This is a genomic window from Parabacteroides sp. AF14-59, from assembly GCF_003479515.1.
Lineage (GTDB): Bacteria > Bacteroidota > Bacteroidia > Bacteroidales > Tannerellaceae > Parabacteroides > Parabacteroides faecis.
In genome coordinates this window covers 230,686-346,028 of the sequence record NZ_QUHH01000002.1, presented here as the reverse complement: position 1 = coordinate 346,028, position 115,343 = coordinate 230,686, and the positions used below count along the sequence as shown (strand labels likewise).

At 44.3% G+C, this 115,343-nt stretch carries 80 protein-coding genes and 1 pseudogene (2 of these 81 only partly in view); 61 read left to right on the top strand and 20 right to left on the bottom strand.

From position 1 onward, the window contains the following. A protein-coding gene (gene mgtE / locus DWW23_RS03600) for a magnesium transporter (RefSeq protein ID WP_122351914.1) crosses the window boundary here: on the bottom strand, positions 1 to 970 show its 5' portion. Its footprint begins 377 nt before the window's first position; only the first 970 of its 1,347 coding nucleotides appear in the window; it begins with the start codon at positions 968 to 970; the stop codon falls past the left edge of the window. Between the two features lie 12 nt (positions 971 to 982). Beyond that, positions 983 to 1,768, bottom strand: coding sequence for a 16S rRNA (adenine(1518)-N(6)/adenine(1519)-N(6))-dimethyltransferase RsmA (gene rsmA, locus DWW23_RS03595; protein ID WP_122351913.1), 786 nt, complete (start codon positions 1,766 to 1,768; stop codon positions 983 to 985). Positions 1,769 to 1,864: 96 nt separating this feature from the next. Between rsmA and DWW23_RS03590 the strand changes: the two genes are divergently transcribed. From DWW23_RS03590 to ispF, 7 genes are all read left to right on the top strand, one after another. Further along, the gene (locus tag DWW23_RS03590; RefSeq protein WP_122351912.1) at positions 1,865 to 2,866 is read left to right on the top strand and encodes a lysylphosphatidylglycerol synthase transmembrane domain-containing protein; all 1,002 of its coding nucleotides are present in this window, start codon (positions 1,865 to 1,867) and stop codon (positions 2,864 to 2,866) included. Positions 2,867 to 3,012: 146 nt separating this feature from the next. Then, positions 3,013 to 4,467: an aminoacyl-histidine dipeptidase gene (locus DWW23_RS03585; RefSeq protein ID WP_122351911.1), complete on the top strand. Its 1,455-nt coding sequence runs from the start codon at positions 3,013 to 3,015 to the stop codon at positions 4,465 to 4,467. Positions 4,468 to 4,723: 256 nt separating this feature from the next. Continuing rightward, entirely contained in the window at positions 4,724 to 5,374 is a 651-nt protein-coding gene (locus DWW23_RS03580; protein ID WP_122351910.1) for a redox-sensing transcriptional repressor Rex, read from the top strand. A 1-nt stretch (position 5,375) separates the two neighbouring features. After that, positions 5,376 to 5,990: a fumarylacetoacetate hydrolase family protein gene (locus DWW23_RS03575; protein ID WP_122351909.1), complete on the top strand. Its 615-nt coding sequence runs from the start codon at positions 5,376 to 5,378 to the stop codon at positions 5,988 to 5,990. 88 nt (positions 5,991 to 6,078) lie between these two features. Beyond that, positions 6,079 to 9,471 (top strand): type IX secretion system sortase PorU, encoded by a 3,393-nt coding sequence (porU, locus tag DWW23_RS03570; RefSeq protein ID WP_122351908.1) that lies wholly within the window; start codon positions 6,079 to 6,081, stop codon positions 9,469 to 9,471. Between the two features lie 69 nt (positions 9,472 to 9,540). Beyond that, entirely contained in the window at positions 9,541 to 10,740 is a 1,200-nt protein-coding gene (gene porV / locus DWW23_RS03565; protein ID WP_122351907.1) for a type IX secretion system outer membrane channel protein PorV, read from the top strand. Between the two features lie 12 nt (positions 10,741 to 10,752). After that, positions 10,753 to 11,229: a 2-C-methyl-D-erythritol 2,4-cyclodiphosphate synthase gene (ispF, locus tag DWW23_RS03560; RefSeq protein WP_122351906.1), complete on the top strand. Its 477-nt coding sequence runs from the start codon at positions 10,753 to 10,755 to the stop codon at positions 11,227 to 11,229. On the opposite strand, the gene DWW23_RS03555 is transcribed toward ispF, so the two are convergent. After that, entirely contained in the window at positions 11,207 to 13,114 is a 1,908-nt protein-coding gene (locus DWW23_RS03555; protein WP_122351905.1) for a HAMP domain-containing sensor histidine kinase, read from the bottom strand. The genes ispF and DWW23_RS03555 overlap by 23 nt on opposite strands. A gap of 130 nt (positions 13,115 to 13,244) precedes the next feature. Between DWW23_RS03555 and DWW23_RS03550 the strand changes: the two genes are divergently transcribed. The 5 genes from DWW23_RS03550 to DWW23_RS03530 all read left to right on the top strand — a co-directional run bounded on the left by DWW23_RS03550 (position 13,245) and on the right by DWW23_RS03530 (position 18,719). Then, complete coding sequence (locus tag DWW23_RS03550; protein WP_122351904.1) at positions 13,245 to 13,589, top strand: translation initiation factor; 345 nt, start codon at positions 13,245 to 13,247, stop codon at positions 13,587 to 13,589. A 21-nt stretch (positions 13,590 to 13,610) separates the two neighbouring features. Continuing rightward, on the top strand, positions 13,611 to 16,874 hold the full coding sequence (locus tag DWW23_RS03545; protein WP_122351903.1) for an exodeoxyribonuclease V subunit beta: 3,264 nt from the start codon (positions 13,611 to 13,613) through the stop codon (positions 16,872 to 16,874). Between the two features lie 131 nt (positions 16,875 to 17,005). Beyond that, a complete protein-coding gene (locus DWW23_RS03540) occupies positions 17,006 to 17,680 on the top strand; it encodes a phosphatidylserine decarboxylase family protein (RefSeq protein ID WP_122351902.1) in 675 nt (224 codons plus the stop codon). A 21-nt stretch (positions 17,681 to 17,701) separates the two neighbouring features. Continuing rightward, positions 17,702 to 18,397 carry a CDP-diacylglycerol--serine O-phosphatidyltransferase gene (gene pssA / locus DWW23_RS03535; RefSeq protein ID WP_122351901.1) on the top strand — a complete coding sequence of 232 codons (696 nt, stop codon included), beginning with the start codon at positions 17,702 to 17,704 and terminating at the stop codon, positions 18,395 to 18,397. 55 nt (positions 18,398 to 18,452) lie between these two features. Next, positions 18,453 to 18,719: a DUF4834 family protein gene (locus tag DWW23_RS03530; protein WP_122351900.1), complete on the top strand. Its 267-nt coding sequence runs from the start codon at positions 18,453 to 18,455 to the stop codon at positions 18,717 to 18,719. Positions 18,720 to 18,765: 46 nt separating this feature from the next. Here DWW23_RS03530 and DWW23_RS03525 read toward each other — a convergent pair whose 3' ends face one another. Both DWW23_RS03525 and DWW23_RS03520 read right to left on the bottom strand, forming a co-directional pair. Beyond that, on the bottom strand, positions 18,766 to 19,206 hold the full coding sequence (locus DWW23_RS03525) for a nucleoside deaminase (protein WP_122351899.1): 441 nt from the start codon (positions 19,204 to 19,206) through the stop codon (positions 18,766 to 18,768). Beyond that, on the bottom strand, positions 19,203 to 19,430 hold the full coding sequence (locus tag DWW23_RS03520) for a hypothetical protein (RefSeq protein WP_122351898.1): 228 nt from the start codon (positions 19,428 to 19,430) through the stop codon (positions 19,203 to 19,205). Before DWW23_RS03520 ends, DWW23_RS03525 begins: the two co-directional genes overlap by 4 nt. Before the next feature lie 68 nt (positions 19,431 to 19,498). Between DWW23_RS03520 and DWW23_RS03515 the strand changes: the two genes are divergently transcribed. From DWW23_RS03515 to DWW23_RS03500, 4 genes are read left to right on the top strand one after another with little or no spacing between them, the layout of a single operon-like run. Beyond that, a complete protein-coding gene (locus DWW23_RS03515) occupies positions 19,499 to 19,864 on the top strand; it encodes a YraN family protein (protein WP_122351897.1) in 366 nt (121 codons plus the stop codon). Positions 19,865 to 19,883: 19 nt separating this feature from the next. Then, positions 19,884 to 20,237 (top strand): MmcQ/YjbR family DNA-binding protein, encoded by a 354-nt coding sequence (locus DWW23_RS03510; RefSeq protein ID WP_122351896.1) that lies wholly within the window; start codon positions 19,884 to 19,886, stop codon positions 20,235 to 20,237. Then, entirely contained in the window at positions 20,230 to 20,991 is a 762-nt protein-coding gene (locus tag DWW23_RS03505) for a biotin--[acetyl-CoA-carboxylase] ligase (RefSeq protein ID WP_122351895.1), read from the top strand. The genes DWW23_RS03510 and DWW23_RS03505 overlap by 8 nt, the downstream gene beginning before the upstream one ends. 44 nt (positions 20,992 to 21,035) lie before the next feature. Further along, positions 21,036 to 21,896: an endonuclease/exonuclease/phosphatase family protein gene (locus tag DWW23_RS03500; protein ID WP_122351894.1), complete on the top strand. Its 861-nt coding sequence runs from the start codon at positions 21,036 to 21,038 to the stop codon at positions 21,894 to 21,896. Between the two features lie 61 nt (positions 21,897 to 21,957). On the opposite strand, the gene DWW23_RS03495 is transcribed toward DWW23_RS03500, so the two are convergent. Continuing rightward, positions 21,958 to 22,386 (bottom strand): Hsp20/alpha crystallin family protein, encoded by a 429-nt coding sequence (locus tag DWW23_RS03495; RefSeq protein ID WP_122351893.1) that lies wholly within the window; start codon positions 22,384 to 22,386, stop codon positions 21,958 to 21,960. A gap of 206 nt (positions 22,387 to 22,592) precedes the next feature. Then, positions 22,593 to 22,814 carry a hypothetical protein gene (locus DWW23_RS03490; protein ID WP_122351892.1) on the bottom strand — a complete coding sequence of 74 codons (222 nt, stop codon included), beginning with the start codon at positions 22,812 to 22,814 and terminating at the stop codon, positions 22,593 to 22,595. A gap of 451 nt (positions 22,815 to 23,265) precedes the next feature. Between DWW23_RS03490 and pyrH the strand changes: the two genes are divergently transcribed. From pyrH to DWW23_RS03440, 10 genes are all read left to right on the top strand, one after another. Next, complete coding sequence (gene pyrH, locus DWW23_RS03485; protein WP_005867363.1) at positions 23,266 to 23,976, top strand: UMP kinase; 711 nt, start codon at positions 23,266 to 23,268, stop codon at positions 23,974 to 23,976. A 177-nt stretch (positions 23,977 to 24,153) separates the two neighbouring features. Further along, a complete protein-coding gene (locus DWW23_RS03480; protein ID WP_122351891.1) occupies positions 24,154 to 26,856 on the top strand; it encodes a substrate-binding domain-containing protein in 2,703 nt (900 codons plus the stop codon). Between the two features lie 169 nt (positions 26,857 to 27,025). Further along, positions 27,026 to 30,133: a TonB-dependent receptor gene (locus DWW23_RS03475; protein WP_122351890.1), complete on the top strand. Its 3,108-nt coding sequence runs from the start codon at positions 27,026 to 27,028 to the stop codon at positions 30,131 to 30,133. Positions 30,134 to 30,152: 19 nt separating this feature from the next. Next, positions 30,153 to 31,886 (top strand): RagB/SusD family nutrient uptake outer membrane protein, encoded by a 1,734-nt coding sequence (locus DWW23_RS03470; protein ID WP_122351889.1) that lies wholly within the window; start codon positions 30,153 to 30,155, stop codon positions 31,884 to 31,886. A gap of 26 nt (positions 31,887 to 31,912) precedes the next feature. Next, on the top strand, positions 31,913 to 33,316 hold the full coding sequence (locus tag DWW23_RS03465; protein WP_122351888.1) for a DUF4960 domain-containing protein: 1,404 nt from the start codon (positions 31,913 to 31,915) through the stop codon (positions 33,314 to 33,316). 11 nt (positions 33,317 to 33,327) lie between these two features. Then, entirely contained in the window at positions 33,328 to 34,917 is a 1,590-nt protein-coding gene (locus DWW23_RS03460; protein ID WP_122351887.1) for a glycoside hydrolase family 32 protein, read from the top strand. A 31-nt stretch (positions 34,918 to 34,948) separates the two neighbouring features. Next, positions 34,949 to 36,766 (top strand): DUF4980 domain-containing protein, encoded by a 1,818-nt coding sequence (locus tag DWW23_RS03455; protein ID WP_122351886.1) that lies wholly within the window; start codon positions 34,949 to 34,951, stop codon positions 36,764 to 36,766. Between the two features lie 166 nt (positions 36,767 to 36,932). Further along, positions 36,933 to 38,549 (top strand): DUF4980 domain-containing protein, encoded by a 1,617-nt coding sequence (locus DWW23_RS03450; protein WP_370449237.1) that lies wholly within the window; start codon positions 36,933 to 36,935, stop codon positions 38,547 to 38,549. 11 nt (positions 38,550 to 38,560) lie between these two features. Beyond that, positions 38,561 to 39,430 (top strand): carbohydrate kinase, encoded by an 870-nt coding sequence (locus tag DWW23_RS03445; protein WP_122351884.1) that lies wholly within the window; start codon positions 38,561 to 38,563, stop codon positions 39,428 to 39,430. A 2-nt stretch (positions 39,431 to 39,432) separates the two neighbouring features. Beyond that, the gene (locus DWW23_RS03440; RefSeq protein WP_122351883.1) at positions 39,433 to 40,599 is read left to right on the top strand and encodes an MFS transporter; all 1,167 of its coding nucleotides are present in this window, start codon (positions 39,433 to 39,435) and stop codon (positions 40,597 to 40,599) included. A gap of 87 nt (positions 40,600 to 40,686) precedes the next feature. Here DWW23_RS03440 and DWW23_RS03435 read toward each other — a convergent pair whose 3' ends face one another. The 3 genes and pseudogenes from DWW23_RS03435 to DWW23_RS03425 form a co-directional block, all read right to left on the bottom strand. Beyond that, positions 40,687 to 41,541, bottom strand: coding sequence for a hypothetical protein (locus tag DWW23_RS03435; RefSeq protein WP_147382586.1), 855 nt, complete (start codon positions 41,539 to 41,541; stop codon positions 40,687 to 40,689). Positions 41,542 to 41,576: 35 nt separating this feature from the next. Then, on the bottom strand, positions 41,577 to 43,322 hold the full coding sequence (locus DWW23_RS03430; RefSeq protein WP_122351881.1) for a RagB/SusD family nutrient uptake outer membrane protein: 1,746 nt from the start codon (positions 43,320 to 43,322) through the stop codon (positions 41,577 to 41,579). An 18-nt stretch (positions 43,323 to 43,340) separates the two neighbouring features. Next, positions 43,341 to 46,328 (bottom strand): annotated as a pseudogene (locus DWW23_RS03425) (SusC/RagA family TonB-linked outer membrane protein); the annotation flags it as partial. Between the two features lie 254 nt (positions 46,329 to 46,582). Between DWW23_RS03425 and DWW23_RS03420 the strand changes: the two are divergent. The 3 genes from DWW23_RS03420 (at position 46,583) to rsgA (ending at position 48,761) form a co-directional block, all read left to right on the top strand. After that, entirely contained in the window at positions 46,583 to 46,816 is a 234-nt protein-coding gene (locus DWW23_RS03420) for a carboxypeptidase-like regulatory domain-containing protein (protein WP_122351879.1), read from the top strand. A gap of 392 nt (positions 46,817 to 47,208) precedes the next feature. Further along, a complete protein-coding gene (gene frr / locus DWW23_RS03415; RefSeq protein WP_122351878.1) occupies positions 47,209 to 47,772 on the top strand; it encodes a ribosome recycling factor in 564 nt (187 codons plus the stop codon). A 56-nt stretch (positions 47,773 to 47,828) separates the two neighbouring features. Then, the gene (gene rsgA / locus DWW23_RS03410; protein ID WP_122351877.1) at positions 47,829 to 48,761 is read left to right on the top strand and encodes a ribosome small subunit-dependent GTPase A; all 933 of its coding nucleotides are present in this window, start codon (positions 47,829 to 47,831) and stop codon (positions 48,759 to 48,761) included. Here the strand turns inward: rsgA and dgt are convergent. Continuing rightward, complete coding sequence (gene dgt, locus DWW23_RS03405) at positions 48,758 to 50,083, bottom strand: dGTP triphosphohydrolase (RefSeq protein ID WP_122351876.1); 1,326 nt, start codon at positions 50,081 to 50,083, stop codon at positions 48,758 to 48,760. The two genes, rsgA and dgt, sit on opposite strands and share 4 nt — an antisense overlap. A gap of 389 nt (positions 50,084 to 50,472) precedes the next feature. On the opposite strand from dgt, the gene DWW23_RS03400 reads away from it, so the two are divergent. Both DWW23_RS03400 and DWW23_RS03395 read left to right on the top strand, forming a co-directional pair. After that, on the top strand, positions 50,473 to 53,511 hold the full coding sequence (locus tag DWW23_RS03400) for a SusC/RagA family TonB-linked outer membrane protein (RefSeq protein ID WP_122351875.1): 3,039 nt from the start codon (positions 50,473 to 50,475) through the stop codon (positions 53,509 to 53,511). 12 nt (positions 53,512 to 53,523) lie between these two features. Then, positions 53,524 to 55,176, top strand: coding sequence for a SusD/RagB family nutrient-binding outer membrane lipoprotein (locus DWW23_RS03395; RefSeq protein ID WP_122351874.1), 1,653 nt, complete (start codon positions 53,524 to 53,526; stop codon positions 55,174 to 55,176). An 85-nt stretch (positions 55,177 to 55,261) separates the two neighbouring features. Here the strand turns inward: DWW23_RS03395 and DWW23_RS03390 are convergent, their stop codons facing one another. From DWW23_RS03390 to DWW23_RS03365, 6 genes are all read right to left on the bottom strand, one after another. Further along, on the bottom strand, positions 55,262 to 56,518 hold the full coding sequence (locus DWW23_RS03390; protein WP_122351873.1) for a hypothetical protein: 1,257 nt from the start codon (positions 56,516 to 56,518) through the stop codon (positions 55,262 to 55,264). Positions 56,519 to 56,569: 51 nt separating this feature from the next. Then, complete coding sequence (locus DWW23_RS03385; protein WP_122351872.1) at positions 56,570 to 57,175, bottom strand: L-threonylcarbamoyladenylate synthase; 606 nt, start codon at positions 57,173 to 57,175, stop codon at positions 56,570 to 56,572. A 107-nt stretch (positions 57,176 to 57,282) separates the two neighbouring features. Beyond that, on the bottom strand, positions 57,283 to 58,140 hold the full coding sequence (locus DWW23_RS03380) for an enoyl-ACP reductase (RefSeq protein ID WP_122351871.1): 858 nt from the start codon (positions 58,138 to 58,140) through the stop codon (positions 57,283 to 57,285). Between the two features lie 159 nt (positions 58,141 to 58,299). Continuing rightward, positions 58,300 to 60,765 (bottom strand): bifunctional UDP-N-acetylmuramoyl-tripeptide:D-alanyl-D-alanine ligase/alanine racemase, encoded by a 2,466-nt coding sequence (locus DWW23_RS03375; RefSeq protein WP_122351870.1) that lies wholly within the window; start codon positions 60,763 to 60,765, stop codon positions 58,300 to 58,302. Positions 60,766 to 60,768: 3 nt separating this feature from the next. Next, positions 60,769 to 61,755, bottom strand: coding sequence for a GSCFA domain-containing protein (locus DWW23_RS03370; protein WP_122351869.1), 987 nt, complete (start codon positions 61,753 to 61,755; stop codon positions 60,769 to 60,771). 1 nt (position 61,756) lies between these two features. Beyond that, the gene (locus DWW23_RS03365; RefSeq protein ID WP_122351868.1) at positions 61,757 to 62,398 is read right to left on the bottom strand and encodes an HU family DNA-binding protein; all 642 of its coding nucleotides are present in this window, start codon (positions 62,396 to 62,398) and stop codon (positions 61,757 to 61,759) included. A 660-nt stretch (positions 62,399 to 63,058) separates the two neighbouring features. On the opposite strand from DWW23_RS03365, the gene DWW23_RS03360 reads away from it, so the two are divergent. The 21 genes from DWW23_RS03360 (at position 63,059) to DWW23_RS03260 (ending at position 96,759) form a co-directional block, all read left to right on the top strand. Continuing rightward, positions 63,059 to 66,934 (top strand): DUF6383 domain-containing protein, encoded by a 3,876-nt coding sequence (locus tag DWW23_RS03360; RefSeq protein ID WP_147382585.1) that lies wholly within the window; start codon positions 63,059 to 63,061, stop codon positions 66,932 to 66,934. A gap of 309 nt (positions 66,935 to 67,243) precedes the next feature. Continuing rightward, entirely contained in the window at positions 67,244 to 67,822 is a 579-nt protein-coding gene (locus DWW23_RS03355; RefSeq protein WP_122351866.1) for an RNA polymerase sigma-70 factor, read from the top strand. Positions 67,823 to 67,885: 63 nt separating this feature from the next. After that, positions 67,886 to 68,923, top strand: coding sequence for a FecR domain-containing protein (locus DWW23_RS03350; protein ID WP_122351865.1), 1,038 nt, complete (start codon positions 67,886 to 67,888; stop codon positions 68,921 to 68,923). Positions 68,924 to 69,311: 388 nt separating this feature from the next. Beyond that, positions 69,312 to 72,554 carry a TonB-dependent receptor gene (locus DWW23_RS03345; RefSeq protein WP_233564254.1) on the top strand — a complete coding sequence of 1,081 codons (3,243 nt, stop codon included), beginning with the start codon at positions 69,312 to 69,314 and terminating at the stop codon, positions 72,552 to 72,554. A gap of 12 nt (positions 72,555 to 72,566) precedes the next feature. Beyond that, entirely contained in the window at positions 72,567 to 74,264 is a 1,698-nt protein-coding gene (locus tag DWW23_RS03340) for a RagB/SusD family nutrient uptake outer membrane protein (protein WP_122351863.1), read from the top strand. A gap of 80 nt (positions 74,265 to 74,344) precedes the next feature. Beyond that, positions 74,345 to 76,981 (top strand): glycoside hydrolase family 3 C-terminal domain-containing protein, encoded by a 2,637-nt coding sequence (locus DWW23_RS03335; RefSeq protein WP_122351862.1) that lies wholly within the window; start codon positions 74,345 to 74,347, stop codon positions 76,979 to 76,981. A gap of 75 nt (positions 76,982 to 77,056) precedes the next feature. Next, the gene (locus tag DWW23_RS03330; protein ID WP_122351861.1) at positions 77,057 to 79,060 is read left to right on the top strand and encodes a hypothetical protein; all 2,004 of its coding nucleotides are present in this window, start codon (positions 77,057 to 77,059) and stop codon (positions 79,058 to 79,060) included. Positions 79,061 to 79,577: 517 nt separating this feature from the next. Further along, positions 79,578 to 80,507: a 16S rRNA (cytosine(1402)-N(4))-methyltransferase RsmH gene (gene rsmH, locus DWW23_RS03325; RefSeq protein WP_122351860.1), complete on the top strand. Its 930-nt coding sequence runs from the start codon at positions 79,578 to 79,580 to the stop codon at positions 80,505 to 80,507. Between the two features lie 67 nt (positions 80,508 to 80,574). Beyond that, positions 80,575 to 80,928, top strand: coding sequence for an FtsL-like putative cell division protein (locus DWW23_RS03320; protein ID WP_009859918.1), 354 nt, complete (start codon positions 80,575 to 80,577; stop codon positions 80,926 to 80,928). A 2-nt stretch (positions 80,929 to 80,930) separates the two neighbouring features. After that, positions 80,931 to 83,099 (top strand): penicillin-binding protein, encoded by a 2,169-nt coding sequence (locus DWW23_RS03315; protein ID WP_122351859.1) that lies wholly within the window; start codon positions 80,931 to 80,933, stop codon positions 83,097 to 83,099. A gap of 42 nt (positions 83,100 to 83,141) precedes the next feature. Then, positions 83,142 to 84,614 carry a UDP-N-acetylmuramoyl-L-alanyl-D-glutamate--2,6-diaminopimelate ligase gene (locus DWW23_RS03310; RefSeq protein ID WP_122351858.1) on the top strand — a complete coding sequence of 491 codons (1,473 nt, stop codon included), beginning with the start codon at positions 83,142 to 83,144 and terminating at the stop codon, positions 84,612 to 84,614. A 90-nt stretch (positions 84,615 to 84,704) separates the two neighbouring features. Continuing rightward, complete coding sequence (gene mraY / locus DWW23_RS03305) at positions 84,705 to 85,964, top strand: phospho-N-acetylmuramoyl-pentapeptide-transferase (RefSeq protein WP_122351857.1); 1,260 nt, start codon at positions 84,705 to 84,707, stop codon at positions 85,962 to 85,964. A gap of 101 nt (positions 85,965 to 86,065) precedes the next feature. After that, entirely contained in the window at positions 86,066 to 87,400 is a 1,335-nt protein-coding gene (gene murD, locus DWW23_RS03300) for a UDP-N-acetylmuramoyl-L-alanine--D-glutamate ligase (RefSeq protein WP_122351856.1), read from the top strand. Positions 87,401 to 87,411: 11 nt separating this feature from the next. Next, complete coding sequence (locus DWW23_RS03295) at positions 87,412 to 88,704, top strand: FtsW/RodA/SpoVE family cell cycle protein (protein WP_122351855.1); 1,293 nt, start codon at positions 87,412 to 87,414, stop codon at positions 88,702 to 88,704. Between the two features lie 3 nt (positions 88,705 to 88,707). Then, positions 88,708 to 89,808 carry an undecaprenyldiphospho-muramoylpentapeptide beta-N-acetylglucosaminyltransferase gene (murG, locus tag DWW23_RS03290; protein ID WP_122351854.1) on the top strand — a complete coding sequence of 367 codons (1,101 nt, stop codon included), beginning with the start codon at positions 88,708 to 88,710 and terminating at the stop codon, positions 89,806 to 89,808. A gap of 8 nt (positions 89,809 to 89,816) precedes the next feature. Beyond that, on the top strand, positions 89,817 to 91,250 hold the full coding sequence (gene murC / locus DWW23_RS03285) for a UDP-N-acetylmuramate--L-alanine ligase (RefSeq protein ID WP_122351853.1): 1,434 nt from the start codon (positions 89,817 to 89,819) through the stop codon (positions 91,248 to 91,250). Then, complete coding sequence (locus tag DWW23_RS03280; protein WP_122351852.1) at positions 91,247 to 91,975, top strand: cell division protein FtsQ/DivIB; 729 nt, start codon at positions 91,247 to 91,249, stop codon at positions 91,973 to 91,975. The genes murC and DWW23_RS03280 overlap by 4 nt, the downstream gene beginning before the upstream one ends. Positions 91,976 to 91,980: 5 nt before the next feature. Further along, positions 91,981 to 93,327, top strand: a complete 1,347-nt coding sequence (gene ftsA / locus DWW23_RS03275; protein ID WP_122351851.1) for a cell division protein FtsA — start codon at positions 91,981 to 91,983, stop codon at positions 93,325 to 93,327. 29 nt (positions 93,328 to 93,356) lie between these two features. Continuing rightward, on the top strand, positions 93,357 to 94,724 hold the full coding sequence (gene ftsZ / locus DWW23_RS03270) for a cell division protein FtsZ (RefSeq protein ID WP_122351850.1): 1,368 nt from the start codon (positions 93,357 to 93,359) through the stop codon (positions 94,722 to 94,724). A gap of 21 nt (positions 94,725 to 94,745) precedes the next feature. Beyond that, positions 94,746 to 95,198, top strand: a complete 453-nt coding sequence (locus tag DWW23_RS03265) for a GatB/YqeY domain-containing protein (protein WP_122351849.1) — start codon at positions 94,746 to 94,748, stop codon at positions 95,196 to 95,198. A gap of 154 nt (positions 95,199 to 95,352) precedes the next feature. Beyond that, positions 95,353 to 96,759 (top strand): carbon starvation protein A, encoded by a 1,407-nt coding sequence (locus tag DWW23_RS03260; protein ID WP_122351848.1) that lies wholly within the window; start codon positions 95,353 to 95,355, stop codon positions 96,757 to 96,759. A 20-nt stretch (positions 96,760 to 96,779) separates the two neighbouring features. Here the strand turns inward: DWW23_RS03260 and DWW23_RS03255 are convergent, their stop codons facing one another. Together DWW23_RS03255 and DWW23_RS03250 are read right to left on the bottom strand one after the other, a co-directional pair. After that, on the bottom strand, positions 96,780 to 98,138 hold the full coding sequence (locus DWW23_RS03255; protein ID WP_122351847.1) for an MATE family efflux transporter: 1,359 nt from the start codon (positions 98,136 to 98,138) through the stop codon (positions 96,780 to 96,782). 47 nt (positions 98,139 to 98,185) lie between these two features. Continuing rightward, positions 98,186 to 98,491, bottom strand: a complete 306-nt coding sequence (locus tag DWW23_RS03250; RefSeq protein ID WP_122351846.1) for a hypothetical protein — start codon at positions 98,489 to 98,491, stop codon at positions 98,186 to 98,188. Positions 98,492 to 98,697: 206 nt separating this feature from the next. Here DWW23_RS03250 and DWW23_RS03245 point away from each other — a divergent pair, with 206 nt between their 5' ends. The 9 genes from DWW23_RS03245 to sprA all read left to right on the top strand — a co-directional run bounded on the left by DWW23_RS03245 (position 98,698) and on the right by sprA (position 115,087). Continuing rightward, positions 98,698 to 99,573, top strand: a complete 876-nt coding sequence (locus DWW23_RS03245) for an AraC family transcriptional regulator (protein ID WP_122352012.1) — start codon at positions 98,698 to 98,700, stop codon at positions 99,571 to 99,573. 20 nt (positions 99,574 to 99,593) lie between these two features. After that, complete coding sequence (locus DWW23_RS03240; RefSeq protein WP_122351845.1) at positions 99,594 to 99,995, top strand: GNAT family N-acetyltransferase; 402 nt, start codon at positions 99,594 to 99,596, stop codon at positions 99,993 to 99,995. 124 nt (positions 99,996 to 100,119) lie between these two features. After that, on the top strand, positions 100,120 to 101,049 hold the full coding sequence (locus DWW23_RS03235) for a DMT family transporter (protein ID WP_122351844.1): 930 nt from the start codon (positions 100,120 to 100,122) through the stop codon (positions 101,047 to 101,049). A 123-nt stretch (positions 101,050 to 101,172) separates the two neighbouring features. Then, positions 101,173 to 103,077, top strand: coding sequence for a 1-deoxy-D-xylulose-5-phosphate synthase (gene dxs, locus DWW23_RS03230; RefSeq protein WP_122351843.1), 1,905 nt, complete (start codon positions 101,173 to 101,175; stop codon positions 103,075 to 103,077). A 57-nt stretch (positions 103,078 to 103,134) separates the two neighbouring features. After that, on the top strand, positions 103,135 to 104,472 hold the full coding sequence (trkA, locus tag DWW23_RS03225; protein ID WP_122351842.1) for a Trk system potassium transporter TrkA: 1,338 nt from the start codon (positions 103,135 to 103,137) through the stop codon (positions 104,470 to 104,472). Between the two features lies 1 nt (position 104,473). Next, on the top strand, positions 104,474 to 105,931 hold the full coding sequence (locus tag DWW23_RS03220; RefSeq protein WP_187576586.1) for a TrkH family potassium uptake protein: 1,458 nt from the start codon (positions 104,474 to 104,476) through the stop codon (positions 105,929 to 105,931). Positions 105,932 to 105,944: 13 nt separating this feature from the next. Beyond that, positions 105,945 to 106,832, top strand: coding sequence for an SMP-30/gluconolactonase/LRE family protein (locus tag DWW23_RS03215; RefSeq protein ID WP_122351841.1), 888 nt, complete (start codon positions 105,945 to 105,947; stop codon positions 106,830 to 106,832). A 93-nt stretch (positions 106,833 to 106,925) separates the two neighbouring features. Further along, positions 106,926 to 107,516: a Holliday junction branch migration protein RuvA gene (gene ruvA / locus DWW23_RS03210; RefSeq protein ID WP_122351840.1), complete on the top strand. Its 591-nt coding sequence runs from the start codon at positions 106,926 to 106,928 to the stop codon at positions 107,514 to 107,516. A 59-nt stretch (positions 107,517 to 107,575) separates the two neighbouring features. Next, positions 107,576 to 115,087, top strand: a complete 7,512-nt coding sequence (gene sprA / locus DWW23_RS03205) for a cell surface protein SprA (RefSeq protein WP_122351839.1) — start codon at positions 107,576 to 107,578, stop codon at positions 115,085 to 115,087. A 172-nt stretch (positions 115,088 to 115,259) separates the two neighbouring features. Here the strand turns inward: sprA and DWW23_RS03200 are convergent, their stop codons facing one another. Then, positions 115,260 to 115,343: the end of a M48 family metallopeptidase gene (locus DWW23_RS03200; RefSeq protein ID WP_122351838.1), read on the bottom strand. It continues 615 nt past the right edge of the window; only the last 84 of its 699 coding nucleotides appear in the window; its start codon lies off the right edge, out of view; the stop codon is at positions 115,260 to 115,262.

Below are 115,343 nucleotides of genomic sequence, written 5' to 3'. Positions count from 1 at the left end.
CGATCAGCGGGATGAACAATGCCATCTTTGGGTTACTTGCCAGATTCCCTTCGAAACCGCCGAGAATGACCGAATTCGCCAGTCCGCCAATCATGCCGATCAACAACCAGGGGAGACGTGCCGCTGTTTGGGTAAATACGTTGTCCGAAGTTTCCACGTCCTGCGAGATACCGGAAGCCAACTGGTAGTCACGTTCATGTTGTTCACGTACTTCATCCATTACGTCGTCGATCGTGATTCGTCCGACCAGGCGTCCGATGCTGTCTACTACCGGAAGTGCTACAAGGTCGTATTTCTCAATCGTTTCGGCCACCTCCTCGATGCTGTCGCTGTCGCGGACAGAGATCGGCTCCTTTTTCATCACATGTTTGATCTTTGAAACGGAAGGGTTGGTGATCAGCCGTTGCAGGGGGAGGACGCCTTTCAGACGTTCGTCGTCGTCTATTACATATACATAATAGATTTCGTCCATATCTTCCGCCTGCTTACGCATTTCGTCGATACATTGCGGCATGCTCCAGTTCTCGTTGACCACGATCATTTCCGTACCCATCAAACCACCGGCGGTGTCTTCATCGTATTTCAACAGGTCGACAATATCGCCCGCCTGTTCGACGTCTTCGATGTGCGAGAGGATCTCTTCCTGTGTATCTTCGTCCAACTCACGCATCAGGTCTACCGCGTCGTCGGTCTCCATGTTGTCGACGAAGCGTTTGGCGATCAGTTCGTTGGGTAGCTCTTTCAGTAATTTATGGCGGTCTTCTTCGTCCAGTTCCATCAAGACGTCGGCAGCCTTGTCGCCATCCATCAGCAGATACAGATAGATCGCTTCCTGAAGGTTCAGCTCCTGGTATAACTCGGCGATATCCGCCGGATATAAATCGTGGAGCAACGCTTGTGCTTTAGCATCGTTTTTTTCAGTAATGATGCTTTTCAGGTTGTCGATATAGTCTCTCGTCAGTTCGATCATGCCTGTTTTCTTTTAGATGTTTTTCAGATGGCGGTCTGCAATCAATGTCAGTTCGACAAATTGTTCCACCGAAAGCTGTTCGGGGCGTTTGTCGAAAATCGGGAGCGCATAGTCCGGACAGTCTTTCCCTAATAGCGGCTTCATTGAATTCCGGAGTGTCTTGCGGCGCTGATTGAAAGATGTCTTGACCACCGTCTTGAATAATTTCTCGTCACATCCCATTTCTTTCCGGTCGTTCCGTACCATCCGGATAACCGCACTTTTTACTTTTGGGGGTGGGTCGAAGACAAATTCACTGACCGTAAATAGATATTCCACTGTGTACCAGGCTTGCAGAAGAACACTGAGAATACCGTAGGTCTTGCTGCCCGGTCCGGCGGCCAGGCGTTCGGCTACCTCTTTCTGAATCATACCCGAACAACAGGGAACGTGATCCTTATAATCGAGCACTTTGAAAAATATCTGACTGGATATATTATAAGGATAATTTCCGATCACACAGAACTGGCCGGGGAAAAGTTTCGACAGGTCCAACCGGAGGAAATCTTCTGCCAGGATACGCCCTTCGAGTGCCGGAAAGTTCTGCTCCAGATAATCGACCGACTCCATATCCAGTTCTACCACTGTCAGGTCGTGACCCGCTTCCAGCAGATATTGGGTAAGCACACCCATGCCGGGACCGATCTCCAGAACCGGTAAATCTTTGTAGTCCGACAACGTATCGGCAATACGCTGTGCGATCTGTAAATCCTTCAGGAAGTGCTGTCCTAATGCTTTCTTTGGCTTAACTAATCTCATCCGGTTATTTGATGTAAAATGTTTGTATTAAAATATAATGCTTATCTTTGCGGGTGCACAAAAATACAACAAATAATTTAAAGTATCCTACGTAGAATGAATTTTAAGAGTATCCTACAAACGTTTGTCAAGATATTTTTGCCCTTAGCTTTTGGCTGTTTGCTGCTTTGGTTTTTGTATAGCAACATGGATGTTACCGAGATATGGCGCGTCATCCGTGAAGGGGTAAGATATGATATCATCCTGGTTTCTTTACTGTTCGGTTTGTTTGCCAATGTGGTTCGCGGATTGCGTTGGGGGCTGTTGATCTCATCGCTGGGTGATCGTTTCAAGATGAGCAATATCATTTATGCCGTATTGGGAAACTATGCCGTAAATATGGTGTTGCCGCGTGTCGGGGAAGTCTGGCGCTGCGGAATTATCACTAAATATGACAAGATACCTTTTACCAAGCTGTTCGGAACCTTGCTGATCGACCGTGTGAGTGATACGATCGTTGTCGGATCGATCACTTTGCTGATCTTTATTTTCAATTTCGACTTCTTTATCAGCTTCTTTGCCAGGAACCCGGCTTTGCTGGAAGGCTTTCAGAAAATGTTCGATTCGATATGGATTTACGTGGGTGCAGTAATTTTAGTCGCCGGAATTTGGTTTGTTTTCAAATATATGAGTAACTTTACGCTGGTACAAAAAGCAAAAGCGTTGTTACTGAATGTATGGGACGGAATGAAGAGTATCTGGCTGTTGAAGCAGAAAGGTCGTTTCCTGATTCAGACATTGATGATCTGGGGAGGTTATTTCTGTTATTTCTATATCACTTTCTACGCTTTTGACTTTACCCGTGATCTGGGGATAACGGTCGGGTTGATCGCTTTTACGATGAGTAGTATCGGTGTTGCAGTCCCGGTACAGGCCGGTATCGGAGCCTGGCATTTTATGGTGATCGCTACCTTGGTCTGTTTTGGTGTCAATGAAAATGATGCTGCTGCTTTTGCCCTGGTAGTACATACGGTGCAGACAGCCTGGACGGTGATATGCGGTCTGTTCGGTATCGTGGCTTTGCCGCTCACCAATAGAGAGGTGACAGTTGACAAGTGACAGTTGACAGTTAAAAAAACTCCGGGCGGTGATCTTTTTGTGGAATAAGTTTGTTACTATATATTATTTATTAATCTGGTTGTCAGTGACTCTTTTGGCATTTATCTGTCAATTGTCACTTGTCAACTGTCAACTTAGAAAAGATTATGTCAGCAGAAATCAAGAATCTTTCCCCACAGCATGTATGGGGTTATTTCTATGACCTTACACAGATCCCACGTCCTACCGGACACATGGAAGCAGTAACCCGTTTTGTGGAAGCTTTCGGAAAAGGATTGGGATTGGAAACCCTACGGGATGGAGTTGGAAACGTTTTGATCCGTAAACCGGCTACTCCCGGAATGGAAGGCCGCAAAACAGTTATCCTACAGTCCCATCTGGATATGGTCCCCCAAAAAAACGCCTCTGTAAAACACGATTTTCTGACTGATCCTATTGATGCTTATATAGACGGTGATTGGGTAACTGCCCGTGAAACGACATTGGGAGCCGATAATGGTATCGGTGCGTCACTGGCAATGGCAGTGCTTTCCGATACGACTATCAAGCACGGACCGATAGAAGCCCTTTTCACTATCGATGAAGAAGAAGGGATGGATGGTGCTTTCGGTTTGAAACCCGGTTTCCTGAAAGGCGAAACATTGATCAACTGCGACTCGGAAGAGGAAGGTGAACTGTTTGTCGGTTGTGCCGGCGGTGCGGACCTGAATATTTCGATCCAGTTTAAAGAAGATACTTATATTCCGGAAGGCGATGTGGCTGTAAAGTTGAGCCTGACAGGATTGAAAGGCGGCCATTCCGGTGTGGATATTCATTTGGGACGCGCCAATGCGAATAAACTGATCTTCCGTTTTCTGAAAGAAGCTGTTTGTGATTATGGTGCCCGGCTATCGTCTATTGAAGGCGGTTCGTTGCGTAACGCGATTCCGCGGGAGGCTTTTGCCGTAATCACGATTCCGGGGGATAATGTGGAAGCTTTGTGGGAACTGGTAGCTGACTACCGGGATATGTTCCGTGAAGAATATGCCGGTATCGAAAATAATATCGACTTTGTTGCTGATATGACCGACCTGCCTGCTACATTGATTCCGGAAGAAATTCAGGATGATATTATCAATGCGATCGAAGGTTGCCAGAATGGTGTGATCAGTATGTTGAGAGATTTCCCCGGAACGGTGGAATCTTCTTCCAACCTGGCAATTGTCAAATCATCGAACGAGTTGATTGAAATAAAGATATTGGTGCGTAGTTCTTCCGAAAGTCGTAAGGCTTCCGTATGTTCCAGTCTTGAAAGTGTTTTCTCTTTGGCTGGTGCTAAGGTGGAATATGGTGGTGCTTATGGTGGTTGGCAACCGAATATCAATTCTCCGATTCTGAATGTGATGCAGAAAACATATGAAGAGATGTTCGGTAAGAAGCCGTCGGTAAAGGTGATGCATGCCGGTTTGGAATGTGGTATCATTCAGGAATCTTATCCTGCGATGGATATGATCTCTATCGGACCGGATCTGGAACATCCGCATTCGCCGGATGAAAGGGTGAGTATCCCGTCTGTGCAGAAGGTGTGGGATTTCATTGTTGCTACGCTGGAAAGGATTTAAAGATAGTTTATATATCTTCTCTGGAAAATAAGAGGAGAGATGTCAAGACAGGACTTCCGGATAGGAAAGGTAGAACTTTCATATTTGGGAGTCCTGTCTTTTTTATAGGAAAGTATTTCTGTTTGTATATTCTGAGGCCTTTAATATCGACTTTAGGAACACCCCTTTTTATTTTTGGAACAAAAAACTCATGGTTTTGCCTATGATTAGGAACAAAATTGTACTTTTGTAGGCTACATTAATTAAGATAAAGAGAATGGCTAATGATGAATTGAAACAAGCCTGGAAAATACCTGAGCCAACGCTTCGGAGACTACCTTGGTATCTTGCTTTTCTGAAACTGATGAAAGGCAAGGGAGAGACGTTTGTATCATCTACCCAGATTGCTAAAGAAATTAATGTAGATCCCAGCCAGGTGGCGAAGGATCTTTCGTTTGTCAATATTTCGGGGAAGACCAGGGTCGGCTATGATATCTGCGCCCTAGTAGATGTGTTGGAAGATTTTTTGGGTTTTACTGCGCAGCATAAAGCTTTTTTATTCGGTGTCGGTAGCCTGGGCGCTGCCTTGTTGCAGGATACCGGGTTAAATCAGTATGGACTGGAGATCGTTGCCGGGTTTGATGTCCGCAAAGAACTGGCCGGGACAGTCGTGAATGGTATACCTGTTTTTCATCTGGACGATTTCCCAGCCAAGCAGAAAGAGTTCGGTGCGACGATCGGTGTTATCACGGTACCTGTAGATAAGGCACAGGGGGTGACCGAGCAGATCATTGCCGGAGGTATCAAGGCCTTGTGGAACTTTACCCCGTTTCGTATCCGTGTCCCTGAACATATTGTGGTACAGAACACTTCCATGTATGCCCATCTGGCTGTCATGTTTAATCGTTTGAACTCAATTAATCACTGAAATGAAGATTATAGCAGTAGGAATGAATTATGCAGAACACAATAAAGAGCTGCATCATTCGTTAGAGTTATCGGAGCCTACTATCTTTATGAAATCCGATTCCTCCCTGTTGAAAGATGGGAAACCGTTTTTTATTCCCGATTTTTCTTCGGAGATACATTACGAAACGGAGATCGTTGTAAAGATAGACCGGCTGGGTAAGAACATCGCCGAACGTTTTGCACATCGTTACTATAATGAAGTAACTGTCGGTATTGATTTTACGGCCCGTGATCTGCAAAGAGAACTGCGTGCGAAAGGATTACCCTGGGAGATCAGTAAAGCTTTTGATAATTCGGCTGTTATCGGGACGTTTGTGTCTTTGGACAGAGTAGGGGATATCAACCGTATTCCGTTCCATCTGGATATAAACGGTCGGAAGGTGCAGGAGGGAAATACCTCGGATATGCTTTTCCCGGTCGACAAGATTATCGCTTATGTGAGCCGTTTTTTTACTCTGAAGATAGGAGATTTGATTTTTACAGGAACACCGGTCGGTGTAGGGCCTGTTAAGATCGATGATCATCTGCAGGGATATATCGGTGAGCAGAAGTTACTTGATTTCCACGTTAAATAGTTGACAGTTGACAAGTGACAGTTGATAGTTATTTGTCCTTGATTTTATCTGTCAACTGTCACTTATCAACTATCAACTGAAAAAAGATATGTTACGATTATTATATACATTCATAATAAGTGTCTCCTTTTTCTCTTTCGCCTGGGCGGATGGTAGCAAGTATGCAACCAGCTCTGCATTGGCATCCGGGAAATGGGTAAAGATACAGATTGAAGACAGAGGAATTTATAAACTGACATATGCCGACCTGCGAGGGATGGGATTTTCTGACCCGGCGAAGGTTTCCGTACATGGTTACGGTGGTTGTATGCTGGATGAAGATTTCTCAAATCCTTATATAGACGATATACCTGCCGTTCCGGTCTGGCGTGGTGACGACTACCTTTTATTTTATGGCTGCGGAGTTATCAACTGGACGTATGACAAGAGTACGGAAAGTTTTGTCCATACCAATAATCCTTACTCCAATTACGGTTATTATTTCCTGACGGATGCTACTGGTACGAAAGAGATGGAATCGGTGGCTTCTGCTGCCGGTGCTTCTTTGAAAGTGACGACCTTTGATGATTATCGTTTGCATGAGAAGGATCTTGTATCCGTGAATAATTCGGGACGGGAGCTTTTTGGCGAAGCGATGGATATGACCCTTTCAAGAGATTTCTCATTTACCGGAATAACCGGCATTACCAATGATGACGGTAAAATTGCGTTACGCTTTATCGCCAAACCGACTACCGGTAACGGAAGCGTGAGTATGAGTGTGGATGGCGAGAAGTTATTGGAAAAAACGATTGCTCAAAGTGGTTCGAGTGGTAGTGAAACGTATACTATGGCGCGTTTGGTCTATGAGGTCGTGGACTGGAAAGGGGATAAAGGTACGAATGTAAAAGTAAATGTAAGATACGGACAGCTGGGACATAAGAATGTCCATTTGGATTATATCCGTTTGCAGATGAAGCGGGAGCTGCAACCGTATGGCGTCTGTACGTTTTTCCGTAGTCTGGCCTCTGTTGGAAATGCCTCCCGGTTTGTCATCCAGAATGCCAATACGAACACAATGGTTTTTGATGTGACGGATAAGTTGAATCCGAAACAGATGGAAACGGAACTGAGCGGAAATGAATTGTCTTTCTCTATCCCGGCAGGGACGTTGAGAGAGTTTGCATTAGTGCAAAGAAATCAAGCGTTCCCTTCTCCGGAAGTCGTAGGTGATGTAACGAACCAGGATTTACATGCTTTGCCGCAGACCGATATGATCATTATAGCCCAACCCGGGCTGACTGCACAGGCAGAACGACTGGCCGAGGCGCATCGTACCCGTGACGGCCTGACGGTTCAGGTGGTGACTCCGGATGCTATTTATAACGAGTTTTCGAGCGGTACTCCGGATGCTACGGCTTACCGTCGTTTTATGAAGATGTTTTACGATCGTCAGACTTCGGAAGAGGATGCTCCCAAGTATCTGCTTCTTTTCGGTGACGGGGCGTTTGATAACCGTTTCATCACGTCCGGCTGGCAGAATGTGACGACAAGTAATATGCTGTTGACCTACCAGACGGAAGAATCATTGAATGAACGATCGTTTGTTATAGACGATTATTTCGGTTTTCTGGATGATAGCAATAATGGAAAAGAACTGATGTCTGCCAGAGTCGATATCGGAATAGGCCGTTTCCCGGTCAGAACACTGGCTGAGGCAACCAATATGGTGAATAAGGTCATCGGTTATATGGATAATAAAGATACCGGATCGTGGAAAAATAATGTCTGTTTTGTGGCGGATGACGGGAGTAGTGCGGACGGCTATATGATAAATCATGCAGACCAGGCTGACCGGTTGGGGGAATATATCAATACAAGCCATCCCGAATTTCTGGTGAATAAGATTTATTTTGATGCTTATAAGAAAGATGTTTCAGGAGGTCTGGCTACTTATCCTGATGTAAAAACGAATATTCAGAAGCAACTCAAAAACGGATTGTTGCTGATAAATTATACCGGACATGGGAGCACTACAGCCTGGAGTGATGAAAGGGTGTTGACTGAAAGTGATATAACTCAATCGACTTATACACGTTTGCCTATCTGGATTACGGCAACTTGTGATTTTTGCCGTTTTGATGCTTCGGTCACTTCCGCCGGCGAGCAGGTTTTCCTTAATAAGGTGAGTGGCGGTATCGGTTTGTTCACGACGACCCGCGTGGCCTATTCCACTCCGAACTTCGAAATCAATGACAATCTGATCCGTAATCTGTTCGAGAAAAAGAACGGACGTCGTCTGACATTGGGGGAAGTTATGAAAGCAACGAAGAGGGCATTAGGTTCGAGCCGGTATAAACTGGGATTTGCTTTGATCGGTGACCCGGCATTGAAGTTAGCTTATCCGGAATATCGTATGCAGGTAACGGCCGTAAACGGGAACCCGGTGACGGATGATCCGGTAGATTTCAAAGCGTTGCAAAAAATAACAGTAGAAGGGGAAGTGTTGAATGCAGATGGGAATGTAGCAACGGACTTTTCCGGTTTGTTGAACCCGACTGTCTTGGATAGCCGTGTTTCTTATGAAACGTTGGATAATAACAAGACCGGCAATACATTTAAGTATACTGATTATTCGAATATACTTTTTATTGGTAACGATTCGGTCCGTGCCGGAAAATTCAGTTTTACCTTTACCGTACCGAAGGATATATCCTATTCAAACGAATTCGGAAAGATGAATCTATACGCTTCGGATGAAACGAATAATCTGGAAGCACAGGGTGCTTACCTGAATTATCGTGTCGGAGGAACGGATGATAATGCGGAAGACGATCATGACGGTCCGGAGATTCGTGTCCTGTATATGAACGATTCTACATTTGTCAATGGTGGTCAGGTTAATACGACACCGTTCTTTGTGGCACGTCTTTGGGATAAGAGTGGTGTGAATATCACCGGTAGCAGTATCGGGCATGATATGATGCTGATCATTGATGGCGATCCGTCACTCAGTTTCAACCTGAACAGTTATTATGAATTGATCCCGGGAAAGGATGGGGAAGGTATTGTGAAGTATTTACTTCCGGCGTTGACTCCGGGAATCCATACCGCTGAGTTTAAAGTTTGGGATATACAGAATAATTCGACTACGTATGAATTTGAGTTTGAAGTGGTGGAAGGGTTGAAGCCTTATCTGCTGGAACTGACCGCAACACCTAGTCCGGCACGCGAGCAGGTAGAATTCCACTTGTTTCACAACCGTCCGGAAAGCCAGTTGACGGTTGGTATTATGGTATATGATATGATGGGGCGTCTGCAATGGAAACATCAGGAAACCGGAGCATCCGAGCTATTCAAATCGTATACGGTAACCTGGGATCTGACGAATAACAGAGGCGGACGTCTCCGTCCCGGCATATATATATATCGTGCGGCAATCAGTTCCGGAGGCTCTAAGGAGGCTACGGATGCAAAGAAATTAATAATCCTCGCACAATAAAGTAAAGTAAAATCAGTTTATATGTTCGTAAGGTAAATTTTTATTTACCACGTTTTTAACAGATATAGTATGATAAAAGAATTAAGAATCAGTACACTTATAGTTGCAATCAGCCTTTTGGCTACTTTCACGGTGTTGCACGCCGAGGGTGATAAGGCTAAATTTGCTCCGGTTAATACGGCGGTACCTTCACTGTCTATTGCTCCTGATGCCCGTGGCGGTGCAATGGGTGACAACGGGGCTTCAACTACTCCCGATATAAACTCTCAATATTGGAATCCGGCAAAGTATGCGTTTATGTATAGTAAGGCGGGAGTTTCTTTGTCATATACTCCCTGGTTGCGTAAATTGGTAAATGATGTGGCTTTGGCAAACCTGGCAGGTTATTATAAGATCGGCGATAGTGATTTGCAGGCGGTCGGTGCTTCCCTGCGTTATTTTTCGCTGGGAGATGTTCCTTATAATCCTATTACCGGGGAATCGACGGGCGGTTACTCGGTTAGCCCCTATGAAATGGCTTTCGATGTAAGTTACAGCCGTAAATTGTCTGAGTCTTATTCGATGGCTGTTGCTATGCGTTATATCCGTTCGGATATGGGAACGGATCCTTCCGATGAAAGCCGTGTACCCGGTAATGCATTTGCTGCGGATATTGCGGGTTATCTGGAAAAATATGTGATCCTGGGTAACAGTGAATGTTTGTGGAGTTTTGGTTTCAATGTATCCAATATCGGTACGAAGATTTCTTATGACGGCGGGGAACATAATGAGTTCATTCCGACGACTCTTCGTCTGGGAACCGGTTTGCTCTATCCGATCGACGACTATAACCGGATCGGTCTGTATCTTGACTTGAGTAAATATCTGGTGCCGAGTTTGCCTTATCTGCGTGAAGGTTATACCCAGGAAGAGAAAGATGAATACGATAAGAAAAAAGATGAATATAATGATGTATCCGGTATTTCCGGTATTTTCAAGTCTTTTGGCGATTCACCCGACGGTTTCAAAGGCGAATTGCAGGAAGTGATGGTTTCTATTGGTGCAGAATATAGTTATAACGACCAGTTTTTCCTTCGCGGAGGTTATTTCTATGAAAATGCAAATAAAGGTAACCGTCAGTATTTCTCTGTCGGAGCAGGTTTCCGTATGAGTGTATTCCAGTTGGATGCAGCTTATCTGGTAAGTACGGTTCAGAGTAACCCGTTGGACCAGACGCTTCGTTTTTCTCTGTCGTTCGATATGGACGGTATCAAGAACCTGTTCAGATAATCAGTTGAAGGTATGAAGATACGTGTAGGTTTTGGTTATGATGTGCATGCCCTGGTCCCTGACCGGGAGTTATGGATGGGCGGTATTCGGATAGAGCATACATTAGGACTGCTGGGACACAGTGATGCCGATGTGTTGATCCATGCCATTTGCGATGCTTTGCTCGGAGCGGCGAATATGCGCGATATCGGCTATCATTTTCCCGATACGGCAGGTGAATACAAGAATATAGACAGCAAGATATTATTACGCGACACAATGAAATTGCTGCGTGAGGCCGGTTATGAGTTGGGCAATATCGATGCAACCGTTGCTGCTGAACGTCCGAAGCTGAATCCGCATATTCCTGCGATGAAGCAGACTCTGGCAGAAGTGATGCAGGTAGACGAAGATGATATTTCCATCAAGGCGACAACAACTGAAAAGCTGGGTTTTACCGGACGCCAGGAAGGTATTGCAGCTTATGCTACTGTGCTGATCCAGAAATAACTATATTTTCGTGATGAACTTCGCAGGGGATTGTGAACCAGAATGTACTTCCTTTCCCCTCTTTTGATTCTACGCCGATCTCTCCGTTCAGACGCTTTACGATGGTCTGGCAAATAGATAATCCCAATCCTGTTCCCTGTATAAAGTTGTCGAATTTGGCAAACCGTTCAAAAACATGCGGTACGTTTTCTTTGGTAATGCCTTTGCCGGTATCGGAAACATAGAAGCGCAATCCGTTCCCTGTTTCTTCATATCCCATTTTTATACAGCCTTCGAAAGTGAACTTGCAAGCATTTGTCAGGAAGTTGGTTATGACTTGTGTCAGGCGCGTCTTCTCCGAATAGATATAACAAGGTCGTTCCGGGATTGAATATTCCAGTGTCACTCCCTCTTTGGGCCGGCTTTTGAAAGTTTGTGCTAATGTGATGAACAAGGCGGACACATTGATATTGGAGAACGTGAATTCCAGTTGATCGGCTTCTATCTTTGACAGGTCCAGGATATCGTTGACCAATTGTAACAAGAGTTCATTATTGGTTTCTATGATATTGCAGAATTCTATCGTGTCTTCCGGGCTTTCCGAATGGGCTATCAGGTTGGAAAAGCCTACGATTGCGTTTAATGGTGTCCGTATTTCGTGGCTCATATTTGCCAGGAAGGCACTTTTTAAGCGGTTAGCTTCTTCTGCTTTTTCTTTTTCACGCCGTTCTTCCTCTTGTTTGAGCTTTTGGAAATAAAGACGGAAACGTAGCACTGCTATTGTTGCCAGCAGGCAGATGATCGCAAATGCACTAAATATGTGTATCTTATATTTCTGGAAAAAGGTTGGAGGCTGCTGATAATAAATGGCATTCAACGGAAAACGGGATGGTTCGATGCCGTGGTTGAAAAGATGTTGGTAGTTAAGGTGCGTATGTGGTTCTCCTCCGATATGAGTTGAGATATCCCGTGCCTCTGTTCCTCCCAGTATCAACCGGATAGTGGAGATTACGGATTTGCTGAAATCGTTTTCTGAGATGTAATGTCCTCCTGCAAAGTTGCCGGTTTCGATGTTCAGGTCTGCCAAAAGATATACCGGGGGTTGCGAAAAGCTGTTGGTCATTTTTTGCACATTATCTATCAGATAATGATTTTCTTGAGTTTGTTTGAATACAAACCAGGAATAATAGATGATTCCGGTTTCTTTGCCGTAAAGACTTAAACTATCCAGCAGATTTTCGGTAGAAAGGTCCGGAGTCGACAAGACCTTCAGTTTTAATTCGGGAAAGTCTGCCTGCATTGTTTTCGACAGTTCTTGCTCGGTATATAAGCTGATATACCGGTTATCGCGGATAAAGACTATCTTATTCAGTTCAGGTTGTAATTTCTTTATTGTTTCGATGGTTTCTTTTACAAAGAGAGGTTGGATTAATCTGGTTACATTGTATCCTTTTACCTGATCTTCTGTGAGAGCCATGTGTTGAATGGTTTGCAAGTCCCTGCCCAGAAGATACTCTATTTTGGTAGGGATCAACTCCTGGGAATGGCAGATGATAGTAGGAACACCTTTCCATTCCTTTTCGAAAAGAGGTCGGCAGACCAGCCAGGAGGGGTCTCCTATACAAACAATCACTTTTGGAGGAACTGTATATTTTTTTCGTAATATCCCGACTTTCTCATTTACGTCTGTCGTATCTTTCATGGCAGGTATTGAGAGTTCTTCTCCGACTACAGACATATTTTCTTTGGCGAAAGTGTTGTTGATCGCTTCGTAAATACCTTGTGTCCATACTTCGCTGAAGTTTATGGAATGCACAACTAATATGTAATCGTCTTTATCGTGTGGGAGGGCTAAAGAACGACAGGTTAGTAGTATAAAGGATAATATGAAAAAAAGTCTTTTCATACGCACAATTATGAATTTTACGACGCTATGAAATTCAGTCTATTTCAAGCAAAGATATGTATTATTCTTTGTAATTTTGCTTATCCCGTCGTTAATTTGTAGTTTTGAACCGAATAAAATTGAATGAGTTATGAAGAGTAATGACTGGAAAGACCGTTTGGGAGTAATGTACTCCACTAATCCGGATTTTCAATATAATACAGGGGGAGAGGAAGAAGAGGATACACTTCCTAAAGAAAAGCAGCTATTGCGTATTTCACTGGACAAACGTAACCGGGGAGGTAAAGCCGTTACATTGATTACCGGATTCCGTGGAACGACGGACGATCTGGAGGCATTAGGCAAGTTCCTGAAGGTAAAATGCGGTGTGGGTGGTTCTGCCAAAGACGGCGAGATCATCGTGCAGGGAGATTTGCGCCAGAAGGTGCTCGAGATATTGCAAAAGGAAGGCTATACAAAAAGTCGGGTCATATAAGGTCTAATTAATTGAGATAATATGCTAACTGTTTACAGAGCTTCAGCCGGAGCGGGAAAGACTCATAAGCTGACCGGTGAATACCTGACCTTATTGTTTGCCGGGTCGGGGGCTTATCGCCGTATCCTGGCGGTAACGTTTACCAACAAGGCTACCGATGAGATGAAGGGCCGTATTGTAGAGGAACTTTACAATCTCTCATCCGGTCGTAAATCCGATTATGTGGAGTCGTTGTGCTCGACTTACTCTCTGACTGAAGAACAAGTCCGTAAACAGGCTACTGAGATATTGATCGATATCCTTCACGATTATTCGGCATTCAATATAAGCACAATCGACCGCTTTTTCCAGCAAACCATGAGGGCCTTTACCCGTGAGATCGGTTTACAGGGTGGTTATGGTATTGAAATGGATCAGGAACTGGTACTGACTACGGCTGTCGATAATCTATTGGCTGATCTGGAAAAACCGGAAAGTAAGGAATTATTAGGCTGGCTGCTCCGTTTTGCAGAAGATAAAATCGAGAATGGAGGAGAATGGAATCTCCGTAAAGATATCATGTCCCTGAGCCGTGAAGTTTTTAAGGAAAGCTATAAGGCTTCCAGTGAAGAAGTCGCTAAGGATATCGAGAACAAGGAAGCACTTGAAAACTATAAGAATGAATTATTCGGCATTATCCGTTCGGTAGAGGCGGAAGCGAAACGGTTAGGAGAGAGTGGACTGGCATTGCTTAATAAATATGCTATCCGTACGACTGATTTTAAAGGAGGAAGCCGTTCGCCGCTCACTTTGCTGGATCGTCTGGCTAAAGGCGAAATGAAAGAGCCGACCGCTACTTTTATCGGTTTGGCTGATAACCTGGAGGGTTGCTTTACGAAAACAACTCCTCTCGGGACGCGTCAGATTATCGGTTGCATATTTGAGGAAGGACTGAATGACTGCATCAAGAAGATCATAGCCCTGTTCTCAAATCTGACTGCTTATAATACTGCCCGTGAGATTGTCCGTTATTACTATACTTTGGGGATTCTGACAGATGTTTCACGGCAGATTGCTTCTTACCGCGAAGATAAGAATGTCATGCTGATCGCCGATACAACGGAGCTGCTGAATAAGGTGATCGGCGGAAGCGATGCTCCGTTCATCTACGAGAAAACAGGAACGCATGTGGATCACTATATGATCGACGAGTTTCAGGATACCAGTGGTATGCAATGGAATAATTTCCGTCCGCTGATAGAAGAAAGCCTGGCTCACGATCGAGCCAATCTGATCGTAGGAGATGTGAAACAAAGTATCTATCGTTTCCGCAACTCCGACTGGAAATTACTGGACGAACAGGTACAGGCCGATTTTTCGTCCGGGGAGGTAAAAGAAGAAACATTAAAAGAGAATTGGCGTAGTTGCCGGAATATCGTAGAATTCAATAATACCTTTTTTACTGCTCTTCCGGGTGTTTTGCAAACCGTCTATAACGAAACTTTGCTGACTTCTTCGTTAAGTGAAGAGCAGCGTGCTGCTTATCTGACAAAGATCATGTCGGCTTATACTAAAAGTTATCAGCAGGTACCTCCGCCTTTTCAACAGAAAGACGGTCATGTGAAGATCGAATTCCTGACCGGTGATGAAGAGAAAGACTGGAAAGAGGAGGCGCTGGATCGTTTGCCTGGTGTGGTCGAACAGTTGCAGGATAACGGTTATGACTTGAAAGATATTGCTGTTCTGGTCCGAACCAATATGGAAGGGGCGATGGTGGCGGATAAGTTGCTTTCCTATAAAGAATCGAACCCGTCCGATCGTTATCATTACGATATAATCTCTGATGATGCTCTGTTTGTTAGCGGGTCGCCGGCAGTCCGTTTTATGATCGCCCTATTGCGTTATCTGAGAAATCCGGAAGATAAGATCAACGAACAGACCGCATTGTATTCCTACCGGATCCTGCAGGGAACGATAGAAGATGAAGACCATTCGAATCTCTATTCTGTGGTTACTTCCGCTAATGTCTTTCCGCCGGAGATAGCAGCAGAGTTACAAACCCTCTCCCGTCAGTCGTTGTATGAAATATCGGAAGGGCTTTTCCGTCTCTTCTCCGGAGATTTTCAGGAGAATGAACAAGTCTTTGTCCAGGCATTCCTGGATATGGTATCGGAATATACTCAGAAAGAAAGTGCTGACCTGAGTCGTTTCCTTAAATGGTGGGATGAAACGGGATATCGTAAAACGATCGCAACTCCGGATGCACAGAATGCGATCCGTATCCTGACCGTTCATAAGTCAAAAGGATTAGGTTTCAAAGTTGTTATTATTCCTTTTGGAGACTGGGAAATAGATCATAAACCCAGTAAGCCGGTTATCCTGTGGTGTAAGCCTGAAACGAAGCCTTTCAACCGGTTGCATCTGGTGCCTGTGCGTTACAGCCAGTCCTTGGGCAATACCATTTTTGCGGAAGATTATTTCCGTGAACGGCTACATGCCTTTATCGATAACCTGAATACGCTGTATGTCGCTTTCACCCGTTCCAAAGACGAATTGATCGTGTTTGCTCCTCGTCCGAAGAAGATTAAGGAGGAAACGGGAGAAGTTGAAAAAATATCTTCCATAGCCGATGCTTTGTGGGCAGCCTTATATGTGGAGGTACACGATACCCGTGAAGGAGATACGCTGGTCTCTTTGCCATCTTCTTTTGATACGAAAGCCGGTATTTTTGAGTTGGGCAATTGGTGGTATCCTTCGGCTGCAAAGTCGGATGAACACAGTCCGGAGGAGATAACGATGGCCCGTATCAGTTCGATCTCTCCTGACGATCGTTTGCAACTACGTTTGCATGGAAAAGGCTTTTTCTTTGATAATGCCCGCCGTAAGCACGGAGCTTTGATGCATGAGGTGCTGAGCCAGGTACGGACCCGCAAAGATATTCCTTCTGCTGTTGAAAGCTATCGTCTGTCAGGTGTCATAAATAAGGAAGAAGCAGAGTTGCTGATTGTTCGTTTGGAAGAGTTGTTGGATACACCGGAGGTTCTTCCCTGGTACGACGGTACGGCACGTGTGCTGAATGAGGTCGATATCCTTTTTGGAAAAGGATTATCCAAACGTCCTGACCGGGTAATGATTTCGGATGAAAAAGTGACCGTGATAGACTATAAATTCGGTGAAATACAGGACAAACGACATCATAATCAGGTAAAGAATTATATGAAACTGATCAACGAGATGGGATACGAGAGGGTAGAAGGTTATCTCTGGTACGTGGAGTTGGGGAATATAGTATCAGTTGACAGTTGATAGTTGACAGTTAAGTACTCAAACAAACAACTGTCATCTGTCAACTGTCAATTGTCAACTGAATTGTTTTGTTATTCCGTAAAAATGAATACTTTTGCAAATTGAAATAAAAACGCAGCTTTAAAGGAAGAATGAAAGTACATAAAGAAGGGACTGGCCTGTTACTTACGTTATTTACGGTTTTATTTGTCGTAAATGTCGCATTATACCATACCGTGGGTAAGGGGATACTGTTCTATATCGTTGCTACCATTTCAACGATTCTTTTTTTGCTGATACTGAATTTCTTTCGTAGTCCGTTCCGCCGTTTCCCCTACGATTCGGAAGGATTGGTGATCGCACCTGCCGACGGTACGATTGTGGCGATCGAAGAAGTGATGGAGAACGAGATCCTTCATAGGCAATGTCTGCAGATATCTATCTTTATGTCCGTATTCAATGTGCATGCCAACTGGTTCCCGGTAAACGGAACAGTGAAACATGTTTCCCATAATAACGGACGATTCATGGCGGCATATTTACCGAAAAGCAGCACCGAAAATGAACGTTCGGCTGTTGTCATTACTACCAAGAACGGAGTGGATGTGCTGGCACGTCAGATAGCCGGCGCACTTGCCCGGCGTATTGTCACCTATGCCAAGGTTGGAGAAAAATGTCATGTTGACGAACAGATGGGTTTTATCAAGTTCGGGTCGCGTGTAGATGTTTATTTGCCGGTAGGGACAGAAGTGCTGATCGAAATGGATCAGAAGGTAACCGGTAACCAGACGCCGATCGCGCGGTTAAGTAAATGCCCGTGTGAATAGAATCCGGAAAATATACAAAAGATGAATATTAGAAAGCATATACCCAATACAATCACTTGCATGAGTCTTGTATCAGGTTGCATCGCTACTGTAGTGGCTTTGCAGGGTAATTTGTTGTGGGCAGCCATATGGATCATTATTGCTGCTGTTTTTGATTTCATGGATGGGTTTGCCGCCCGTTTGCTGAAAGCCTATTCCCCGATGGGGAAGGAATTGGATTCATTGTCGGATATGGTTAGTTTCGGAGTTGCACCCGGTATGATTGTATTCTGGATGCTTAGCCAGGCAAGTCTTTCGTTGGGAGAGATCGGCCGTTATATTCCTTATCTGGCTTTCGTGATCCCAGCTTTTTCCGGTTTGCGTCTTGCCAAGTTCAATATCGATGAACGGCAGACAACATCGTTTATCGGTATGCCGGTTCCGGCAAATGCCCTGTTCTGGGCTTCTGCCGGATACTCTCTGGCTCCGTTGGCACAGGCAAATCCTGTGTTGTTCATTGTGGTTACGCTGGCGGTGGCCTTGGCTACCTCTTTATTACTTGTATCAGAAATTCCGATGTTCTCGTTGAAGATCAAATCGGTTGCATGGAAAGGTAATGAAAGACGCTATATATTAGTAGGTTGTGCAGTCTTGTTCGTTGCCCTGTTCGGTATGCTGGGTATAGCCGGGACCATTCTTCTCTATCTCCTCTTGTCTATTTTTAACAAAAGACAATAAACAAGAGGTCTGTTCTATATGTTTCTCTTATAAACCAACTAAGTAACGAAGTATTATGTTTAAGTTTTTGTTTGTAATGTTTTTCTTCTTCATCCTGTTAGTGTTCCTGATGGGATTCTCTATCCTGCGTACATTTAAGAATATGTTATTCGGTAGTGGAAGCAGCAATACAAAGAAGGGAGAACAGCGTCGTCAGACAAGCAGTTACTCTAGCGGGCAACATCAGTCGCATACTACCGAGGACGATTATGCCTCGGCTAACCGTAAGAAGATCTTTGCTAAAGATGAAGGCGAATATGTTGACTTCGAGGAAGTGAAGTAATTACAGTAACGATCATCCCGTGCTTGACGCGGGATTTCTCATTCTCTTATCTTCTCTGCCGGAAGAATTTCTGCATCTCTTCTGCGCATTCTTTCTCCATCACACCTTTTTTTACGATAGCTTTCGGATGAAATGCTTTCGGCGCATATTCCTGATACCCTCTTTTCTCATCGCTTGCACCGTACACGATCGTACTTAATTGTGCCCAACCGATGGCACCTGCACACATAATGCAGGGTTCTACCGTTACATAAAGGCTGCATCCGGTTAGATATTTAGCCCCTAATACGCTGACAGCTGCCGTAATTGCCAGCATTTCCGCATGGGCGGTCGGATCGTTCAGGCGTTCTGTCTGATTGTGGGCACGGGCAATGATCTGGTTATTACATACAACCACGGCACCTACGGGTACTTCTCCCTCGGCAGCAGCAGCACGCGCTTCCACCAGTGCCTGTTTCATAAAATATTCGTCATTAAATGGATTCATCGTCTCATTTCCGTTTCTTTGAAGAGGGTAGGATAATCCTCTTCCAGCGTTTTGAGTATATGTGAAAGGATTGTTTCCCGATACCAACGGGATTTATTTTCGATATTATATCTGGCAAGATAGCGGTCGACGGCCTTTTGCTCTTCTTCGTTGAGCATAAAAGTAACCTTATGCACCCTCGGGCGATTCGGCTGTGCTTGCGAGTATTTCCGATTTGTTGCCATATTGTGCAAATGTACAAGTGAAAGGCCAAATAAAAAAGAAAAACAGTATATTTGTGCAAATTAATGAGATGGCTGAACAAAACGATTTAGGGAGAGATGGTGAAGCGAAAGCACGTGACTATTTGATCCGGCAGGGCTACACGATTTTGCATACCAACTGGAGGTGGCATCATTATGAACTGGATATTGTTGCGACGAAAGATGAGGAACTGATTGTCGTTGAGGTGAAAACCCGTTCGGAAGATTATCTCTTGTCGCCGGAGGAAGCTGTCGATAATAAAAAGATCAGGCGTATCGTGGCTGCTGCGGATGCCTATGTCCGTTATTTCAATCTGGAACTGCCGGTCCGTTTCGATATCATCACCCTGATTAAAGGAAAAGAAGGATTTCAGATCGAACATATCGATGGTGCTTTTTACGCCCCTTGCCGATAAATAAAAACAAAGAAAACGTATGAATATAGAAGAAGCCCGTGAATATTGTCTGTCGTTGAAGAATGTAACAGAATGCTTTCCGTTCGACGATGTCTCCCTGGTCTTTAAGGTGGAAAATAAGATGTTTGCCCTTTTGCCGCTGGATGTTGAAGAACCTACGATCTCGGTGAAATGTAATCCGGATTATACGGAAGAATTACGCGACCGTTATAAAGCTGTCGAGTCGGCTTACCATTTCAATAAAAAATACTGGAACGGTATTTTTCTGGAACGTGATATGCCTGATGATGAGATCCGTTATTGGATTCAGCATTCTTACCGTGAAGTGATAGCCAAGCTACCGAAAAAAATAAGGGAGATATACAATGAGTGACGGAAATGAAATACCACGGATCATCCGTTTAGAAGAGACGACCTCCACCAATAGTTATCTACGGGGATTGGTCGGGAAAGAGCCGTTGCCGGAGGGTAGTGTCGTCGTTACCGAATACCAGACGGCAGGGCGTGGACAGGTTGGTAATACCTGGGAATCGGAAATAGGAAAGAATCTGATGTTTAGTGTGATCCTTTATCCCGACTTTCTTCCTGCCAATCGTCAGTTCCTGATTTCCCAGATAGCTGCATTGAGCGTAAAAGAAACGCTCGACGAATATGTAGACGATGTAAAGGTGAAATGGCCGAACGATATCTATTGGCGTGACCGGAAGATATGCGGCATGTTGATCGAGAATGACCTGTCGGGGCGTGAACTGTATTGTTCCGTACTTGGTATCGGTATCAATATAAATCAACAGGAATTCCTGAGTGATGCACCGAATCCGGTTTCACTGGCTCAGATAACGGGACAGGAATACGACCGGACAGAAGTTTTGAATAAATTCCAGAAACATCTTTACGAACGTTACATCGACCTGATCAGAGAGAAGGAGGACGATATCCGGAATGATTATATGGCAGCATTGTACCGGGGGAATGGCTTTTATCCGTACCGGGATGAGAAAGGTCTGTTTGAAGCCTGTATTAAAGGGATAGAGCTGACGGGACATCTTATCCTCGAATTGCCTGACGGGGAGTTGAGACGCTATGCATTCAAGGAAGTATCTATGGTACAGAGCGGGAAGCATTGAACCAATGCTGAATAATTTACTATTGAACCTAATAAAAGAACACCATGAAACTAGTATCAATCGGCAAAGTAATTCTATTTTTATTTATTTTATTTGTTTGTTCCGGTATAACGGCACAGTCTTATGAACGTGACTGGCGTACGGATCGTCAGAAGATCAAGATCATCTCTTATAACATCATGGATGGTTTCAGTAATGGTGCGGACAAAGATCGTATCGCACGCTTTACCGCCTGGGTTAAAGAACAGTCGCCCGATGTCCTGGCTTTGAACGAACTTTGCGGTTTCACCGAAGCGAAACTGAAAGAATTGGCTGCCGGTTACGGCCATCCTTATGTCGCTATTGTAAAGGAGAACGGTTATCCGGTTGGTCTCACTTCCAGAACTCCGCTCAAAGTGATCGATAGAAAGATAGATGGCTACGGTCACGGGCTGTTACACTGTAAAGTGTTGGATATGGATTTCCTGGTGACACATCTGAATCCTTCCGACCGTCTGAAGCGTAAGAAAGAAGCTGATAATATCGTCGACTATATAAACAGTAACCAATTAACCAACTGTCTGTTGATGGGAGATATGAATGCCCATTCTCCTTTTGATGCCTCCTGGACAGACGAACATCTGGAAGATTATGCTGTTATCTCCACATTTATGGCTGCATCTTTACATGATATCTGTTATATGTTCACCCCTGACAGCCAGCGTTATTCTTTTCCTTCCCGGATATTGGCAGGTTCACCGAAGGGGGATGCTTTACGCCGTCAGCAGGAACGGATCGATTTTATCTTTGTAACCGACAGTCTGCGTCCGGATTGTGTAGATGCACAAATTTATAATGGTCCGGACAATGATTATCTGTCTGACCATTATCCGATCGGGATCAGTATGTTCATACCTAAAAAGTAACAAGATAAAAATACCCCCGGCGGAAATTCCGTCGGGGGTTATTCATCTGTTGGCTCCGAGATTATTTAATCTCAATGTTTCTATGCAATTTAGCTGCTTCTACAGGTGCTTTTTTAGGAACATCTACTGTTAATACACCATGTTCCACTTTTGCACTGACCTGATCTTTATCAACATCATCCGGCAATATCATTGTCTGCTGGAATCTTGAATATGAGAATTCGCGGCGCAGATAACGTCCGTTGTGCTTTTCATCTTTATTCTCACTTTTCTTTTCCATCGAAATAACCAGGCAATTGTCGTCGTCGATACGAACGTTGAAATCGTCCTTTGTCATTCCGGGAGCAGCCAATTCTATTCTATAATCTTTTTCGCTTTCAATCACATTGATGGCAGGGGCTGTAGAATTAGCTTTTTCCATCCAGTCGTTATCGAAGAAATCATTGAAGATACTCGGTAACCAATTTTGATTTTTTCTGATCGGCATCATAATTAAATCTCCTCTATTTAAGTTACACATTCAATAATTTATTGAACTCCGGGCTTTTTCCGAACCCTTCGTTCATCTATCAATATACAAACTGTGTGCCAGAGTGCATAGAAAAACTATAGTGTCTTTTTGTCATGTACTTAAGTCTATTTTACTTATTTTCGTGACAAAATGCTTCTATACTCTTCTATTTGCTTCTAATATGATTAATTCTTTTTGGCCTTTTCCGTAACATGCTCTACACGGTCGGCGATGTATTCAGCCTGATTGACACCTTTGTCGACAACATCTTTGAATTTCTTTTTTGTTCTGTCTGCCAACTCACTCATGTCGTCGTGGATACATTTGAATTTACCATCGTCTTCCATCTTACGGAGTACATAACCAATTGCGATACCGGCTGCAATGCCAATTAATACATTTTTCATAACTATTTTATTTTAAATGATTCTGTCTGGTTTATTTATATATGAAACAGAACCCCGGGGCATATTGTTCCCGGCTTAAAGAGAAAAAATATGAAATATAAAAACAACGTTTCCCCATCTCTTTCCGCTGAAAGTAGTGGGGAAACATAAAGTTAGGAAGAAGGTTTGGTTGTTTTCTTAGTGTCTTCAAAATAAGGAATAAAGTGTGTTTCATTTCGATAACAAAAGTAGAGTGGCGGTATTACAAACCTGTTACATGCACTATACAGTTTTATTAAATAATACCGGAATAATTACCTTCTGATATTGTTTGCTGATTGAAATACTGTATTTTTGCCTTAAAGCAGAGATAAGCTGCGCCTCAGCATAAAAAATGAACGAGTTCATTTTATTCTGCTCCCGACTTGCATTATCTTTGCAGAAGAACATTTAGAAATTAAAATAGATAGAGATGGCACAGTACAAACGAATTCTCCTGAAACTCAGTGGTGAATCGCTGATGGGAGGAAAACAATATGGTATCGACGAAGTTCGTCTGAACGAATACGCAGCACAGATCAAAGAGATTGCCGAAATGGGCGTACAGATCGGGATCGTGATCGGCGGAGGAAATATTTTCCGTGGCCTGAGCGGGGCTTCCAAAGGTTTCGACCGGGTGAAAGGCGATCAGATGGGGATGCTGGCAACGGTGATCAATAGTCTGGCATTAAGTTCGGCCCTTGTCGCACAAGGTGTAAAGGCAAAGGTTCTGACGGCTATCCGCATGGAGCCGATCGGTGAATTTTATAATAAATGGCGTGCCATCGAATTGTTGGAACAGGGGAATGTCGTGATCATGTCAGGCGGTACGGGTAACCCGTTCTTCACAACCGACACCGGTTCATCCTTGAGAGGAATTGAGATCGAAGCTGATGTGATGCTGAAAGGAACTCGTGTGGACGGTATCTATACGGCTGATCCTGAAAAAGATCCGACGGCAACCAAATTCTCGGATATCACTTATGACGAAATCTATACACGTGGCCTGAAAGTAATGGACCTGACGGCAACCACGATGTGTAAGGAGAATAACCTGCCTATCATTGTCTTCGATATGGATACGAACGGTAATCTGAAGAAGGTAATGAGCGGAGAGAATATCGGGACATTGGTACATAACTAGACAGAAGACCCTGTCTCTTCTATTTTTCATAGTAGTGACAGGGTAGTGCCACAGTGATGGCACAAGACTGCCACAGTGATGGCACAAGACTGCCACAGTGATGGCACAGCATTCAGGTAAGGATAAAACAGATCCCGTTATAGGGGCAAAATATGATAAAAACCATAATTGTAAGCCATGAGGCATATCTTATCGATACTACTTCTTTTAAGTCTTCTTGTCGGTTGCAACCATGCCGATAAGGAGAAGAAGTATGTGATAGGAATTTCCCAATGTATGTTAGATGATGCCTGGCGGCAGGAGATGATCCGGGAAGTGGAGATCGAAGCATCCAATTATGATAATATCCAATTGGTGATAAAAGATGCCGACAGCAACAACGATCGTCAGATTAAACAGATCCGTGAGCTGATCGCTCAAAAAGTGGATATACTGATCATCTCTCCTTTCCAGTCCGACCCGATTACCGGCGTGGCGGAAGAGGCCTACCGGGCAGGTATTCCGACTATTATTACCGACCGGAAAGTCAATACGGACCAATATACCACTTTTGTCGGTGCCGATAATTATGAACTTGGTTTTACTGCGGGCAGGTATGCTGCCAGATATTTGCCGCCACATGCTACTATACTTGAAATATGGGGTATGATGGCTTCTTCTCCGGCTCAGGAACGTCATAAAGGTTTTCAGGCTGCATTGAAAGACCGGACAGACCTGGCTTTCCGTCCGATAGAAGGAGACTGGCGGTATGATGTGGTGGTAAAATGTCTGAAAGATATCGATTTCTCCCAGCCGGTAGATTTTGTGTATTCCCATAACGACATGATGGCGATTGCCGCACGTGAGCGTTTCCTGGCTTTGGACTCCGTTCGCGGCCGGGAGTTGCATATCATCGGGATGGATGCCGTTGCACATGCCGGACTGGAGGCTGTGGCAGACGGGCGGATCAATGCTTCTTTCCTTTACCCGACCGGAGGGGAACAGGTTATACGGACCGCCATGCAGTTGATAAGAGAGGAACATGTGAATAAATACATCCCTTTGCTTAGCGGCCAGGTAGATCAGGCGGCTGCTCAAACCCTTCTGCTCCAATCCGAGCGGCTGAGCAATTATCAGCAGCGCATAGAGACGCAAAGGAATCGTATGCTCGAACTGCTGAACCGCTTTTATTTCTTGCAGGATTCGCTGGGGATTATCATGCTTTTGATGATCGGGCTTATTTCTTTATCTGTCTATGTCTTCTTTATCAACCGGAAGGTGCGTATTAAAAACCATGAATTGCATGAGATCAATAAAAAAGAAGAGGAGCAACGGCGTAAACTGATTTCGCTGAATGCAGAGATAGAACAGGTGACAGCCTCTAAATTGCAGTTCTTTACGAATATCTCCCATGAAGTACGTACTCCGTTGACTCTGATACTCGGCCCGCTGGACAAGCTGCTTAATTTGTTGCATGATTCGCCCTATATATCCGATCTGGAACTGATCCATAAGAATGCAGGCCGTTTGCTCAGGGTGATCAATCAGATCCTGGATTTCCGGAAAGTGGAGAATAAACAGGAGACACTAAAGATCCGCGAAGTCGAGATCGTCTCTTTTGTCAGCGAGCTGAAGTCTTATTTCAACAGTATGGCGAAGGTACGTTCCATCGATTATACATTCTTCCCGGAGATGAAAGAGTGTACTGTCTGGATGGATGCCGACCTGATAGAGAAGGTTCTGGTTAATCTGCTGTCCAATGCCTTCAAATTCACTCCCGAAGGAGGAAAGATTCGTGTGTCCCTTTACGATAAGGGAGAATGGGTGGAGATTGGTGTCGAAGATAGCGGCTGTGGTATAAAAGAGGAAAATATACCTTATTTATTCAACCGCTTTTATTCGGAGAATGGCCGGGTTGGTACCGGTATCGGCCTTCATTTGGTGGATGAATATGTCCGGATGCACAATGGAAAGGTGTCTGTCGATAGTACATTGGGTAAAGGGTCCTTATTTACCGTCAGTCTCAGAAAAGATAAAAAAGAACTGAAAGGGGATTACATAACGGAAACGCCTGTCTCGCTGCTGGCTTATGATGCCTCCCAGTTGGATGATTCGGAAGAAAAAGCGTTGGTAAGCAAGGAGTATCCTTATACGGTTCTTATTGTGGAGGACGACGATGAGGTGCGGAGCTTCCTGGAAAAAGAGCTGTCCGCTAACTTCCGTGTTCTGACAGCTACCAATGGAAAAGTCGCTTTGGCAATTTTGCAGGATGAGGAAGTCTCGTTGGTGTTAAGCGATGTAATGATGCCGGAGATGAATGGTTTTGAGTTATGCCGGTCGATAAAGACGGATTTGCTGACAAGCCATATACCGGTGATTCTCCTGACGGCTTTGTCTGACGAACGTCAGCGGATGTACGGTATCTCAGGCGGTGCGGACGGTTATATCCAGAAACCGTTCCGGATCAACTATGTGAAGATCCGCATTGTCCGTATCCTGGAGGAACGCAGACGCTTGCGGGAACAACTGTTGCATAAATTGCAGGATAGCAACTTACTGATGTCAGAGCCGGAGAAAGTGGAAAATATGGATGACCTTTTCCTTCGTAAATTTGTGACACGTATAGAAGAAATTTATATGGACCCGGAATTTAACGTCGAAAAACTAAGTGACACACTGGGCCTGTCACGTGGGCATTTACACCGTAAGATAAAAGAACTGACCGGAACGACTCCTGTCGACTTTCTTCGTAATTACCGCCTGGGAAAAGCGGCACAGTTACTTAAACAAAAACAATATTCAGTCAGCGAGATAGCCTATCAGACAGGTTTCTCTTCTCCCGCTTATTTCTCGAAATGTTTTAAAGCGGTGTATAATATGACTCCTTCCGAATTCCAGTAAGATTGAAAATATAACAAATGTCATCTGATTATGACAAATGTCGCATGCTGTAGGCTTTTTCTTACAGATGTTACATTTATTATCGACTTGAGCAGGATTGTGATCGTCGGCTGTTCAGGCGGGTGGTATTTTTGTCGAAAATAATTGTTCAACAAATAAATTTAAACACATGAAAACATCACTCACTAAATGGTGCCTCAGTGTCTGTCTGTTATTTTTTATACAGACAGTTTGCGCACAACAGGTGTCTGTAAAAGGTGTTATCACAGCCAAATCAGACGGATATCCTGTTATCGGTGCCTCTATTGTGCAGACAGGAACCACGAATGGGATCGTATCCGACCTGGATGGTAAATTTACACTGGATGTGCCGGCCGGCTCATCATTGACCATATCTTATATAGGTTATAAGACAATCACGTTGAAGGCTGCTCCGGAGATGGAGATCGTTATGGAAGACGATTCGCAGGCATTGGAAGAAGTGGTCGTAACAGGTTATACCACCCAGCGGAAAGCTGATCTGACCGGTGCCATATCGGTGGTCAGCATGGACGATATTGCAAAGCAAAATGAAAACAACCCTATGAAAGCATTGCAAGGACGTGTCCCGGGTATGAATATTACAGCCGACGGTAATCCGAGCGGAAACACCACGATCCGTATTCGCGGTATCGGGACGTTAAATAACAACGATCCTCTTTATATTATCGACGGAGTACCGACGAAAGCCGGCATGCATGAGCTGAATGGGAATGATATCGAATCCATTCAGGTTCTGAAAGATGCCGCTTCCGCTTCCATCTACGGTTCGAGAGCCGCAAACGGGGTAATCATCATTACGACTAAAAAGGGGAAGGAAGGACAGTTGAAGATCAACTTCGACGCATCTGTTGCAGCTTCTATGTACACGAATAAAATGGAGGTGCTGAATACCGAACAGTATGGCCGTGCCATGTGGCAGGCTTATGTCAATGAAGGACAGGACCCCAATACCAATGCCTTGGGTTACAAATATAATTGGGGATATGATCCGAACGGTTACCCGTTGCTGAACAGTATCAGCATGTCTAAATATCTGGATGCGGCCAATACGGTTCCGGCAGCGGATACCGACTGGTTTGACGAAACGACCCGTACCGGTATTATACAACAATATAATGTATCGGTAAGCAACGGCTCTGAAAAAGGAAGTTCTTTCTTCTCTTTGGGTTACTATAAAAACCTGGGTATTATTAAAGAGTCTGATTTCGAGCGTATCTCAGCCCGTATGAACTCTGATTATAATCTGATTGGGAAAGTTCTGACGATCGGTGAACATTTTACCTTGAATCGTACTTCTGAAGTACAGGCACCGGGTGGCTTCCTGCAGAATGTATTGCAATTCAATCCCTCTTTGCCTGTATATACTATTAACGGAGAATATGCCGGCCCGGTAGGAGGATATCCCGATCGTGAAAATCCGGTAGCAAGACTCGAACGTAATTCGGACAATCGTTATACCTACTGGCGTATGTTCGGTGATGCTTATATAAACCTGAATCCGTTCAAAGGCTTTAATCTCCGCTCCACTTTCGGATTGGATTATGCCCAGAAAGCACAGCGTATTTTTACTTATCCGATTACCGAAGGAAATGTGGCAAACGATAAAAATGCTGTCGAAGCAAAACAGGAACACTGGACGAAATGGATGTGGAATGCGATCGCAACCTATAATCTGGAAGTGGGTAAACATCGTGGTGACGCTATGGTCGGTATGGAGCTTAACCGGGAAGATGATATGAGTTTCTCCGGTTATAAAGAAGATTTCTCTATTCTTACCCCTGATTATATGTGGCCGAATGCCGGTTCGGGAACAGCCCAGGCTTACGGTATAGCCGAAGGATATTCGTTGGTTTCCTATTTCGGGAAATTCAATTATGCTTATGACGATAAATACTTGGTCTCTTTAACCGTACGTCATGACGGTTCTTCCCGCTTCGGAAAGAACAACCGGTACGCCACTTTTCCTTCTTTCTCTGTGGGGTGGCGTTTGAAACGTGAAAAGTTTATGGAAAGCATTATCTGGCTCGACGATCTGAAAGTTCGTGCTTCATGGGGGCAGACCGGTAATCAGGAAATCTCCAATATAGCCCGGCATACGATCTATGTTCCTAATTACGGCGTTACGGAGTCGGGAGGTCAAAGCTACGGGACCTCTTATGATATTGCCGGAACCAATGGCGGAAGTATCCTTCAGTCCGGATTTAAACGGAATCAGATCGGTAATGATGATATCAAATGGGAAACGACTGCACAGACTAATCTGGGGGTTGACTTTTCTCTTCTCGATCAGACATTGTACGGTTCGCTCGACTGGTTCCACAAAAAGACAACGGATATTCTGGTTGAAATGGCCGGTATTGCCGCTATGGGCGAAGGCAGTACTCAGTGGATCAATGCCGGAGAAATGAAAAACGTCGGTTTTGAATTTAATCTGGGTTACCGTAATACGACCTCTTTCGGTTTGAAATATGATCTGAGTGCGAATATCTCTACTTACAGGAATGAAGTTACCGCATTACCGGCCACGGTTGCGGCAAACGGTACTTTTGGAGGTAACGGTGTGCAGAGCGTGATAGGACATGCCAACGGTTCGCAGGTGGGTTATGTCACTGACGGCATTTTCAGATCGCAGGAAGAAATAGATAACCATGCAACGCAGGAAGGGGCCGGTCTGGGACGTATCCGCTGGCGCGATCTGGATAATAACGGTGTGATCAATGAAAAAGATCAGCAATGGATTTACGACCCTACTCCCGCATTCAGCTATGGCTTGAATATCTATCTGGAGTATAAGAATTTCGATCTTACCATGTTCTGGCAAGGCGTTCAGGGAGTAGATGTCATCAGCGACCTGAAAAAAGAAACGGATTTGTGGAGTGGGTTGAATATCGGTTTCCTGAATAAAGGCAGGCGGGTACTGGATGCCTGGACGCCAACTAATTCCGGTTCGGATATTCCAGCATTATCACGCAGTGATTTGAATAATGAAAAGCGGGTTTCTACCTATTTCGTGGAAAACGGTTCTTTCCTGAAACTGCGTAATATCCAGTTAGGTTATAATCTGCCGCAGTCTTTGACCAGAAAAATAAAGATGGAACGATTACGCTTTTATTTAAGTGCTCAGAATGCACTGACTATCAAGAGTAAGAGTTTTACGGGAGTGGATCCGGAAAATGCAAACTATGGTTATCCTATTCCGATGAATTTGACATTTGGCATTAACGTAGGTTTTTAATACAATAAATCGGTTTATCATGAAAAGAATAATATATACAACAATTTTAGGGCTAACCTTGATGTGCAGTAGTTGCTCCGACTTTCTGGAAGATCAGGTGCCTCAGGGAACGATCAGTGACGAACAGCTGAAAGATCCTGCTTATGTAGACAATCTGGTTATATCGGCTTATGCGGTATGGATCACGGCCGAAGATATCAATTCCTCTTTCTCTATGTGGAACTACGACGTACGTTCGGATGACGCTTATAAAGGAGGAAACGGTACGGAAGACGGAGATGTGTTTCATGCTTTGGACGTTTCACAGGGCATCATGACCACTGCCTGGAATATCAGCGACATGTGGCAACGTCTGTATAACTGTATTTCGCGTGTCAACACTGCATTGCAGTTGCTCGAACAGGTAGATGGAACCAATTATTCGTTGAAGCAGGAACGTATTGCAGAAATGCGCTTTCTGCGCGGACATGGTCATTTCTTACTGAAACGCCTGTACAAACAGATTGTATTTGCCAACGATGCAAACTTATCGCCCGAAGAATACAATTATTTGTCGAATACGACCTATACAAACGATGAAGGCTGGCAACAAATCGCCGATGATTTTCTGTTTGCTTACGAGAATCTGCCTGTAAAACAAGCGGAAAAAGGACGTCCGGCAAAAGCAGCAGCGGCAGCATACCTGGCAAAAACTTATCTCTACAAGGCGTATCATCAGGATAACGCAGGATCTCATGAAGTTACGGGGATCAGTTCTGAAGATTTGCTTCAGGTGGTGAAATATACGGAGAATGCGATTATGTCGGCTGGAGGTTGTGCGCTGGAGCCGGATTTCCATTCAAACTTCCGTCCGGAACCTCAGTATGAGAATGGGCCGGAATCTTTATGGGCAATGCAGTATTCCATGAATGACGGGACAAATAACGGTAACTGTAACTGGTCTTACGGGTTGATCGTGCCGAATATACCCGGAGTGACTGACGGAGGTTGCGATTTCTATAAACCGAGCCAGAACCTGGTGAACGCATTCAGGACAGATGCGGCCGGACATCCGGTATTCGATTCTTTTAACAGCAAAGATTATGACTCGCAGTCGGATTATGCAGACCCTCGTTTGTTCCTGACTGTCGGAATGCCCGGATTCCCTTATGCTTTCAATAAGAAATACATGATGGACGAATCTACAACCTGGAGCCGTAGTAACGGACTTTATGGTTATTACGTGACTTTGAAACAGAATGTAGATCCTGATGGAGGTTATCTGATAAAAGGATCCTGGTGGGGATCTCCGATGAACCGGATCGTATTGCGTTATGCGGATGTATTGTTGATGCGCGCCGAAGCATTGATCCAGTTGAACGACGGCCGTATCAATGAGGCTATAGACCTGATCAACCAGGTACGTAACCGCGCCAGGCAGAGCACGTCTTCGATCTCGGATTATGAACTGGAATATGGCGTACGTTTTAATGTGCAACCTTACGCCGGAACTTACCCGCAGCAGGATGCCCTCAAATTATTGAAGTTCGAACGTCGTGTAGAGATGGCGATGGAATCGGAGCGTTTCTTCGACCTGGTCAGATGGGGAGAGGCTGCTGAGGTATTGAATAAGTTCTATGCAGAGGAAGCCAATGATTGTACAATCTATTCGAACGCTTTATTCACAAAGAATAAGAATGAGTATTTACCGATTCCGTTTGCCCAGATGAGTGCCAGCAATGGCAACTATACACAGAACTGTGGAGGCTGGTAATAATAATCTTTTTAAAGCATAAACATATGAAATCAATGATAAATAAAATCAGTTTGCTTCTTCTGGGATTTACGATACTGTTTGTTCTTCCGGGATGTAGTGATGACAATAAATCCGATCTTCAGTTGGATGGGGATACCTGGCTGACGGTTCTTGAACTGGATGATAATTACCAGGGAATCATAGACCGGACGACAAAAACGGTAACAGTGGCGGTTCCCGAAATATATCAAACGGACGCCATGAAGGTTACGGCTATTGAGGCTTCTGAGGGTGCTGTCACTTCCATACAGCCGGGCGATATGGTAAATTTCTCTTTCCCTCAGGTAATTAAGGTTTCAAATGGAGATGTTTTTCTGGATTTTACAGTTCAGATAAAACATGATGAGGCTAAGATAATCTCTTTCAAGTTGAATGATACGTATGCCGGGGTAATCGACCAGACTAACCATACTATTACCGTGCGTGTTCCTGGCACTGTGGATGTGAGGAATCTGGTGCCGGTGATAACGACGTCGGAAGATGCCCTTGTAACTCCGGCTTCCGGTCAGGCTGTCGATTTTACCGATCCTGTCGATTTCAAAGTAACATATAACACGGCTTCGGCGGTTTATAAAGTAACGGTTATTCCTACAGATGCCCCAAGTGCCGTATATGTCGGTTTGGCTGCGTCCATGGACCAATTGAATGCAGAAGAGAAAGAAGCGGCAATCTGGATGCTGAATAATATAGCAAATTCACAATACATCTCTTTTGAAGATGTTCAGGCAGGAAGAATCGATTTAAGTGAATGTAAACTGATGTGGTGGCATCTGCATATCGACGGAGGCATCGATACGATGGACAAATTTGATAAAGCGGCTCCGCAGGCTGTTAATGCTTTAGTCAGGATGAAAGAGTTGTACAATGACGGTATGAATTTGTTATTGACCCGTTATGCGACCTATTATGCGGCTAAACTGGGAGCGACTAAAGACGGGAACAATCCGAATAACTGTTGGGGACAGTCGGAAGAATCGGGTGAAATAGCCGGAGGTCCGTGGAACTTCTTTATCGCAGGACACGAATCTCATCCTATCTATCAGAACCTGATCATGAATAGCGGTGAAAATGATAAGGTTTACACCTGTGATGCCGGATACAGGATAACCAACAGTACGGCACAATGGCATATCGGCTCTGACTGGGGCGGCTATGATAATAATGATGTATGGAGAGAAAAGACCGGCGGAGTCGATCTGGGTTATGGCGGTGACGGTGCTATTGTGGTTTGGGAATACCTACCGGAAGAAACCAAAGGCGGAATTGTCTGTATCGGTTCCGGTTGCTACGATTGGTATGCCTTCGGGGTAGATGCTTCGGGTGACAAATATCACGGGAATGTTGGCCGGATGACAGAGAATGCAATCAACTATTTAATGAGTAAATAAAAAATTAAATTATGAGAACAATGATATATTCATTTGCCCTGACTGCCTTACTGACATCATTTGTCGGTTGCAGTGACGACAACGATCCGGTCCTGACACAGAAAGACTGGGATGGAACCACGACTTATTTCGCTCCGACCGATGCTATGAGTTTTGATACTTATTATAAACCTTATGTCGGTTATGTAGGCGACCCGATGCCTTTTTACGACCCGGTTGCAGGAGACTTTAAAATAATGTACTTACAGGAATTCCGGCCGAACCAGGCCGGAACTTACCATCCTGTCTGGGCGTTAAGCACTGAAGATGCGGCTTCATATACGGCGTTGGGAGAACTGATCTCTTGCGGAGGTTTGGCGGAGCAGGATGCTGCTATCGGTACGGGCAGTACGATTTATAATCCGGCCGATAAATTGTATTACACATTCTATACAGGCAATAAATATCGTCCTACGTCTGCCGATAACGGTCAGGTTGTGATGGTGGCGACTTCTCCTGACTTTAAAACCTGGACAAAGAACCGCTCTTTTTATCTGAAGGGAGATATCAATGGTTATAGCAAAAATGATTTTCGTGACCCGTATGTTTTTGAAGGAGAAGACGGAAAATATCATATGCTTGTTTCTACGACCAAAGATGGGAAAGGAGTATTGGCTGAATATACGTCTGCCGATATGAATAACTGGGAACATGCGGGTATATTTATGTCAATGCACTGGGATCGCTTCTATGAATGTCCCGACGTTTTCAAGATGGGAGACTGGTGGTATCTGGTTTATTCGGATATGTCGAAATACTCCCGTAAGGTACAGTATTTTAAAGGCCGTACGTTGGATGAGTTGAAAAATACAACCGATCCTCTTGCCTTTCCGGATAATAAAGAAGGTGTTCTGGATTCACGTGCTTTTTATGCCGGAAAAACGGCTTCGGATGGAACAAATCGTTATATTTGGGGATGGTGTCCGACACGTCCGGGCAATGATAATACGGATGTCGGTGCGGATAATGAACCGGAGTGGGCAGGAAACCTTGTCGCCCATAAAATTGTTCAGCATGCAGACGGTACATTATCTTTTGGGTTAATAGACGGCATTGGTAATAAGTATACAACGGAATCGACCGTAAAGGTGATGGAGAAAAGCAACAGTGTATCTGAAAATGGTGGTAGTTACACGTTGACAGGTAGTTCGTATGTTCTTTTCAATCGTTTGAATGTACATAACAAGATATCGTTTACGGTGAAAACAGCCGGTAATGCGGATAAATTCGGTTTCTCCTTTGCCCGTGGCACCGATTCAGAAAAGTATTATTCGGTAGTTCTGAATCCGGAAGACAACGGTAATAAACGGAAAATAAATTTTGAAGAGGAAGGTGAGAGCGGTAAAGGTTTTATCGCCGGAATAGATGGTTATCTGTTCGATACTCCTACGGATCATGTATATAACGTGACCGTTTGTACGGATAATTCGGTTTGTGTGATTTATATAAATGATAACGTGGCTTATACAAACCGTATTTATGGTGTACAGCAAAACACATGGTCTGTCAATTGTTATTCGGGAACTGTGGAAGTGAGTAATCTGAAGATTAGCTATTATTAAGTAAGTAGAACATCAAAAGAATAAACGTACCATGAAAACACACGATCAGTATATATATAAACTAAAAACGGCATGTATGGGATTCTTATTGGGAATAGCATCCATAGTCAATGCGGCAGATACTTCGCTGACCATCCGGCATCTTGCCAATGAGCAGAATATCCTGTCGGTTAAGTCGGCGACAAGGTTTGTACTGCTTCCTGTTCAGGATAGTGCTCCGGAAGGAAAAGTGTATGTCGTAGTCGATAATCAGGGAGTGAAAGGAATGAATGTTCGTATGGCGAGAGAAAAGGTCGATTATTATGTGCCGCTGGACCTGACCGGGTTTGAAGGAAAGGACCTTGCGATCGACGTGCAGAATGTTCCTCAATCCTCTCTTTGTTGGAAAGAAATTAAATTATCCGATACGTTCGATCTGACAAATCGTGAGTCTTATCGTCCTGTCTATCACCATACACCGCCTTACGGGTGGATGAACGATCCGAACGGAATGTTTTATAAGGATGGCGTGTATCATTTGTATTATCAGTTCAATCCTTATGGTTCGACCTGGGGAAACATGCACTGGGGGCATTCCACCAGCACAGACCTGGTAAGCTGGAAACATGAAGATATAGCGCTGGCTCCTGACGCCTGGGGTTCTATATTCAGTGGTTCTTGCGTGGTAGACCATGATAATACGGCGGGTTTCGGAGCCGGTGCTGTTATTGCCATTTATACTTCCGCAAAGCCAACTCCCTGGGGAGATTGCCAGACACAGAGTCTTGCATACAGTCTGGATAACGGATATACATTTACCAAATATGCACATAATCCGGTATTGACATCCACGGAACGCGATTTTCGCGACCCGAAAGTGTTCTGGTATGCACCGGATAAGCATTGGGTGATGTTGTTGGCTGTAGGTCAGGAGATGGAAATTCATACTTCTGCCGATTTGAAAGAATGGAAGAAAGAAAGTACTTTCGGTGCAAAACAGGGGGCACATGGCGGAGTCTGGGAATGTCCGGATCTGGTGGAGCTTCCCGTTGAGGGGACCGGTCGGAAGAGATGGGTATTGATCTGCAACCTGAATCCTGGCGGACCTTTCGGGGGAAGTGCCGCCCAATATTTTGTCGGTTCTTTCGATGGTAAAACATTTGTAAACGAATCGCCGGCAGTGACGAAATGGCTGGACTGGGGAAAAGATAATTACGCGACTGTAACGTGGAGCGATGCTCCCCAGGAACGTTGCATAGCATTGGGGTGGATGAGTAACTGGCAGTATCAGGCTATACTTCCAACCAAACAGTATCGGGGAGAGAATACGATAGCACGTGATCTGACTTTGTACGATCAGGGAGGAGAGCTTTATTTGAAGTCGTCTCCGTCTCCTGAAATAAAGAAGATCCGTAAGGAAAAAGTATCGATGCATTCTTTTAACGTAAGCGACACTTATGATATCGCGGAATTACTTAAGGATAATTCCGGTACGTACGAACTGGAAATGACAATAAAGAATATAAGTGCCGGGAAAGTCAAATTCTGCCTCTCAAATGAAAAGGGGAACAAGGTGGACATGTATTACGATATGAAACGTAAACTGTTTGTGATGGACCGTAGTCTGAGTGGCAAAGTAGATTTCAGTAAAGAATTCCCGGCTGTAACTGTTGCACCGATTGCTGAAACGAAGGAGATACAGATACGTTTGTTTGTAGATAAGTCCAGTATAGAGGCCTTCGGTGAAGAGGGTAAGTTCGTTATGACTAATCTGGTATTTCCGGATGCTCCTTACAATCGTATCAGTTTCCAGTCTGAAGACGGTTCTTATAAAGTTTCCTCATTGAAGCTATATAAATTAACTCTTTAGAAGAAATAGTGCCTTGTTTTCAGTGTAAAGCGACGTTTGTAATAGTTTATGTGTGATTTGTTATCGTCTATTTTATAAGTATATCATACTTTTGCCATACACTTTGAGTATAATTTAATAACATGAAAACAGTATGAATTACGGTAAATTGTTAACTTTATTAGTTATGGCGTTTACTCTTTCGGGAAGTATGAACGCAGAAGATCTTACACTGAAAATTACGAAGAAATATCTGAATCTTCCGGTTTCTCATCAGAAAGAACGGGCTGTGATGACTTTGGCTGTAGATGGAAAGCCTGTCCGTTCTTTTGATATCCGACTGGCATCGGGAGAGCCGGATTACTGGGTGTTTTGTGATGTATCTTCTTTCAAGGGGAAGCAGATAAAAATATCTTACCGCGGAGATGCCGCCGGTATGGATAAGATCTATCAGGCAGATGAAATAGCCGGGCAGGATAGTCTTTATAAAGAGACGAATCGTCCGCAAATACATTATACTCAACGCCGGGGATGGAATAACGACCCGAACGGTTTGATTTATTATGAAGGCGAGTATCATCTGTTTTATCAACATAATCCTTATGAGCGCGACTGGGGAAATATGCATTGGGGGCATGCTGTAAGCAAAGACCTGATCCATTGGGAAGAGTTACCCATCGCTTTATTCCCGGACGAACATGGAACCATGTTTTCAGGATCGGCTGTGATCGATTATAAGAATACGGCTGGTTTCAATAAAGGCAATATTCCGGCGATGGTTGCTGTTTATACTGCCGATAGTCCGGAAAAACAGGTGCAATGTATTGCATATAGCCTGGATAAAGGGAGGACCTGGACGAAATATGACGGAAATCCGGTTGTCGATTCCAAAGCAAAGTGGAATAGTCATGATACCCGGGATCCGAAAGTCTTTTGGTATGAACCGACCGGTAAATGGGTGATGGTACTGAATGAACGGGACGGACATTCCATTTATAATTCGGACGATCTGAAGCATTGGACTTTTGAGAGCCATATCACCGGTTTTTGGGAATGTCCCGAATTATTCGAGTTACCGGTCGATGGAGTTACCGGTAATAAGAAATGGGTGATGTACGGAGCTTCCGGCACTTATATGATCGGCTCATTTGATGGCAGGACTTTCGTGCCGGAATCGGGTAAACATTATTATTCAACCGGAACGATCTATGCTGCCCAGACATTTACCAATATTCCTTCCGGCGACGGACGCAGGATACAGATTGGCTGGGGACGGATTTCTCATCCGGGAATGCCGTTTAACGGAACCATGTTGTTGCCTACGGTTTTATCTCTGCGGACGACAAAGGATGGCATTCGTTTATTCAGTGAGCCGATAAAGGAATTGGAGACCCTTCAAATAGCGAAAGGACAGTGGAAAGATCTGTCGGCAGAAAAAGCCGGAGAGTTATTGCAACTTTACAATCATACCGGCAGTCTTCGTATTCGTACGACTTTGTCTTTGTCACATGCCACCAATGCCGGATTGAGCCTGTATGGACAGAATCTGTTGGATTATGATATGAATTTTAATAAAGTGAACGGAGTCTTTTATTCTCCGGAAGATATGACCAGCATGGAGATTTCCGTTGATATTATTCTGGACAGGACTTCCGTAGAGGTGTTTGTGGACGGAGGTGCCTATTCCTATTCGATGGAAAGAAGGGCTGATCCGAGTAATAAAGACGGTTTCCGTTTCTGGGGGAATAATATACAGGTGAAGAACCTGGAAGTTTATGAACTTCAGTCTATTTGGAATAAATAAAATATAAAATCATGGAAAAGAATAAACCTGTAGTAGTCGGTATCGGTGAATTGCTTTGGGATGTTTTGCCCACCGGAAAAAGAGCCGGAGGAGCCCCGATCAACTTTGTCTATCATGCCACGCAGATGGGAGCGGAGGGATATGCGATCAGTGCTGTCGGGAATGATCTGTCCGGTACGGAAATTGTTCAGGAGTTGGAAAAGAACCATATCTCCAACAGCCTGGGAATCGTGGAATATCCGACCGGAAGTGTGATGGTCGAATTGAAAGAAGGCATTCCGACCTATACGATCATTGAAGGTGTAGCCTGGGATCATATTCCTCTGACTCAGGAATCGATCGATCTGGTAAAGAAAGCAGATGCCATTTGTTTCGGTACATTGGCTTTGCGTTCACAGGCATCCAAAGACACTATTTTATCTTTGTTGACGTATGCCCGTGAAGAAGCTCTGCGCTTTTTCGATATCAATATCCGTCAGTCGTACTATTCGAAAGAACTGATAGAAACATTGCTCCACAAAGCGAATGTATTTAAAGTAAATGATGAAGAACTGGTTTTACTTCGTGGCATGTGTGATTTGGAGGGCTCGGATGAAGAGGTCTGCCGCAAGATGCTGCGGAAATATAATCTGAAATATGTCATTCTGACGGCAGGCAGTGCATTCAGTTCTATCTATTCGACGGATGAGCAGTCTACTATCCCGACACCTAAAGTTGAGGTGGTCGATACGGTCGGTGCCGGTGACTCCTTCTCCGGTGCGTTTGTTTACTCCCTGTTAACCGGGAAATCCTTGCGTGAAGCTCATCAGATCGCTGTAGAAACGGCCGCATTTGTTTGTACCCGGGAAGGCGCATGGCCTCCTTATCCTAATAAAGACTGATCATGAAAGAAAAAGGACTCTATATAAAGTTGATCCCGATCATGCTGGCGTTCTTCGCTATGGGATTTGTGGACTTGGTGGGTATTGCCTCTAATTATGTAAAGGCAGACCTCGGGTTGACCGATTCGGAAGCTAATATCTTCCCTTCTCTGGTTTTCTTCTGGTTTCTTATTTTCTCCGTTCCGACAGGAATGCTGATGAACCGTATCGGGCGGAAAAAGACTGTATTATTAAGCCTGGTTGTCACTTTCTTTTCTTTACTTCTGCCTATTTTTGGCGATGGTTATACGCTGATGCTTATTTCCTTTTCGCTGCTGGGTATCGGTAATGCATTGATGCAGACTTCACTTAACCCATTGCTGTCAAATGTGATACGAGGAGATAAACTGGCCAGTAGCCTTACTTTCGGTCAGTTTGTAAAGGCAATCGCCTCTTTCCTTGCACCGTATATCGCTATGTGGGGGGCAACGGCAGCAATTCCTTCGTTCGGTCTTGGATGGCGTGTGTTATTCCCGGTCTATATGGTCATTGCGGTCATCGCTATCCTGTTGCTGGGAGCAACGCAGATAGAAGAAGAGAAACCGGAAGGGAAACCTTCTACATTCAGCGAATGTTTTGCCTTGTTGGGTAAGCCCTTCATCTTATTATGCTTTATCGGGATCATGTGTCATGTCGGTATCGATGTCGGTACGAACACGACAGCACCGAAGATATTGATGGAACGTCTCGGAATGGGACTTCATGATGCTTCGTTCGCAACCAGTCTTTATTTTATCTTCCGTACGGCCGGTTGTTTCCTCGGAGCAATTATCCTGAGTCGTATGTCGGCAAAGCTGTTTTTCGGGATCAGTGTGATGATGATGGCTGCGGCTATGGTCGGACTATCCATTTTCCAGAGTAAAGATATCATATATATATGTATTGGATTGATCGGATTAGGGAACTCCAATGTATTTTCGATCATCTTCTCTCAGGCTATCCAATCGATGCCGCAACGGAAGAATGAAATATCCGGCTTGATGATTATGGGATTGTTCGGAGGAACAATTTTCCCTCTGTTCATGGGGCTTCTTTCGGATGCGATGGCTTCCCAATTGGGTGCTGTGATCGTGTTGAGTATAGGTGTATTGTATTTGATATTCCTTTGCCCGAAATTGAAATCGGCCTGATGGACCTGTAAGATTCATACAAATAAAATTAGTGCCGGATCATACGATTGCATGGTCCGGCACTGAACTCAAAACTACTTCGCTATATTATTCCCAGCTAATATCCAGGGCATTATATCCTTTGGTCTCATCACTGTTAAAGTTGTAATGATACAAGCGTCCTTTCTTTGTCTTTAGATTCAGGTAAGTATAACTTGCTCCTAAATACAGGTAGAACGAGTTGATGGAAATCTCAGATCCGGTAGGGTAGCATGGGATAGGGATTTTTTCCGTATCATTATTATAGAAATACCAGGTTGTTGCACTCGATTGATAGCCACCTGCCGGTGTGATAACATTCGTGGTGGCATCTAATGTAAATATAAAATCAGTACCGGAATTCAGATAGTTGGTGATCTTATATTTGTTCGTACCTTCCATTTGCAGGATATCTTGTTTGAATGCCGGGAAGATGGAACCGAATTTGAACGTTGCCTCTTTGATGGCAACTTCCCAACTGGCAACTAATACCGAACCTGTGAATTTGCTGGCTCCGTCGAGTATTGCATAGGGATCTGCATATTCGCTGCCGTCTATCTCGAGGCGGTAAGAATAGGGAGTTGCTGTTGCAGCATTCGGAAAACTGATCTTGATAGTTGAAATGCTTTGACCGGCAGTAAATTCTACTTTTGTCGGAATGGAGAGCACTTCGTCCTGGCTAAGTATTTTAATGGGTACGGATGCGGCAGATGCGGTTTGTTCGCGCCCTATTTTCAACGTGATGGCATATTCTTCCGAGGCATCGATTACTTTAGATGCTTCGTTCGTACTCAGGAAATAAACCTGCATGCAGTTCGGAGATGTTTGCGGACCGGGTTCGTAAGAATCATCGTCGCTGCATCCTGTGAAACCGAATCCAATCAGACCGGTCAACAGATATATAATGTTTTTAATTGTTTTCATAAGATTATTCATTTGCTGATTTGAGAATAGACGGATTATTCAGACCAGAGTTTGATCGCCATGGTTGGGTCCGGATTATTGATGACACTGTCGTTGATCCTGTTTTCCGTTTCTGTGATATAGATATTAAGCCATGGGGCAACATATCCAAGAATGGAATTGAAACGTTGTGAAGCGACATGATTAGTTCCTTTGTATCCGCGGACTATTTGCATTTCCAAGCGTTTGTAGTCAAAATAGATAATACCTTCTCCCCAGAATTCGATGCGTTTCTGTACTATTAACTTATCCATAAACTCTTCTATTCCGGCTAATTGCCCGCATTCATACGAACCGTCTGTGTAGCGATATTGGTTCATAAAACTTTCCAGTGCAGATACCCCGGCTTCCATACCTTGTGTAAATGCCAGTGCTTCAGCTTCGATGAAATACATTTCTTCAATTCGCATGACCGGAATGTCTGTTGCTGCCCCGATTTTGTAGGTATCCATTTCTCCTGAACCCGGACGGAATTTGAAACCTGTGTATGCCGGTGTTTTTGCCCAGTTCTCATCGCTTAATAATGTGTGATATTTGGCCGACGGAGCTTTTCCGGCATCTTCAGGGGCGATCCAGGTTACTTTTCGCCAGTCACCGTCGGGAATCTGGTCGAAAAGGCTTTTACTGATCATCCTGTATGTGTTGTACTTATAGTTAGCCACACCGAATGTTGTTTCCGGCGATATGTTACCGATAAAATTCTTGTAATTTGAGTTTATGGAGTTGGTACCGATAATGATGCCCAACATCCACGACATTTGCGAATCACTTTTATTAAAACCTGAAGTCGTGTTATGCCATTGATCTTCCGTCAATGGCGAATAGGCTCCGGAGTTGATCGCTTTTCGTGCGTATTCCAGTGCTTTGGCATAGCATCCTTCAGCAGATGTTACTCCCAGAGGGACCAGATCCTGGAGCTCGGCATCGCTTTCATGAGACATTTGCGTCGATAGGTCATCCGGATAAAGCCGGAAACGTGTTGCAATCTCCAGCCAGGTACGTGCTTTCAATCCGTAGACAACTGTCAGGTCCGGAGTGTTCCTGGCTTTGCGTGTAAAACCGGCCAGATATTCTTCAGCTTTGTCGAGGTCATTCAGAATAAAACGGTACATCTTGTAGAAAGGAGCACGCGGGTTGTTTTTGGCTTCTTCTTCAGATATATTTTCCGTTATGATAGGAACTGTAAGGCCGTAAATCTTATCGGTAGCGGCTTTACTGTCCAGGCTTGATACTCCTGTGTGTTTATATTCGAACATACAGGATAACTCCAGATATGCCAGCGCCCGGTAAGCCAGAGAGCTGCCCAGATATTGTTTTGCCGCTTCAGTCGCTTCTTCCGGGTCGACTGTACGGATGGTACTGTGGGCATTGTTGATTAATCGGTAATAAAAATACCAGATAATCTGTTGATATGTATAATTTCCCAGGTAATTCGTACTGCCCCACGGGTTATTAAAATAATCGTATCCTGTTTTACTGACCGGGAAATCGTTACACATAACATCCCGCGAGGTCATAATGGCTGGATAGCCGTAATCTGTAGCTCCGGCACTGGTACTGTTCAGAATATTATATGCATTCATATGGGCTGCTGTCGCGTTTGCTAGTGCTTCCAGTGCCGTGGTCGACTTTGCTACTTGTTCCGTTGAAGCGACATCTGTCGGGAATGTCTCTTCAATACAGCTGCTTAATAAAGTGGCTGCTGTACAAAAAGCGATTGTTTTTATAGATATTTTTTTCATCTTTACTTCGTTTTCAAATTAGAACTGGACATTTATGCCTCCTGAAATACTCCGGACAGGCGAGTAGGATAATCCGGACGGGTTACCTTCGAAATTGCTACGCGGGTCGAAACCTTTTCGTTTTGACCAGTAGAAGAGGTTGTCGCCGGCTACATAGACACGTACCTTGTTAAGGTATAAAGTTTTAACCAGTTTAGTGGGGAACGTATATCCCAGATTGACATTTTGTAAAGTTAGCCAACTGGCATCTGTTAACCAACGGTCGGAGGAACTCGTCGTATTGGTGTCTGCATATTGCCAACGTGGTATATTGGATGTCTGGTAGTCTTCCGACCAGGCGTTCAGGATATCTTTGTGGATATTTGATCCTGTTGAACCGGCAATAGGCGAACCCATCAGGGATGCATAGTCCTTGTCATAGAATTTCCCTCCGATAGAGTAAGAGAAGGATACGCCCAGGTCGATTCCTTTAAATGACAGATTGGTCCCGAAACCTCCGTACAGGTCGGGGAGGGCCGTTCCGCATAAATGGTAGTCAGCATCGCTGTACACCGTTGTTTTTTGCTCGTTTCCCTCTTTGTCGGTATAATACCACATCTGTTGCCCTTCTTCGGATACTCCGGCATATCTTTTTAGACGCCAGCTATACATAGGAAGGCCTTCTCCATAAAATTGGTTACTGCTGGGATAACCTTTATATCCGTCTAATTCGGTCCCTTTTCTGTCTTCGGCCAGATAGGTGATCTTGTTTTTATAATGGGTCAGGTTCAGATTGACCGACCAATTCAGATCTTTCGTCCGTATGGGGGTGACAGTCAGGTCCAGTTCGAGCCCTTTATTGGTCATATCGCCGATATTGTCGTAATATCCGCTGTATCCCATCGAGAGGGGAGTACCTAGCCAGCATAACATATCAGTCGTTTTGCGGTAAAAATAATCGATACTTCCGTTCAGCCGTCCCTGGAATAATTCGAATTCGAGTCCTGTATTGAAGTTCCCGTTTGTTTCCCAGGTTATCTCTTTATTCCCTTTTGTTTTGAATACGAGTGAGATCGATCCGTCTGAGTCCTGGATATCATAGGTATCCGTATATCTGTTATAACCTATGTCGTCATTTCCTTGTGAGCCGTATGATACTTTATATTTCAGCATGTCGATCCAGTTTTGTTTGAACCAGTCTTCTTTGTTGATAATCCATGCACCGCCGACCGACCAGAAGTTTCCCCAGCGGTGATCCGGATGGAAACGTGAGGAAGCATCCCGGCGATAAGAGCCGGAGATAAAATATTTTTCCTTGAAGTCGTATTGTCCGCGTAAGAAATAACCTTCTGTATTGTAATCTTCCGATTTAGAATTGGTATCGTTCAGAGTAATTGCTCCGGCCAGTTCCTGGTTGTCAAAATAAGAATACATATTTGTTTTACTTCCCCATACATATGCATAATTGTATTTGAAGTTTTCATGTCCGATCAAAGCAGAAATGCTATGATCGCCAATTTTCTTATTATAATTTAATAATTGCTGGAAGTTGACTGTCGTAGTGCGATAATGGTACGTATAGACATATCCACCCTGTCCGGCATAATAGCCATAGAAGGGTTGTGTAGTCGATGTTTTTCGTCGTTCATAATCAGAAACACCCAGATTAAGTGTGAATTTGAAATCGTTCAGGAATGAGATATCCATGAAACCGCTTGCATTAATGGAATTCCCGTTTGTTTTATTTGTGTTTAACCGGTCTGTCTGTAACGGGTTGGTGTTGGGGAGCACGGAACGTTCCAAACCTGCATTATTGCCTTTTCCGTAATCATATTCATTGCCGTTTTCATCCTGCAGGATATTCCCCTGGCCATCACGGACGTAGAGAGGGTAGATCGGAGCGATTGTAGTGACGTGCCCGAATAAATTCGTAGAACTCAAGTCGCTGGGGTCTACACCGGAAATTCCGTTTGTTATACTGTGTGTGTAACTGACATTTCCACCGGCTTTTAACCATTTCTTTGCCTGGTAGGCGGCTTTTAAACGACCGGAATAACGTTCGTAGTCGGCGTTGTAGACAACGCCTTCATTCTTAAGATAACCTAACGACAGGTAGAACTGGAGTTTCTCCGTGCCTCCGTTTATGTTTAGATTATATTCCTGGCGCAGGGAGGAGCGGTAGGCTTCTTTCTGCCAGTCGTCGGGCGTTAATAAGTAATCTTGTCCGTTATAGTTAACGATGTTGCCTAAAGTTGCGTTAGGGTTCAGACGTCCGTTTTCTCCGATCAGGTATTGTCCGTCCGGTACATTATATATCATATATCCCAATCCGCCGTTGGCAGAAGATTGCGGAATCATTTCGTTTGCGTGTTTATGTGCATCATAAACGCTTTGGCCTTGTCCACGTTGATAATAATTGTAAAGGGCCAGATAATGTTGTTCGTAATATTGTCCGGGGTCGGTAATATAATCATACAGTTTGGCGGCATGTGTATTAACCCCCCATTTGGCATCCAATGTGACAACCGCGTCGCCGGCTTTTGCTTTTTTTGTTGTGATCATGATCACACCATTAGCTCCACGGGCACCGTACAGGGCATTTGATGCGGCATCTTTCAGGACGGTCAGTGATTCTACGTCTGACGGGTTGATATTGTTCCAACCGCCATCATAGGGTATTCCGTCCAGGATAATTAGCGGGTCTTTGCCTGCGTTGATCGAGCTAAGACCACGAATACGGATTTCGGGAGTTGCATCAGGGGCTCCTGACGCATTTATCATTTGTACACCAGCCACTTTGCCGTTCAATGCGTCTACAACGTTCGTCACCTGCCGGGTACTTATGTTTTCTGCTTTTACAACACCGGCAGAACCGGTAAAAGCAGCTTTCTTTTGTTCTCCGAAGGCAACGACAAGCACTTCACCCATTTGTTGGACATCCGTCTTTAATACTATTTTCAAATTCGGTTTAATCGCTGTCTCTTCAGGTTGCATACCTAAAAATGAGACGACCAGAGTCTGTGCAGAACTTGGTACATTTTAATTTAACACCCTGATTATATCTCATATATAACTTGTTTTTTATAGCATCAAAAAATAGAGCTATACCAACAGGGTAGAAAATAAGAGATGGTAAGTAAAACACATCATAAAACATCATTTTGTAAATTTAAATTTGTTTTTTGATAAAATTTATTATATTTGCATATATAAAGAGGTCACACTAGTAATTCCTTGAAAAACAAATCAGGAAACAGTATATTAAACTATAATTATCCATTATGAAAAAGAAGCTTATATTATTGTTAGGAAGCCTTTTAGCTAGTATCACTCTGGCTCTTGCGCAAAAAATCACAGTAAACGGTACTGTATTCTCGGAAGAAGACAGCGAGCCCATCCAGGGAGCAACCGTATTGATAAAAGGAACGAATATAGGAACAATCACCGATGCAGACGGAAAATTCATTTTATCAAATGTACCAAGTTCTGCACAGACTAATTCAAATAGTTTTTAAATAAAAACTCTATATTTTAATGTTGTTTTTCTCAAATATATATGCTTCCTTTGGGATAACTTACCATCTGTATCCTATTTTGACATAAGTTTACTGTGGTGTTTTGTCAACTTATTTCAGGACAGGACATCCTTTACTTTTTAGCGGCTGATAATTGTGAACCATACGGTTGATGATTGTCAGCCAAGCGGTCGATAATTATCAGCCAAGCGACTGACGGTTATCAACCGCTGATTAGTCGCCGTAGTAATTGGAATTAGTATGCATGGTAATTCAAAAAACATGGTAGGAAACCTGAAAAGATACCGAATCATTTTGTTCTTGTTTGTCAGGTTCAAAAACTTTACTACTTTTGTTTATCGAAAAAACAGAAAACAAAATATCAATCAGTTATGGCAGATATCAAGCAGTATGTAAAGTCAGCAGAAGAGAAAATGTCGTTCGCAATCGATTATCTTGACGAACAGTTAGCTCATATCCGTGCCGGAAAGGCTAATCCGAAGATTCTTGACGGAGTGAAGGTCCCTTATTATGGAGGTCTTGTTCCTCTGACAAATGTGGCTTCGGTTACTACTCCGGATGCAAAAACGATTATTATCACTCCCTGGGAAAAGCCGCTTATCAAAGAGATTGAGAAAGCGATCATGAATTCTGAAATAGGTATCACTCCGGAAAATAACGGTGAAGTGATCCGTTTGGGTATTCCTCCGTTGACGGAAGAACGTCGTCGTAATTTGGCAAAACAATCCAAACAGGAAGCTGAAACGGCAAAGATCAGTATCCGTAATGCACGTCGCGATGCTATCGAATCGATAAAGAAAAGTGTGAAAGCCGACGGAACTCCTGAAGACGTGGCAAAAGATACGGAAGCGGAAGTTCAGAAGATACATGATAAGTTTATCAAAAAGGTAGATGACCTCTACGCTGCTAAAGAAAAAGAAATAATGACAGTTTAACTTGTAGGGGCGAAACATTTTTCGCCCTTCTTTTTTTATAAGATAATAAATAGAAAATGAAAGGACTGGTAATAAAGAATACAGGTAGCTGGTATACCGTACGTACCGATGACGGACGTGATGTGGAAAGTAAAGTAAAAGGAAATTTCCGTTTGAAAGAGATCCGCAGCACGAATCCTGTCTCTGTCGGTGACCGGGTTGATATCAATATCAATAATGAAGGAACTGCCTTTATTACCGAGATCGAAGACCGGAAGAATTATATTATCCGCCGGGCCTCCAATCTATCCAAACAGTCGCATATTATTGCTGCCAACCTGGATCAGGCTATGCTGATCGTGACTGTTAATTATCCTGTCACTACCACGGTTTTTATCGATCGTTTTCTGGCTACGGCAGAGGCTTACCGTGTGCCGGTCAAATTGGTTTTCAATAAGATCGATCGTTACAAAGGCGAGGATAAAGAATATCTGGATGCTTTGATCAATTTATATACGACGATCGGTTATCCTTGTTCCACTCTCTGTGCCAAGACGGAAGAAGGACTCGATGCGCTCAGAGATGATTTAAGAGATAAGATAACGCTTTTATCAGGACATTCGGGAGTCGGTAAATCGACTATAATCAATAAACTGGTTCCGGGTGTGAATCTTCGGACAGGCGATATTTCCGAATATCATAATAAAGGAATGCATACCACCACCTTTTCTGAAATGATCCCGTTGCCGGAAGGCGGCTACCTGATCGATACTCCGGGAATCAAAGGATTTGGAACGATCGAAATGGAAACAGCAGAGATTTCCCACTATTTCCCCGAAATATTCAAGTTTTCCGAAGATTGCAAATTCAGTAATTGCTCCCATCGGCACGAACCGGGTTGTGCAGTGTTGCAAGCACTTGAAGAACATTATATCAGCGAATCCCGTTATAAGAGTTACCTCAGTATCCTGGAGGATAAAGAGGAAAGTAAATATCGGGAAGACTATTAAACAGCCGGCAGGCTCATGCCTGTGATCTTACGGTAAAGGTCGAGTGCATATACATCGGTCATACCTGAAATATAATCGAGTACACATTGTATTTTCCCATAAGTTGTTGGTGCGTTTGTGTCGTATTGCTCCGGAATACGTTGCAGTAATAGCTTACTATATGCATGACTTTGGTTCATCACCGCTTCTGTCAGGCTGTCGATCAGATGACTGAAAATATGGTAACCCGCCAGTTCTATGTCCAGAACTTCTTTTGCACGGTAAATCTTTTTGTAAGCCGTTTTAGAACAAGCCGCATACGCTTCTTTGGCCTGTTCGCCGATCTGCTCTATTAGCGGGGCATTATAAGTTCCGTCAAGTATACCTTGTTCATTTTCCAGGAAAACGCGTGAACATTCATCTACCAGAAGGCCGATAATGCAAGAGCGGAGATAAGCGATCTGTTCGTTTGTGTCGTCCACCATTTTCATGACACGGGTGATATGATCCAGCCGTTCTCCTTCAAAGAAGTTTAGTAGCAGTTGGATAGCCTCTTCGGTTGTCAAGATATGAAGCTTGCATGCATCTTCTATATCCATGATCTGGTAACAGATATCGTCGGCGGCTTCAACCAGATAAACCAATGGGTAACGGACGAATTTGTTGTCATCTTCCGGATTGCGATTTATGCCGAGTTCTGTAGCGATACGCATATACGTCTCTTCTTCAGACTGGAAAAAGCCGAATTTCCCTTTTTTGCCTGAATAGACTGATGCATAAGGATATTTGACGATAGAAGCTAATGTGCTGTATGTTAAAGCAAACCCGCCTTTTCGTCTTCCGATGAATTGATGGGTAAGCAAGCGTATCGCATTGGCGTTCCCTTCAAAATGAAGAAAATCTTCCCAGCGTCCTCCGGCTGATCGGATCTCACTTTCCAGATAACTGCCGTTCCCTTCCAGGAAATAAGCGGAGATAGCCCTTTCTCCGGAATGCCCGAAGGGGGGATTTCCCATATCGTGTGCCAGGCAGGCAGCAGAAACAATAGAACCTATTTCCGGAAAATTGATACTTCCGTCGGGATACTTCTGCATCAATCCTTTGGATACATTATTACCTAATGAACGGCCTACACAGGATACTTCAAGGCTGTGTGTCAAACGGTTGTGTACGAAAATGCTTCCCGGTAAAGGGAACACCTGCGTTTTGTTCTGTAATCTGCGGAAAGGGGAGGAGAAAATTAAACGGTCATAATCCCGCTGGAAGTCGGTACGTTCGTGTTTACGTTCGTGATACTCTTCCATTCCAAAGCGTTTACCTGATAATAATTGGGTCCAGTCCATAGTTCAAATTAATAATGTAGTTCTACAAAGGTAATTAAAAAGTGGATATGGTTTTAGTATTTAGCGGAGACTTTGTTTTAAAAAGGATAAGTCCTACAAGAACTCATGTACATAGATTACAAATGTAATTTAATTATTTTATTAATACACTACATAAAGGATGGAAGCTTTATCTTAAAAAGTAAATATTAGCCATATTTAACCTTTTAAACATTAATATTTACATTTGCAACACCAGAAACCCTACCATTTACCTTCTATTTAACATAGTTCTTGTAGAACTATGTATGAATCTAAAGTTAATTGGATACGACTATTAACAATTTAACTCGTTTTAAAAAGCGCATTATGAAAAATTATTTATTGTCAAACCTAAACAATCTGTCTGTATGAGAAAGAGCTTTGTTATGTTGGTACTATTCTGCATCGGGATATGTACGAATGTGCTTTGGGCACAAGGAAAAGTAAGCGGTGTTGTAATGGACAAAGAACTGAATGAGCCTCTCGCTGGTGTTAATGTTCTACAAAAGGGTACGACTATCGGTACTGTAACTGATTTTGATGGTAAGTATTCACTGGATGTGGATGGTAACGCAATTTTAGTCTTTTCTTATTTAAGTATGAAAACAATAGAGGAACCGGTTAACGGACGTTCCGTTATCAATGTCTCTATGGTTTCAGATTCGGAGCAATTGGGCGAAGTTGTCGTAACAGCCATGGGTATCAAGCGTGAGTCGAAGACACTCTCGTATGCTGCCCAGACAGTTGGAGGCAAAGACCTGAACGAAATCAAGAATGTAAACATGATCAACTCTTTGCAGGGAAAGAGTGCCGGTCTGCAGATCACTCCGAACTCGACTGGTGCCGGTGGTGCATCCAAGATCCTGTTCCGTGGTAACAAATCTATTAATGGTAGCAACCAACCGCTGATCGTTGTGGATGGTGTTCCTTTGATGATGAATGTGTCAGACTCTCAGGTGAACAGTAACTATGGTGGAGGTCGTGACGGTGGTGATGCCATGTCTACGATCAACCCGGATGATATTGCTCAGATAACATTGTTGAAAGGTGCATCTGCTGCCGCTTTGTATGGTGCTGTTGCTGCCAACGGTGCGATCATGATCACAACAAAGTCGGCTTCGTCCGGTAAAGTCTCGATCGACGTATCCAGTAATACGACAGTAGAAACTATTTCTTCGTTACCCAAATTCCAGAATTCCTATGGAATGAGTGATGAAGGTACATTCAGCTGGGGCAGTAAATTGGCTAGTGCAGCTCCTAACTATGCAAAAGAATTCTATCAGACAGGTTTCACTACCAACAACTCTATTTCTTTGAGTGGTGGTAATGAACATATCTCTTCTTATTTTTCTTATGCAAATGTCGCTTCTAACGGTGTTACACCGAAGAATACCTATATGAGTCATAACTTATTGGCTAAAGTGGGTTTCAATTTGTGGAAGAAAGTTCATGTCGATGTAAGTGCACGTTATAATAATCAGGATATTAAGAACCAGGCTGCCGCCGGTTTCCTTAATAATCCGGTCACAGGTGCTTATCTGTTCCCGAGAGGAGAAGACTGGGATAACTATAAAAACAATTATGAAGTTTATAAACCCTCTTTGAACGCAAGTGTTCAGAACTGGACAAATACGGCTCAGGAACAATTCTCCAATCCTTACTGGATGGTGAATCGCCAGAAACCGACATCAAACCGTAACCGTTATGAATTTGGCGGTAGCGTGAAGTATGATATCATGGAAGGGCTTTCTGTTACCGGTCGTTTACGTTATGAACGAGGTGATGAAAAATGGATCTATAATGAGTATGCATCCAGTACTGGTGGTCGTAACCAGATGGGTACAATGAAAGATTCCCGTATCTTCAGTGAACAGATGTATGGCGATTTCCTGGCTAGTTACAACAAGACCTGGGAAGAAACTTATACTTTGTCGGTAACTGCTGGTAGCAGTTTCACGAAAACGACCGGTTCAAGTGTGGATCTGATCGGATGGGGTGATTCTAAGTTCGCAGTAGTCGACGGTAAGCCGACAGGTAGCGCTTATTATCCGAATATCTTCTCACCGGCAAACTATTACCGGATGAGCACAACGGAATCATTGAAAGAAAAACGTTTGAATTCAGTATTTGCAACTGCTCAGTTCGGTTATAAAGAAGGTCTGTTCCTGGATGTAACTGCCCGTAACGACTGGTCTTCTGCTTTGGCATATACAGATGGCGTTTCATTCTTCTATCCGTCGGTAGGTGCCAGTGCTTTGCTGGATAAGTTTATCGATTTCGGTAAGAATGTGAACATGTTCAAACTTCGTGCATCTTACTCTATGGTAGGTAACGACGTTCCTGTCTTTATGACCAATCTGCGTTATGAACTGGCTGATCAGGGTTCTCTTACTCCTCCTGAAAATGCTCCGTTCAAGACATTGAAACCGGAAAAGACCAATTCTTTGGAAGTTGGTTTCGACGGTACATTCTTCCAGAACCGTCTGGATGTAAACCTGACTTACTATAAGACCAATACAAAGAACCAGTTCTTCTCAATCTCTGCTCCCTGGGAAACAGGTCTGAGAAACCGTTATGTAAATGCCGGTAATGTAGAGAACCAGGGTTTTGAAATCGGTTTAGGATGGCACAATCAGTTTACCGATCATTTCAGCTGGAGCACAAACTTCAACTTCGCTTATAACCAGAATAAGATCATAGAACTGGTGGATGAACTGCCTGACGGTCTGACATTGGCCGATTATGGTGGTGCGAAAGTGATCCTGAAAGAAGGCGGTCATTATGGTGACTTGTTCGTACGCCAGATCAAAAGAGACGATAACGGTAAACCTCTTGTTTCTGAAAGCGGTGCACCTCAGCTGGGCGGTGATGGTATCGAAGACCTGAAATATGTCGGCGATATGAATGCGAAGGTAAATATGGGTTGGACCAATACATTCCATTATAAAGATTTTACTTTATCATTCCTGATCGATGCAAAGGTCGGTGGTAAAGTGATGTCGACAACAGAAGCTACTTTGGACGGTTGGGGCGTTTCAGAACGTTCCGGTGCTGCCCGCGATGCAGGTAAGGTCGTATTTGAAGGCGTTTCATTCGATCCTCAGCAGTTCTATTCTGTAGTAGGTGCAACGAACTTCAACTCACAATATGCAAATGAACTGTATGTTTATGACGCAACAAATGTCCGTTTGCGTGAATTGTCTATCGGATATACATTCCGTAATCTCTTTGGTATCGGCAAGAATCTGAATGCATCGATCATTGGCCGTAACCTCTTCTTCTTCTACAAAGACGCTCCGATGGATCCGGATGTATCAGCCGGTACAGGAAACGGCTGGCAGGGAATCGATATGTTCGCTTTGCCGTCTTCACGTAGCGTTGGTCTTAACTTGAAATTAAACTTTTAATCTTGATTATCTATGAAATTAAATATATTATTCAAATATGCAGCCGCATTGGGCTTGACTATTGCCTGCGGTACGATGGTTGTAGGCTGTACTGATAATTTTGAAGAACTGAATACGAATAAGTATGAAGTGGATCCGGATAACATGCCGTTTGAAGCTCAGTTTATAGAACCGATCACTTATGTGTATGCTCCGCAGCAGAATATGTTCCAGTTCTGGACAAATCTGAGTGTGGACTTGTTTGGCGGTTATTTCATGACTCCTCACAACTTTGGTGGTAACGGTAATGTTGATTATAATTTGAATCGTGGTTTTTGTGGTGGTATGTATGAAAACTTTTATCTGCATATCTTCAACAATACCCGTCGTTTGATCAATGCCTGTGAAGAAAAGGGCATTAAGGATTATGCTGCCGTTATGCGTGTTGTTCAGGTTTACGGCATGCTGATGATGACCGATGCTTATGGTCCTATCGCTTACCAGTCTGTTCTGGATGGAAATGATGTAGCCTTTGCTTATGACACTCAGGAAAGTGTTTACAACAGTATGTTTACTCTGTTGGATGAGGCTATTGAAGGATTTAAGAACGGCAATTCAGCAGTATCGGATATGCAACAGTTTGATTACTGGTGTAAAGGTGACCGCAGCTTGTGGGTAAAGGTTGCCAATCAGTTCAAATTGCGTATTGCTATGCGTATTGTCAAAGCCAATCCGACTTTGGCAAAACAGAAGGCGGAAGAAGCTGTAGCAGGGGGTGTATTGACCTCTGCCGATAAAGATATCCTGATCGACCAGGGTTTGAGTAATGAGTTGACCCGTATGTTCGAATGGGGTGACTGCGGTATTAATGCAAACCTGGTAACTATTATGGAAGGTTATAAAGATCCGCGTATTGCTCTGTATATTACGAAGAATAGCAGTGATATCAAAAGCGGAGATAATGTGATTGTTGCCGAAGGAACCAAATATCTAGGTATCCGTGGTGGTTGTAATCTGCCGAATAAACCTAACCAGTGGGGCAACTTCTCCAGTGTAGTATGTTCTTATTCAACTCCGTTCCCGGTAATGAAAGTTGCCGAATCTTATTTCCTGCGTGCAGAAGGTGCTTTGCGTGGCTGGAGTATGGGCGGCAATGCAAAGGATTTGTATGAAGAAGGTATCCGTCTCTCTATCAAGAATGAATTGAAGTATAAAGGCGTTTATGCCGGTGTCACTTCCATTACTGACGAAGAAATCGATGCATACATTAATGGAACGTCTATTCAGGCTGACTTTGTCGATCCGGTTGACGCTAAGAATAGCATTAAGGCTATGAATACTGTTCCGGTGAAATGGAATGACGGAGCAAGCAATGAAGAAAAGTTGCAACGTATCATTACACAGAAATGGATTGCCAACTTCCCGTTGTCAACAGAAGCCTGGGCTGAATATCGTCGTACGGGTTATCCTAAATTGTTCCCTAACCGTGTGAACAGCAGTAACGGGACAATCGATACGGATGAACAGATTCGCCGTTTGATCTATTCGAATATTGAGATCAATACCAATAATATCGAATTGCAGAAAGGTATCGAACTGCTCAACCAGGAAGCAAGTTCGAGCTTCAAAGGGGATATCGGTGGTACTCGCGTTTGGTGGGATAAAGCAAACGTTGGAAACTTCTAGTTCACGGATATTCATTGAATAAAATAAGAAAGGCTTCCGGCTCTGTCAGAGTGGGAAGCCTTTCTCCTTTTATATAGCTCTTATTTTATCGGGTAGAGTCTGGTATATCGGAGGCCCAGATGGCTTTGATCGTTTCCTCCTGATTGTAACCTGCCGGGCAAGCCTTGCTACGTGTATTGGCCCTGTAGGTGTTTTGCGTTTCATTCGGACAACAGATACCTCTTAGGCCAGGCATTTCGATATGTCCGTTCGGATCGGTCTGTTTGATCCACTGCCAGGCATATCTGAGCCAGTCATTCCGGTAGGATTCCGGTTGTTTGGCATACCAGGATATCTCGTCCCAACCCCATGGAAAGTAAGAAGTCGTATCGGCAGTATTGACCGGCTCTTCATGGCCGTAGTTGTCTATCTCCACCAGATACGGGAGCGATTCGCATTCCCAACCGCTGGGTGTTTTGCATCCCTGGCTTTTCCCGTAAATACCGTCCAGATGGTTGACGCGTAATTCCGCTCGTTGTGCTTCACCCTCTTTTATATTTTCAGGAATGGCACAGATACGCATGGGAAATGAATTGAAGTCGATCAAGCTTTTACCGTCTTTCAACATGCCTCCTTTAGGTGTATGGGCATCGAGAAGAACCCAATGGCGGCGGGCGTGGCTGGCGGCATAATCGCGGATATGGCCGATTACGTCTGCCCAGTGTTTCCGTTGAGGATCATGCATGCCAATCAGTTCGATCTGTCCCAGGTGGAAGGCTTCACAGCCGATGTTGATGAATGAACAGGCCAGGTATTGAAACCATAACTGTGTTTCGGTACGGCTGATATCCGGTACGCTTCCTCCTTTGTGCCAGTGATCTACATATTTACCTTCCTGGCTCAACATGTCTTTATAAGAGAAGTTACGCTTTTCCGGTTGTAGACCGTATGATTGGAATACCCAGTCGGGAATAGGTATTGTGTTGACATCTTCGGAAATGGCTTCGAACAGGCAAGCCTGAAAGATGATATCCGGGTCGTAAGCATGTAATTCCTGTATGATCGATTGGGCTTTCGTCCAAAAGCCCGGATCGTTGAGAATATGTTCGTTTTCCCAACGGAAGATGGCACGGCCGATGAACTTGGCTCCGGTGTTTTTGATCATGCGGATATCATCTGTATAAAGATCCGGATTGTTTTTACCCGGTACCAATACACAGGAGAGCGTGATGGAACGGTCCAGATAGTTTTCCAGTACTTCCCGGTCTATCCCGTTCCGGTCAAAATGATAAGCCTTATGCTGGGCATTTATGCAAAGAGGGAATAAGGCTAACAAAAAGAAAAGTTTGCAGATCTGTTTCATATGTTTCCTGATTATTTTCAAATATAAAGAATAATCAGGAAATGCAGAAAACTATTCTAATATTCCTTTACCCTGACGTATAATTTCGAAATCGTCTGTCGTGCAGTCTACTACCGTCGAGGCTTCAAAACCACCGTAACCCCCGTCGATCACGATATCTACCGTATTCTCATACTTTTCGTAGATCAGTTCGGGATCGGTGGAATACTCGATCATATCGTCGTCGTCATGTACGGACATGGTCAGTATCGGGTTTCCCAACTCTTTGACCAACGTACGGATGATATTATTGTCCGGTACACGGATGCCGACTTCTTTCCTGTTCTTATATATTTTCGGCAACTCGCTGCTTGTCGGAAGAATAAAAGTGAAAGGACCGGGCAAGTGTTTTTTCATCAGCTTGAAAGCTGAATTGCTTACTTTGGCATATTCACTCAGATTGGAAAGATCATAACAGATGATGGAAAGGTTACTCTTTTGCGGGTTGATCCCTTTCATTTGGCATATCTTTTCAACGGCACGGACATTCAGTGCGTCACAGCCGATCGCATATACCGTATCGGTCGGATAAATGACCAGACCTCCGTCACGGAGAACACCGATCACTTTGTCTATTTCCCTGGGATTGGGGTTTTCAGGGTAAATCTTTATTAGCATAGTTTTTTCAGTTGATAGTTGACAAGTGACAGTTGACAGTTAAAACAAGAAAATTAATCGGCTGAAAGCCACATATCTGTCAACTGTCATCTGTCAACTTTTACGGCTTAGCCGTAAATTATGTTGCCGTTCTCGTCGGTAAATTCTTCTAATCCTTTGCTATACTGGTTCATGGCTCGAAGGCTCATGCCCATGCTTGAGAAGCCACCGTCGTGGTATAGGTTCTGCATCGTTACCTTACGGGTAAGGTCGGAGAACATCATTACGCAATAATCTGCGCATTCTTCTGCCGTTGCATTTCCCAGCGGACTCATCTTGTCGGAGAAGTCCAGCAGATGTTCCATGCCTTTTACTCCGCTACCGGCGGTTGTCATGGTCGGTGACTGGGAGATGGTGTTGATACGCACTCCCTTTTCGCGTCCATAAATATAGCCGAAGCTGCGTGCAATCGATTCCAGCAAGCTCTTGGCATCCGCCATGTCGTTATAACCGAAGAAAGTACGCTGTGCTGCCACATACGATAAAGCAAGTACGGAACCGCCCTGAGAGATAGCATCCTGCTTTTTAGCTACCTGAAGCATCTTATGGAAAGAGACAGCGGAGATATCCAGTGTCTTATCCAACATATCGTAATCCAGGTCATCATATGTACGTTTCTTGCGCACGTTCGGGCTCATGCCGATTGAGTGCAATACGAAATCTATTTTTCCTCCCAGTATTTCTACTGATCTGGAGAATACCGTTTCCAAATCTTTTACGTTTGTAGCGTCTGCCGGCAGAACTTCAGCATTCAGCTTCTTAGCCAGGGCATCGACTTCGCCCATACGTACTGCAACCGGTGTATTACTCAATGTAATGGTTGCACCTTCTTCTACAGCCTTTTCTGCCACTTTCCAGGCAATAGACATTTCATTCAGCGCGCCGAAGATAATGCCTCTTTTACCTTTCAATAAATTATGACTCATACCTTTATTTAATTTATTTACGGCACAAAAGTACACAATTTGTGCAAGATAAACAATTTATGTCCGGCTTTGCTGTATAACTAATGAGTGAAATGATTATAAAACGATAAACCCGGATACAAAATCTGTATCCGGGTTTATCGTTTTATGTTCAGAACGTTATTCTCTGTAATATACCCTTTTTACCCGTGGAGACACTGACGTCAGAATCTCGTAAGGTATTGTTTTTAACTTGTCGGAAAGTTCACTGACCGGTAACTCTTCTCCGAAGACAATCACCGGATCGCCTTCCTGGGCATTTGTATCGGTGACGTCGATCATGCAGGCATCCATACAGATGTTTCCGACGATCGGGCAACGTTTCCCATTAATGAACACCTCGCCTCCCCGGTTACTGAAATGGCGGTCCAGCCCATCGGCATAACCGATCGGGATGATGGCAATGCGCGAATCGCGATCAACATAGGTCCGGCGACTGTAACCGATAGAATCGCCTGCCGGTACTTGTTGTATCTGAAGGATAGTGGTGCGCAGGGTACTGACGTTGCGTAACCCTTTCATGCCTGAAGCACTGACTCCGTATAAGCCGATTCCCAGGCGGACCATATCCATCTGATAGTCCGTAAAACGTTCGATCCCGGCTGAGTTCAGGATATGTTTGATAACCTTATATTCCAAGCCGTTCTCCAGTTCGGCGGCAGCCAGGGTAAATGTATCCAGTTGTTTCTTTGTGAAGTCATCGAAGACAGACGAATCGCTGCCCACCAGATGGGAGAAGACAGAACGTGCCGTAACGCCACTTTGTTCTTTCAATCGTTCGCAGATGGCAGGGACGTCGCCCGGCTGGAATCCCAAACGGTGCATTCCCGTATCTATCTTGATGTGGATCGGGTAGGAGGTAATGCCCCGGCGTTCCGTTTCCTTGATCATGGCATCCAACAGGCGGAAACTGTATATCTCCGGCTCCAGATTGTTTTCAAATAATACATTGAAGCTGCTGAACTCCGGATTCATAACGATGATGGGGATCGAAATACCTTCTTTCCGAAGTTCCGCCCCTTCATCGGCTACCGCAACGGCAAGGTAATCGCAACGATGCTCCTGTAATGTCTTGGCCAATTCGTATGAACCGGCACCGTATCCGAATGCTTTTACCATGCAGACCATTTTGGTTTCCGGTCTCAGCTTCGAACGATAATAGTTGAAATTGTGTACAACGGCATCCAGATTTACCTCAAGTATCGTTTCGTGTACTTTCTTTTCCAATAATTCGGAGATACGTTCGAAATGGAAATGGCGCGAACCTTTTATCAGTATCAGTTCGTCCCTGAAATTCTTGAAGGTCGGTGATTTAAGGAAATCATCCGTACTCAGGTAGAATTCCTTTTCTATATCGAATGCGTTGCCATATTCTTTCAGATCCCGTCCGATGCCGATAATGCGGTCTATGTTTTTACGCCGTACCAGGTCGGCCACCTTTTTATAAAGCGATTTAGGCAGAGTGCCCGATTGCAGGATATCGGAAAGGATCAGTGTACACTTGAGGCTCTTATCCACATGACGGCTCTGCTGGAAGTCGAGGGCGATGTCCAGCGAGTTGATATCCGAATTATATGTGTCGTTGATCAGTATGCAGTTGTTGATACCCTGCTTAACGTCCAGGCGCATGGCGACAGGTTCCAGCTGTGTAAATTTATGAGCGTCATTTACACTGGTAGGCTTTAAGTAAAGCATTACCGCCAGGCAGTGGATGACATTCTCGATGGAAGCGTCGTCGATGAAAGGAATGACATATTTCTGAGTCAGTCCGAGCAACGTGCAGCGGATGATCGTTTCCGATTCTTTTTTCTCGATCGTTTCGATATAAAGCGGTGCTTCCGAATCTGTCCGACTCCAGGCTATTGCCTTGTGCGAAAGGCAGGCCGATTCGATGCAGTTGGAGATGAAAGCGTCGTCACCGTCATATATGATTGCTTCGCAGTCGTTGAACAGCGTCAGCTTTTCCAGGCATTTCTGGGTAGTAGAAATGAAATTTTCCTGATGCGCCTCTCCTATATTAGTAATGACACCGATGGTTGGGGCAATGATCGGACGAAGGTTTTCCATCTCGTCCGGCTGTGAAATACCCGCTTCAAAGATACCCAGCGTATTCTTGTCGCTCATCTGCCAGACAGACAGCGGCACACCCAGCTGCGAGTTGTAGCTGCGCGGCGAACGGACAATATTGAATTCCTTATGCAACAGCTGATAAAGAAACTCCTTTACGATCGTCTTTCCGTTACTTCCTGTAATACCTATTACGGGGATATTAAACCGCTTCCGGTGATAGATCGCCAGCTTTTGAAGTGCTTTCAACGTGTCCTTGACCACCAGGAAGTTCGCTTCCTGGAGAGATTCGAACTCCGGAAGAAGTTCACTCACTACAAAATTGCGGACGCGCAGTTTATAGAGCTCTTTTATATATCTGTGTCCGTCGTTGGTCTTTGTCTTTAGGGCAAAGAAGAGACTTTGTTCCGGAAAAGAAAGCCGGCGACTGTCAGTCAGCAAGATACTAATGGTACTATCTTGTAGGTTTCTTGCTTTGGCACCAATAACTCCTACTATTTCTTTTATCGAGTATTCCATTTTTTACATTAGTTTAGACTTTATTATTTCCATCTCTTTTGTACTATCAAAGGAAGGAAATTTCTCGTTAATTCGTTCCATCTTTAACAAAGTTTGCGAGATGAAACGTTTATAGGCTTCACTTTCGGGTTGAAACGGGCGGTGATTAATAGCCTTTTGTATCTCTGCCCATTCTTTAAGAAAACCTTTCGTTTCATCGGATAAGAAATTTTCTGTAAAACGTTGCCAAATATAATCAACAGCCAGCTCCGAAGGGTGTAGCATGTCGTTGGCATAGAAGCGGTAATCGCGCAGTTCGTCCATCATGATCTCGTAGGCAGGGAAGTAAGCGATACGTTCAGGATAGGTCGTTTGAAGCGTATCGACAGCCAGCAGTAGAGTCGCTTTACTGAGCTGGTTTCCATGTGCCCCGTCTTTCCAGTGACGGATAGGGCTGACGGTGAAAAGAATCTTCAGTTCCGGGCATTGCTCCCAAAGGGAAAGCAACAGTTCTTTCCATTCCGACACGATTTCTGCTACGGATAACATCGAGCGGTCGAACATCTTTTCGGGTAGTTTATGGCAGTTTGCCACCACTTCGCCTGTACTTTTCAACCGGTAGACATAAGCTGTCCCCAAGGTAACCACGATGTATTTCGTCTCCCGGAGTTCTCCCGCCGAAGCAAACAGCCTGTCGTTTATATTCTCCAGGCATTCCGTTTCCGAAGTGGAAGAAAAGCGGCTGTGGTGCGTAAAGCTGTGAAATACGCCTTCGTGACGGAACAGATCGTTGGAAGTGAACCGCTCCGGATGCAGCAACCTGCGTAACGCCGCTGCGATGGATGCCGGATTATACAGTGTCCCGAACGGATTAATGTCGACATTGAACCGGTTCTCTGCCAGCTTCGTCCCGATATTTTCCGCAAAGCAGGAGCCGAGCAATAGCGTATGTTCCTGCCACGAAAAGCGGAAAGGCGGCTTGGGTAGTTGGATTGCAGTGTATAGTTCCATATTATTCTGTTGGATCGTTTGGTAACGGATCTGTCGGTGGTTGTTGTGCCGAACGTCTGATATAGAACGCCCGTTTCCCGCACCAATTCTTTTGTATCTGGTTGTCTTCCAGTAGCTGTTCCAGGTCTTTTTTAGTCTTCTGACGTGTACACTGGTTCAGGCTGGCGGCCACTGTCAGGTTGATCGTTCCGTAGTTCTTTATATACCACAGGATACGTTTCTGTCGGATATCCGAATTGTAGTTTTTTTTCTCGCTGGTCCCTTGCCGCCGTTCGATGCGTACGCCCCGGAAACGCTTCTTCATTTCCGGATCAGCACGGAACTCAATGTTCTTGAACTCGATGGATGCCGACCGGATATCTTTTTTATTTTCCACCTGTTGCTTGCATCTCAGTGTTACGGAAAACGTTCCGATCCCTTCCAGATGTACGCTCTGACTGTTGCTTAGGCAGAAGAACAATTGTTCGCAGATCGCTTTGATGGCTCCCTTGATATCGGCAGACGTAAAGGTACTCATGCTTTCGATCATCCGTGCCAGCTCGTTGGTGTTGACGGTCTGGATATTGATAGCTCTGGCATGTAACGTCGGCTTCTCTTCCCCGTTTTTGGGAGGATTGGCAAATAAGTCGTATTCAATACTCATACACTTCCTTCTGTTTAAGGTTTAACGTCGTAACTATTAAGGATTTTCCTCCCTAATCTTATTTATGAAATAAATTCTCTTCATAAAAGTAAGGTTAAGGATACAAATAAGTAAGGTATGCTTTTCATTTTCGCAATGTATTCCTTACTTATTTAAAAGTCCGTACCAAAGGTAATAAATCTCCTGATATAAAGAATTAATTGTCCGGTGGTTTTTTTTACTTCTGCCGGGTTATTTGTGAAGTGTTGTAAGGTGCTGAAAGAAAAGGAGTATAGTTATATATATAGATGTACGGGCGTACATTAATATTATTTGCTATACAATAGGCTAATTTGTGTATGTAATTATCTGAAAATTAGAAATATGAATGGAATAATGGAGTGACGAATTTAATCGTTCCTTTTTTCTCGTCAACAAAAGTAAGAATTAGTTTCGTATCAACCATCCTTTTTAAGATATTTTTTATTCGTCTATATGCTTTCTTATCAATTGAATAGCAAACTATGTACAAAATAGGTGCTTTCACAAACGAAAGGAAATCTTCTCATAAAGTGTGACGAGATTAAAAGAACGTTTAAACTCGCCATTTTCAAGAAATCGGGGCGTTCCAATTGTGAATTGAACTTATTACACTTTAGTATTAATATTAAATTTTTTATTATGAACAAAAAGTTTTCTACTTTGATGGCTGGCGCCCTGCTGGCTACGGGTGTGGTTTCGGCGCAGATTCCTTCTGCTGGGGCATTCCCGTTTCGTACGCAAAACACCAAAGTAACTGTTGCTACAGCTGGAGCTTCTATCAAAGCGATAGAATCCGACAACAAGTGGTATCAGTTGACTGACGGTGCCGAAGATGCTCCTAAAGTATTGATCCAAGAACGTGTGGCAGCTACAAATGAACTGATTTTAAAAATGGTTCCACTTGTTGATGCAACTTCTAAAGTTGGTGCTCCCTTAAACAGTTCTTTGTGGAAGATTACTGTAAAGAAGTATGCAACATCTGCTTCTAAAGTTTACACTTACACAAACAAGGAAACTGGTCTTGAACTTGTATTGGATGATACACAAGCTTTTGATGCAAAGAAGGTTGATGCTGATTTTGAAGATGTAAAGACAAGTCTGTTGAATGGATGCAACAATGAATGGGCTTGGTATACAACAGAAGTTCAATCTGAAAATATGGTTGCTAAAACTATTTACTCTTATTTCCACAATGGAGATTCTGTAATGGTTATGCAGGCTAAAGACAAAGGTGAAGTTATAGCAGCAAAGTATCCGAGATCAGTTGCTGGTGATGATTTGGCAAAATTGGATAACGTAGCTCTTAAACTCCAACCAGTTCTTGCTGAAGCAATCCAATTGACTGCTCAGGATATCAATCAGATGATTGATGCTCAGGCTGTAAAAAATGCTAAAGGTGATCCTAACAAGGTGGTATTCAAGTTTAATGAACCGAATGGTAAATTAGCAGGTGACCTTCAGACTCTTTTTGAAAATAAATTAGCTAATGCTACTGGATATATTGCTGAAGATGCTGTTTTAGTACAGAAATTCTCAGTAAGTGGTTTGACTGCTGTCGCTAAAGATTTGACAGCTGCTGAAAGTGCTTTAACTACTGCTGCTGCTGCTCTGAAAGCTGGTAAAGCAGATGAAGCTGTTACCAAGGCTACAACAGATGCTGCTACTGCCGCAAAGGCTGCTGCCACAGCTGCAACTACAGCTGCAACTGAAGCCGGTAAGACAATAAGCAAAACACATACTACAACTCAAATCAGTGCTGCTGCAACTACAGCATTTGAAGCTGGAGCAACTGCTTTGGAAACAGCTAAAGATGCATTAAAAACTGCTGCTGAAGCGTTAGAGACTATTAAAGAGGGAACTGGTGCTGCTGCCACAGCTGCTTACAACGCTGCTATGAATGCTGCAGACAAAGCTTCTATGGGTAAAGATGCAACTGCTGCGGGTGAGATACAGTCAGATAAAATCGATGCTTATAACATCCGTTTAGCAAATGGTGACAACTTCTATATGGTAGATACAATTCGTTATCAACCTGAACAGACTCCTTCAAATTCACCTGCTTATAAGCTGAGTGATAAGCCGTTTACAATCGGTGCTGACGGAGCTTATCTGGCTGCACGTTATTTCTTCAAGGTTACTTATTATCCTTCTCAGGATAGCTTGTTGATCGAACCGTTGAATGCTGCTTCTTGCTCTAACGAAGAAGTGCAGGATAAGGAAAATTGGTTAGATACAAAGGCTGGTAGCGAATGGGTTAAATACGATGATTTGGAAGTTGGTGAAAAACCAAGTAACACTGATACAAATAATGATGCTGTTATCTCTATAACTGCAACTAAATTGTCAGATGGAAACGTTGTTCCGACTATGGGTGTTACAGAAACGAGCAAAGGTTTTAATACTCGTATTTCATTTAACCATACTTATCCTTATTTGGTTCGTTCTACTGAAAAATCTGCTTTGTATAATATTTCACTGGTAACAAAAGATCCTAACAAGGCTGTAACTTCTAAGACTCGTGTAAATGGTTCTTATATTGTTGCAAACATGGCTGGTCAGTTGGTTTATGCTCAGAAAGAAAAATCACAGGATTACACTCACATGCCTGCAACACAGTGGGTTGTTGAACAGCAAGGTTGTCTGTTGCCTAACAATAATGTAGCTCGTGTTAAGATTACAAACCGAGAATACAATAATATTGTTGCTTTCGAAGGTCAATTATATGTTGATAAAGATGGTAATAAATATATTATCAATCCTGAATATTCAGATGGTATTTCTGTTGAGAATCAGTTCTGTGCAGAAGATACTTTGAAGTTTGAATCTATTGTTGATACTAAGAAGGGTTATTTAATCCTGAAAGAAGATACTTTGAGAGAAAATACATATGCTTTCAATCAGTTCTTCAATTATGGTGAAGATCCTTATTTCTTGAATGTAAAAGATAACAAGGCTGATACATTGGTTAGGGCTCAGAAAGAAGCTACTCAATTTGAATTGTTCATTGTAGGTGCTGATAGTATCAAATATGGTTATCCAAGTGAACAGGCTGGCGTTTCTCAATTGTGGAGAACTGCTTATAAACTGAAAGTAAAAGATACTAACAAAGTTGATAACGATCGTAAGTTTGTAGCTGTAGACCAGAATAATAAATATGTTGTAGCTTTGGAAAAAGATATCGATGCAGCTAAGGATGGTTTACGTTATGCTCAGTTCTACTTCAAAGAAAATAATCATTGGGTAGAAGGTGCTGAAGGTAAGGAATACTATGCATTGGTTGATGTTAAAGATCCTGTCAATACTAAAATTGAAATAGCTAATGGTATTGCTAAACTGTCTATCGAACAAGGTCAGATGGATACTAAACCTGAAACTCTTGGTGAAAACCGTACAGAAGCATTCTATATTGGTAAAGACAGTCGTCCATTGTACAGAAGTTTAGGTAAAGGTAACTCTGTTGTTAAACTCTTCACAGAAAGAGGTACCGCAAAAGAATATCTGTTTGAAGATAACAGCAATAATATCGGTTATCCGAGTGCAATCAAAGGATTTGGTTACCTGGGTATGACTGCAGAAGGTATTTCTCAGGGTGAAGGTAACACAGTTGCTATGTATGCTGACTATGTACAGAAATCTAACGATCGTATGCCTCAGTATCTGTTTGTTGTTGCTCCGGATAGTGTGAAAGCTTATACATGGTGTAAAGATCATGGATTGAATGCTACTTGCGAACATTCTCAGGAATATCCGGGTTATGTAGCTGGTCGTTTCATGGTCAACCTGAATGACTCTGTTGCTAACTCAATCAACAAACTTGAAAATGCTAACAAGTTCAAATATGACAATTTTACAAGATTGGCATTCGTTGAAGCTATCCATAGAGGTGATGTTCTGTACGTATTGAAGAATGGTATCAAGTTGTCTTCTATCATGGGTAAAGATGCTTCTGGTAAATCTTATGTATTGCCTTCATTCTTTGATGAAGCTAACAAGGGTGAAAAATACGAAGTTATCGCTTTGGATGGCAAGCACAACAATGCAGCCTTCTCTTTGAGATTGGTTGATGATGCTGAAGCTCAGGATTTCTATCTGGAATCACATTCAAATGAAGGTGAATCTGCAATCGGTTCATTCAAGGGTGCTTGGGTTAAACTACAGAACTATGTTCCTGTATTAGCTCAGACAACTAAAGTGAATGGCGAACATGATAACAACAATACTGGTTCAATCCTTGAAACTATCAACCAGGCTCAGAAGTTCAATATTGCTGAAAACGTTGATGAAACTCCGACTGATAGCAAAACTCCGGAAGTTTCAACTATCAGTGTAAAAGCTGACTATGGTAAAGTAATCATCAAGGGTGCTGCAGGTAAGACAGTTATTATCAGTAACGTACTTGGTCAGGCTATTTATAACACAGTGATCGCTTCTGATGAAGCTACAATCTCAGTTCCTAAGGGATATGTAACTGTAGCCGTTGAAGGTGAAGCTGCTGTTAAAGCAATCGTAAAATAAGAGATTTATAATCAAAAATAATTCTAAAATTTCCACGTGGTGGTGTAGAGACGTTGTATTCAACGTCTCTACTATCCCATCAATTACCCTGTGACAGGCGAACAAGTGGTTATTAATATTAAGTAATAAAATAAAGTTCTTACTGTAATTTCTCCCGTGAGGAAGGAATACAGAAAAAAACAGCCTCTGCGATCATGTATCGTGGAGGCTTTGTTGCTTGTAGTTATTTTACATGACGAAATAGGTTGAAAATAAAAAAATGTAATTAATTTAGCTGCCCTAGAGAAGGTGTTAATTCTTAAAATCGATATGGGAAAACTGGAAAAACAACAAGAGAACTTTGTTTTGTCTGCTTTGAAGCAAGACAGTAAGGAGGCCTTCTCGTTATTGTTCCAGACCTATTATACTGACCTCGTATTATTTTGTGGAAACTTTATAAAAGACAAAGATTCTTGTGAAGATATTGTTCAATCGATCTTCCTGAAGCTTTGGAGTGACCGAAAAAATATACAGATTGAAACATCCTTAAAATCTTATTTGCTGAAGGCTGTCCGTAACAGTTGTTTTGATGAATATCGCCATTTGGAAATCATCCGTCAGCATGAGGCTGAATATGAGAGTACTATGTTGGATTCTTATGATACGGATAATTATATATTATATTCGGATTTATCTGACCATTTACATCGTGCACTCGAGAAAGTGCCTGATTTATATCGGGAGGCCTTTATGCTGAATCGTTTTGAAGGTCTAAGATACAGGGAAATTGCAGAGCAACTGAATGTATCTGAACGTACGGTGGAAGTCCGCGTCAGTAAAACATTGGATTTATTACGGAAATATTTGAAAGACTTCTTTGTACTTTTACTTTCATTCTGTATTCCATAAAAAAAGTTATAAGCTATGTGGAAAATGATTCCTTGCACGTCTTAACACTATAAAAGAGAAAAAATGACAGATAAAGACCAAATGCAACTTATTATATCAGCTTATCTATCCGGAAAAGCGACTGTAGAAGAGTGTCGTGAGTTGGAAGAATGGGTAAGACAATCACCTGATAATAATCGTTATTTCCAGGAAATGCGTAATGTCTGGCAAGTGGTGTATCCCGCCTTTAACCCTTCTGAGATTAATGTATTTGAAGCTGAAAAAAATATTATTGCAAATATTGCAGCCACCAAGAGGAATATACCCCATACTATATTGCTCTATTGGCAACGTATAGCTGCTATTCTTATTATTCCTCTATTAGTACTTAGTGCTTATTTATATATGAATCAGGATAATAGTGCGTATGATACCATAGAGTATCAGGAGGTAAGATCTCCCCATGGAACTTTTTCCGAAGTACGTCTGCCTGATGGGACCAATGTATGGCTGAATGGAGGAAGTTCCCTGAAATATCCTTTGATCTTTCGAAAAGGGGAGAGGAAGGTTTTCTTAAGCGGTGAGGGCTACTTTGAAGTACACTCTGATAAAGAAAATCCTTTTGTCGTAAAAACTGATCAAATGACTTTACGAGCTACAGGTACAGCTTTCAATATAGAGGCATATACTAAAGATTCTATCACTGCTGTTACAATGGTTAATGGTAAAATAGATGTAGTTTTTGAAAACTCCTCTCCTGTTACAATGACACCGGGAGAACGCGCTTCTTTTAATAATCAGACAAAGCAATGTCTGATTACGCAAACCGATCCTTATAAATGGTATGCATGGAAAGATGGATTAATGATATTCCGGGACGATCCCTTGGAATTTGTATTTAAAAAGATAGGCCAAACCTTTAATGTCAATATTACAGTCAAAGATTCAGCTATTGCAAAACAATTATATAGAGCGACATTTGAAGATGAGTCTTTGGATGAAATCCTTAATTTATTGAAGTTGACTGCCCCTATCCAATATAAAAAATATGGTCGAAATAAAACATCCGATAACCAGTTTGATAAGTTGCAAATAGACGTTTTTGGGGATAAAAGAAAATAATATGAAAAAAAGCGTATTTTGGATTGTGGCTTTTTATTCATGATCCGTCTTATAATTGAATGACCAGTTGTTTTATTAATTCTTAAAAAATAATTGCCTATGGAGAACCTACTTTCGTAAATTTCTATTCAAAAAGGCAGACAAAAAAGGGAAGGTCTCGTACACCTTCCCTTCACAAGTCTAGCTGAACAAGAGTGTTGTATAACCTTATTTTCTAACTAAACACAACAAAAATATGTATTCAATTCCAATTAGAGAAATTAAAAAGCAAATATTAACCTCTAAGTCTTTTCTGATTATGAGAATATGCTTGTTTTTATTGATTTGTAGTGTACTGCAATCTTTTGCATCTGAAATTCATTCACAGGTTTCCGCTTTATCGCTGAAGATGAAAAATGCCTCAATAGAGGATGTTTTGAATGAAATAGAAGAACAGACAGAATATAGGTTCCTTTATAATAAAAGGATGGTAGATGTGACTAAACCAGTCAATATTGAAGTGAATAAAGAAAGCCTTGCAAATGTACTGCATGTTCTTTTCAAAGGAACAGATGTTGTTTACACAGTAAGTGACCGCCAGATCGTTTTGGGGCGCAGCAAAACAGTAGAACAGCAAAAGAGAAGAATTACCGGAAAAGTAAATGATAATAATGGTATTTCAGTAATTGGTGCCAATGTCGTTGAAAAAGGAACGACGAATGGAACAATTACCGATGTTAACGGGAATTTTTCTCTTGAAGTGAACAATGAGGCTATTCTACTGATCTCATATATAGGATATAATACCCAGGAAATTCCAGTTATAGGTAAATCGACGCTGAATATTACTTTGACTGAAGATTCACAGAGTTTGGAAGAAGTTGTCGTGATGGGATATGGTGTCCAAAAGAAAAAACTGGTTACGGGCGCCACAGTCCAGGTTAAAGGTGATGATATTCAAAAGTTAAGTACTATCTCTCCGCTGACAGCTATGCAAAGTCAAACCCCCGGTGTCTTTATTACATCAACTTCCGGTGAACCGGATGGTGGCTATAAAGTGAATATTCGTGGTTTGGGGACGATTGGAGATGCCAGCCCGTTGTATATCATTAATGGGATTGTTGGAGGCGACTTGAATTCTATCAGTGCTTCAGATATCGAATCTATTGATGTTTTGAAAGATGCGGCATCTGCAGCTATTTATGGGTCAAGAGCAGCAAATGGTGTAGTTCTGATTACGACTAAACGTGGAAAGGTTGGTAAACCTGTAATTACTTATGATGGATATTTCGGTATACAAAATGTAGCTAAATATATGGATGTACTGGATGCGCAGCAATATATGGAAATACAAAATGAATCGTTAACGAATGTCGGTATAACTCCTAATGACTATTCGACGCTTGTTCCAGATTATGTATGGAAAGATTTGCAGAACGGGTGGAAAGGCACGAATTGGTTAAAAGAGTTTACGAATAAGAATGCCCCGGTACATAATCATGCTGTCAATATTTCAGGTGGTACTGAACAATCTATTTATTCTACAGGAGTGTCTTATTCGTCTCAGGAAGGTATTTATGGAGAACCTGAAACTGCGAAATATAATAGAATAAGTTTCCGTGCCAATACGGAATATACACTTGTCAAGAATAACGAATTCGATATTGTAAAAGTCGGAGAAAATATTTTATATACATATAAAAAGAAGAACGGAGGAGTCGGTAATGTTAGAAATATGCTGATTGGGAATCCTTTGATGCCGGTATATGATCCGGATGGTAATTTCCATAAAACTATGGTCCTTGATGCAGACCGGGCAAATCCTATCGGACAATATTACTATAATAATGCTTTAACGGAAAATACTAGCCATGATTTGAAAATAAATGCATTTGTAGAGATACAACCGATAAAGAATTTAATAATAAAAAGTAATGCCGGATATTCTCTATGGGCATATTCTAACAGGTATTATGGTCCTGCCTATAATTTGGGAGACAGGTATTTCAGAACAGAAGATGTTGTAAAGCAAAATCAGACAATAAGTAGAAATTTTCAGTGGGAAAATACGATTTCTTATGATTTCACTATTAAAGAGCACAATATTTCAGCTTTATTGGGTCAATCGATTGAAAAACAAGGTTTAGGAGAAAGTATCAGTGGGCAAAATATGGGATCTTTGTTCGATTCCTTTGAATATGCTTATTTGAATAATGTGAAAACAATAGTTCCAGGAAAGACCCTTGTAGAAGGAAGTCCGGCTGGTGAGTCTGCAATATCTTCTTTCTTCGGACGTGTTAATTATAATTTTAAAGAAACGTATCTGGCTTCTGTTATTTTGAGAGCTGACGGTTCTTCCAATTTTGCCAGAGGCAATCGGTGGGGGTATTTCCCTTCTGTTTCATTGGGTTGGGTTATGAGCAACGAATCGTTTATGGAGAATACGAAAATGTGGATGGATTTTATGAAAATACGTGCAAGCTGGGGACAAAACGGTAATCAGGCTGTCTCTCCTTTCCAATACTTGGCCACATATTCATTCAATGCATCTGACTATTTCTTTGGTGCAGATAAAAGTGCTTGGACAACGGGAGCTTATCCTAGTATTTTGCCGAATAAAGATATTACCTGGGAAAGATCAGAACAATTAGATTTGGGTTTAGATGCACGTTTCTTGGATAGTCGCCTGGGGGTTGTTTTCGATTGGTATCGTAAAACAACGAAAGACTGGCTGGTCCAGGCTCCTATTTTAGGTTCACAAGGGGCGGCGGCTCCGTTTATTAACGGTGGTGATATAACTAATAAAGGTATTGAACTAAGCTTAAGTTGGAATGATGCAGTGGGTGATTTTTCTTATGGTATCAACACAAATCTGGCAGTAAACAAGAATAAAATTACCCGTATTGCAAATTCCGAAGGTGTAATAGAAGGTACAAATCCTGGTTTTGGAGATGGACAACCTCCTATTTATCGTGCTCAGGTAGGATATCCGATTGGTTATTTTTACGGATTAAAAACCGCAGGTGTTTTCCAGAATCAGGAACAAATAGATAATTATAAAGGGGCTATCTTGAGTGGAACAGCTCCTGGTGATCTGATATTTGTAGATATGAATAACGATGGTGTGATTGATATGGCAGACCGTACAATGATAGGGGATCCTAATCCGAACATGAATCTTGGAGTAACAATAAATCTGGGTTACAAAGGTTTTGATTTTTCTGTTACGGCAAATGGCGTTTTTGGAAATCAGATTGCTTCATCTTTTCATAAAGTCAATCATTATAAAGAAAATTATCCGAGTGTTCTGTTAGGAAGATGGCATGGTGAAGGCACTTCGAACCGATATCCGCGTCTGACAGCTGACTCCAGTCCTAACTTTATGCAGTTTAATGATATTTATATAGACAATGGAGATTTCCTTCGTATACAGAATGTTACGCTTGGGTATGATTTTAAGAAACTCTTTCCCAAGATGCCCCTGCAACAGGCGAGATTCTATGTGACAGTTCAGAATCTTTATACATTTACTGGTTATTATGGATCCGATCCGGAGATTGGTACTGCACCTGAAGGGTGGTCTAAAGGTGTTGATAGTGGATTTTATCCGATCCCCCGTACCGTATTAGTAGGGGCTAATATTAAATTCTAAAATAAAAGAGCCATGAAAAAGTATTATATAGTATTTCTATTAATAGTAGTGTCTTTAGTATCTTGTGATGATTTTCTTGATACAAAAGATTATACCAATAAGAATGATCAGAATTTTCCATTGACAGAGAAGGATGTAAATATGTCGCTGGCATCTTGTTATCATGTTATGGCTACTTGCCAGGAGTTTTCTTCCTATTATATTGGTGATATTCTTTCTGATGACCGGTTTGGTGGAGGTGGTCCGAACGATTTTAATCAACAGGCATGGGACCAAATGAAAAAATCGACAGAGAATATGCAGCAACAAACCTGGATACGGCTTTATCAAGGTGTTTTTCGTGCAAATAAGTTGTTGGAGGCAATGGATCAAATCATTTTTGAAACTGAGACTTCAAAGAATACATTGACGGGCGAAACTTATTTTATGCGGGCTTATTTCTATTTTGAATTGACCAAAATGTTTGGAGATGTGCCATTGTTGGTGACTTCTGAATCAGTAAATATTCCTAGAACTGCAGCTGCGGAAATTTTTGCACAAATTGCTTTTGATCTTAAAACTGCCATAGAATTATTACCTTCTACCAGTTATGCATCTCAACTGAAATCAAATTTAGGACATGCAACTAAATGGGCGGCTGAAGGAATGTTGGCACGTGTGTTTTTATTCTATACGGGTTATTATGGGCAAACCTCACTTCCTGTAGCAGGCGGTGGAGAATTGTCTGATACAGATGTGATAGCTTATCTGGAAGATTGTATGAACAATAGCGGACATCAGTTAGTAGAAGAATTTCGGAATATGTGGCCTTATACAAATCAACTGACCGGAGAAGACTATGTCTATAATCAAGGTAAAAACTTATCGTGGGTAGGCGATGATAATAATATAGAAACAGTATTTGCCATAAAATTCGGGACAAAAGGAGATTGGAGCAATAAAGATTATGCAAATATGGTCGCCTTGTGTTGGAGTTTGAGAGGACAGTCAAGTTATGCCAATGTATTTCCGTTTGGGCAGGGTTGGGGACAAGGACCTGTTAATCCCAGATTCATTGATGATTGGATTAAATATGAGCCAAATGATACAATCAGGCGTAAAGGTAGTGTTGTGGATGTAAAAGATCCGGAGGAAGGTATCGAGTCGTATGAAGATGGAGGTTGGGAACAAATGCAAGATGGCGGTTTCTGGCAAAAGAAATATATTGCAGTTAATGCCTGGACGGATAAAGAGACCCGGAGTTTTAAAGGTTATTCGACATTGATGTTTGGAGGTCTTGATGATTATAGTTTTATCAATACTCAGGATCAGGTTCTGTTAAGGTATGCTGATATTCTGTTGATGCATTCAGAGTTGACTAAAACGACAAAGGGAATTAACATGGTTCGTGAAAGGGTGAAACTACCTCCGGTTAGTGGATATACTCCTGAGATCTTGAAGAATGAGCGACGTTTTGAACTGGCATTTGAAGGATATCGTTATTTTGATTTGTTACGTTGGTACGGAAAAAATGCCGGTGTAGAGATTGATAAAAATCAAAATGGAGTAAAAGTCTTAAATAATAGAGTGGAGACCGTCATTAACTATAATCTGACCAAACGGATTCAGGAAACAGGCGGCTTCTTACAAGTTCCACAATCTGAAATTGATTTGTCAGATGGAGTTTTAACTCAAACACCGGGTTGGACAAGTTCTGATATCACATTATAATTTAAATGCATCCGGGTGATATAACCCGGATGCTATCAGGTTTTTAATTCTCAATTTTCTATATAAGCTGTAAATATATTATGAAAAAAATATTCTTCTTGTTTGTTCTCTTTTTTATTTACTCTCTTCATTCTTATTCTCAGGAAAAGAAATGGATTGATTTTAATCAGAATGGGAAAATAGATGTATTTGAGGATCCGGAAGCCTCTATCGATAATCGGGTAAACGATTTGTTGTCTCAAATGACTACAAATGAGAAGATACTGTTGTTAAGGGAAGTCTCTCCGGCAATACCACGTTTGGGAGTTGCAAAGTATGATCATGGAAATGAAGCCTTGCACGGAGTAGTCAGGCCAGGGAAGTTTACTGTGTTTCCGCAGGCAATAGGTTTGGCTGCAACTTGGAATCCGGATCTGATCTATCATGTCTCAACTGCAATTTCAGATGAAGCACGAGCTAAATGGAATGAGTTGGAACAGGGGAAAAAGCAAACAAGTAAATTCAGTGATTTATTGGCGTTTTGGTCTCCAACAGTAAATATGGCACGAGATCCTCGTTGGGGACGAACCCCGGAGACATACGGTGAGGATTGTTATCTGACATCCCAGATTGGAGTTGCATTTGTTAAAGGATTACAAGGTGACGATCCTAGATATTTGAAAGTAGTATCTACTCCGAAACATTTTGCAGGAAACAATGAGGAACATAATCGTTTTGAGTGTAAGATGGAAGTATCGGAGCAGACATTGAGATCTTATTATTTGCCAGCATTTAAGGCTTTGGTTACTGAAGGAAAGGCCGAATCTATTATGAGTGCTTATAATGCAATAAATGGGATACCTTGTACTGCGAATAAATGGTTACTGACAGATGTTCTAAGAAACGAATGGGGATTTAATGGTTATGTAGTTTCAGATTGTGGAGCACCGGGCTTTCTTTATTCAGATCACCATTATGTAGAAACCAGGGAAGAGGCTGCACAGAAAGCTTTAAAAGCCGGATTGGATTTGGAGTGCGGCGGTTATTGTTCGGAATGCTTTATTTTTACCGATTATTTACCAAAGGCATTAGAGCAAGGTCTTGTGACAGAGTCAGAAATCGATAGGGCAGCATTCAGGGTATTAAGGGCTCGTTTTAAATTAGGTATTTTCGATGATCCGGATTTGAATTTATATGCCCAAATATCACCCTCTGTGATAGGATCTGAAAAACATCAGCAATTAGCTTTGGAAACTGCGAGACAATCGATTGTTCTTTTAAAAAACTCGAATGGCCTTTTACCTTTGAATAAAAAGAAAATAAAAAGTATGGCAGTGTTCGGGATAAACGCCGGGGTTGCAGAATTTGGTGATTACAGTGGTACTCCGTTGAATGAACCTGTTTCTCCTCTGCAAGGTATTAAGGATAAAGTGGCAGATGCCCATATTGATATTCGTTATGTACCATGGGTGACAAATCCAATCGAATATGAAACGGTGAATACAGAGTTTTTTTCATTTGAAAAAAACGGGAAAACAGAGAAAGGCCTGACAGTATCTTATTATTCTAATATAGATTTTCAGGGAACGCCAGTGGAATCTACTGATAAATTAATTCAGTTTGATCCTGCGAATCAGCCTCCTAACCCGTTAATACCCAAAGGGCAAATATCGGTTCGTTGGTGCGGAAACCTGAGTGTGCCGGTAACTGGGAAGTATAAGTTAGGTTTAAGTTCAAAGGGAAACACTCGATTTTATTTGAATGAACGACTTCTTCTTGAACAGAATTCAAAAGAAACCGACTCCGGAATTGAGTTGGATTTGACAGCGGGGGATAATTATTCGATAAAATATGAATATGTTTGTGATGCCAATAAGGCTTATACTGCCTTAAAATGGAAATTGTTGGAAATATCCGGGACAGAAGCCTTTAAAAAAGAAAAAAGTATAGCAAGAAAGAGTGATGTTATTATTGCCGTATTAGGCATAAATAAAACGAATGAGAGAGAAGGACGCGACAGAACTTCTTTGGACTTACCTGCTGATCAAGTGAAATTCATACAGGAAATTTATAAGGCAAATCCAAAGACGATAGTTGTTCTTGTGGCAGGTAGTTCTATGACCATTAATTGGATTGATCAGCATGTGCCGGCGATCATTGATGCCTGGTATCCGGGTGAACAAGGAGGTGCAGCTATTGCGGATATTCTTTTTGGAGATTATACTCCCTCTGGAAAGTTGCCATTGACTTTCTATGATTCGATAAAGGATTTACCTCCCTTTGATGATTATGAAATATCGAAAGGAAGGACTTATATGTATTTGAAGCAACCTCCACTTTATCCTTTTGGATATGGTCTAAGCTATACAGAGTTTGAAATTGCCAATTTGCAATTGAGTAAAAGTAAAATTCGAAAGGATGAAAATCTGGAAGTATCTGTTGATATTAAGAATATAGGAAAGAGGGCGGGAGCGGAAGTTGTCCAGCTTTATATACATGATATGACATCAAATACTCAAATGCCATTAAAACAGTTGAAAAGGTTTGAACGTGTTTCATTGGAAAAGAATGAGAAAAAGACAATTTATTTTACTTTGACGCGGGAAGATTTATCTCATTGGAATCAAAATAACGAATTTGTATTAAATACAGGATCTTTTGAGCTGGTAGTAGGAAACTCTTCGGCTGATGATCGTATTAAAACTAAATTTGAAATTTTGGCGCAGGAAGATAAATAAGAATGCTCTGAAATACTATCTTTGTAAGGATTAACTGGTTAGTTTTTTAGTTACACCTTATAACAATATGTAAGTATGAAGAAAATTCTTTTTATTGTGTTTTTCTGTTTAGCCTTTCTCAATTCTGGCTTTTTGGTCGCTCAAAACCGTTGGTCGATCAACCCCGACGGCAGTATCTCATGGGAAATAAAAGACCGTATTCCTCATTATGACCATATTGAAATGAGTGGCTTGAAGGTTTCGACTGTACTTCGTTACGGGGTGAATGCAGACGGCTCTTTCGAGTTGAATAAGAGTTTGATCTGGCCGATGCTGCGGACTTTGCCGAATAATACGCATGCCAGTTTGATGCGTCGTTTTGCCTGGAACGCTTCGGATATGGTCTCTGTAAACGGGCAATCGCTGTCCGGGGAAAAAGTGAATAAAATTACGCTGGATGGTAAAATGACTGTTGAAAGTACAGTGGAGTTGTCGCGTAATGCAAAGGCAAAGCTGACGCGTGTGATCTTTCCGGCCGTGACAAATCCAGCGGTATATGAAAAATATATCTTACGAAATACGGGAGAAACTCCTCTCGTGGTAGAAGTCCCCGAATCGCGTGCTGTAACGAATACGGAGGCTGCGAAAGGTGTAGACGGAAGCTATAAATTGGTTTCGGAAATCATAGGAGGGACAACCAGGCAACTCCAACCCAAGGAGGAGTTGGTATTTTATGCCGCTATTACCGGATATAAAAATGGAGAAACGGAGTTGAAACCGGATATTGAAAAAGAACTTCAGGCACGTAAAGACCTTATTGCCGGTTTTTGGGATAACCTGATCCTGGAGACACCGGACCCTGTTGTCAATACAATGTTTGCTTTCGCTAAGATACGTGGAGCAGAAAGTATTTACGATACGAAAGGCGGATTCATGCACGGACCGGGTGGAGAGTCCTATTATGCTGCTATCTGGGCGAATGACCAGGCTGAATATATCAATCCTTTCTTCCCTTATATGGGATATAAAGTAGGGAATGGTTCTGCCCTTAATTCATTTAAACACTTTGCCCGTTTTATGAATCCGGAGTATAAGAAAATACCGAGTTCGATCATCGCGGAAGGCATAGACGTTTGGGGAGGAGCCGGCGACCGTGGAGATGCTGCGATGGTTGCTTACGGGGCTTCCCGTTATGCTTTGGCGAGAGGCGATAAGGCAGAAGCCGAAGAGTTGTGGCCCCTTATCGAATGGTGTCTGGAATATTGTCGTCGAAATCTGAATGAGCAAGGCGTGGTCGCCTCTGATTCGGATGAACTGGAAGGGCGTTTCCCTGCCGGAAAAGCCAATCTTTGCACCTCTTCATTGTATTATGATGCTTTATGTTCTGCCGTATATTTGGGAAAAGACTTGCAAAAGCCATTTTCCGTTTTGGCTGATTATGGAAAGCAGGCAAAAGATCTTCGTAAAAATATGGAAGACTATTTCGGTGCTAAAGTCGAAGGATTCGATACTTATCAATATTATGAAGGAAATGATATTCTTCGTTCATGGATTTGTATTCCTTTGACTGTCGGGATATTTGATCGTAAGGAAGGTACGATTAACGCTCTTTTTTCTCCCCGTCTGTGGACTGAAAACGGCTTGCTGACCCAGGCGGGAAGCGAGACTTTCTGGGATCGTTCAACCCTTTACGCTTTGAGGGGAGTGTATGCCTGCGGAGCAACGGAAAAAGCAACGGAATACTTAAAGTTCTATTCTAACCGTCGCCTGCTGGGAGACCATGTCCCTTATGCCATCGAAGCATGGCCGGAAGGAAGCCAACGCCATCTTTCTGCGGAAAGCGGTTTATATTGCCGTATCGTTACGGAAGGAATGTTCGGTATTCGTCCGACAGGATTGAAATCTTTCACCTTTACTCCGCGTTTACCGGCAGAGTGGGATAAGATGAGCTTGCGTAAAATAAAAGCATTCAATGCAACATTCGATATTGAAGTGATCCGTGAGAATGGAAAGCCGGTTGTTACTGTTAAATCAGAAGGGAAAACACTGCTTCATAAAGCTATAAAAGAAGGAGAAGTCATTTCTGTGAAACTGGACTGATTATTAATTTATTACAGTTTCCTCGTAGTTTCGTGTTTAGGAAACTGGAGTTCCCTCCTGAAGAAACTGGAGTTTCCTGCGCGGGGAACTATAATTTCCTCCCGAGGAAACTCTGGTTTCCTAAGGAGGAAATTGTATTTTATTCCCTGTTCGACCCATTACGGAATTACACATCAGTTACATGACTACCCTGTCGGTAGCAGCCATCCTAAGAGAACGCAGCGCGTTCTATGAATGGCATCAGTGGGTGAGAGCGTGAAGCGAAGGGGAAAGACGGAGTGTCCGGAGGCTGTGTTGTTTGAGCGAAGCCGGTGCCCCCTTGACTTTTTGCTTACTTTTCTATCAAGAGAAAAGTAAAATCTCCTACCTGTTGATAACTTTTTTGTACTTTTCTCTTATATTTCTTGGAAGGTAATTTGATAAATGTTTAATTTTACCCACAAATAGAGTAAAGTGCCAGTTGCCAACGAAGTACGGTGCTTTTGTTTAAGGGAAAGTTTAACATGTAAGACATAAAATGGAAGAGAAAGAGAACAGCTATCATGTACCGGTGATGCTCGATGAAAGCGTGAAAGGTCTGAATATTCAAGAAGGGGGCATCTATGTTGATGTGACTTTCGGAGGAGGAGGACATTCGCGTGAAATCCTGAAACGGATGGATAGCGATAGCGAACTTTACGGATTTGACCAGGATGCCGACGCCGAACATAATATTCCTGATGATCCCCGTTTTGTGTTTGTCCGCAGTAATTTTCGTTATTTATATAATTTTATGCGCTATCATGGCGTGAATGGTGAAGTCGACGGATTGTTAGCCGACCTGGGTGTCTCCTCTCATCATTTCGATGATAAAGACCGCGGATTCTCTTTTCGTTTCGACGGGGCATTGGATATGCGTATGAACACCCGTGCCGGTCAGACGGCTGCCGATATCGTCAACACCTATACGGAAGAAGCGTTGGCAGATGTTTTTTACCTGTACGGCGAACTGAAAGTGGCCCGTAGGTTGGCTTCGTTGATCGTCAGAGCGCGTGAAAACAAGAAAATAGAAACGATCGGTGACTTCCTGGAGTTGGTTAAACCCTTCACCGGAAAAGACAAAGAGAAAAAGTTCTTGGCACAGGCATTCCAGGCACTTCGCATCGAGGTGAACGACGAAATGCGTGCCTTGAAAGAAATGCTGCAACAAACCCTGCAGGTATTAAAGCCCGGCGGACGTTTGGTTGTAATCACTTACCATTCACTGGAAGACAGGCTGGTAAAGAATTTCCTGAAAACAGGAAACTTTGAAGGAAAAAGCGAGCAAGACTTTTTCGGAAATGTACAAACGCCATTTCGTATGGTAAACAATAAAGTGATTGTGCCTTCCAACGAGGAGATTGAAAGAAACCCCCGTTCGAGAAGTGCCAAATTGAGAATTGCAGAAAAGTTGACAGTTGACAAGTGACAGTGGACAGATATTTGTCTTAAAGAAAACTGTCAACTGTCACTTGTCAACTGTCAACTAAAAAAGTATGGAGGAAAAACAACAACGTAAAAAGTCGAAGAAAAAAGAGAAACGTCTTTCTCTTTTGTATGTGCTGGGCGGTGGTATCCTGAATGAGGATTTTATCGTTAAACACACACGGATGATCGTGCTTGTTGTGATAATGATATTCTTCTTTATCGGAAACCGCTACACCTGCATGCAAAAACTACGTGAGATCGACCGCCTGCAACAACGTCTGCGCGACATACGTTTTGAGGCATTGTCCATCTCATCGGAACTGACGGGTAACAGCCGCCAGTCGCAAGTTGAATTATTGATTGAAGAACAAGGTATTGAACTGGAAGGAGCCAAAACTCCGCCGTATGAATTATACAAATAAATATGGCTGAAGAGATCGAACCAATAGAAACTGCCCCGAAGAGTAACCGTATATTATTCTGTTACTTTATTGTCGTGCTGCTGTTGGGGCTTATAGCGGTTGGAATATTGCTACGCACGTTTGATACAGCTTTCGTGGAAAAGGAGAAATGGGAAAAAGTGGCAGAAAGCCAGAAACGCCCGAACCGTCTGATATTGCCCGGACGCGGAAACATCTATTCTTCCGATGGAAAGCTGATGGCTACCAGTGTGCCTCGTTACTATACCTATATAGACTTCCGGGCCGATGGATTTTCTGTCGATACGTTCCTGAGTTCGAAGGTGAACGGAGTCGATTCTTTGTCGGTCTATTTATCCCGGAAATTCAAAAACCGGACACCGGCCGGATATAAGGCTCATCTGCTTCGCGGACTGAAAAGTAAAAGCCGCCAGTATCCCGTCTATGAAGGCCGTGCTTCTTATACCGACCTGAAAGAGATGAAGAAATATCCGTTTCTCCGTTTAAGCCGGTACAAGAGCGGATTCTATACAAAGGAAATGGTGCAGCGTCAGAAGCCGTTCGGAACACTGGCTTCCCGTACGATCGGAGATATCTATGGTGAAATTGAAGCCGGAGGTATGACCAAGGGTAAGAATGGTCTGGAGTTGCAATACGATTCGTTGCTCCGGGGCGAAGCCGGTTTGAGTTCGGTACGTCGTGTAGGTGGCGGTTGGACGAATGTCGTTGAGGTGGAGCCGGTGGACGGTATGGATATCCGTACGACGATAGATATCAATATCCAGGATATAACCGAGAAGTCATTGGTCGATATGTTGAAGAAGATCGATGCCGAATCGGGAACAGCTGTAGTGATGGAAGTTTCCACAGGCGAGATAAAGGCAATAACCAATATGGGGCGTATCCGTGAAGGTGCTTATGCCGAAACGAAAAACCATGCTGTGGCTGATGAGATAGAGCCGGGCTCTACCTTCAAGGTCGCTTCTATGATGGTGGCGTTGGAAGATGGCGTCTGCCAGCCGAGCGATACGGTGGATGTCGGCAAAGGTATTTATATGTATAAAGGAGCCCGCATGACCGACCATAATATGAACAAAGGCGGTTACGGTCGTATCTCGGCAGAACAGGCGATCTGGTATTCATCGAATATCGGTGTTGCCAAGATCATTCTGAAAGGATACGAAAAGAACCCGACTAAATATGTGGAAGGCCTGTATAAACTAGGTCTGACTATCCCGCTGAACCTGGAAATACCGGGAGCCGGACGTGCCAAGATACGTATGCCGAATGATACCACTTTATATTGGTCGAAGACTACGTTGCCCTGGATGTCGTTCGGATACGAAACGCAGATACCTCCGATCTATACGCTGACATTCTTCAATGCCATAGCGAACGGCGGTAAGATGGTGCGCCCGATGTTTACCAAAGAGATCATGCACAATGGCAAGACGGTGCAGAGTTTCTCGACGGAAGTCCTGAAATCGTCGATCTGTTCCGACAATACACTGGCTATTATCAAAGATATGTTGTTGGGTGTGGTTGAGCAGGGAACAGGTAAAGCCGTGCATTCGGATATTATCCGTATCGCAGGAAAGACAGGTACGGCACAGATCGCATCCGGTGGTGTTTACCGTACGAGCGGTCACCAGGTCGCTTTTTGCGGATATTTCCCGGCCGATGAACCAAAGTATTCCTGTATCGTTGTGATCCGCCGTCCGCGTATCGGTTATCCTTCAGGGGGTACGATGTCCGGAGGCGTAGTGAAGGCCATTGCCGAGAAAGTCTATGCCAGCCATATGTCGTTCGACGTGCGCGATATGGAACGCGATTCATTGGCGGTTATGCTGCCGGCGGCAAAGAACGGTAATCTGGATGCGTTGGAAAATGTATTGGGCAAGCTCGATGTCAGTGCAAACACGGATAGCCTGGAAACAAAATGGGTGACCTCTAAGCGGGAAGAAGGAGATGAAGAACTTCATCTGCGTGATCTGACGATCCGTGAAGGACTGGTTCCGAATGTGATCGGCATGGGAGCGAAAGATGCTGTCTACTTGCTTGAAAGTGCAGGTTTACGAGTGGTATTGGATGGAATGGGACGAGTTTCCTCCCAGTCGATGGGACCGGGAACGCGGATTGCCAAAGGACAGTCCATCCGCTTAACATTAAAATAATAGAAGGACAGGTTTTCTGACCTGTCTGCAAACAGATAGAATATGGAACTGAAGAAATTGATTCATACGTTGGATGTACTGGAAACAGTGGGTGCTGATGATGTAAAAATCACAGGTATCCAGTCCGACTCCCGTAAGGTGGAAAACGGCTTTTTATTCGTAGCGGTCAGAGGCACGGCAGTCGACGGACATGCCTATATCGACGGAGCTATTGCCAAAGGAGCCGTAGCGGTCATCTGCGAGGAAATTCCATCCCTTTCGGAAGAAAGGGAAGTTTCATTCGGGAGAAACATTTGTTTTATCCGGGTGAAAGATTCGGCGGACGCATTAGGTAAGGTCGTCTCGACCTGGTATGGCAATCCTTCGGACAAACTGACGCTGGTAGGTGTTACCGGAACGAACGGTAAGACGACGATCGCGACTTTATTGTATGAAATGTTCCGTAAGATGGGGCATAAGGTAGGACTGCTTTCAACCGTATGCAATTATATCGACGGCGAAGCGATCCCGACCGATCATACGACGCCCGACCCGATCACTCTCCACGGCCTGATGGCACGCATGGTAGAAGCCGGATGCGAATATGCCTTTATGGAAGTCAGTTCCCATTCGATCGACCAGAAACGTATCAGTGGCCTGTCGTTCGACGGTGGTATTTTTACCAACCTGACACGCGACCATCTGGATTATCATAAAACGGTAGAGAATTACCTGAAGGCAAAGAAGAAATTCTTCGACGACCTGCCTGCCGATGCTTTTGCGTTGACTAACGCAGACGATAAATCAGGTCTGGTCATGCTCCAGAACACGGCGGCCAGGAAACTGACCTATTCGCTCCGTACCTTGGCAGACTTCAAAGGAAAGATTCTCGAATCTCATTTTGAAGGAACCGAAATGGTTATCAACGGACGTGACGTGATCGTGCATTTCGTAGGCCGTTTCAATGCTTACAACCTGTTGGCTGTGTACGGTGCTGCTGTTTCTTTAGGGAAGGACCCGGAGGAAACGCTGATCGTCCTGAGTACGTTGCATTCGGTCTCCGGCCGTTTTGAAACGATACAATCTCCGCTCGGTTATACGGCGATTGTCGATTACGCCCATACACCTGATGCCTTGACAAATGTACTGAATGGTATCCAGGAAGTGCTCGACGGCAGAGGCCGCATCATCACCGTGGTGGGGGCGGGTGGCAACCGTGACAAAGGCAAACGTCCGCTGATGGCGAAAGAAGCTGCCAAACTGAGCGACCAGGTGATCCTGACCTCTGATAATCCTCGTTTAGAAGAACCTGACGAGATCATTCGGGATATGGTGGCCGGACTGAGTAAGGCGGATATGGAACGTACGCTTTGCATCACTGATCGTATGCAAGCGATCAAGACAGCGACTATGCTGGCAAAGAAAGGCGATGTGATCCTCGTGGCCGGTAAAGGACATGAAGATTATCAGGACGTGAAAGGCGTAAAACACCATTTTGACGACCGGGAAGTAATAAGAAATATATTTAATAGTTGACAGTTGACAGATGACGGTTGACAGTTAAATGTACATCACAAATAACTGTCAACTGTCACTTGTCACTTGTCAACTGAAAACAAAGTTTTTATGTTGTATTATCTTTTTAATTATCTGGATCAATTCGACTTACCTGGAGCGGGTATGTTTAAATATGTATCATTCCGTTCCGGATTGGCGTTGATTCTCTCTTTGTTCATCTCGACAGCCATCGGCCGCCGTATTATCGACCGCTTGCAGATGTTGCAGATCGGCGAGACGGTACGTAATCTCGGATTGGAAGGACAGATGAGCAAGAAAGGCACTCCGACGATGGGTGGAATCATTATCATCATTGCGATTCTGATTCCGACCTTGCTTTGTGCGAAACTGAATAACATCTATGTGATCCTGATGATGGTTACCACCGTTTGGCTGGGTGCTCTGGGCTTTGCCGACGATTACATTAAAGTATTCCGTAAGAACAAAGAAGGAATGCACGGTAAATTCAAGATCGTAGGTCAGGTCGGCCTGGGGCTGATTGTCGGGCTGGTGTTGTTTATGAGTCCTGATGTCGTGATCAAAGAGAATATGGAAGTGCGTCACGATAACGTAATCGAGGAAGTTCATTATCACACGGTGGAAACCAAATCGACCAAGACGACCATTCCATTTATGAAGAATAATAATTTCGATTATGCCCAACTGGTTAGCTGGGCAGGCGATTATAAAGAAGAAGCAGCCTGGCTGGTATTCGTTTTGATGACCATATTCGTGGTGACGGCCGTTTCTAACGGTGCGAACCTTACCGACGGACTGGACGGACTGGCGGCAGGAAGTTCCGCTATTATCGGGGTTGCATTGGGTATATTGGCCTATATGTCTGCCCACTTCGAATTTGCTTCCTTCCTGAATATCATGTTTATCCCCGGTGCAGAGGAATTGGTGGTTTTTGCTGCTGCCTTTATCGGGGCAACAGTCGGTTTCCTTTGGTATAATTCATACCCGGCACAGGTGTTTATGGGAGATACGGGTAGTTTGACGTTGGGAGGTATTATTGCTGTGTTCGCTATAATTATACGTAAAGAGTTGCTAATACCGATTCTTTGTGGTATTTTTCTCGCTGAAAGTATTTCGGTTATGGTACAGGTTGCCTACTTCAAATATACAAAAAAGAAGTATGGTGAAGGGCGTCGTATATTTAAGATGACGCCGTTGCACCATCATTTCCAGAAGGCGGGAAACGCAGGAATACAAGCGTTGCTGCAAAAACCGTTCAACGTGGTGCCCGAATCGAAGATCGTGGTACGTTTCTGGTTGATCGGTATTATTCTGGCGGTTATTACGATTGTGACATTGAAGATGAGATAAATTCAGTTGACAAGTGACAGATGACAGTTGACAGATAAGGTTAGCGACTGATACCTGTCAACCGTCACTTGTCAACTGTCAACTAAAAAATAAAGTTTTTTATGAAGCGGATTGTTGTATTAGGGGGAGGAGAAAGCGGTGCAGGTGCAGCCGTGTTGGCGAAGGCAAAAGGATTTGACGTGTTCGTTTCTGACTTTTCGTCTATCAAACCCAAGTATAAGGATATGCTCGACGCCCACGGGATTCGTTGGGAAGAAGGACAGCATACCGAAGCCGACATTCTGAATGCCGACGAGATCATCAAAAGCCCCGGAATACCTGACAAGGCTCCGATGATCCAGAAACTGAAAGCGCAGGGGACGCATATCATCTCCGAAATCGAATTTGCCGGGCGATACACCGATTCGAAGATGATCTGTATTACCGGAAGTAATGGTAAGACAACGACTACCATGCTTACATACCACGTCCTGAAAGAAGCCGGAGTGGATGTCGGCCTGGCCGGAAACGTAGGGAACAGCCTGGCATTACAGGTTGCCGAAGACCCGCACGCGGTCTACGTGATCGAACTGAGCAGTTTTCAGTTGGACAACATGTACGACTTCAAAGCGGATATAGCTATCTTGTTGAATATAACGCCCGATCATCTGGACCGTTATAACTACGAGATGCAGAATTATGTGAACGCCAAGTTCCGCATAATCCAGAACCAAACGTCGGAAGATGCATTCATCTTTTGGAACGACGACCCGATCATTGCCCGTGAGATCGCTAAACGCCATCCTGCGGCAACTCTTTACCCATTCGCCGAAACGCATGAAGACGGCGTGAAGGGATATACGGATAATAAGCAAATAGTAATTGAAACCTCAAACGGAACATTTACAATGGATCAGGACTTATTGGCATTAACGGGTACACATAACCTGTACAATTCGCTGGCATCGGGCATCGCATCCAAAGTGGTCGATATCCACGATGAAAATATACGGGCTTCACTGAGTGACTTTACCGGGGTGGAACACCGCCTGGAGAAAGTGGCCCGTGTACGCGGAGTAGATTATATCAACGACTCGAAAGCGACGAACGTGAACTCTTGCTGGTATGCCTTGCAAAGTATGACGACCAAACTGGTACTGATACTGGGCGGAACGGACAAGGGTAACGACTACTCCGAGATTGAAGAACTAGTAAAACAAAAAGTACGTGCCTTGATCTTCCTGGGTGTCGACAATAACAAACTGCATACTTTCTTCGACGGAAAGGTGGCGCAGATTGAAGATGCCCGCTCGATGGAAGAAGCGGTAAGCAAGGCTTATAAACTGGCAGAAAAGGGAGACACCGTGTTGTTATCGCCTTGCTGCGCCAGCTTCGACCTCTTCAAGAGTTATGAAGACCGCGGTGATCAGTTTAAGGCTTGCGTACGTAATTTGTAAAATAAATTAAAATGGATCTGGCAAGTAAATTATTTAAGGGCGACCGGGTGATATGGATCATCTTTATGTTCCTGTGCCTGATTTCGGTGATTGAGGTGTTCAGTGCCACGAGTACGATCGCCTACAAGAACGCGAATCATTGGGCGCCGATCGTCCGGCATGCCACTTTCCTGTTGGGGGGATTTGTGCTTGTCTTGTTGCTGCACAATGTCCCGTGCCGGTTCTTTCCGGCGTTTATTTTGTTGCTTCCCGTATCGGTGTTGATGTTGATCGTCACGCCTTTTGTGGGGATCAATGCCAATGATGCGCACCGTTGGCTGGAGATATTCGGGATACAGTTTCAGCCTTCCGAGTTTGCGAAGCTGGCATCTATTGTGTTCATCGCCTTCCTGCTCAGCAAGCGGAGCAGGTTTACCGACGACCAGATATTCAAGTATATCCTGATTGGGGTGGGAACGACTTGCGTGCTGATTCTTCCGGAAAACTTTTCGACGGCTTTCATGTTATTCGGGGTGTGTTTCCTGATGATGTTTATCGGACAATTGCCGCTGTTGAAGCTGGGTAAACTGGCGGGTGTTCTGATATTGGCACTTATCCTGTTTATCATGTTGTTGCGGTTTACGCCGGCAGGAGTCACCCAATATTTGCCCGATCGTTTTGCTACGTGGCAGGGGCGTCTGGAACGTTTCTTTGACGGGCACGAATCGGATACGGATGAAAATGGTGTATATAAGATAACCGATGATAACTACCAGGTCTCCCATGCAAAGATCGCAATCGCACACGGAGGATTGTTCGGACAGTTGCCTGGTCACGGTCAGCAGAGGGATTTCCTTCCGCAGGCCTATTCCGACTTTATTTATGCGATCATTATAGAAGAGTTGGGGGTAGTCGGAGGCGTATTCGTGCTGATGCTATATATCATGCTGTTGGTACGAGTCGGGATGATCGCCCGGAAATGCGATAAAGCCTTTCCGAAATACCTTGTGCTGGGATGCGGCTTGTTGGTCGTGGTTCAGGCACTTGCCAATATGGCGGTGGCAGTCAACCTGATACCGGTGACCGGACAGCCGATGCCGTTGGTTAGCCGTGGTGGTACCTCTACGGTGATATCCTGTATTTATTTCGGGATCATCCTGAGTGTAAGCCGTTTCGGAGCTAATATGGGTAATGAAGAAGATGAGCTTCCGGAAGAGGAAACTGAAGGTGCCGGTGCACCCCCGGCCATCACGGAAGAAGAAATATCCAACTGGGTGCCTGATACGCAACCCGCAACAGAGGAAGAAGTAACAGAAACAAAATAGAAAATGAAACAGTACCGTATAATAATAAGTGGCGGCGGAACCGGAGGTCATATCTTCCCGGCCATCTCCATCGCCAATACCATCAGGAAACGTTTTCCTGATGCGGAAATCTTATTTGTAGGTGCGGAAGACCGGATGGAAATGGAAAAGGTTCCGGCCGCCGGCTATCAGATAGTAGGTTTACCGGTGAGCGGCTTCGACCGTGCTCACCTGTTCAATAATATAAAGGTGCTCAACCGTCTGCGTAAAAGTCTCGGAATGGCGAAGAAAACGATCCGTGAGTTCCGTCCCGATATTGCAGTAGGCGTAGGAGGCTATGCCAGTGGTCCGACTCTGTGGATGGCGGCTTCGCAAGGTATTCCGACGCTGATTCAGGAGCAGAATTCCTATGCGGGGGTGACGAATAAGTTGCTTGCAAAGAAAGCATCGAAAATATGTGTCGCTTACGATGGAATGGAGAAGTTTTTCCCTGCAGAAAAAATTGTGGTAACCGGAAATCCTGTCCGTCAGGATTTGGAGGAAGCACTCGATAAGAAGGAAGAGGCTTTGTCCTTTTTCGGACTATTGCCAGAGAAGAGAACGATCCTGGTGGTAGGAGGCAGCCTGGGGGCACGGACGATCAACCGGAGTATCCAGGGCGACCTCGACAAACTGTTCGCTTCCGACGTACAGGTGATCTGGCAGACCGGACGTTATTATTACAACGAAGCCACCAAGCATCTGAAAGCCTATCGTGGTATGCCGGTCTGGTGTTCCGACTTTATCACCCGTATGGATTATGCCTATTCGGCCGCCGACCTGATCATATCCCGTGCCGGTGCAAGTTCGATTTCCGAGCTTTGCCTGTTGAAGAAACCGGTTATTCTGGTTCCTTCTCCCAACGTGGCGGAAGATCATCAGACAAAAAATGCGCTTGCTTTGGTAAACAAAGACGCGGCGATCATGGTTGCAGATAAAGATGCGGAGCAGGAATTGGTCACGAAAGCGCTCGAAGTCGTTCACGACGACGAACGGTTGGCGTTGATGAGCCGTAATATAGAAAAGTTGGCCCATCATCACAGTGCGGACCAGATTGTCGATGAGATTATTAAAATAATAGAATAGAAAACGATATGAATATAAATACGATAACGGCCGTTTATTTTGTCGGAGCCGGAGGAATCGGGATGAGTGCCTTGATCCGCTACTTCCTTTCAAAAGGAAAGCAAGTAGCCGGATACGATAAAACATCCTCCGACCTGACCGCTCAGCTAAATCGCGAAGGAGCCGTTATTCATTACGAAGATAATGTTTCCCTGATACCGGATACCTTCAGGGATCCGGCTCGAACATTGGTAGTTTACACCCCGGCCGTTCCCGAATCGCATACTGAACTAAGCTATTTCCGTCAGAACGGCTTTGAAGTTATGAAGCGTGCCCGTGTCTTAGGTGAAATAACCAACTGCTCACGCGGTCTTTGTATTGCCGGGACGCACGGAAAGACAACGACTTCTTCCATGCTTGCCCACCTGCTGAAACAATCGCATGTAGATTGTAATGCTTTCCTGGGCGGTATCCTGAAGAACTATGACAGTAACCTGATGCTCTCCGATAAAAGTGACCTGACCGTCATCGAAGCCGATGAGTTCGACCGTTCTTTCCATTGGCTGACTCCTTATATGGCAGTGATCACCGCCGCCGACCCGGATCACCTGGATATCTATGGTACGGCAGAAGCCTATCGTGAAAGCTTCGAACATTTTACCTCACTGATCCGTCCTGACGGTTGCCTGGTCATGAAGAAAGGTATCGATGTGACACCCCGCTTGAAAGAAGGCGTTAAGCTCTTCACCTACACAGGAGCTGAAGAAGATAACGGTCATCTGTCATCTGTCAACTGTCAACTGTCAACTGAAAAAGCCGATTTCCATGCCGAAAACATCCGTATCGGTAATGGTGAGATTTGGTTCGATTTCGTAGGCCCTGATATCCGTATTGCCGATATCCAGTTGGGGGTTCCTGTAAAAGTAAACATAGAGAACGGTGTTGCTGCCATCGCTTTGGCATGGATGAACGGCGTAACACCCGAAGAAATAAGAAGAGGTATGGCTTCTTTCGGAGGTCCGAAACGCCGTTTTGATTTCCACCTGAAGAAAGACAATATTGTCCTGATCGATGATTATGCACACCATCCCGCCGAACTGGCTGCCAGCATCCAATCCGTTAAGGAACTCTATGCCGGACGCAAAGTGACGGGCATTTTTCAGCCGCACCTGTACACTCGTACACGTGACTTTGCACCTGACTTTGCCGCCAGCCTGTCGCTGTTGGACGAACTGATCCTGCTGGATATTTATCCTGCGCGGGAAGAACCTATTCCGGGGGTCACTTCGGAAATCATATTCGATGCTGTCACTATTCTTTCCAGGAAGCTGATCCGCAAAAGCGAATTGCTCGACCTGGTAGCGAAAGAGGCGGATACGTTTGAAGTTGTATTGATGGTCGGCGCCGGTGATATCGACCGGTTGATCGAACCTGTAAAACAAATATTGGATAAGAAATTGTGATTCGTATAGTTTCCATAGTAGTAGCTACACTGTTGTTTTGTTACATCGTGTTTGTTTCCTTTTTCTTCCGGGATATGAGGCAGGACAAGATGTGCCAGGATCTCCAGGTCGTGGTGAAAGACAGTCTTGACAAACATTTCGTAAGCGAAAGCGACCTGGTGTCGATCCTTAAAAAGGCCGATCTGAACCCGATCAAAAAGCCTATGGACGCGATCAATACCGACAAGATAGAAACAGAACTGAAAAAGAACGAGATGATCGCCCGTGTCGAAGCATATAAAACACCTTCCGGGATCATTAAGCTTGAAGTTGAGCAGAAAATTCCTATCTTGCGTGTGATAAGCTCCAGAGGGAACTTCTACGTGGATAATCTCGGCACTACGATGCCGGTCAGTTTCCGTTATGTTGCCGACGTTCCTTTAGTAAGCGGATATGTCGAAAAAGAGCTGGCGATAACCGACTTATACAAATTTGCATTATTTTTGCAGGAGAATGAGTTCTGGAATAATCAGATAGAACAGATTTATGTTCATCCTGATAACGAAGTGGAACTGATTCCCCGGGTGGGCAACCATCGTATTGTACTGGGTTCTTTCGACAACTTTGAAGAAAAGCTGGATAACCTGCGGCTTTTCTATGATAAAGTCGTTCCGAAAACGGGTTGGGAGAAATACAGTATACTGAATTTAAAATACAAAGATCAGATTGTTTGTACTAAAAGATAGATAATATGGCATACACAGACTTTATAGCAGCCATCGACCTTGGCTCTTCTCACATGGTCGGTATGGTAGGAACGAAGAGCCCGACGGGCGCTCTCTCGATTATTGCCTACGAAGTTGAGAACTCCGCTACCTGTATACGAAGAGGATGTGTATATAATGTGGAAGAAACGGCGAATAAGATCAAACGGCTTATCCTGAAGCTCGAGAATAAACTGAACGGCGCGAAAGTCGGCAAGGTTTATGTCGGTATCGGCGGTCAGTCGTTGCGTTCGATCGACCACACGGTTCCCCGTATCCTGGGCACAGACGGAGTAGTGACGGAGGAAATTATCAAGGGGCTGTATGAGGAATGCTGCAATTACCACCCGGACATGCTGGATGTGCTGGCTGCGGTTTCGCCTACCTATGTTTTAGACGACAAACCAGAACCCAATCCGGTAGGTATTCCCTGTACCCGGATTGAAGCACGTTATAAGTTGATTGTCGGACGGCCTTCGTTGAAGCGTTACGTGGTCAACAGTATTGCCGACCGTGCTAAAATAGAAATTGCCGATATCGTTGTTTCTCCGCTGGCTTTGGCCGATGTAGTGTTGACTGACAATGAGAAAGATCTGGGATGTGCCCTGATCGGTTTCGGTGCCGGAGTGACAACACTGACGGTTTATAAAGGCGGCCAGCTGGTTAACCTTTCCGTCATTCCTTTCGGTGGAAACCTGATCACCCGTGATATTACCAGTCTCCATCTGGTGGAAGCTGAAGCCGAACGTGTGAAGTTGACCTATGGGAGTGCCCTGATGGAAAAAGACAACGACCTGAGTATTCAGGTGAGTTCCGCCGACGGTATGGGGTTACGTGAGGTTAAACTGGCCGATCTCAATAATGTGATCGAAGCCCGTATGAAGGAGATACTCGAAAATGTATATGCCCGTCTTGAAGCGACCGGCCTGATGAATTCGCTGGGTGCAGGTATCATTATTACCGGTGGCGGTGCCGCCCTGAAGAACCTGCCTGAAGTGATTCGTGAACGCTTGAAGATGGATGTACGCTATTCTGCCGTACGCAAAGGCATCGTGGAGAGTGGCGAGATGATCGCAAACAATCCTGAATATGCTGTCGCTGTCGGCTTGTTGGCAAGGGGAACAGAAAACTGTGCCCTTTATATTCCTCCCAAAGTTGAACCGATACCGGAGAAGAAGGAAGAAGAGCCCGTTGTGGAAGAACCTAAGAGAGCTCCCGAACCTCCCAAGAAGAAACCGGAGAAGAAGAAAGGCCCCGGCCTGTTCGGACGCCTGACCAAGGGAATAGATACGTTTGGCAAGAGCCTGTTTGACGACGAAGACGATATAAAGTAAATCAGCGAATGGATTAAAACCGGAAGACAATGGACGACACAATATTAAGTTTCAATTATCCGACAGATACTCCTAAGATCATCAAAGTAATTGGTGTAGGAGGCGGTGGTGGTAACGCTGTTACCCACATGTACAAAGAAGGTATACATGATGTTACATTCGTTCTGTGTAACACAGACAACCAGGCGCTGAACCGTTCGGACGTGCCGGTCAAAGTGCCGCTGGGCCGTAATATCACCCAGGGACTGGGAGCCGGTAACAAGCCCGAACGTGCCATGATGGCAGCTGAGGAAAGTATGGAAGATATCCGTAAGATGTTGAGCGACGGAACCAAAATGGTCTTTATCACTGCCGGAATGGGTGGTGGTACGGGGACGGGCGCTGCTCCGGTTATTGCCCGCATCGCCAAGGATATGGGAATACTGACCGTCGGTATCGTAACCATACCTTTCGTTTTTGAAGGCGAACGCAAGATTATCCAGGCCCTGAACGGGGTGGAGGAGATCAGTAAGAATGTGGATGCCCTGCTGGTGATCAACAACGAACGCCTGCGTGCTATCTATTCCGACCTGACCATGACGAATGCGTTCGGAAAGGCGGATGATACCCTGACGATTGCCGCCAAGAGCATTGCTGAGATTATCACCCTTCCGGGTATTATCAACCTCGACTTTGCCGATGTCAACACCACCATGAAAGATGGTGGCGTGGCATTGATGAGTAACGGTTTCGGTGAGGGAGAAGGTCGTGTGCGCCAGGCGATTGAAGACGCATTGAACTCTCCGTTGCTTAACAACAACGATGTATTCAATGCCAAGAAGATATTATTCAACGTATCATTCGGCGAAGAAGCCGAGTTGCGTATGGAAGAAATGAACGATGTACATGACTTCATGTCACGCTTCGGACGCGATATCGAGGTGATCTGGGGTACGGCAATCGACAATACACTCGGAACACGGGTGAAAATGACGATCCTTGCGACCGGGTTCGGTATGGAAGATATTCCGCAGATCGCAGAGAAACGTCAGATCGAACAGGGCCGTATGACCGAAGAAGAACTTCGCCTGGAGGAAGAACGGTTGAATAAGGAACGTGCCGAAAAAGATCTGATCGACAAATATTACGGTGCTTCCGGTCAGCGTATGCGCCGTGTGGCTGCCCGTGCCAAGGCTGTTGTATTGACGCAGGACGAACTGGACGATGACGCATTGATCGCCCTGATCGAAGATAATCCTACTTATAACCGTGATCCGAAAGTGATCGCCCGTGCCCGTTCTAAAGTGCAGGGTGGAGATATTCCGGTATCATCGGCAACCGTAACGGCTCCGTCGGCTCCGCGTCCGGAAGGAAAGAAGCCGGATACAGGAGGTAAGCAGGTGATAAGTTTCCGATAATTTTTAATAAGAAATTAAGATATGGATTTGTTTGAAAGAGTCAGCGAAGACATTAAAAACGCAATGAAGGCAAAAGATAAAGTAGCCCTCGAAACACTGAGAAATGTAAAAAAAGTCTTTCTGGAAGCTAAAACAGCTCCGGGAGCAAACGATACCCTGTTAGATGCCGATGCGACCAAGATGATCCAGAAGCTGGTAAAACAGGGCAAGGATTCAGCAGAAATCTATGCCCAGCAAGGTCGTGCAGACCTGGCGGAGGCTGAATTGGCACAGGTTAAAGTGCTTGAAGCATACCTTCCGAAACAGATGACTGCCGAGGAACTGGAAACAGAAATAAAAGCTATCATCGCCCAGGTGGGTGCTGCCGGCCCGAAAGATATGGGGAAGGTAATGGGGGTTGCCTCCAAAGCTCTTGCCGGAAAAGCGGAAGGACGTGCCATTTCAGAAACGGTAAAACGTTTGCTGAATAGCTAATATATCGCTTTGAAAGTAACTTATCCCCTCTTGAAAGGGGCAGGGGTGTGTTAGAGTCAGTCTAACGAAACTATAACACACCCTTTTTCCCCATTTATTTTTCTTTAGACTCATTCTTTTAGAACATAGACCGTATTCTAATAACTCTTATACAATGATAACCTTTATCTGCTGCCTGGCAACCCTTATTGCAGGCTATTTCATCTACGGTTCTTTTATAGAACGTATCTTCGGGATCGATCCTTCCCGTAAAACTCCCGCTTATACTCATCAGGACGGAGTCGATTATATCCCGATGTCTTCCTGGAAAGTCTTTATGATCCAGTTCCTGAATATCGCAGGTCTCGGACCGATCTTCGGTGCCATAATGGGGGCAAAGTTCGGTACGGCTTCTTTCCTCTGGATCGTTTTGGGAACGATCTTTGCCGGAGCGGTCCATGACTACCTGGCAGGAATGCTTTCCTTGCGGCATAATGGAGAAAGTCTGCCTGAGATCATCGGCCGTTATCTCGGAAACAACTTCAAGCAGTTTATGCGTGGTTTTACTGTGGTTCTGATGATATTGGTCGGTGCTGTCTTTGTTGCAGGTCCGGCAGGTTTGCTGGCAAAGCTGACACCTGAATATCTCGATGCTACTTTCTGGATATTTGTTGTATTCATCTATTATATCCTGGCTACCTTATTACCGGTCGATAAGATTATCGGTAAGATATATCCGTTGTTTGCTGCAGCCCTGCTGTTTATGGCTGTCGGTATTCTGGTGATGTTGTTTGTAAATCATCCGCCGTTACCGGAGTTGACAGACGGTTTGACAAATAAGCATCCGGAGAATCTGCCTATTTTCCCAATCATGTTTGTCAGTATTGCCTGTGGAGCGATTTCCGGATTCCATGCGACTCAAAGTCCGTTGATGGCACGTTGTATCAAGAATGAAAAAATGGGACGCCCGGTCTTTTTCGGCGCTATGATCACCGAAGGTATCGTAGCTTTGATCTGGGCTGCAGCTGCTACTTATTTCTATCATAACAACGGAATGGGGGAGAGCAATGCCGCTGTTATTGTAGATAGTATCACAAAAGAGTGGTTAGGCACAGTCGGTGGTGTACTGGCGGTGTTGGGAGTTATTGCAGCGCCGATTACTTCCGGCGATACGGCATTCCGTTCGGCTCGTCTGATCGTTGCCGATTTTCTGCATAAGGAGCAGAAAAGTATAGCAAGCCGTTTGATGATCTGTATCCCTCTGTTTATCGTAGCTATAGGCATATTGCTTTACAGCTTGAAAGATAAAGACGGTTTCGATATGATCTGGCGTTATTTCGCTTGGACGAACCAGACTCTGGCTGTATTTACCTTATGGGCATTGACGGTCTTTCTGGCGCGTTCTAAAAAGCTGTATATTGTTACCTTGATTCCGGCTTTGTTTATGACAGCCGTTTGTTCTACGTATATTTTTGTCGCTCCGGAAGGATTAGGTATGGGGGTTGCTATTTCGCAGACGATTGGCGTGGTGATTACAATCATCACATTGATCGCATTTTTATGGTGGAAAAGAAAACAGTAAAATCTCCATCCGTATAAACGCTACTGGTCTTTCATCTTTTCCAGAATTTTCGGAAACTGCCAGAAAAACAGCAGCGTGCAGCAGATAGCTGCGGTGGCGTCGGATATGGCTTCTGCAGCATATACACCGGTTACACCCATAAAATGCGGAAGTATCAGTGCTAACGGGATCAGCAGGATTACCTTGCGGAGCAAAGCGATGAAAATGGATATCCGGGCCTGCCCCAAAGCGACAAACATATTCTGACAGGCACGCTGTAATCCGAAAATGGTCATGCCACCCAGAAAGACGGGCATTGTCCAGCTGACCGTATCTATCAACCTTTCGTCGCTTGTAAAAGCTGACGCTATTGTGGAAGGGAACACGATCATAAACAGCATCAGAATCAAATTGAAAGAGAACATCGTGATCAGCGCGATACGGAAACATTCTTTCACACGCCGTTTGTCACCATGGCCGTAATTATAACTGACTATCGGGACGAAACCTTGTGCAAATCCTGTCAGCGGAACACTGGCGAATTGCATCGAGGTTTGCAGAACCGTCAGGGCACTGACATAAATATCTCCGAACTCTTTCAGGCTGCTGTTCAGTACAAAGCCGACCAGACTCTCGGTGCTTGCCATAATGAACGGAGATATTCCCAGAGCAAGCATCGCAACCACGATCCCTTTGTCCGGTTTCATATAACGTCTTTCTAAAGGCAAAGAGGCACGTCGGGAAAAAAGAAAGAGCAACACCCATATGGCGCTGCAAGCCTGTGAAATCACTGTAGCCAAAGCTGCTCCTTTCACCCCCATGTCAAGCCAGAAAATAAAGATCGGATCGAGAATGATATTCAGGAAAGCACCGATCAGCACTGAACCCATGGCAATAGCAGGCCGTCCCTGGGCATTGATGAAAGAGTTCAGTCCGGTAGAGATCTCCACAAAGATTGTCCCCAGCAAATAAATGGAAAGATAATCGACCGCATATCCCAATGTATGTTCCGAAGCACCTGTAAAGAGCAGGATGGGTTCCATAAAGGTATAGGTTATGGAAGAGGTCAGGATGGTGAATAGGATCAGCAGAATAAAACCATTTCCCAATATCTTCCCGGCACGCTGGCGGTCGCCTTGCCCGAGGGCTATCGCAGCCAACGGCGCACCCCCTCCTCCGACGATCGCCGAGAAAGAAGAGATCAGCACGACGAGGGAGATGGTTACTCCCACGCCTGCCAATGCTTCGGTTCCAATGCCCGGAATATGTCCGATATAGATACGGTCGACAATGCTGTAAAGCAAGTTGACGAACTGGGCTGCTACAGCCGGGAGTGCCATCCTGAAGACCAACGGCAACATGCGCTCGGTCCCCAGGCGTTCTTCATATTTATTTACCATCTTGAATCTTATCGCCTAAAATGGCTACAAAGATACAAGAAATAGCGTTAACCGACTACGCTATAAATACAAACCTCCGGTGCGGCCTGGAAGAAAGGCTTCAACTCGACCACTACATCCTGATTGAATAAATCGGAATGTAGATATCCTTCGGCTTCCGCCACGGAGGAAAAACCGTGAAGAACCTGCACATCCTCTTTTCTTACAAGCAATTGTTTGCTGACTGCTCCCGAAATCGTATCCAGAAACGGTTGCCGATACTTGGTGTACACTGCCGCAGCTGCGCCACGGTCGCTTTCATTCACTTTGAGAGTTATCTCCAGATAAGCTCCTGCTTTTTTTTCTGTTGTCATAATCTTTTTGTTTTTAATGAACGATACAAAGGTAGGAGTGCCGGTAACGGTATTCAATGCGGATTCAGGACAAAGAATGGTAAATTTGGGAATGTGGTCTTGTCTTTATTCCCCTGTTTCCCAAATATACCATTTTATGTTTGCATTTTATCATCATCGGAATCAAAGAACAAACTACCTTTGCTCCGGACAAAAACAGGAACCGTATGAAGAAGAATGAAGTATTTACAAAATATGATCTGGAAAAGGATGCACCTGACGGGATACAGTTCGATATCATGGAAATGCCCTCCTTCTTTATTGAGAACGGGGATAACCCTATGTATCCGCATATTCATGGTTTTTACCAGATCATTTGGTTCAGGAAAGGGACAGGAGCGCATTATGTCGACTTTAAAGAATATAGCATAACAGACAATACCCTGTTTTTTCTTTCGCCGGGACAAATACATTATTTCGATGGGAAGCGCGATCAGGAAGGGATCATCATCCACTTCAACGAGAGTTTTCTTTCCGATGAAGGAAGCAGCGAGAACGTTTTCCTCAAATACAATGTATTCAATGCCTTCGATGCCGTTCCTTACTATAATATAGCGCCTGCAGATACCCGACGGCTGAATTATATCGTGGAAGAAATGGAAATAGAGACGCAACATACGAATGCTTTTGCTCATAAAGATTATCTGAAATATCTGGTAAAAATGTTCCTGATCTACGTGCAGCGGACAGGGCAGAAGGGAACTGGCCTTCCGTTATGTATCAACAATTCATCCAACCGTACTTTTGTCCAGTTTCGGCAAATGCTGGAACACCATTATCGGCATATGCATACGGTAAAAGAATATGCGAATCGTCTGAATGTCTCCACCAAGACATTGACCAATTGCGTATATGAGAGTTCCCGCAGCACCCCTTTAAAGATTATCAACGACCGGATCATCCTTGAAGCGAAACGGCAGCTCCTCCATTCCAGTTTAAAGATCAAAGAGATTGCTTTTTACCTGGGATTTGAAGATCCGTCATATTTCGTAAAGTTCTTCAAGCGCCAGACGGGATATTTGCCGGCAGAATTCAGGGAGTAAATCAAACAAACTAACAGAAGATGAATATTGTATATCGAAAAACGAAAGATTTCACAGAAAAGGAAATAGAAGAGTTATTCCTTTCGGTCAACTGGTTATCAGGTAGATATCCGGAACGTCTGATCAAAGCCTTAAAGGCGTCTTCATGTGTGGTTACAGCATGGGACGGCACAAAGTTGGTCGGCCTTATTCGGGCCTTGGATGATGGCGGGATGGTTGCATTCCTCCATTATTTATTGGTACATCCGGATTATCAGGGGAAAGGTATCGCTGCCACATTGTTGACAATAGTAAAGGAAAAATATAAAGATTATCTCTATCTCAACATAATGCCGGATGAAAAGAAAAATATCTCTTTTTATGAAAAACACGGTTTTTCTCTGTTGGAGGAAGGAGCAGCCATGCAAATAAAACATTTGTGATTTTCCACAAATAAAGGTTCATCTTTTCTTAAAAAATACCGTTGAAGGGTATTGTATATGTAAAAAGGACACTCTACATTTGTCGACCGTTATCGATAGTATAAATTAGCAAATATCTACCTATATGAATGCAAAGGTTAAGGGGTACATGCTGGGAGCCATTGCGGCTGCCACTTATGGCATGAATCCTCTTTTTGCTCTTCCCTTGTATAAGGCAGGAATGGATCCTGACTCAGTGCTTTTTTTCAGATACCTGTTTGCCCTCCCCGTGCTGGGAATAATGCTGAAAGCAAGAGGTCGGAATTTTAAATTATGCCGGAAGGACCTGCCGCCGTTAATTATCCTGGGCTTCCTGGTCGCTTTTTCATCGCTGGCTTTGTTCCAGAGTTATAATTATATGGAAGCCGGTATCGCTTCAACCTTGCTGTTCGTTTATCCGATCATGGTCGCTTTGCTTATGTCGCTGCTTTTCAAGGAGAAGTTAACCCTGCAAACTGTCTTATGTATTTTGCTGGCATTGGGTGGCATCGGACTACTCTACAAAACAGGGAGCGGAGCGACCCTTAGTACGACAGGAGTTCTACTGGTGATGGGATCGGCTCTCTCTTATGCCATTTACATTGTTGGCGTGAATCGTCCGAGATTAAAGGATATAGCCACATTGAAGCTGACTTTTTACATATTGCTTTTCGGAGTGGCCCTTTTTCTGATTCGTGTTGATTTCGGAAAAAGTCTGCATGTTGTCGATGACTGGTATCTGTGGGGGAACCTGATCGCTTTAGCAATCTTTCCCACTGCTATATCATTCCTGTGTACCACGCAGGCTATCCAGTATATCGGTTCTACACCGACCGCTATCCTGGGGGCACTGGAACCTCTGACAGCCGTGTTTTTCGGAGTGACTATCTTCGGTGAAGTTCTGACCCCCAGACTGGGTTGCGGGATCGTGATGATCATTCTGGCTGTTACTCTCATCATCGCCGGGAGCAATGTCACGACTTACCTGATCCGCTTCAGAAAGTTATTTCCCCGACTTCCGTTCCCGAAAAAGTAAGAATATATCCTATCGGTTAAGATTCACATTCCCCCGGATTTAACCATTCTGTAAAAGAAATGCCCCGCTAAAACTATTTTATGTGGCGTTAATTCTTTACATTTGCCACAAAAATTAGCGGACATGATAGATTGCAAGGATGAACATATATTGAACGTCATTAATTATCCGGAGGATTTGCGTAAGTTGCCTCCCGAAAAATTGGGCCAGGTATGTGCAGAGTTGCGTCAATACATTATAGATATACTTTCTGAAAATCCCGGACACTTGGGTGCCAGTCTTGGAACGGTTGAACTGACCGTTGCCCTGCACTATGTTTTTAACACCCCGTACGACCGGATTGTCTGGGACGTCGGACACCAGGCTTACGGACACAAGATACTGACCGGACGCCGGGATGTTTTTCATACGCTCCGGAAATTCAAAGGGATCAGTGGCTTTCCTAACCCGGGAGAAAGTGAGTATGACGCTTTTATTGCCGGCCATGCCTCCAACTCCATTTCGGCTGCCATGGGTATGTCGGTAGCTTCCGAACTCAAAGAAGAACATAACCGGCATGTCATTGCCGTGATCGGTGACGGCGCAATGACCGGTGGACTGGCCTTTGAAGGACTGAACAATGCCTCGGCAAATCCCAACAACCTGCTGATCATTCTCAACGACAACGATATGGCTATCGATAATTGCGTAGGAGGATTGAGCCAATATCTGGTGGATATCACAACCAGCCAGGCATACAACAAGATGCGCTATGATGTGTACAGGGGATTGCGGAAGATGAAACTGATCAACAATGACCGTCGTGGAAATATTCTCCGTTTCAACAATAGCCTGAAAGCATTGATCACACAACAACATAACCTGTTTGAAGGATTCAGTATCCGTTATTTCGGACCTGTGGACGGGCATGATGTCAACTATATGATCAAGCTGCTGAACGATATAAAAGATCTGCAAGGCCCCAAACTATTGCATATCAAGACTAAAAAAGGCAAAGGCTTCAAGCCCGCCGAGGAATCGGCAACCGAATGGCATGCTCCGGGCAAATTCAATAAAGAGACCGGTCAGCGGATTATCGTCCACAAACTGGATGAACCGCAATTGTATCAGGATGTTTTCGGACATACACTCGTTGAACTGGCTGAACAGGACGAACGGATCGTTGGCATTACTCCCGCCATGCCAACCGGAAGTTCCATGATCTATATGATGAAAGCTTTTCCCAAACGGGCATTCGATGTCGGAATAGCAGAAGGACACTCGGTGACCTTCTCTGCCGGACTTGCTAAAGAAGGGATGATCCCGTTCTGCAACGTCTATTCATCGTTCATGCAACGGGCGTACGATAATCTCATACACGATGTTGCTTTGCAAAAGCTGCATATGGTGATCTGTCTGGATCGTGCCGGGCTGGTCGGTGAAGACGGAGCCACGCATCACGGGGTGTTCGATCTGGCATACCTGCGTCCGATCCCCAACCTGACGATCGCTTCGCCGCTCAACGAACTGGATCTGCGGAACCTGATGTACACCGGGTACAAAGAGGCAACGGGTACTTTTGTGATCCGTTATCCACGTGGCAAAGGAGAGAAGAAAGACTGGCGCAACGAAATGCAGGTCCTTCCCATCGGTAAAGGGAAAAAACTGAACGAAGGAGACGATATAGCTGTTTTATCTATCGGGCCGATCGGAAATGAAGTGATAAAAGCTATAGAGGAAGTGGCCGGTGAAGGACTATCGGTTGCACATTACGACATGATTTATCTGAAACCGATCGATGAAGAGTTATTACATGAGATAGGCCGGAAGTTCAAACGCGTCATTACCGTAGAGAACGGTGTCGTGAAAGGCGGATTGGGCACAGCCGTTCTTGAATTTATGGCAGACAACGGATATACTCCGCGGGTGAAACGCATCGGTATACCCGACACATTCATTGAACACGGATCTATCCCCGAACTTTATAAATTATGCGGTCTGAATGCCGAAAGTTTGGCCGGAGAGATCCGAAAAATGATGAACGATTAAATATTAATGACAACTTGCCGGACGATGCGGCAAACGGAATGAGTAACAATTAGTAAAATGAAGATTATTATTGCCGGGGCAGGCGAAGTGGGTACGCATCTCGCGAAGATGTTATCTCAGGAAAAGCAGGATATCATCCTGATGGACCCGAGTGAGGAACGATTGAATATCACCAATTCCAATATGGAGATTCTTCCTATGGTTGGAAATCCGACTTCGATCCGTGACCTGGAAGAAGCCGGTATAAAAAAGACAGACCTGTTCGTCAGCGTTACTCCTGAAGAGACGACGAATATTGCCGCAAGTATCCTGGCTTCCAAGTTGGGAGCACGCAAAACCCTGGCACGTATCAATAACTACGAATATTTGTTACCCAAAAACAAAGAGCTGTTCGAAAAGTTGGGGATCCACTCGATGATCTATCCGGAAATGCTGGCTGCTAAAGAGATTGTCAGTGCGATACGTCGTCCGTGGACACGCCAGTACTGGGAACTGTTCGGGGGCGCCCTGATCCTGCTGGGAGTGAAGGTTCGTGAGAATTCCCGCCTGGTAAACAAACAACTGGTCGAACTGCTGAACGAACAGAAGCTATACCATATCGTTGCCATCAAACGGCAATATGAAACGATTATCCCGCGCGGTACCGATTATATCCTACCCGGCGACATCGTTTTTTTTACGACTACCAAGGAACATATCAAGGATGTGCAGCTACATGCCGGTAAAAAAGACCCGGAAGTGAAAAAGATCTTTATCATGGGAGGCAGCCGTATCGCCATCCGTACCAGCCAGTATCTGCCGAATAATATCCGGGTAAAGATATTGGAGACAAATAAAGAGAAAAGTCACCGCATAGCCGAAGTGGTGCCGAGCAATGTCCTGATCATTAACGGCGACGGACGCGATACGGAACTACTGATGCAGGAAGGAATCAAGGATGCTCAGGCATTCGTTGCCCTGACGGATAATTCAAGTACGAATATCCTTGCCTGTTTGGCTGCAAAACGTTTCGGCGTATTCAAAACGGTGGCCAAGATCGAGAATATCGATTATATCCCATTAGCCGAAAATATGGATATCGGTTCGGTTATTAACAAAAAGCTGATCGCCGCCAGCCATATCTATCAGTTCCTGCTGGATGCCGATGTTTCCAACGTAAAGTTCCTTACCTTTGCCAACGCCGATGTGGCTGAGCTCGTTGCCCGTCCCGACTCGAAGATCACCCGCAAACAGGTGAAAGACCTGCATTTGCCGAAAGATCTGACTTTAGGAGGGTTGATACGAGACGGCGAGCCGATGATGATTAAGGGAGACACCCAGATACAAGCCTACGACCATGTGGTGGTGTTCTGTCTGGAGACGGCTATGCGCAAACTGGAAGATTATTTTAATTAGTATGTTACTGAATATACGTTTCATAATAAAGATGCTGGGGATGATGTGCATCCTCGAAACGCTGTTCATGCTGATGGCAACGGTTGTCGCCTTCCTCTACAAAGGCGGTGATTTCTATACGTTGCTTTTGTGCAGCGGAATACTGTTCGGGGTGGGCGTATCGCTTTATGCTATCGGCTTCCGTGCAAACGAATATATGGCCGGACGACGGGAAGGGATGCTGACGGTGACATTCACCTGGATATTACTTTCTCTATTAGGCATGTTGCCTTTTTACCTGGGAGGCTATATAGATAACGTGACGGATGCCTTTTTCGAAACGATGTCGGGCTTCACGACGACCGGATCGACCATCCTGACCGATATTGAGTCATTGCCGAAAGGAATTCTGTTCTGGCGTAGCCTTACCCAATGGCAGGGAGGTATCGGGATGATCGTGTTCACCGTAGCATTGATGCCTATCCTGGGCGGCGGTGCGACACAGATGTTCAATGCAGAGACGCCGGGGATCACCCATGAGCGTTTCCGTCCTCGCGTGACACAGGTAGCCAAGCGCCTTTGGGGTGTTTACCTGTTCCTTACTTTTCTGTTGATCGGGCTGTTATGGATCGGACCGATGGATTTGTATGACGCTGCCAACCATGCCCTGACGGCTATCTCTACAGGAGGATATTCCACAAAGAATGCCAGTATTGCTTATTGGAATTCCGCTTATATCGAATATATTATCACGATCTTCATGTTCATCGGGGCGACCAATATCACATTGATCTATTTCTGCCTGAACGGGAATGTGAAGAAATTGTTTTTTGATGAAGAGTTCCGTTGGTTTTTCTGGTTTGTCATGCTTATGATAGCCGTGACAACCGGATGGATCATGTATAAGGGGTTCTTTACCGACTTCCCGACTGCATTCCGGCAGGCAGCCTTCCAGGTGGTGACACTGGTCTCTACGTGCGGATTCGCTACGGAAAACTATATTCCCTGGGGACCGTTCTTTTGGATGATCGCATTGATATTGATGTTTATTTGCGGTTGTGCCGGCTCTACCTGCGGAGGGTTGAAGATGGGACGTTTCGTGATCCTTTCGAAGAATCTCTTCAATGAATTCAAGAAACAGACACACCCGCATGCAATTATACCTGTACGGATGGATTCGCATATTGTATCCGGAGAGATTGTTCATCGCGTGCTGGCATTTGCTTTCGCTTATATGTCCCTGATCGTGATCAGTTGTATCGTTCTGATGCTCGACGGTTTGGGATTCGAGGAGTCGATCGGTGCTGCAGTCTCGGCCATCAGCAATGTCGGTCCGGGGCTTGGCAAGCTGGGACCGGTGGATAACTTCTCTGAAGTGCCTGTCGTATCCAAGTGGTTCCTTTCCTTCCTGATGATGACGGGACGTCTGGAAATATTTACCGTATTGACATTACTTGTTCCGGGATTCTGGAAACAATAAAATAACAGCTGATATGAAAACACGTACAATGCTTCTTACGATTATGAGTTGCCTGTTTATCGGAGTAACGACCGGAGCACAGACAGCCGCACAGCGCGAAACGACCGACTTACTGCCGGAAGGTACTTTTACCAACGGAATAGAAGGCCCCGCCACCGATAAATCCGGTAATCTGTACGCCGTCAACTATGGTAAAGAAGGAACGATAGGCATTGTACGCCCGGACGGATCGCATGAATGTTTCGTGACACTTCCCGAAGGTTCTACGGGCAACGGTATCCGTTTCAATAAGGCCGGAGAGATGTTGGTCGCAGATTATACCGGTCATAACATTCTGAAAGTAGACATGAAAACCAAAGGCATCAGCGTCTATGCCCACGAGCCGAAGATGAACCAACCCAACGATATCGCCCTGGCACCCAATGGCAACCTGTATGCCAGCGACCCGGACTGGCCGAACAAGAAAGGACAGCTTTGGCTGGTCACTCCGGACGGTAAAGTCACCCTGCTGGAAGGTGATATGGGGACGACCAACGGCATCGATGTCAGTCCTGACGGTAAAAAACTTTATGTTAACGAGTCTGCACAACTTAAAGTATGGGTGTACGACATAAAACAGGACGGAACACTTAAAAACAAGACACTTTTCCATACGTTCGAAGGTTTCGGTATGGACGGCATCCGTTGCGACGTAAAAGGCAACCTGTATCTCTGCCGTTATGAAAAAGGAACGGTAGCCCTTATAAATCCGAAAGGGAAACTGATCCGTGAAATACAGCTGAAAGGAAAGAAACCGTCGAACATTACATTCGGAGGCCCTGACAACCGTCGCTGTTTCGTCACGCTACAGGACCGCGGCTGTTTCGAAACCTTTACTGCCGAATACCCTGGAAGGGAATAAATATTTACCTATTTGAATATTTCTTTAGGTCTGATATACGCTTTTGCTTAATTTTGCGTTATTATATGTACGAATAACTAGAAGAGACGCAAAATGATAGAATATATTAAGGGGGATATCGTAGAACTTACTCCCACACAGATGATCATCGAATGTGCAGGGATTGGCTACGAACTTAACATATCTCTGACTACATACAGCGCTTTCAGCGGGAAACCTACCGGGAAAATTTACGTATATGAAGTCATACGTGAAGATGCCCATCTTTTGTTCGGTTTCGCTCAAAAGGCTGAACGTGAGTTGTTTTTATTGTTGACATCGGTATCCGGAGTCGGCCCTAATACAGCACGTATGATCTTGTCTTCTCTTCCTCCTGCCGAATTGATCCAGGTAATTGCCAATAAAAATGAAACGGCCCTGACTTCGGTAAAAGGGATCGGACAGAAAACGGCACAACGTATTCTGGTCGACCTGAAAAACAAGGTAAAGGCCGGCGATTCGATAGCAAGTGCAGGAGCTCCTGTTACGGGTGGAAACGGTGCGGTTGCCCAGGAAGCGGTTGCCGCCCTTGTGATGTTGGGATTCCAGAAGGCTGCTTCGCAAAAGGCAGTCAGTTCGATACTGAAAAGTTCGCCGATGCTGGCAGTAGAACAAGTGATAAAAAGTGCACTCAGAATGCTTTAATAGTTGACAGGCAGGGGAGGTTTGCCGACCACCCTTACAAGTACAGTTGACAATTTAAAATGAAAAAGAAAACTCTTAAATATCTTATCTGGGTTACAATACTGCTATTCGGGGTCAGTATGGTCTCATTGAATGCCGATTACCTGACTTATACCGCTGAGTTACCGGATATACAGTTGCTTGAAGAACAGGATTTTCCGGATGGAAAAGATACGGTTCCGGCAACCCGCTATCCGGTGTCGAAAACTATACCGGAAGGTTATGAGGACCTGGGCAAAAAGTTACCGATGGACTTACGTGATCCGGAAAACGTAAAGACGGTCGTTGAATACGACATCAATACCGGAAGATATGTAGTCCGTACCCGTTTAGGTGAGAAAGACCTGACCACGCCGATCGACTTGAGTCCGGAAGAATATCAGGACTATAGCATGAAGCAATCGCTCCGCTCTTATTATCGTCAGAAAAACGAAGAAGAATTTCAGAAAGAAGCGGATAAGCAGTTCAACCTGGCAGATATGCAGTTCGGTATCGGTGCGGCAGAACGCATATTCGGTCCCGGAGGTGTACGTGTAAAGACACAAGGGTCGGCAGAAGTTACTTTAGGTTTAAAGAGGAATAGTACCAAAGATCCTTCGCTGCCTGAACGTGCCCGTAGCAATACCATTTTTAACTTCGATGAAAGCGTGCAGTTGAATGTACAGGCATCCGTGGGCTCGAAAGTGAATTTCGATATGAATTATAATACGGAGACTTCCTTCGACTTCGACTCCAAAAAGCTGAAACTGGCTTATACGGGTGAAGAGGATGAGATCATCAAATCATTGGAAGCCGGTAACGTATCGATGACGACAAGCAACTCGCTGATCAATGGCGGGGCGGCTTTGTTCGGTATGAAAGCAGACCTTCAGTTCGGTAAACTGAGGGTTAACGCGTTGTTTGCACAACAGAATTCGGAGTCTAAAACAGTGAATTCCAAAGGCGGTGTGCAGACCAAAGATTTTGAGTTGAAGATCGACGAGTATGATGAGAACCGACATTTCTTTCTGGCACATTATTTCCGGAATAGATATAACGAGGCTGTGGCCAGTTTACCCCAGATATATGCAGATATAAACATTACCCGCCTGGAAGTTTGGGTGACGAATAAAAGAGGCAATTACGATCAGTCACGCAATATTGTTGCCTTTACCGATATTGGTGAAAACGATGATGCATACATGGCTAACCCCGGTGCTTTTCCGGTCAGTGGTAGTAAGTACCCTGCCAATAGTGCGAACAGCTTGTACAACCAAATGACTACGACTTACTCGGGTGCCCGTCAGATTAGTCAGGTGGCACAGGTGTTGTCGGGTTTTACCGGAGGTGCTGAATATGAAGAGGTGGAGAGTGCCCGTTTGTTGGATGCTAACTCTGAATATACATTTGACAAACAGTTGGGATATATCTCATTGAATACAAGTTTGCAGACAGATGAAGTGTTGGCTGTCGCTTTTGAATATGAATACAATGATGTTTCCGGTAAACGTACGGGAAGAGTCGGTGAATTTTCCGACAGCGATCCGGCTAACCCCAACAACTGTCTTTATGTCAAGTTGCTGAAAGGTGTAAACATGTCTCCGCCCATGATGTACTGGGACCTGATGATGAAAAATATCTATTCTCTCGGTGCCTATTCTGTCCAGAAAGAGAAGTTCCGCCTGGATGTCATGTACCAGAGCGATACGACTGGTACTTATGTAAACTATCTGCCGGAAGCCAGTCAGGATACCGCTTCCAGGAAAATCTGGATACGCTTGATGGGAGCAGACCGTCTGAATGCCCAGAACGAAAAGCATCCCGACGGATATTTTGACTTTGTGGAAGGATATACTGTACAACCTGCTACCGGTAGAGTGATCTTCCCGACCATCGAGCCGTTCGGTTCCAGTTTGAAAGAGAAATTGCAGGGTGTCGTCAGTCCGGCTGTCGCAGATAAATATGTATTCCAGGAATTGTACGATACGACACAGACCGCCGCTCGCCAGATCGCAGAAAAGAACAAGTTCATCATGCGGGGGGAATATAAGGCATCTTCCGCTTCCGAGATACAGTTGGGTGCCAGCAACGTGGCACGCGGCTCGGTACGCGTAACGGCAGCAGGTGCTACATTAACGGAAAATGTGGATTATGCGGTCGATTACACATCCGGTACCGTTACAATTTTGAATGAAAGCATCATTGCTGCCGGAACCCCCGTAAGCGTTTCGCTGGAAAACCAGACGGCATATAATATGCAACGAAAGACAATGATGGGGTTGGATCTCAACTATCAGTTTAATCCGGACTTTTCGCTGGGAGCCACCATTATGCATATGTCGGAAATGCCGTTGAGCACTAAAACGGCGTTCGGTGACGAGTCTATTAAAAATACATTGTGGGGATTCAATATTGCCTATAAAACGGAAAGCCAATGGCTGACAAACGCATTCGACAAACTGCCGTTGCTGAACCTGACAAAACCCAGCCAGATTGCATTCACCGGTGAATTTGCCCACCTGATAGCCGGACATTATGAAAACAAATATACCGGAGGTTACTCTTATCTGGACGATTTCGAATCGACACAAAGCGGTTTCGACCTCTTGAACCCGTATCCGTGGAAACTGGCCAGTGTACCCTGGGATGATAACGCCACAGCTCGTTTCCCCGAAGCCAGCCTGACAAACGATATCGAATATGGTAAAAACCGTGCCTTGCTGGCATGGTACTATGTCGACGGATTATTCAATCGCAAGAATTCCAGTCAGGCACCCACGCATATCCGTAATGATAAAGAACAGTTGTCCAACCATTACGTTCGTGCCGTCTATGTAGATGAATTGTTTCCGGATAAAGACCAGGGTTATAATGAATCGAGTACAATTCAGGCGCTCAACCTTGCCTATTATCCGAATGAACGTGGTCCGTATAACCTCGATGCCGATCAGGTCAACTCTGACGGTACGTTGCAAAATCCGGAAAAGCGTTGGGGCGGTATCATGCGTAAGATCGACCAAAGTGATTTCGAGACTGCCAATGTCGAATATATTGAGTTCTGGTTACTCGATCCTTATCTTTATGAGGCACAGGAAGGTGTTACAGCAAAAGGCGGTGACCTTTATTTTAACCTGGGAGAAGTATCGGAAGATGTGCTGAAAGATGGAAAGAAGTTCTACGAGAACGGCTTGCCTGTCGATGGTGACAGAAGCAGGGTCGATTCAACAGTCTGGGGACTTGTACCGAAGCAGCAAAGTACGGTCTATGCCTTCGACAATACTTCCGGAGCACGTGCAAGACAAGATGTCGGCCTTAATGGTTTATCGGCGGAAGAAGAACGGGAGTATCCTGCCTACGCGGAGTTTATCAGCAAATTGATGACTAAGTTGTCGCCGACAAGGATCGATTCGATGATGAAGGATGATTATTCGCCTTTAATGAATCCGGCAACTGATAAATACCGTTATTTCCGAGGCACAGACCTGGATGAAAATGGAGTTAGCATTCTCGACCGTTACAAACGTTACAATGGAACAGAGGGCAACTCTGCTGAGAGTGGAACTTCCGGAGAGCGTTACGATACTTCCGCCTCCAAGAATCCGGATGTGGAAGACCTGAATCAGGATAACACGATGAACAAAAACGAAAAGTATTTTGAATACAAGGTGTCTATTCGTCCGGAAGACCTGAAAGTAGGAAAGAATTTTATTGTGGATGTGAAGGAAACTTTGCCGAAACTGCCTAATGGTGATAACGAGACCGGTGGTAAAAAGAACCCGGCGAAATGGTATCTTTTCAAGATTCCGGTGAAGAAATACGACCGTGCTGTCGGGGCTATTAGTGACTTTAAAAGTATCCGCTTTATGCGTATGTATATGACTAATTTCTCTAAGCCGACAATTTTGCGTTTCGGAACATTCGAGTTGGTACGTGGCGAATGGCGTTCATACGAACAAGACCTGTCCGACCCGAAAGTGCCGCCGATGGTCAATGGATCACTGGAGGTTTCTTCGGTGAATATAGAAGAAAATAGTCGTAGGGAGCCTATTCCTTACAGGGTTCCTCCCGGCGTAAGCCGTACACAAGACCCCGGTCAACCTCAGGTAAACCGGCAGAACGAACAGGCCCTGTCCATGAAAGTGACTGAGTTGGCAACGAGAGATGCACGTGCCGTTTACAAGACGACAGCTTACGACCTGCGCCAGTATAAACGCTTGCAGTTGTTTACCCATGCGGAAGCATTGCCTCTGGATGCAGATAATTATACCCAGCTTGTCGACGGAGACTTATCCGTATTCATCCGCTTGGGGTCCGATTATAAAAATAATTATTACGAATATGAAGTTCCGTTGAAGGTGACTCCGACTGGGAAAGGATCAGCATATGAACCTATTGATATCTGGCCGACAGAGAACATGCTCGATTTCCGTTTTGAAGTATTAACCAATCTCAAACTGAGCCGGAACAAAAAGAAGCGGGCGGGTGACAAAGGTATTACTTTCAATACCGTTTATTCGGAGCCTGACCCTGACAATCTAAGTAATACGATCAGTATCGTAGGTAACCCGAGCTTATCGGAAGTGAAAACGATTATGATCGGTGTCCGTAATGTATCTGGCTCGAATGCTGTCAGAAGCGGTGAGGTGTGGATCAACGAATTGCGTCTGGGTGAATTCAACGAAGAAGGCGGTTGGGCGGCCAATGCCAACCTGAACGTGGCCGTGTCTGACCTGGCTACGGTGAATGTAGGCGGGCGTATCGAAACGGCTGGTTTCGGCGCACTCGACCAGTCGCTGGCTGAACGCCGCATCGACGACTTTACGCAATACAACGTAGCGGCCAACATCGAATGGGGTAAATTCTTCCCCGAAAAGGCAAAGGTCAGCATTCCGATGTACTATGCTTATTCTAAAGATCAGACGAAAGCAAAATACAATCCGCTCGATCAGGATATCAAGCTGGACGATGCTTTGGATGCTGTCGAGACGAAAGCGGAAAAAGACTCCATCAAGAGTGTGGCAGTCGATCAGACAGTTATCAAGAGTATCTCATTCAACAACGTAAGGGCAGATATCCGCAGTAAGACGCCGATGCCTTACGACCCGGCGAACTTCTCGATCGGCTATTCATTCAGCGAGACGAAAAGGCAGAATCCGGAAACGGAATATGAAACGACAAAAGATTATCGCGGCAACTTCGCCTACAACTATACACCGTATGCGAAACCGTTCCGTCCGTTCCAGAAGATGAAGAAGAACAATGGCTACACCCGTTATATCAAACAGTTCAGCTTGAACTATCTACCGTCGAATATCAGTTTCCAGACGGCTATGATGCGTAATTATAACGAAATGCAGCTGCGCGACCTGGAAAACACTGGCTACAAACCGGAGGTAACTTTCAGCTCCGAGTTCTACTGGGACCGTGCTTTCAGCTTGCGCTGGGACTTTACGAACAACCTGAACATGACCTTCACTTCCGGAACAAATGCCCGGATCGAGGAACCGTACGTTCAGGTTAACAAAGAACTGGCTGCCGACCAGTATCAGATTTGGAAAGATTCTGTTAAACAGAGTATCGCCGACCTGGGTACGCCTTTGAAATATGACCAGACATTCAATGTCACCTGGAACATGCCGTTGCAGTATATCCCGGTTCTGGACTGGGTGAACAGTTCCGTCACATACAATGCGCAATACAACTGGGATCGCGGGGCGGTCACCGATACGCAATATGAGCTCGGTAATACGATCACCAACCAGCGTCAGATCGACTGGCAGGGTAGCTTGAACCTGCAATCGCTTTACAACAAGAACAAGTTCCTGAAGAAAGTGAACCAGAAGTTCTCGGCAACCCGTACGGCAACTAAGAAGAAAGAACCGAAAGAGATAAAGCTGGAAAGAGACATCCAGCTGAACATGGACAGCGGTACGGTCGTGCAGCACGGAATGTTCACCAAAAAGGTGCGTATCACTGCCCGCGGAGCCGACGGCAAAGTGTATGCGATTAAGTATAAACCGCTCAACTATGCACAGGTAATGATCCTGAATCAGGATACGGCCCATTTGAAACTGACCATCAAGCCGGGCCCGAAAGCAACGGAAGACTTCCTGTATAAAGCTGCCGAACACGCCAGCCGCTTCCTGATGATGGTTCGCCGCATCAATATCCAGTATGCCACTACGGATGGTATGATGGTGCCCGGATTCTCCCCGATGATCGGTGATATTTTCGGGCAGGGACGTTCACCGTTCGGCCTGACACCGGGATTGGGTTTTGCCTTTGGAGCCGTGAACCGCGACTTCCTGTATGATGCCAAAGACCGTGGCTGGCTGATCGAAAATACGACCAATGTCAACCCGGCTGTCATGACCAGCGCGAAGAACCTGAATATCCGGGCGAACCTGGAACCGATCACCGGATTGAAGATCGACCTGAATGCCAATCGCGTGGACACCCGCAGCACCGATATACAATATATGTATGCTGGTATGCCGGAACTGACCGGAGGTAATTTCACAATGACGACCGTCGCTTTGGGTAGTTTCTTCAAAGGCATCGGCAATGCAGGCAACAACTATGCCTCCAAATCGTTCGAAAAATTCATCGAGAACCGTGAGATCATAGCCCAGCGCCTTGAAAACCGTTATGCCGGGACTTTCTATCCGTATGGAGGTTTCCTTAGCCAGACCGGATATACCGGGCAACTCTACGATCCGGGAGATAACAATGAACTGGGAATCAGCCGTAACTCGTCTGACGTGTTGATCCCGGCGTTCCTTGCCGCTTATACCGGGAAAGATCCGAACAAGATTTCGCATTCACCGTTCCCCGCCATCCGTAGCATGTTGCCGAACTGGCGTATCACGTACGACGGGCTGATCCGTATTCCGGCGATAAAGAAATACTTCAAGACGGTTATGTTGAGCCATCAGTATCGCTGTACGTACAACGTCGGTGCTTACGAAACCTATTCAACCTGGGTCGATGCCGGTCTGGGCGATAATCTCGGATTTATACAGAATGCATCCGATAAGCCTATTCCTTCTTCGCCTTACTCGATCTCTTCCGTCAGCCTGACTGAGAGTTTCAGCCCGCTGTTGGGAGTCGATGCCACGATGTTGAACAATATAACGATCCGTGCAGACTATACGACTACACGCAATCTGAACCTGAATATCTCGTCTTACCAGATCGTAGAGGCGCTGTCCAATAAATACACGATCGGGTTGGGATACAAGTTTGCCGAGTTCAACAAGATATTGAAGATGAAGAAAACACGTGATTTCAGCAACGACCTGACCGTGCGCCTGGACTTCTCGTACAACAAGATGCAATCATTGATCCGTAAGATCGAGGATAGCTTCACGCAGGCTACCAGCGGTAACGTTGCGAAGACAATCCAGTTCTCTGCCGATTACGGTTTGAGCCGCGCGTTGACCCTTCGTGCGTTTTACGACCTGCAGATCAATGAGCCGCTGATCTCTAATGCAGCTTATCCGACAAGTAACTCGAATTACGGTGTCGCCCTCCGGTTCTCACTGGCGCAGTAAGCATTAACGAGGCTTTGTCACCCTTATGACACAACCTTGCCATGCCTTTGGCACAACTCTGCCAAAGGCATGGCAAAAGATTGTCACTTGCATGGCAAAACTCTGCAAACACTGTGGCAAAACATTTTGTCCGGCACAAGAGGTCGGTTACAGAATAGACTTATCCAACAGATTACAGCATGTGGTAACCCTTAAGCTCATGGCGTAAAGCAAGCGCCTTATTGTCTGTCACGCTGTTCAGTAGTTTCCAGAAACG

Bases quoted from the DNA above. Each gene is read 5' to 3' on its own strand.
- rsmA (WP_122351913.1), bottom strand. From the start codon at position 1,768: ATGAGATTAGTTAAGCCAAAGAAAGCATTAGGACAGCACTTCCTGAAG.
- DWW23_RS03590 (WP_122351912.1), top strand. From the start codon at position 1,865: ATGAATTTTAAGAGTATCCTACAAACGTTTGTCAAGATATTTTTGCCC.
- DWW23_RS03585 (WP_122351911.1), top strand. From the start codon at position 3,013: ATGTCAGCAGAAATCAAGAATCTTTCCCCACAGCATGTATGGGGTTAT.
- DWW23_RS03580 (WP_122351910.1), top strand. From the start codon at position 4,724: ATGGCTAATGATGAATTGAAACAAGCCTGGAAAATACCTGAGCCAACG.
- DWW23_RS03575 (WP_122351909.1), top strand. From the start codon at position 5,376: ATGAAGATTATAGCAGTAGGAATGAATTATGCAGAACACAATAAAGAG.
- porU (WP_122351908.1), top strand. From the start codon at position 6,079: ATGTTACGATTATTATATACATTCATAATAAGTGTCTCCTTTTTCTCT.
- porV (WP_122351907.1), top strand. From the start codon at position 9,541: ATGATAAAAGAATTAAGAATCAGTACACTTATAGTTGCAATCAGCCTT.
- ispF (WP_122351906.1), top strand. From the start codon at position 10,753: ATGAAGATACGTGTAGGTTTTGGTTATGATGTGCATGCCCTGGTCCCT.
- DWW23_RS03555 (WP_122351905.1), bottom strand. From the start codon at position 13,114: ATGAAAAGACTTTTTTTCATATTATCCTTTATACTACTAACCTGTCGT.
- DWW23_RS03550 (WP_122351904.1), top strand. From the start codon at position 13,245: ATGAAGAGTAATGACTGGAAAGACCGTTTGGGAGTAATGTACTCCACT.
- DWW23_RS03545 (WP_122351903.1), top strand. From the start codon at position 13,611: ATGCTAACTGTTTACAGAGCTTCAGCCGGAGCGGGAAAGACTCATAAG.
- DWW23_RS03540 (WP_122351902.1), top strand. From the start codon at position 17,006: ATGAAAGTACATAAAGAAGGGACTGGCCTGTTACTTACGTTATTTACG.
- pssA (WP_122351901.1), top strand. From the start codon at position 17,702: ATGAATATTAGAAAGCATATACCCAATACAATCACTTGCATGAGTCTT.
- DWW23_RS03530 (WP_122351900.1), top strand. From the start codon at position 18,453: ATGTTTAAGTTTTTGTTTGTAATGTTTTTCTTCTTCATCCTGTTAGTG.
- DWW23_RS03525 (WP_122351899.1), bottom strand. From the start codon at position 19,206: ATGAATCCATTTAATGACGAATATTTTATGAAACAGGCACTGGTGGAA.
- DWW23_RS03520 (WP_122351898.1), bottom strand. From the start codon at position 19,430: ATGGCAACAAATCGGAAATACTCGCAAGCACAGCCGAATCGCCCGAGG.
- DWW23_RS03515 (WP_122351897.1), top strand. From the start codon at position 19,499: ATGGCTGAACAAAACGATTTAGGGAGAGATGGTGAAGCGAAAGCACGT.
- DWW23_RS03510 (WP_122351896.1), top strand. From the start codon at position 19,884: ATGAATATAGAAGAAGCCCGTGAATATTGTCTGTCGTTGAAGAATGTA.
- DWW23_RS03505 (WP_122351895.1), top strand. From the start codon at position 20,230: ATGAGTGACGGAAATGAAATACCACGGATCATCCGTTTAGAAGAGACG.
- DWW23_RS03500 (WP_122351894.1), top strand. From the start codon at position 21,036: ATGAAACTAGTATCAATCGGCAAAGTAATTCTATTTTTATTTATTTTA.
- DWW23_RS03495 (WP_122351893.1), bottom strand. From the start codon at position 22,386: ATGATGCCGATCAGAAAAAATCAAAATTGGTTACCGAGTATCTTCAAT.
- DWW23_RS03490 (WP_122351892.1), bottom strand. From the start codon at position 22,814: ATGAAAAATGTATTAATTGGCATTGCAGCCGGTATCGCAATTGGTTAT.
- pyrH (WP_005867363.1), top strand. From the start codon at position 23,266: ATGGCACAGTACAAACGAATTCTCCTGAAACTCAGTGGTGAATCGCTG.
- DWW23_RS03480 (WP_122351891.1), top strand. From the start codon at position 24,154: ATGAGGCATATCTTATCGATACTACTTCTTTTAAGTCTTCTTGTCGGT.
- DWW23_RS03475 (WP_122351890.1), top strand. From the start codon at position 27,026: ATGAAAACATCACTCACTAAATGGTGCCTCAGTGTCTGTCTGTTATTT.
- DWW23_RS03470 (WP_122351889.1), top strand. From the start codon at position 30,153: ATGAAAAGAATAATATATACAACAATTTTAGGGCTAACCTTGATGTGC.
- DWW23_RS03465 (WP_122351888.1), top strand. From the start codon at position 31,913: ATGAAATCAATGATAAATAAAATCAGTTTGCTTCTTCTGGGATTTACG.
- DWW23_RS03460 (WP_122351887.1), top strand. From the start codon at position 33,328: ATGAGAACAATGATATATTCATTTGCCCTGACTGCCTTACTGACATCA.
- DWW23_RS03455 (WP_122351886.1), top strand. From the start codon at position 34,949: ATGAAAACACACGATCAGTATATATATAAACTAAAAACGGCATGTATG.
- DWW23_RS03450 (WP_370449237.1), top strand. From the start codon at position 36,933: ATGGCGTTTACTCTTTCGGGAAGTATGAACGCAGAAGATCTTACACTG.
- DWW23_RS03445 (WP_122351884.1), top strand. From the start codon at position 38,561: ATGGAAAAGAATAAACCTGTAGTAGTCGGTATCGGTGAATTGCTTTGG.
- DWW23_RS03440 (WP_122351883.1), top strand. From the start codon at position 39,433: ATGAAAGAAAAAGGACTCTATATAAAGTTGATCCCGATCATGCTGGCG.
- DWW23_RS03435 (WP_147382586.1), bottom strand. From the start codon at position 41,541: ATGAAAACAATTAAAAACATTATATATCTGTTGACCGGTCTGATTGGA.
- DWW23_RS03430 (WP_122351881.1), bottom strand. From the start codon at position 43,322: ATGAAAAAAATATCTATAAAAACAATCGCTTTTTGTACAGCAGCCACT.
- DWW23_RS03420 (WP_122351879.1), top strand. From the start codon at position 46,583: ATGAAAAAGAAGCTTATATTATTGTTAGGAAGCCTTTTAGCTAGTATC.
- frr (WP_122351878.1), top strand. From the start codon at position 47,209: ATGGCAGATATCAAGCAGTATGTAAAGTCAGCAGAAGAGAAAATGTCG.
- rsgA (WP_122351877.1), top strand. From the start codon at position 47,829: ATGAAAGGACTGGTAATAAAGAATACAGGTAGCTGGTATACCGTACGT.
- dgt (WP_122351876.1), bottom strand. From the start codon at position 50,083: ATGGACTGGACCCAATTATTATCAGGTAAACGCTTTGGAATGGAAGAG.
- DWW23_RS03400 (WP_122351875.1), top strand. From the start codon at position 50,473: ATGAGAAAGAGCTTTGTTATGTTGGTACTATTCTGCATCGGGATATGT.
- DWW23_RS03395 (WP_122351874.1), top strand. From the start codon at position 53,524: ATGAAATTAAATATATTATTCAAATATGCAGCCGCATTGGGCTTGACT.
- DWW23_RS03390 (WP_122351873.1), bottom strand. From the start codon at position 56,518: ATGAAACAGATCTGCAAACTTTTCTTTTTGTTAGCCTTATTCCCTCTT.
- DWW23_RS03385 (WP_122351872.1), bottom strand. From the start codon at position 57,175: ATGCTAATAAAGATTTACCCTGAAAACCCCAATCCCAGGGAAATAGAC.
- DWW23_RS03380 (WP_122351871.1), bottom strand. From the start codon at position 58,140: ATGAGTCATAATTTATTGAAAGGTAAAAGAGGCATTATCTTCGGCGCG.
- DWW23_RS03375 (WP_122351870.1), bottom strand. From the start codon at position 60,765: ATGGAATACTCGATAAAAGAAATAGTAGGAGTTATTGGTGCCAAAGCA.
- DWW23_RS03370 (WP_122351869.1), bottom strand. From the start codon at position 61,755: ATGGAACTATACACTGCAATCCAACTACCCAAGCCGCCTTTCCGCTTT.
- DWW23_RS03365 (WP_122351868.1), bottom strand. From the start codon at position 62,398: ATGAGTATTGAATACGACTTATTTGCCAATCCTCCCAAAAACGGGGAA.
- DWW23_RS03360 (WP_147382585.1), top strand. From the start codon at position 63,059: ATGAACAAAAAGTTTTCTACTTTGATGGCTGGCGCCCTGCTGGCTACG.
- DWW23_RS03355 (WP_122351866.1), top strand. From the start codon at position 67,244: ATGGGAAAACTGGAAAAACAACAAGAGAACTTTGTTTTGTCTGCTTTG.
- DWW23_RS03350 (WP_122351865.1), top strand. From the start codon at position 67,886: ATGACAGATAAAGACCAAATGCAACTTATTATATCAGCTTATCTATCC.
- DWW23_RS03345 (WP_233564254.1), top strand. From the start codon at position 69,312: ATGAAAAATGCCTCAATAGAGGATGTTTTGAATGAAATAGAAGAACAG.
- DWW23_RS03340 (WP_122351863.1), top strand. From the start codon at position 72,567: ATGAAAAAGTATTATATAGTATTTCTATTAATAGTAGTGTCTTTAGTA.
- DWW23_RS03335 (WP_122351862.1), top strand. From the start codon at position 74,345: ATGAAAAAAATATTCTTCTTGTTTGTTCTCTTTTTTATTTACTCTCTT.
- DWW23_RS03330 (WP_122351861.1), top strand. From the start codon at position 77,057: ATGAAGAAAATTCTTTTTATTGTGTTTTTCTGTTTAGCCTTTCTCAAT.
- rsmH (WP_122351860.1), top strand. From the start codon at position 79,578: ATGGAAGAGAAAGAGAACAGCTATCATGTACCGGTGATGCTCGATGAA.
- DWW23_RS03320 (WP_009859918.1), top strand. From the start codon at position 80,575: ATGGAGGAAAAACAACAACGTAAAAAGTCGAAGAAAAAAGAGAAACGT.
- DWW23_RS03315 (WP_122351859.1), top strand. From the start codon at position 80,931: ATGGCTGAAGAGATCGAACCAATAGAAACTGCCCCGAAGAGTAACCGT.
- DWW23_RS03310 (WP_122351858.1), top strand. From the start codon at position 83,142: ATGGAACTGAAGAAATTGATTCATACGTTGGATGTACTGGAAACAGTG.
- mraY (WP_122351857.1), top strand. From the start codon at position 84,705: ATGTTGTATTATCTTTTTAATTATCTGGATCAATTCGACTTACCTGGA.
- murD (WP_122351856.1), top strand. From the start codon at position 86,066: ATGAAGCGGATTGTTGTATTAGGGGGAGGAGAAAGCGGTGCAGGTGCA.
- DWW23_RS03295 (WP_122351855.1), top strand. From the start codon at position 87,412: ATGGATCTGGCAAGTAAATTATTTAAGGGCGACCGGGTGATATGGATC.
- murG (WP_122351854.1), top strand. From the start codon at position 88,708: ATGAAACAGTACCGTATAATAATAAGTGGCGGCGGAACCGGAGGTCAT.
- murC (WP_122351853.1), top strand. From the start codon at position 89,817: ATGAATATAAATACGATAACGGCCGTTTATTTTGTCGGAGCCGGAGGA.
- ftsA (WP_122351851.1), top strand. From the start codon at position 91,981: ATGGCATACACAGACTTTATAGCAGCCATCGACCTTGGCTCTTCTCAC.
- ftsZ (WP_122351850.1), top strand. From the start codon at position 93,357: ATGGACGACACAATATTAAGTTTCAATTATCCGACAGATACTCCTAAG.
- DWW23_RS03265 (WP_122351849.1), top strand. From the start codon at position 94,746: ATGGATTTGTTTGAAAGAGTCAGCGAAGACATTAAAAACGCAATGAAG.
- DWW23_RS03260 (WP_122351848.1), top strand. From the start codon at position 95,353: ATGATAACCTTTATCTGCTGCCTGGCAACCCTTATTGCAGGCTATTTC.
- DWW23_RS03255 (WP_122351847.1), bottom strand. From the start codon at position 98,138: ATGGTAAATAAATATGAAGAACGCCTGGGGACCGAGCGCATGTTGCCG.
- DWW23_RS03250 (WP_122351846.1), bottom strand. From the start codon at position 98,491: ATGACAACAGAAAAAAAAGCAGGAGCTTATCTGGAGATAACTCTCAAA.
- DWW23_RS03245 (WP_122352012.1), top strand. From the start codon at position 98,698: ATGAAGAAGAATGAAGTATTTACAAAATATGATCTGGAAAAGGATGCA.
- DWW23_RS03240 (WP_122351845.1), top strand. From the start codon at position 99,594: ATGAATATTGTATATCGAAAAACGAAAGATTTCACAGAAAAGGAAATA.
- DWW23_RS03235 (WP_122351844.1), top strand. From the start codon at position 100,120: ATGAATGCAAAGGTTAAGGGGTACATGCTGGGAGCCATTGCGGCTGCC.
- dxs (WP_122351843.1), top strand. From the start codon at position 101,173: ATGATAGATTGCAAGGATGAACATATATTGAACGTCATTAATTATCCG.
- trkA (WP_122351842.1), top strand. From the start codon at position 103,135: ATGAAGATTATTATTGCCGGGGCAGGCGAAGTGGGTACGCATCTCGCG.
- DWW23_RS03220 (WP_187576586.1), top strand. From the start codon at position 104,474: ATGTTACTGAATATACGTTTCATAATAAAGATGCTGGGGATGATGTGC.
- DWW23_RS03215 (WP_122351841.1), top strand. From the start codon at position 105,945: ATGAAAACACGTACAATGCTTCTTACGATTATGAGTTGCCTGTTTATC.
- ruvA (WP_122351840.1), top strand. From the start codon at position 106,926: ATGATAGAATATATTAAGGGGGATATCGTAGAACTTACTCCCACACAG.
- sprA (WP_122351839.1), top strand. From the start codon at position 107,576: ATGAAAAAGAAAACTCTTAAATATCTTATCTGGGTTACAATACTGCTA.